Genomic DNA, 115343 nt, shown 5'->3' with positions numbered 1-115343 from the left:
GCTCCATGACACCGATTGCGATAGTGGGGTTGCTCTTGGAGGTGGGGTTGCTCTGGCTGTACTACCCCCAGGTGCGCTCGTTGAAACCCTTTGCAGAGGTGCCCTGGATACCGCTGCGGCTCTATCCGCCCCTGTTGCGCAAGAGTGTGGTGATTACGGGGGGGCTATTTGTAGCGTTTGTGGCCGGGATCCCGTTGGCGGAATCCGCCTTGGTGGCGGCGGCCCTGTTATTGATCACCCGCAGGTTGAAACCGGAACGATTCTTAGGGCAGGTGGACTGGAACCTATTGGTGATGTTTTCTGGGCTGTTTATCCTGACGCGGGCGACGCGGGAGCTGGTGGCAGCGAGCCCATGGGGGACAAGCCTATGGCCTTTGGCGGAGGGGCTAGTGGGATCCCCGGTGAGTTTGTTAGGGAGTGTGGCGGTGTTGTCGAACGTGATCTCCAATGTGCCGGCGGTATTGTTGTTGCAGTCTTTGATCCCACGACAGGATTCCACCGCATGGTTGCTTCTGGCTGCTGGATCCACTTTGGCGGGCAATCTCACCCTATTTGGGGCGGTGGCCAACTTGATCACGGTTGAAGCGGCAGCGAAAAAAGGCTACATCCTCACCTTTGGGGAGCATTTGCGCTTTGGCTTGCCCCTGACGGTGCTGACCTTGGGCTTCACCTGGCTGTGGTTGCGCTGAGTCAGCTCCATAAAAATCATCGGGAATGAACCCGGTTGGGAGCCCTAAGTGAGGGGGCGTGACCCAAGAAACTCCCTGATCCTGACCCTATCCTGACCATTTGTAAATGGGGGTGGGTGAGGTTCTGTCTCTGTGTTATGCTGTAGTTCGAGATTTCTGTCGGTTGCAGTGTTCGTTTCTTCTGGTCTTGACGGGTTTTCACGTTTCGTATTGGCAGACGGCTCTCCGAACATCTCAGTTGTTGTTACTCTCTCTCTTTCGGAGATCTGTTCATGTCGATTTATGTCGGTAACCTTTCCTTTAAGGTAACTGAAGCGGATTTGACCGCTGTTTTTGCTGAATATGGTTCTGTGAAGCGGGTGCAAATCCCTGCTGATCGTGAAACGGGCCGCATTCGCGGCTTTGGCTTTGTGGAAATGAGCTCGGACACTGAAGAAGAAGCTGCCATTGCTGCTCTGGATGGAGCAGAGTGGATGGGGCGTGATCTGAAGGTGAACAAGGCTCGTCCACGGGAGGAGCGTCCTGCCTTTGGTGGTGGTAGCGGTGGCGATCGTCGTCGCAATTTCCAAAGCCGCTATTGATTTTTGTTGATTCTGCTGGCTGCTGCTAGCTCAGTAGGTCACAGTCGCCCATAGTTCGCTGCCGGTAAAGGAGTTGATTCGGGGATCCCCATCAACTCCTTTATTGTCTTGATTTTTTATCGCAACTTCACGGAAGGGGTCGGCCAGGGATCCGTTAGATTGGCCGTCAGGGGATCCCATTCCCATCCCCAGTCTTGGGCAATAGCTTGAGTGAGGCCCAGTTGGCCGTTGCCGGGGTAGCGAGCCAAAGCTGCCAGCAAATCGATCAGTTGATCTCCTTCTGGGATGCGGCCCAAAATGTGTAACCCATCCCGAATCTGGGATTCTTTGAGCTCACATAGATAGCCATCCAACCGATTCAGATCCTCCTCCGTTTGCAGATTGAACAGCTCATTCAAATGTTCAGTTCGGGCTATTTCCTGAATTTGGGCACGAATCAAAGGACAACGTCCGGGATCCAACTGTTCTGCCGCTACATACTCATCCATGAGCCGCTCCAATTCTGCCAAAGGGCCATACAACTCGGCACGGGTCAGGGGTGGCGTGAGGTGGTCGATAATTACCGCTTGGGCACGGCGCTTCGCCTGGGATCCCTCCCCAGGATCATTGACGATAAATGGGTAAAAGTGAGGCATGGGCCCCAGGGCAATCTCTGGGTAACACTCGGCAGAAAGGGCCGATCCCTTGCCCGGCAGCCATTCTAGGTTGCCATGCTTGCCCACATGCACGATGGCCTGTGCTCCAAACACCTGTCGCAGCCACAGATAAAAAGCCAAATACTCATGGGGAGGCACTAAATCCGGAGCGTGGTAGTTCAAGGCCGGATCCCGGTCATACCCTCGTGGTGGTTGGATGCCAACAAACACCTGCCCCAACTGTAGACCCACAACCGGAATATCCCGAGGGGGCGGATCCCCCCATTGCTCGATGAGCTGGGTCTGGATCTCGTCCGGCAGTTGTCCGAACCACTCCCGATACACTTGTGCCGCAAGGGATTGCTGGACAGGACGCAGGGATCCCAGGGGGTCATAAGTGTAGCCGTGGGTTAGCCAGGTGATCAGTTCATCTCCGCTTTGGGGTAGCCAGGGGATCCTGTAGCCCGTTGCCTGGAGGGCCTGGAGAATCTGTCCACAACTGGCGGGGGTATCTAGCCCGACCCCATTGGCCAGCCGCCCGTCCCGGTTGGGGTAATTGGCCAGGATCAACGCCAGCCGCCGCTCTGAAATGGGGGTACGCCGCAACCTTACCCAGTTGGTCGCCAGATCCGCTACAAACTCCACCCGATCCAGTACGGCCTCATAAGCCATCACCTCCGTCTGCAATCGGGGATCCACTTGTCGTACTGCCTTGAAAGAAACCGCCCGACTGACAATTCGCCCATCCACCTCCGGCAAGGCCACATTCATGGCCAAATCCCGCGCCCCCAACCCCCGCCTGGAGGCTTGCCAACTGGGCTGGGATCCGCCACTTAAGATCACCTGCAATACCGGCACATCCAGGGCCTGCCAAAGGCTGACATCAGGCTGGTCACTGTCCAATCGCGCCAAAGAAAAACTGGTGGTGTTCAATAAAACTTCAATTTGGCCCCCAAAATGATCCCGTATTGCCTGGGGGAAGTTCGGTTCTTGCAGGCCGGAGGTGTAAAGGCAAATGGGCTGTAACCCTCGTCGGGCCAAGGCTGCGGTCAGTTGATCCACCGGCTCCGTATTGCCCGCTAGCACATGGGCGCGATACAACAAAATCCCCACAGCCGGATCCCCTCTCGGAGTCGTGGGAGGCGTGTACATCCCCAGCCTGGGCAGCACCTGGGGATCCCCTACCGGATACACACAACCCAAGACTTCTGTAGCCAAAAAAGAGAGACTGGCTGCCACATTCTCGGATCCCCCCTCCAGCCAGTACCGCCATACCCGATCCGCTACTGCCAAGCTGACGGTGGAATGGCTAACCAGATCCCAATCGGGACGATCATCCCCTGGCATGACAATCAGATGGGATCCTTCCTCAGCGACGACCTGTTTGGCCACTTCCAGCCCATAGCTCCAATAGGCCCGCCCCCCCAACAGCCGAATTAGGATGAGCCGTGCCTGCCGCAAAACCTTCTCCGCATAGTCATCAATGCTCAAGGGCTGTTGTAATTGCAACAAGTTGGCCGCCCGTACTGCCGGGAACCCCTGCGGCAGCAGCTGCATCGCCCCTGCCAGCGCACCCAGATCAGTATCCGCTGCGGTGAGCACCACCACAGGAGCCGGATCCTGTTCTAGAAAGATGACCCCAGATTGCGAGGGATCCCATCCCCCCGGTACCGCTGCAATTCGATGCACAGGACTGAGTTCCCCCGATCTGTTCGCTCCAGACGATACACCATACAGTCGCCCAATTGCCAAGGTTCTCCGGCTGGGATCCCAGGCATTCATCCCATGGTCGAAATCGGTCAAAAGGATCGGGTGCGAGTGTTGCTCCCCAGAGGATCCACCCGGATTGCGGCTTACTAGCCGCTGATCAACCCTTAAGCCACCTGGGGTGTTGGCCCAGTGTTGGACACCATGCCCGCCAAGCGCGGTGAAAACTGACGGGTTGCCCGGACAAACTCCTGAAAAAGACGAAAATGCTCAGCCTCTTCAAAAGTAAATTCTGGGTGCCACTGCACGGCAACTGCCCAAGGGTGCGTTTCGTGCTCGATCGCCTCAATCAGCTCATCCGTAGAGCAAGCGGACAAACGCCACCCCGCTGGTACATCACAAATGGCCTGATGATGCCAAGACACCACCGAGATTTCCTCGGCACCGATGATTTGTTGCAGTCGTGTCGAGCTGAGAATGCTGACTTTATGGTGAATGGGTTTACGATCTTCTGGGTTGAAATGATCCAGTTCATCGTACACATCCGGCACATGTGGGATCAGTTTGCCGCCACTGACCACATTCAACAACTGCATCCCCCGACAAATGCCCAACACGGGGATCCCTTGACTCATCACAGCTTCAGCTAGAGCCACCTCAAATCGATCCCGTTCTGAGTTGACATAGCGCACCTTGGGATGCTCGGGATCCTCACCATAGGTACTGGGGCAGAGATCGCCACCCCCCGTCAACACCAGTCCATCCACCAAAGACAGCAAAACCTGCGGTTCACTCTCGCCCGGAGGAAATAAGATGGGGATCCCTCCGGCAGCCCGAATGGCATCGATGTAACGGCCCGGCGCGATAAAGTTGCCCTCGTCGTTACGATTGCGAGTGGTAATGCCGATCAGCGGTCGATCCGAAAGAGGCGGTGTTCGTTTCATCCCCATACCATAACCCTATCGCGTTGGCGGTGCAGAGCAGCATTTTCCGATTTGTTAGGGGGCTTTTAGCGTGGTGTGCGTCCGGTCACAACCTATAGTCACAACTTATGGCTATTCCAGAGGGGTTGAAGGCCTATTTAAGAGCAAGAGATACCGTTGGAAACAGGACGAGATAAGGTCTTGCCAGGATTGAGCAACCCATAGGGATCCACCTGTTGGTTAAAAAGCACTTGTTTAGGATCCACGACTTTTTTGCCTGCTTCTTCCAACAGGTAGGTATGGGGGTTGGGAATGGTCACCCCATGTTGCTCATGAAAGGTCATGATCGCCTGCAAGCGTTCAGGAGTGGAATAACGCACCACCTGCCCACCGCCAGCGATAACTCGCCCACCCACCCGTTGAAATTCGATGTGCATCACTACTTCTTCCCCAAAATGATCGATCATCTGCTCGATCAGTCGCAAACTTTCGCTTGGATCAGCAGGAAAGCGACTTTGAATATAGGTCAGCCCTGGATCCGCTGCTCGAGCGTGCAAGGTGGTGTGGTTAAAGCAATAGTCGGTGAGGGTGGTGCCTCTGCCCGCATCTGCGGCAGCCTTCACCCAACAGAGGGTGCCCCCATGCTCTTGGGCCAGGGCTTGTAGAGCTTCGTACCCAGGCTCGATGAAAATAGCCAGCACACAATGGGATCCACTCGGAATGTGCTCTCGCAGCGCCGTGAAGTAGCTGGGGATCGGCCAAGCATGCTGGCTGACCAAGCGGGTGGGGATCCCGGGGGCATTGGCCAAATCAAACCCAAAGCGTACCGAATCCATCACGTTCGAGAAGGCAATGATGCACTCCGCCCAGGGCTGCGCCCGTGCCAAGGAAATTTCCAGCTCCGTAATGATGCCGCTGATGCCCCAAGAATGGGTGACTTGTCCCACCTCAGATCCCCGCAACTCCAGGATCCGAGGTTCCTCTTCTAGGGTGATCACCCGCACCGCGTACACATTGCCGGGCTCTTTCAAAATGCCGTAGTTCACGGAGCCAACACCGCCAAAGCCCCCTCCCAAAAAGCCACCGTAGGTGGAAGTTGCCGCCGTGGAAGGGAACATGCGCAGCTCCCAGTGCATTTTACGGGCTTCTTTATCCAGTGCTGTCAACCGGACTCCTGCTTCTACCCGGGCCAAACCCGGCTTCACCCAGACGATCCGCTGCATACGCGACAGATCCAACACCACACCACCGTACAAAGGGACAGCCTGCCCGTAGTTGCCGGTGCCACCGCCTCGCAGGGTGATCGGGATCCGCTTTTGGGCGCAGGTGCGGGCGATGCGAATCACTTGGGCCTCATCAACAGGGCGAGCGACGAAATGGGCCCGTTTATCTGCCAATTGCTCCCTGAGAATGGGGCTGAAATGGTGCCAGTCTTGGGAGAGTTTGCCCACTTGGGTACTGTCTGTGATCAGCTCGATCTCTTGCCATTCGGCCATACAGGCGGTCAGCCAGCCTGTAGAGGTGCTGGGCTTGAGAACGGCTGTCATGAGGCCAAAGATCCCAAAGAAGACTTGTAAAGACAAGGTGAGTTTAGGGGATCCCCAGGCTGTGGTTTGTGATCCCTGCAACAATGCTTACAGCCTTTTCCGACTTTACACAGGCCCTTGAGCTAGGCCAAAAACCTTATGGAGCAAGGGATTGATCTGAATCTGCTATATTAGGTAACGCTGGAAAAGGCTGCACTTTAGAGTGGGAAAAAGCCAAGACCGTTGTGAACCCTAGGTAGAATTCGCCGGGATCCCGGCAATCCATTATCCGCTGCATTCTCAGGGTTACCAACTTCTAAGAATGGGCGCTCCCAATTCACAGCTTCTCCCTCTAGCACTAACGTAGAAGAATTGCCTCCATCCAAATTCAAGGCATGCCGACAGCCCAACTGCAGCATCAACTGGGCCATCTCCAGCAGGGTGAGCCCTTGGTTTTCCTGGGCATTGCCTGCTGTAACCCACAACAAATGTCCGCTCTCCAACAGGCCAATGGCGCTACGAGCTGCTCGCTGAGTGCGAAAAGTCGGCTGAAACCGCTCCCGTTCGGCATCTAACACCACCTGCCCATCCAAAAGTAACAAAGGCCCGGCCCCCAGGAGGTGAGGATAGGCTTCCAGCTCTGGTGGATCCAAAGCCAAGTGAATGCTGAGACGATCTCCGACGACCAGTTTTTGGGCTTCCAGGGATCCCTCTAACTCCCGGGCCGCTAATACATAGCCCCCCCCTGGAATCGGCACACTGACACTGCCCGCCAAGCCCGCCGGAACAATGGCCTGTACCTGTCCCTCTTGCACCTGGAGAACGGTTTCATTGTCGGTTTGGGTGGTGTAGGTGGATCCCCAATCGGAAGTAAATTGCGAGATCCCGGCGACGATATAGCCTGTGTTGATGCCCATGAGCGGGATGCGATCCCCAATACCGTTGCGCAGCTCCGCGTGCATCTGCAGCCGCCCGAAGCGTACCGCTCCTTGATCCGACCAAGCCACGACTCCACGGCCCAAAATCGGGCTAGAAATCCAGCGGCCCTCCAAGCGAATGGCCCCCAGTGGCTGACGGGTGTTGCGGTTAAAAAAGCCTCCATTAATGGCGGCTAAGGCGCCTTGTTCGCCAGCAAAGGAGGACAGCTCCCGTAGGCCCACCAACCCCGTCGGTTCAGCCCAAATTGGGCGCAGGCGACCGGCCGATGGCGAAAGGGTCAAAATAGAAACCGGGATCCGATTCCCCCCGACCCAGGTTTCCTCTTGATATAACGGGATCCCTTGCACCAGGCGAGCAGGAACCATCTGGGCTTGCGCCGGAGCCGTGTGAACCAGTACCACAGCCATTGCCGCCAGCCAACCTTGAGCCTTTTTGAACATATCTTTGCCTCCCTGCCTAGACCCAGCTCTGGGGCGGATCCCTGGGCAAAAGCCTATCTTGTCTGGCCCATCAGTTCCTTTGGCCTGAGCATAAACCGTCTTGGCCAGATCCGAACCGTTCATCCCAGCCTTCCGCTCACTCCCAATTCGTTCAGCACCACTGGTTGGCCCGCAGGTTATCCTTGGCCAGACGAGCCGTTTCTTCGGTTCGTTTGGCACGGGTATCGGATCGTTTGGCATTGCTGATCCACTCTAGAATGCCCCGTTTGACCGAGCGGGGAAAGGATCATCCCCCTGCTGCAAAGGTCGCCATCAAAATCAGCGACAGCAGGATGCCGGGAAACAGCAACGTTACCAATGTCAGCAACTCGGAAGGGGTCATTGGGTAGTGCTCCCGCTCATGAAGGCTTGCAACAGCTTCTACGCTATCGAGCCCGATGGGGATCCGCGGCATCCTTTTGGGATCCCTTAACACTTCCAGGCCGACTGGGGAGTTCAACCCATCAACCTTGACAAGGGCATCCTCCAGTATTCTGGCAAAAGATGAGCTCAGAACAAGCAGCACGATGGGCGTACAGGGCACCCGCATTGCCGTAGAACCCACCGGGATCCGCCCCTGGATCCGAGAAGCCGTTTTGGCCGGTGGCGGGCAAATCGTCTCTGTGGCAGAAGCTGAGGCTTTGGTTTGGGCTGATGCTTTTGATGTGACGAACCTGAAGCGCTGTTTGGCGGAGGGCCCCGGGATCCGTTGGATTCAGTTGCCTTGGGCGGGGGTTGAGCCTTTTGCCAGAGCTGGGGTTTTGGATCCGGCCTATGTCTGGACCTGTGGCAAAGGGGTGTATGCCAAGCCGGTGGCCGAACATGCGCTGGCGTTACTGTTGGCGGGTTTGCGAGACTTCAAAATCCGGGCTTTGGCCCAGAGCTGGCAGCGGGGATCCGGAGTGAGCTTATTTGGGCGGCGAGTGGTGATCTGCGGTGCGGGGGGCATTACCGAAGTGCTAATCCAGTTGTTGCGACCGTTTCAGTGTGAAATCGATGTGGTGCGGCGCAGGGCTGATCCGGTGGTGGGTGCAACACGGGTGGTAACGCTGCCAGAACGCCAAAAGGTCTTGACCGGAGCAGATGGGGTGATCTTGGCCCTGGCCCTGACTCCAGAAACTCAGGGAATGATTGCCCAACCGGAATTGGATGTGATGGGCTCCCAGTGCTGGCTGGTAAATGTGGCGCGGGGCAGCCATATCGTGACTGCGGATCTGGTACAGGCGCTCCAGCAAGGAAAGATCCGGGGGGCTGGCTTGGATGTAACGGATCCCGAACCCCTACCGGATGGGCACCCGCTGTGGAGCTTGCCCAATTGCCTGATCACCCCCCATACCGCCAATACAGAAGCGATGGCCATCCCGATGCTTTCGGAGCGGGTTCAGGAAAATGTGCGTCGATTTGCCTTGGGGGAACCCTTGATTGGGCAAGTGGATCCCCTGTTGGGGTACTAGGTTAGCCGCCAATTTGAGACATAGTGCGCTGGTAGGATCCCTGACCACCTTTATCCCGTCCTTTGAAGTTGATTTCCGGCTTGAGCACCAGCAAATCTTGCACCTGCTGACGGAGCCTATCGGCAGGGATCCCGGCTCGCAGCGGATCCCTGAGGTTGATCTGGCCGGATTCATTCAGCAAACAAGGTCGTAACCAACCATCACTGGACAAGCGCATACGGTTGCAGCGATCACAAAAGCACTCAGACATCTGGCTGATAAACCCCAACGTGCCCTGTGCCCCCGGGATCCGAAACACATCCGCTGGTCCATTGCCCGCCACAAATCCAGCCTCTAGGCCGAAGCGGGCGCGAATCCGTTGCCGCAAAGTTTCTGAGTTCACCCAGCCGATGTGGTCGAAGAGGGGGCCGTTGCCGATAGGCATAAACTCGATGAAACGCACATGCCACCGCCGCTCTAGGGTGAGGGCGGCCAGATCCTCTACTTCCCCTTCGTTGACACCAGGAATCACCACCACATTCAATTTGAGGGGATCGAACCCCACTTGGTGAGCGGCTTGGATCCCGGCCCAAACCTGCCGCCAGCGATCCCGCCCCGTGATTTGCCTAAAGGTATCGGCATGGAGGGAATCCAGACTGATGTTGATACGGCGCAAACCAGCATCGTACAGGGGTTGGGCCTTTTGGGCCAGGTTAAAGCCGTTGGTGGTCAGGGCCACATCCTCGACTCCAGGCAAGTGGCACAGGGTATGGATCAAATCTTCTAAGCCCGGTCGCAACAGCGGCTCCCCGCCGGTGAGGCGAAAGCGATCGATGCCAAGGGGCAAAAAGACCTCTTGAATCAGGGTGAGAAGTTCCGCATCGGTGAGGCGCTCTGGGGTTTGCAGCCATGCCAACTCTTCTTCGCTGGGCATACAGTACTGGCAGCGGAAGTTGCAACGGTCGATCAAACTGATGCGCAGGTAGTTGACAACAGACATAGAAACGCTGGCCTAAAGAGAGGGATCCCCATGCAGAACCCCCGGTCGTCCAACACAGGCTCGGAGGAACACCTATTCACGCTCGGAATTAAAATCTCATTGTAGGTTCAACTTTTGGGGGCCTTGGGATGGAGCACGCCACCGCCAGCCTCTACTTGGTGGCCACCCCGATCGGCAACCGCGAAGACATCACCCTGCGGGCCCTACGCATCCTCAAAGAAGTGGATTGGGTAGCTGCAGAAGATACCCGTCATTCCGGGCAGCTACTGAAGCATTTTCAGATCTCCACCCGCCTGATTAGCTATCACGAGCACAATGTTGCCCAGCGGATCCCGGAATTCTTGGGATACCTGTCGGTGGGGCAGTCGGGGGCTTTGATCAGCGATGCCGGTACACCGGCCATTTCTGATCCGGGGGAAGAATTGGTGCGCGCTTGTATCCAGACAGGGATCCCGGTGGTGCCCATACCCGGCCCGGTGGCTGCCATGACGGCTTTGATCGCCTCCGGTCTCTCGACGCGGCGCTTTGTATTCGAAGGGTTTCTGCCCAGCAAACCCAGCCAGCGGCAAGCCCACCTCAGACAATTGGCCCAAGAGCCGCGCACCCTGATTTTCTACGAGGCCCCGCACCGTATCTGCCAAACCCTGCAAGACCTGATCGCCTGTTTTGGCTCTGATCGGCAGGTGGTACTGGCGCGCGAGCTGACCAAGCTCCACGAAGCGTTTTGGCGGGGATCCCTGGCCGCAGCTCTGGAGCATCTCAAAACTCAGCCTCCCCGCGGGGAGTTCACCCTCTTGATCGAGGGGTATGCCAACTCAGACAAGGGCCTCAGAAAACCACTCTCAGAAGCTGAAATTCGACAGGAACTGGCCCAGTTGCTGGCTAGAGGTTTATCTCGTTCGACCGCCAGCCGTCAGTTGGCCCAGAGTTTGCAGGGATCCCAAATTTGGACGCGGCGACGCCTGTACGATTTGTCTTTACAAATCAAGGCAACTGATGCAGAACACTCAGACCCTTTCCCTTCAGAAGGCGATGATGCGGATTTTACTGGTGGATGATGAGGTAGAGCTGGCGGATTCGTTGGCCCAGCAGTTAACCCGAGAGGGCTACAGGGTGGATGTGGCCTATGACGGTGGGCGGGCCTGGGCACTCCTCCAGACAACGGGATCCCTTGCGGACACCCAGACTTCCCCAGCGCCTCCCTACGATCTGCTGGTGTTGGATTGGATGTTGCCAGGGCTGTCAGGACTTTCTCTATGCCAGCGGGTACGGCAGGTGGATCGCGCCACACCGATTCTGTTTTTAACTGCCAAAGATACTCTGGATGACCGCGTCCAAGGGCTAGATGCAGGGGCGGATGATTATTTGGTGAAGCCGTTTGAGTTGCGGGAGCTGTTGGCACGGGTACGGGCTTTGTTGCGGCGGGCGGGATCCCCAGAAGGGATCCCACGGTTGCACCTGGGGGATTTGGAGTTGGATCGGGAAAACCAGTCCGCCTATCGCCAAGGGCGAATGATCAGCCTGTCGCAAAAAGAATTTCGCCTCCTGGAGTATTTCATGACTCATCCGGGACAGTTGCTCACCCATGACCAGATCTATAAGCAGGTGTGGGCGGGCGAGGAGCCACCCAGTAGCAATGTTTTGGCGGCCCAAGTGCGTTTGTTGCGTCGTCGCCTGCGCCTGCCCGGATCCCCAGAGTTGATTCATGCAGTATATGGCAAAGGGTATCGCTTTGGGCTCCTGGGGGAAGAGCTACAAAAGCCATAAAAAAGCCTCCTGTGAAAAGGTTTCTTCAGAGGATCTTCAGAGGATAGATCCCCCATTTTTGAAGGCTCTCGTTAAGGGTTTACAGAATCTTTGATCTTTGACAAGAATTACCATTGAATAATTTTTTTCTGGACGGCTGTCATACACATGGCAACACGGGCATTGATCTCATCCTCAGACTCAAAGATATCTAGCTTCTCTTTTAATCTTTGAATACAGTTTTGTACAGTCTTCTTACTGGTATGAATGCGGTCAGCAATCGCTTGATCGGTGAGGGCTTCTTTACAGAGTAAATTCAAGACTTCGATCTCCCGCTCTGTCAATTTGGTCAGACCACGCAATTCACGCGGCATCCGTAACTCCCCATTCAGGGCACTTTTGGCCCCCTCTAAAAACACGGTGCGCCGTTCCATCTTGTTAACAGCCGCAAATCCACCCTGGTGCTTGCTGATCAGGCCCACCAAGGGGGTCAGGAGCAACGGCTCACTGGAGTAGGCCATCACATTCAAGGTGGGATAGGTCTCGAAAATATGGCGCAAAAACTCTAGCCCCGGTTCGGCAGATTGTTCCCCGCTGGTTTGGCCATAGAGCAAGTCGGACACCACCAAATCCGGCTCCTCTCGCTGCAAGCGCAGGATCCCATCCATGGGGTTGGTTACCGTAATGCATTGGGCATCCGCTGCAATCCGTTGTAGCCACTCGCAATTGTTTTGGGCTACTTCTGGGTGATCTTCAACGATCAAAAATTTGAGCGGGGCAGTTGGGCTTTCAACCTCAGACATCAATCCATTCCTCGATTGGTTGTGCTGGCATGGCTAAGATTCCTTCACTGACAAGGGATCCAGACCAAAATCAGTGACCCGTTAGGCTATCCCAGTGTAACCCCTGACCGGGATCCTGAGTTGTGCAGGGCAAGACCAAAATGAACGGGTTAGGCTGGAGAGGATGTCAAGGGGATCCCATCCGTGGTACCACTGCAAGATCGCAACCCAACCACCCGCACAGCTTATGTCACCTATGCACTGTTGATCCTCAATATCTTGGTGTTTATCTATGAGTTAACCCTTTCACCACGGGAGTTGGCAGTTTTTTTCCGGGAGTGGGCGGTGGTACCAGCGGAGTTAACGGCCAGCTTCCAAGGGGAAGTCACCTCTTCGCTGCGTCCGGAATGGATAACCCTATTCACATCACAATTTTTGCATGGCGGCTTTTTACACATTGCCGGAAACATGCTCTTTTTGTGGGTTTTTGGCAACAATGTCGAAGATCGCTTGGGCCATGTGCGCTACCTGGTTTTTTATCTCACTTGTGGCGCCTTAGCAGCTTTAACCCAATGGTTTTTTGACATGGAATCCACCATCCCTTCGCTAGGGGCAAGTGGAGCAATCGCCGGGGTGTTGGGGGCATATATTTTGCGCTTTCCACAGGCCGAGGTGTTGACTCTGGTGCCTCTGGGTATTTTTATTACGACTATTTATGTTCCGGCCTGGGTATTTTTAGGTTTTTGGTTTGTGCAGCAGGCTTTTTATGGCATTGCCAGCTTGCAGATGACCACCAACATTGGCATGGAAGGGGGAGGAATTGCCTATTGGGCGCACGCGGGTGGCTTTGTGTTTGGGGCAATTTTGGGGCCGTTGATGGGGTTGTTTGCTGGCAAAAGCCCCTATGACCGTCAAGCTGCTTTGCGACAACAAGAGAAGGAAATACTTTGAGCCTTCCCGGATGAGGACACTTGCATTGGCCCATACACCTTAAATGAACATACACCCTAAATGAAATCTTGATGAGGAACAAGGGATGGTTGGCCTATCTGCCAAGTCCTTGATCCTAGTCCAACAAAAAGCAATCTCCTCGATCGATCTTCTGAGAGACAAACCGATAACTCTCCCCCAAAGCAGGATTCAGGCCCAACAGTTAAAGCAAAAGGGAAGGGAACGACTGAAACAGTTGATAACAAATAGAGTCTGTTCGCATCTGGATTCTTGACCTCTATGATGGGAGAACGCTTCGCCAATTGCTCATGCCGGATTCCACCTTCGTCATCACCACCCCGATCTACTACGTCAACGCTGCCCCCCATATTGGCAGCGCCTACACCACGATGATCGCGGATGCCATCGCCCGTTACCATCGCCTGCGAGGACAAGACGTACTCATGGTGACGGGTACTGACGAACATGGCCAGAAGATCCAACGCACCGCTGAAGAACGCGGGATCCCGCCGCAGCAGCACTGTGACGAACTCTCCGCCGAGTTTGTCAAGCTCTGGCAACTCTTGAATATCCGTCATGACCGCTTCATTCGCACCACGGATCCCCGTCATAAAGCCATCGTGCGGGACTTTTTTCAGCGGCTTTGGGATCAAGGAGACATCCTCACCGGGCGACAACAGGGCTGGTACTGTGTCTCCTGTGAAGAATTCAAAGACGAAGATGAACTGCTCGAGGGGGACTTCTGCCCGCTCCACCCCAACAAAAAAGTGGAATGGAAAGATGAAGAGAACTACTTCTTCCGCCTCTCCCGCTATCAAGAGAAACTGGAAACCCTCTACGCTGAGCACCCAGAATTTATTCAACCGGAAAGCCGCCGCAACGAGGTGCTCAGCTTTGTCAAGCAGGGCTTGCGCGACTTTTCCATCTCTCGGCCCAGCGTCTCCTGGGGGATCCCTTTCCCGACGGATCCCAGCCAGACCATCTATGTCTGGTTCGATGCCCTGATTAACTACCTCAGTGCCGCTCTGGATCCCGCTGACGAACCCATCCTAGACAACACCTTGCGCCGCTACTGGCCGGCAGATGTACATCTAGTGGGCAAAGATATTGTCCGTTTCCACGCCATTTATTGGCCGGCCATGCTCATGTCTGCCGGGTTGCCCTTGCCCAAACAGGTCTTCGGCCATGGTTTTCTCACCAAAGATGGCATGAAAATGGGCAAAAGCCTGGGCAACACGCTGGATCCCTTCGAGTTGACCGCCCAATATGGCCCCGATGCGGTGCGCTACTATTTTCTGACGCAAATTGAGCTGGGCAAAGATGGGGACTTCAGCGAAAGCCGCTTCATCGATGTGCTCAATGCCGATTTGGCTAACGATCTGGGCAACCTGCTCAACCGCACCCTAAACATGCTCAAGAAATACCGGGACTACCGCATCCCATCCGTCCGGATCCCGGACGATAACCCCCTCAAGGTTTTGGCCCAAACCCTCACCCCCCTCGTGGCCGAGGCTTACGAGCGGCTGGATCTCAGCTCCGCCGCCCAGAAAACCCTCAGTCTGGCCCAGGCCAGCAATAAATACCTGGATGAACAAGCCCCCTGGACGCTGCACAAACAAGGGAAAACCGAACAGGTGGCCGAGATCCTCTATGCCGTCCTAGAAAGTGTGCGCTGGGTAGCGGTACTGCTTTCCCCCTTGGTGCCGGATCTCAGCCTGAAAATCTTGCAGCAACTGGGGTTTACCTTGACCGATGCTACCCAGCTACGCTGGGATCCCGATGCTACCTGGGGGCAACTTCCCCCTGAGCAAGAACCCCAGCCCCCCACCCCCATCTTTCAGAGAATCCTCAAGTCAGAGCTTTCCTAATACAGCCTTTTCCGACTTTATAGACAACACAAAGCAAAGAAGAAATTTTTGTCGGACAAAGGGTTGATTTGCATCCGCTGTAGTATGTATCGCTGGAAAAGGCTGTAATCAATGAGTTGATCGGGGCGATGCGCGATCAGCCGGGAGCTGCGGCTAGAGAGCTGGCTTTACGCCACGTGGGGTTTGGGTTGCTCCAGGGATCCCTTCATCAAATGTTTGGATTTGTACTGAATTTATGTTAACTCTTCTTGCAAGAGTTATTCAGGAGACTTCCCATGCGCTATCACCCGCTCGGCCATAGCTCTTTGCAGGTTTCAGAGATTTGTCTGGGCACCATGACCTTTGGGCAGCAGAATACCCTAGCTGAGGCCCATGAACAGCTGGACTATGCTTTAGCACAAGGGATCAACTTCATCGATGCTGCCGAGATGTACCCTGTGCCCGCCCAAGCGGAAACTCAGGGAGCTACCGAACGCTACATCGGCGAGTGGCTGCACCATCAACAGCGGGATCAGCTGATTATTGCTACCAAAATTGCGGGCCCCGGTCGGCCCTGGCACTGGATTCGCAATGGATCCCTTTCCATCACCCGCGACAACATTAGACAAGCGGTGGCCGATAGTTTGCAACGCCTGAAAACCGACTACATCGACCTCTACCAAATCCATTGGCCAGATCGCTATGTACCCCAGTTTGGGGCAGTCTCTTACGATCCCAGCCGGGAGCGCCCTACGGTTCCCATTGCCGAGCAACTGGAAGCCCTGGCAGAACTGGTGCAGGCGGGGTTGATTCGCTACATCGGCCTGAGCAACGAAACCCCCTGGGGTGTGAGCGAGTTTTGCCACCTAGCCGAGCAGTTAGGTCTACCCAAGGTGGTCTCCATTCAAAATGCCTACAACCTCATTAACCGCATATTTGAGGTGGGGCTAGCGGAAGTGTGTCGTAGAGAACAAATAGGGCTATTGGCCTACAGTCCGCTTGGGTTTGGAGTGTTGACGGGGAAATACTTGGGGGGAGTAAAACCCCAGGGATCCCGTTTGGCTTTGTTCGAGAGCTTTGGTCAGCGCTATCTGAAACCCAATGTGGCGGAGGCGGTGGCGGGTTATGTGAACATTGCCCAAAAGTATGGCTTGACCCCAGCACAACTAGCTTTAGCCTTTGTGCGCAGCCGCTGGTTTGTGGCGAGCACGATCATTGGGGCGACTAGCTTGGCGCAGCTGAAAGAAAACCTCAGTTGCTTACAGGTGGAGCTATCCGCAGAGATGCTGGCGGAGATCGAAGCAGTACATCAGCGCTATCCCAATCCCGCTCCTTGATACAGGTTTTTCCCCGACTTCATGTAAGACATGAAGCTAAGCAGGTCGTTTCAGCGGTGCGGAGCACTGATCCTTGTCAGGCAGTAGATTCGCCTGCACTGGCTGAAAGGTATTACGGAAAAAACTACCCCAGTAGAGAACTTTTTCTGGGTTTTTCCGTCCGAAGGTAGTGTTTGTAGGAATGGATTCCGGATCCCTTCTGGTGGATAGTAGGGGTGAGGATCCGAAAGACAACCTTTGAGGTGTGAACGATGCGCGAGTTTTCCCTTTGGCACAGTTGGAAGACAGCGGCTCTGGTGGTGAGCTGTGGCAGCTTAGCTCTGGTGGGGGATCCCGTTTGGGGGCAACTGTCCGATATCAGCACCTACTGGGGTGCCCAGTACATCGCTGGCCTGAATGAGCGGCAGGTGATTGGCGGCTTTCCCGATGGCACCTTCCGTCCCAACGAATCGGTTACCCGTGCCCAATTTGCCGTTATCGTCACCAAAGCCTTTGGCCTAGATACCAACGTCCCTTCCCGCCAGTTTGCCGATCCGATCCCCAGTTGGGCAGCTCCCTCCATTGGCGCGGCAGCGGCGGCAGGGTTCGTGTCTGGTTTCCCCGACGGTACCTTCCGTCCCAACGATGTGTTGACCCGCGCCCAGGCAATCACCGTGCTCACCAAAGCGGCCACCAACGACAATTTCATTCAAGATGCCAACCAAGTTGAACAGATTCTGGCAGGGTTTGTGGATGCAGCGGCGGTTCCGAATTTCGCCCGTGCTCCGATTGCTACCGCAGCTCAAGAAAGTCTGTTGGTGCTCTATCCCAGTCCGGTACAACTGAATGCCCAAGCGGTAGCCACCCGCGGAGAAGTGGCCGCCTTGACTTACCAAGCCCTAGCCAAAGTGGGGCGGGTACCCAATCTCGATCCGCCGGTGGGCGCCGCCATCCCTGGCCCTGGCATCAGCACCGAGATCATCGCCGAAGTCACCCCTACCCCCGAGCCCTTGGTCACACCGGATATCCCGATTGAGCCTCTGGTGGAAACCCTGCCCACCGCACCAGAAGTGAACACCTTCTTCACCCGTGAACCCTTGGGATCCGTCAATCCGGGGGATACCTTTACGGTGTTTTTGTTGGGATCCCCGGGAGCGCAGGGGGTCTTCTCTATTCCCGGCATTGTCTACAACATTCCGCTGCAGGAAACCCTTCCGGGCCAATACGAGGGAACCTATACCTTCCGCAGCCAAGATCGAGCCTCAGAAGTACCTGTCTTCGCTCGTCTAGAACGGGGAGGATTGGTGACGCTGGTGCAACTGCCAGAAAAAACCATCTCGATTGGCCAAATCACCGATACCACCTTCCCTACCATCAGCGAGCTTACGCCTGCCAACGGGGCCACAGTAGAGAACCCCCGCCCAGTGATCTCGGCCCGTTTCCAGGATGCTCAAGGGATCGATCTCAATAGCTTTACGTTGCTGGTGAACAATGTGGATGTGACAGCCCAGGCCCAGCTCACCCAAACCACCTTTACCTATACCCCAGCCGAGCCTCTGCCCCTCAATCAGCCCACCCTGATCGCCGTCCAGATCTCTGACACCAGTGGCAACACCGCCATTCAGCAGTGGTCTTTCCGGGTGCAGGCAGCTACCGCCACCCCTACCCCTACTCCCACTCCCACTCCGACACCTACCCCTACTCCCACTCCCACTCCGACACCCACGCCAGAAGCAACACCGACACCTACCCCGGCAGCAACTGCCACCCCAACCGCAGAACCTGTGGTAGAGCCTTTGCCCTCTCCGGAAGGCCGTTCTCCTGCAGAGGCTGAGCAACCGGAGGCAGAAGCCGCAACAGAAGGGCCGGAAACAAGCCCGGAGATTGGGGATCCCTCTCCTGCACCCGAAACCCCAGCCCCTGAGGAAGCCTCTCCTGAGCCGGAGGAAACGAGCGAACCTTCTCCTTCCCCCAGTCCCTAGCGGGTCAAGTCTTAATAGTGTTTCAAGGTCTATTTTGATAAATTTATACCCCACATTTAGTGGTCAACGGAGAGGAGGGATGTTAAGCTACTGCCAGTCGTGACCTAGTGGGATCCATGAACCAAGCCAGCTGGATGCAGTCGCTGCAGACTGTGTTGCCTTGGCCCTCTTTGGTGCTGAGCGGGGTACTGTTGGTCGGTGCCATCGCGCCGGTTGCCGCCCAGGAGTTTGAGTTCACACCGCCAGGACAACCTGCCCAACCGGCAGTCCCCAGCGAGGGATCCGTTCCAACTTTGCCTTTGTTAACAGCCCCGCCTCCCGAAACTTCTGCTGCCCCACCCGCCCTGCCGGCTGTGCCACAGGTACCCCAACTGGGCTCGGATCCCGCCGCTCCGGTTTTGGATCCCAGTACGGCTCCGATTCCAGTGGTGCCTTTGCAGGCAGCTCCTGACCCCCAAGCCCCTCTAGGAGAAGCCTATTCCTATCAACGTCAGCCTGGCGTGAGCCCGGGTGGAGATCTCTCGGGGATGACTCGAGGTGAGTTGCCCTCCGGCACCACTATCCCCTTGACGGTTTACCGAGAAATCACCTTCCAGCCCTATCAAACAATCAACGGCAACCTGGAAGTATCCGATCCGGTGGTGGATCGATTTGGACAGGTGGTGATCCCAGCAGGTAGTGTAGTGTGGGGCACTTTTGAGCCGGTTTACCGCGAGATCGATCCCCTCAATCGGGTCGAAGAAAATGCCGATCCCCAAGAACGGATTGTCGGCAGCCGCTTTGTGGCCAACCGCATCACCATCGGCTCTTCCACCTACTTGCTCAGCGGTCGTTCTCCTCTGCTACGAGTTGGGTTGGATCGGAATGCTGATGTCGGTACAACGGTGGCCCGTGGGGCAGGATATGGCGCAGCTGGGGGATTGGCTTTGGGGGTGCTCACGGGTGGCATTGGCTTCCTGCCCATTCTGGCCGGTGGGGTAGCTGGAGCCGCTGCTGGCAGTACTAACATCGACCGAGTGGTGACATTGCAACCCAATACTTTGGTGGAGTTGGAATTGGCGGATAGCCTGATTATCCAATGACCCCTGAAGCGAGTTGAGGCTGGTCGGTAGAGTAGAAGAGAGCCCCCTCGGTTTTCCCTCATGGCCCTCTGGATCTACATTGTGCCCCCTCTGGCTGGGCTGGTGATTGGCTATTTCACCAATGACATTGCCATTAAAATGCTGTTTCGGCCCTACCGCCCTTATCGGGTTTTCGGTCGGCGCCTCCCATTCACCCCGGGTTTAATTCCACAGAATCAGCCCCGTCTGGCCAAGCAGATCGCCAACACAATCATGGGATCCCTGCTCACGCCGGAGGAACTGCACAACCTGGCCCGCAAACTGCTGCAAACCGAACGGATGCAGGCGGGGATCCGCTGGCTGCTGGGGGTGGCTCTGGATCGGCTGCAAAACCCGGAACAACAGCAGCAAACCGCTCAGGTCTTGGCCCGTATTTTGGCAGATCTGTTCAACGAGTCGTTACCGCGCTTGATCAAGGTGCTGGCTCGCCAGGAGGAATTTCTGGAGGGGCCGATCAACCAATTGTTCGACCAGGTGCTGCTGGATCTGCGCCTCAGCCGTGAGCAAGCCAAACAGCTCTCGGAGTGGATCTGGGAACAGGCGCTGCCCCCAAAAGTGTTGCGGCAAAACTTGGTGGACTTTCTTACCGACCGCAACATTGAGTCCCTAGATGAAGAGTTTCGAGAACGAGCGACGGGATCCTACTGGGTGGTGGCCAACTTGTTCGGCCTAAAAAATGCCCTGCTGCGATTGCGTACCTACTGTCTAGAAGATCCCGAGGGAGCCGAGGCCATTTTGGAGGGTCTACTGAAAGACATCAGCGCCAATCGCCGTCTGACGGAGATCTTGCAGAACCTCTCTTTACAAAATTTGCCAGTTTCCGCAGTGCGCCAGTTGCGCCGTACCCTACGGGACGGGATCCAAGATTACCTGCGGGCACAGGGGCCGGATTTGCTCCAGGGATTGGGCATGACGATCGACTGGGAAAAGGTAGCCAGTCTGGTGTTGGGGCGTCTACGTAACTCAAAGGTGCTGATCACCTCCATCGATCAGATCAGTGCTGACCTAGCTTTGGTGTTGGAACGCTACTTGGAACGGGATCTGGAATCGTTAATGACGCAGGTGATCCCAGTGTTGAATTTGGATCAAGTGATTACCGACAAGGTCAATGCCACCTCTCCCGCCGACTTGGAACAGGCCATTCAGCAGATCGTGCGTCAAGAGCTACAGACAATTGTCAACTTGGGAGGGATCCTCGGCTTGATCGTGGGCTGTGTACAGGTATTGTTTTTGCTCCTTTGATAGGGAGTGATAGGGGGGATCCCGGTCACTCGAACAGAGTTCTGTCGACCCAGTGGAACAGAGATCTATGGGTGGTTCTATGATGGTGGAATGAAATTAACGATTTTGCATACTTCTGACCTGCACGCTAATCTCCACCCCTGGAACTATTTCACTGGGGTACCTGCGGAGCATGGTCTGGCCAAGCTAGCCACCCTGATCAGGCGAGTGCGGGCTAAAACCCAGGATCCTGTCTTGTTGATCGACAGTGGCGACACCATTCAGGGATCCCCGCTAGCCACCTACTACGCCCAAGTGGAACGGGTCTCTCCCCATCCGATGGCCCAGGCCTTCAACGCCCTAGCCTACGATGCCTTCACCCCTGGCAACCACGATTTCAACTTTGGCCCACAGGTTCTACAGGACTTCGTCACTGATTTGAACTGCCCGGTGCTCTGTGCCAACATCCTCCGCCAAAACGGGGATCCTTTCTTTCAGCCCTACCTGATCCGAACTCTCCAGGGGATCCGTGTGGGACTCTTAGGTCTGACCACCCCCCGCATCGATACCTGGGAACGTCCCGATCACATCGTCGGCTTGCACTTTGCCCCGATTCTGGAAACGGCCCATCACTATCTGCCCCTGCTGCGGCCCCAAGTGGATGTATTGGTGGTGATCCTGCACAGCGGCCCCACCCATCTGCCCCCACAGCGCAGTCCCGAGCATTGGCGGACACCGGATCGCTCAGACTGGCGCAGCAACAAAAGCCTGACAGGAGAAAACGAGCTACTCAATCTCGCGCAATTAGAGGACATCAATGTCATCCTCTCCGGCCACACCCACCAAACCATTGCCGGACTGGAGCGGGCCAAACCCCTGGTGGTGCAACCCGGCTTTTGGGGTACCCATTTGTCGCTGGTCAGCCTGGAACTAGAACCCCAAGGGCAAGGTTGGCGAGTCCAGGGAGGACAAGTGGATATTCTTTCGGCAGCCGGGATCCCACCTGACCCAGAATTGTTGGCCCTCACGGCTCCCTATCATCAGACCACCTTGCGCTATGTCCATCAGCCGGTTGGATATGCCCGTGCGCCCTATCTTGGCGGGTTAGCTGCACGGCTGGGGGCCAATCCTCTGGCAGAACTGCTCCATCAAGCCCAGTTACAAGCAGTGCGGGAGGCTGGCTTTCCAGCGGAACTCTCCTTGGTCAACATTTGTAGCAGTACTAGCTTGGCAGCAGGCCCGATTCGCTTGCAGGATGCCTACAGTATCACGGTCTACGACAACACCCTCTGCGTTCTGGAAGTAACTGGCGATATTCTACGGCGGGCTCTAGAGCAAACGGCGGGCTATTTTCAGCAATTGGATCCCGACCATCTCCCGGCGGATCCTGCCGCTGTTGTTACCCCTGATGCCCGTGGCTATACCTTCGACCTCTACCACGGCATCGACTATCGCTTCGATCTCACTCGCCCGGTGGGGGAGCGTCTGGTTAACCTGCAGTTCCGCGGACGGCCTGTTGAACCGACCCAAACCTTCCGTCTGGCTATCAATCATTATCGAGCTGGCGGTGGCGGTGGCTACAGCATGTTCCAAGAGGCGGAAACCCTATGGATTTCAGCCGATAGCATCCGCGATTTTCTCGTCTACTACATCAACACCCACTCTCCCCTACAACCCCTCCACAGCCACAACTGGAGCTTGATTCCCGATTTGGCCGAGATCTATTTTCCCAATCGCTTCAGCCGGCCTCAGAAAAGTCTGCTGGTAGGCTAGAAAAGGGGCGACCCCGAAGGGATCCCCTATTCATCCCACTGGTTTCGAGGGAAGTCGGTAGAATACGATCAGCGCAGCGGCCCGGTTCGGCTCAGCTGACGTCTGATCTCGAAGTCTGCCCAACCAGGGATCCGCTGATATCACACCAATTGCTCACATTCTGCCTATTCAACCCATGACCTCTGAAGAAAAGCAACCGATGGCCCCAGAAGATGCCTATCCTGAACTACAGGAAGAGGAGATCGATGTGGAAGCGGAGCTGGAAAAGCTGATCCTAGAAGACAGTGAGGCAGAAACCGGTGCTACCCCAGGGGAAACCAGTGCCGAACCCACCCTCGCCCAGAGCGAAGCCCTGAAGCAGCTCCAGCACGAATTGGAAGTGATCCGGCAGCAAAGCAAGGAGAAAGAAGAATCCTATCTGCGCCTCTATGCCGACTTTGAAAACTACCGGCGCCGTACCCAACGGGAAAAGGAGGAATTTAGCCAAAAGGAACGGCAAAAGTTTGTGCTGGAGATCCTACCGGTTGTAGATAGCTTTGAGCGAGCCCAACAGCAGGTGAAGCTAGAAACCGACCGAGAGCGGGAGTTGCACAACAGTTATCAAAGTGTCTACCGTCTGCTGGTGGAGTCCCTGAAAAAGATGGGGGTATCCCGCATGAAGGCGGTGGGTCAACCTTTCGACCCCAATCTGCACGAGGCCATTGCCCGCCAACCCAGCAGTGAACACCCAGAGGACGTGGTGGTCACCGAGTATCAAGCAGGTTACAAGCTGGGAGATCTGGTCATTCGTCACGCCATGGTGGCGGTATCCGAAGGAAGCCCTGAGGCCGAAGCCACTGCCCATGAAGGGATCCCTGCCCAAGAGTCGTCTACCCCAGAGGCCTCACCCGAGCCAGAAACAAGTCTGCCCCCAGAAAATGAATGAATTGAACCTTGACAAGATAGGGTCTAAATGGTTTCAGAGGCGCTACAGTGGGGCTACATGAGGTGCAGGTATCCTCTGAAGGTTTTCAGAGGATTTTGGGCAGAATGCTTCTAACCCATGATCCGTGAAATCACGCTCTTGGGCTGAGACTTGACGCACTGAGACAGGGGACTATGGGCAAAGTCATCGGGATCGACCTGGGAACCACCAACAGTTGTGTGGCGGTTTTGGAAGGGGGCCAGCCTGTGGTCATCACCAATGCCGAAGGAGGTCGCACCACCCCCAGCATCGTCGGGTTTGCCAAGAATAACGCTCGCTTGGTGGGGCAACTGGCCAAGCGACAGGCAGTCACCAATGCCGAAAATACTGTATTCAGTGTCAAACGCTTCATCGGGCGCACCTTTGCTGAAACAGAGGCAGAGCGGATGCGGGTTCCCTATAAGGTGATCCCCGGCCGAGACAACATGGTGGAAGTGGCGATCCAGGATCGCGCCTATACTCCGCAGGAGATCTCCGCCATGATCCTGCAAAAGCTGAAGGCGGATGCCGAAGCGTACCTAGGAGAACCCGTCACCCAGGCGGTGATCACCGTTCCTGCCTACTTTACCGATGCTCAGCGACAGGCCACCAAAGATGCCGGCACCATTGCTGGCTTAGAGGTGCTACGCATCATCAATGAGCCGACGGCTGCCTCTCTGGCCTATGGGTTAGACAAGCAAGATCAAGATCTGCGCATTCTGGTTTTTGATTTAGGGGGGGGCACCTTCGATGTCTCCGTCTTGCAACTGGGCAGTGGAGTATTCGAGGTACGGGCGACTGCTGGCAACAACCACCTAGGGGGCGACGATTTCGACCAAAAAATTGTTGACTGGCTCACCCGCGAATTTATGGAAATGGAAGGGATCGACCTCTCCCAGGATCGCATGGCCCTGCAACGGATGCGGGAGGCTGCCGAGAAAGCCAAGATCGAGCTTTCCAGCACCCAAGCCACTTCAATCAACCTGCCTTTTATCACCGCCGACGACTCTGGCCCCAAGCACTTGGAAGTGGAATTGACCCGCGGAAAATTTGAGGAATTGGTGCGGGATCTGGTGGAAGCCACAGCCGAACCCACTGAGCAAGCCCTGAGAGATGCTGGGGTCTCTGCGGAAAGCATCGACAAAGTCTTGTTGGTGGGGGGATCCACCCGTATTCCCGCCATTCAAGACAAAATCAAACAAATCTTCAAAGGCAAAGCCCCGGATCGCTCGGTTAACCCTGACGAGGCAGTGGCCCTCGGAGCTGCGATCCAAGCGGGGGTGATGGGCGGAGAAGTGAAAGATCTGCTCTTGCTAGATGTGATCCCTCTCTCGATTGGTGTAGAAACCCTGGGGGGAGTATTCACCCGCATTATCGACCGCAACACCACCGTGCCCACCAGCAAAACCCAAATTTTCTCCACGGCTACGGATGCCCAAAGTGTGGTGGAGATCCACGTTTTGCAGGGGGAGCGAGCCATGGCCCGCGACAACAAAACCCTGGGTCGCTTTCAACTGACCGGGATCCCGCCTGCCCCTCGCGGTGTCCCTCAGATCGAGGTGTCTTTCGATATCGATGCCAACGGGATTTTGAAGGTCTCCGCCCGCGAAAGAGGAACCGGCATTGAGCAGAGTGTCAAGATCACCAACAACGGCGGCCTCAGCAGTACTGAGATCGAGCGGATGCGCCGGGAAGCTGACGCCTATGCCGAAGAAGATCAACGCCGACAGCAGGTGGTGGAAGCCCGCAACCAATCCGACGCCCTGCTCTACAATTACGACAAAACCCTTGAAGAACACGGCAACCGCCTCAGCGAAACCCGAATCGAACGGGGCGCCCAGATGGCGGGCGCATTGAGGGCATTGCTGGCAGATGATAACGTAGATTTAGCAACTTTACGGAATGCAATGGAAGATCTGCGGGTTGTCCTCCTGGAGATGGGTAGCGAGATCTATGGTGCTCGCTAAAGGTTATCCCCGAGAGAAGATGCACCCCTGTTCCATCGCTTGCGGGCTTGTTCCGGCAAGAGGGCTGTTGCGCTGCCTGCCAAGTTGTGTTGTTGAGTGTATTTGATCTTTATCCCTCTGAAGCGCTTCTATGGCTCGTGACTACTACGAAATCCTAGGGGTTGGCCGCGATAGCTCCAAAGAAGATATCAAGCGAGCCTACCGACGGTTGGCCCGTAAGTATCACCCAGATGTCAATAAAGAGCCCGGTGCTGAAGATCGCTTTAAGGAGATCAACCGCGCCTATGAAGTGCTCTCCGACAACGAGCTGAAAGCCCGTTACGACCGCTTCGGTGAGGCCGGCTTAGGGGGCGCTGCTGCCGGAGCGAGTGGTTTCCAAGATTTTGCCGGCATGGGTGGCTTTGCCGATATTTTCGAGAGCTTCTTCACCAACTTTTCGGGGGCAGGTACTGGTTATGCCCGCAGCCGCAATGGGCCGGTGCGTGGGGATGATCTGCGCTTTGACCTGAAATTGGAGTTTCTCGAGGCCATCTTCGGCGGAGAAAAGCAAATTCGCATCAGCCACCTGGAAACCTGTCCCGTCTGCGGGGGCAGTGGCGCTAAGCCCGGCACAGATGTGAAAACCTGTTCAACCTGTGGCGGCGGCGGCCAAGTGCGCCGGGCAACTCGTACCCCCTTCGGCAGCTTTACCCAAGTTTCGGTTTGCCCCACCTGTTCTGGTTCTGGCCAAGTCGTGGAAGAAGCCTGCTACAACTGCAATGGCGAAGGCTTGGCCCAAACCACCAAGAAACTGCGCATCAATATCCCTGCCGGGGTGGATAGCGGCACCCGCTTACGGGTTTCTGGAGAAGGTGACGCCGGTCGGCGGGGTGGCCCACCTGGGGATCTGTACGTTTACCTGTTTACGGAGGCAGATCCCGATTTCCAGCGGGATGGCCTGACCATTCTTTCGGAAGTGCGGGTGAGCTATTTGCAAGCCATTTTGGGGGCAAAGGTCTCAGTACCCACCGTAGACTCGAAAGCGGGCCTAGAGGAAGAAGTGGAGTTGACCATTCCAGCCGGCTCTCAACCGGGTACGGTACTCACGCTGGAGGGTAAGGGGGTACCTCGGATTGGCAACTCGGTGGCCCGTGGCGATCACCAGCTCACTCTGGTGGTGGAGATCCCAACCCGCATTAGCTCAGAAGAGCGAGATCTGCTGATGCGCTTGGCGGAGTTGCATGGAGAACGTATCAACAAGCGGGATGGCTTCTTAGGGGGCCTGCTGCGGGGGCTCGCCCAAATGCCCGGTAACCGGGAGCGTGAGGAGGAATGACTTCAGAGTGACTTCAGAGACTGGGTTTGAATCTTCTCCAGCGGTCAAGCTTGTCCTCGATCAACGAGGGATCCCTTGCCCATTGAATTATGTGCGGGCGAAGCTGCGGCTGGAACGGATGGCTGTGGGGGAGCTGCTAGAACTCTGGTTGGATGCCGGGGAACCCCTAGAGCAGGTGCCCAGTAGCTTGGCCATGGCTGGACATCAGATTGAGAAGCAACAGGCAGCCCCGGAAGGGCATCACATTCTCTGGGTACGTCGAGGCACCCCTGAGTCTGCATGAACTTTCCAACACCTGTTCACTCGGAGGGTGAGGTTTCCGCCGACAACACGTACATCGGTTGGGTACGAGCGGCGCAGGCCAATTTTTATCGAGTGTGGCTTGATCCAGCTCTGGCTGGGTTTTTCCCCGAGATCCAAGCCCATCTTCCAGCCCAAAAGCCCATCCCTGTGGAAATTCTCTGTACCCGTCGGGCCAAATTAAAAAAAACTGGGCAGCAGGTGATGGTGGGGGACTGGGTGGAGGTAAGCCTGCCCCCAAGTGCTTCGGATCTCTGGCCAGAACGAGGGGTGATCGAGTCGATCCTGCCGCGACGGACTCAGCTGCATCGACCGGCTATTGCTAACTTGACCCAAGCCTTGGTGGTGGTGGCTCTAGCGGAGCCTGATCCCGATCCCCACCTAATTAATCGTTTGCTGGTACAGGCGGAAGCTAGCCAGTTACGAGTGCAGGTGATTCTCAACAAAGCCGATGGTGTGGATCCCTCTGTGGCTGTGTTTTGGATAAATCGGTTGCAGAGTTGGGGATATGCTCCCTTGCTGGTCAGTGCCCGGACTCGACTAGGGATCCTGGCGCTGTTGGATAGGTGTCGGCAGCACATCTCGGTGGTGATGGGCCCTTCTGGGGTGGGTAAATCCAGTCTGCTGAATGAGGTGTTGCCGGATGCTCAGTTGGCAACTCAGGCTGTTTCTGGGCGGTTGCGTCAGGGTCGTCATACCACCCGTCATGTGGAGCTGTTTCCGCTGCCGGAGGGGGGCTGGATCGCCGATTCTCCAGGCTTTAATGCCCTAGAAGGGATCCCGCAGCGCAAGGGGGTGGAGTTAATTCAATGCTTCCCAGAGGTGAGAGAGCGAGTTGGTAACTGTCAGTTTCGAGATTGTTTGCACGATCAAGAGCCGGGCTGTAGGGTTCGGGATCCACAATGGGAACGGTATTCACTGTATCTACAACTTTTGCAAGAAGCTCAAGAATTCCAACATCGGGGATCAGGCTCCATACCAGGATCTGTACAAGGCCATCAGGAACCTGGATACGGTAGTGGCAGTGACAAAAAAATCCCTCCTCGGCATCGCCAGCTCTCTCGCCGCCAAATTCGCCAAACCTTCCATAGCCAAAAATTAGACTCTTTGGGGTCAGAAAGATGAGGACTCTGGTGAAAATTGTCAATGATCTTCATGCTTGTCCTGGAGCTCTAAGTTCATCGTATTCTGGAGGTGCGAATCGAATCATCAATTGTCTGGAGGAGTGCTTATGTCAACATCTAAGGTTTCTGGGGGTCAACAGGGATCCCTGACACAAAAGGGGCGGCAGTTCTTCTCTGGGCTTTTGGCTTCAACATTGGTTTTGGCTGGTTGTGGGGGAGGGGGAGGGGGTACAGTTCCGCCACCCTTAGTTAATGTTTGCCAGCAAGCCTTTAACCCACAGCTTTTCGCTTCTATTGGTCTGCAACGGCAGGGGGATAGCCGCAGTGGATCCCTGGGGCCAAACAGCCTGCTGGAGTTCTACTTTGATGGTGCTGGCAATCTTCAAAATGCGCGGACAAATCCTCCACCGGCGGGTACCTTCACCTTCTTTTCCGAGGGCTTCCTCTATTTCCCTTCCGCTGCCAATGTAACTGGAGTAACGATTCGCCTCACCAGCCCTGTCTTCGATCCGTTGTTGCAAATCGGCGGCTTCGACAGCAACCGCACCTTGGATCGGTCTCTCATTTTTGTCAATGATGATGCTGCCCCTGGCAACTTCACCACCTCTGAGCTGACCATTCCAGTCCGTCAAGATCGGTGCTATCTGCTTCAGGTGCAAAGCTACTGGGCCCAAAATGCTTCTCCGGCGGCTGGCCCTGGTAGCCCGGGTCGGGGTGCCTACACCCTTCAGGTTGTCAGTGAAACGTTTGCTGCTCCTCCTCCTCGTCCTCAACAGCAGCAGAAGCCCCCCAGTGAAGCGGGTGGGGGTGGTGATCGAGGGGGTGGCATCGGCATTTGAATCCACTCTGGATCCCTGGTTGCCTTTCAACAAATAGGGATCCTCACGAGAACCAGTAATCCAGAAAAGCCCGGGATCCCTACTCCTGGACTTTTTTATTGGAGCCTGTCGCCATCTGGTAAAAGCCCTGGGAGGCCAGGCGAATCAGCGACTAGCCATTTCCAAGCGTTAGGAGCTGAATGCCACGTGATGAATCTAGATGATCTAGATAAAGATAATTTAGCCCTGCCGGGTCAGAGTAATCGGGAAGCTTGCGCTACCACAGGAGGCTGTTCCTCGAATGGAGCGCCCATCTGCACTGACGGTACCACTCCAGGTAATGTTGGGTGTGCCAACGCCTCCTGCTCTGCCAGTTACCGAAAATTGGTTGTTACTGAACTGGCCGCTACGCTCTCGCAAGCTAGGGGAAGTAATGCTGATCTGGCCTCCATTGTGGCTGATAGATACCGTTTCTCGTACCCCACTTGTGGCATTGACTCGACAGGTGGATCCCTGCCAGGCAAAAGATCCTCCCTCATAGACCCATTGTCCACCCAGAGCTAGGTCTGGCACAGGGGTGGGAGTTGTTACAGGTGTGATAACAGGTGTGGGAGCGGGCGTTGGAGTCGAGGGAGGCGTGGGGGGAAGAAGAGGGGTAAATGTGGGAATAGGAGTGGGTGTTGGGGTCGGGGTGGGAGGAAGGGGAGTGGGCGGTACTGGAGTGGGTGGCACTGGTGTTGGGGTCGGGGTGGGAGGAGGGGGTGGAACGGGTGTGGGTGTTGCTACGACAGGCGTAGGAGTCGGAGTTTGAGGTAAAGGGGGCGGGGTCGGAGTACAACGGGGAACCAGTTGCTGGCGATACTCTTCCAGTCGAGCTTGCTGATCCGGGTAATCCTGTAAAATCCGCTGAATGAAATCCAGAGCAGGTTGACAATTACGGTTGGTCACCGCTTCGTTAGCCAACAGATCCAGGCGCTGATAATACTCTGCCAAGGGTGTTGGGGTGGGCGTTGGAGCTGGAGTCGGGGTCGGCGTAATTTCGGGAGTAGGTTCGGGTGTTGGAGTTGTCTCAGGTGGGGGGGTAGGTGTTGCGGTCGGAGTGGGTGTGAGAACAGGAGTTGGGGTGGGCTCAGGCTCAATCACCTCCGGACGGGGCCACAGGAAAAAGGCTGCCAACAGCGTCACGACGCCCAGGGATCCTCCTGCCATGACCCACTTCAGGCCGTTGCCCGAGGGTTGTAAAACCGTCTTGGTTGCGGGTTGAGGCAGTCGATGGGTGCGAGGGCTATCTGAGATGGGGGGAGGTTCAGATGGGGGAGGAGCAGGGGGCGGTGGTGGGGGAGATGGAATGCTGCTACCGGCTTGGACAACTGTGGATGGAGTTCTTTTGGTGTCAGGTGATGCGGAGGAGTCTTCTGTTACTGGCAAGGGCTGGGAAGGCGAAGCAGAGGGTAAGAGTTCCCGGTCGGTGATGTAGTAAGGGATCCCTGGCCCTGTAGGAGGAGAGAAGACGGGTTCGTCTTCAATGAGATCCAGATCCTCATCGCGGATATCTTCGAATCCCCCTGCAGTAGAGCCTGTGCTTCTACCTGTTCTTCCCAAGGTTCGGCGTGGCCATTCAGAACCACTAGAGGGAGAAGGCGTTGTGGTTGACCCAGTGGGAAGTATTTCTGTGCTGGCCTGACTTGGAGACACTTGGGTCACTACGGTTAAGTCATAGGCTTGCAACAATCGTTCTCCCAACTCCCGCATGGTTTGGGGCCGTTCATCCGGGTTTTTCTTGAGGCAATCCATCACCACTTCTGCTAAAGCAGGAGGAATTGCCTGGGAAGTAGTGTTTGGGTTGATTTCTATCGGAGTTTCGTAACAATGGGCATGGATCCAACTGTGCAGAGAGTCGGTTTCCAACTGAAAAGGCATGGATCCCGTCAGCATTTCATAAAGCACCACCCCAAAGGAGTAGATATCGGAGCGGGCATCCAAAGATTTACCCCGCATTTGCTCGGGAGAGGCATAGCGGGCAGTACCAATAAACCCCCCTCCTTTTTGGGTGCCAAGGCTGAGGGTTTGATCCGCCAAGGTTTTGGCTACCCCAAAGTCAAGGATTTTTAGTTGGGTGATGGGTTTGCCGTTTTGGAGAATTTGCTCAATAAACAGGTTGCTGGGTTTGATGTCGCGGTGAATCACCCCCCGAATTTCCCGGCCATCCAATTGGGTTTGAAAGGTATGGGCATAATACAGACCTTCACAAGCTTGCAGGGCCAGCCGAATCGCTTGTCGAACCGGTAAGGCCCCTTTGGATCGGATCCACTTAGCCAGATCCTGCCCTTTCAGGTACTCCATGACCAGATAGGCTTGCTCACCCTGCTGGCCATGATCCAAAACTTTGATGATGCGGGGGTGCTGTCCTAGTAAAGAGCTGACGCGGATCTCTTCGACAAAACGGCGGTTCAAGTCAGTTTGAGAATCCCCTCGGCCCACCATCATCGGAGCATACAAGACCTTTACAGCGACTTCTTGCCGGTTGTTTTGTAAGTCCAAGGCCCGAAAGACGGATCCCATGCCACCGCCACCAATCTCCTGTTGCAGTAGATAGCGATCGCCCAAAATGCAGTTGGTTAGCTCTGAGGTCATGGGTTTGGACGCTTTAGGAGGGGCGGTTTGGGTGAGGATGTCCATACAATAAACCGAATTACTGGAGCTGTCTTGCCCATTCGGGTGGCTGAACTCAGGGATCCTGGGTTGGCTCGTCTTTTGGGAGTTGCCGACATCTCAAGTCACATCTCAAGTTATAGAGAGATGCTGGGTTATCGGTGGTGACGGCGGATGGAGGGTTGCGGTGATCCTCCTCGCTGGCAAATGGATTGTTTTCTGGTTTTGTGTAGGGGATCCCTTTCGGTCTGGGCAATTGCCGGCTTGGGGATGGATGATTAGCAAAGTGCCCTTCGGGACACAGGGATCCCTGCAAGAGGTGAACAATGGATTTGGGCTTGGTGGTCATCGCCTACAAAGAGGGGGATCGGGAGAGCAAGGCCGCTTGTCAGGTGTGTGCCGAACAGCTGCGCCATCGTGGGGTGACGGTGTTGACGGCTCCAACAGGTTTGCATCACAATCCTTACCCAGTTTTTTTGGAAGCCACTTCTGATCCGATCGATCTGGCAGTGGTGCTGGGGGGAGATGGCTCCGTGTTGGCGGCAGCCCGCTACTTGGCACCCCATGGGATCCCGATTTTGCCGATTAAATCTGGGGGTAGGTTAGGGTTTCTGGCCCAGTCGGAACGGGTACTGCGGGAGGATCCCTGGGATCGCATCCAAGCTGGAGATTTTATTGTGCAGCCGCGCATGATGTTGCAAGCCCAAATTTTGGAACAACCGCAACTGGGACAAGGGGATCCGCTGGCCACCCGTGGCGAGGGAAAACAACAGGGGCGCCCCGTCAGCCAGGTGTATTATGCCCTGAATGAGATGTGCCTGAAGCCGATTAACCGGGAACGGCTGCCCGCCGCGATTATGGAAATTGAGGTGAATGGCGAGATTTTGGATCAGTACCATGGCGATGGGGTGTTGGTGGCAACGCCAACGGGATCCACATCCTATACCTTGGCTGCCAATGGCCCGATTATTGATCCCTCCCTGGAGGTCATCACCATTACCCCCATTTGTCCCCTCAGCTTGTCCAGTCGTCCGATTGTTATCGGCGGCTCAGCGAAAGTTGAAATTTGGCCCCTTTCGGATGCGGAAGGGTTGACCCGTCTTTGGACGGATGGAGTGTTGGCCCAATCGGTGAACCCAGGCCAATGGGTGGAGATCCAACAGGCTCCTAGCGTGGCTAAGCTGATGATCCTAGAAGAAAATCTCTCCTACTTTCGCACCCTACGAGAAAAATTGCAGTGGGCAGGCAGCCGCATTTACATTCCCACCACCAATCACCGTCCTGACTGGAGATAAGGAGAATTTAAGGTTCGGGGGTTATAGTAACGAAAATCAAAAATCAACTGGGATCCACAGCGGAGCATACTCATGAGCCTGAGACTCTATCTCCTCAGACACGGCGAAACCCCCTACAGCCGTTCGGGCGGATTTTGTGGTGCTTTGGATCCTGACCTGACTCCAGAAGGGGAACAGATGGCGGTAGCTTTTGCCACAGCCTATGCAGGGATCCCTTGGCAAGCTCTCTACGTGAGCCCCATGAAGCGTACCCTAGCCACCCTGAGACCCCTAGCAGAGAAGACGGGGCTAGAGATGCAAATGCGGGATGGACTACAGGAAATCCACTATGGCGAATGGGAAGGCAAAACCCACGCGGAGGTGCGAGACTCCTACACCGAAGACTACTTGCGTTGGATGACTGAACCCGCTTGGAACTCACCCACAGGTGGCGAAACGGCTGTACAAATTGCCAATCGGGCCATGCCGGTTATGGCGGAGATCGAGGAAAAATTTACAGATGGCAACGTGTTGATTGTCTCCCACAAAGCCACGATTCGGGTTATTCTATGCAGCCTACTGGGCATTGATCTGGGTCGCTATCGAGACCGCATTGAGGTTTTGGCTGCTTCCCTTAGCGTGATCAAGTTTGATCGGTACGGCCCACTTCTGGAAGTTTTGGGGGAACGCAACTATCTGCCGACGGAATTACGAGAGCGCTCAGGCACCTAACTAGAGATCTCAAAAACAAAGGTTTGGGTTTAGAGCTCGCTAACTGAAGCGACTAAAAAGAGATAAGAACTTATGGAAGAAAAACAGTTATCGGATTCCATCAATCTTGCGCGTCAATTATTTCTCGAAGGAAATTATGTAGAATCAAAGAGGTTATGTCTAGAAATTCTCACAAAAAGGCCAGAGGATTTGAACATTTTGTATTTATTAGGACAAATTTCCTGGGAACTGGGAAGCAAAGAGGAGGCTGTAAGTTATTTTATCAAATGCACCGAACTTAATTCCCATGCAGTAGGAGCCATTCGATACATAGGAATTTTCTTTTTCGAGAAAAAAGAGTACAAGCTTGCAATTCAAAGCTTTCTTAGCATCTTATCTCATAAGCCGGACATCATTTCCTATCAAATGCTATCAATAATTTACTTGCTATTAGGTCTTACAGATGAATCATTTACTTACGCTAGGAATGCCTGTTCTCTTGATCCGAAAAATAAGTTTCTTGTTCAGCAAATGTTAATAAATAGTCTTTTTTGTGACAAGCTAAACTGTAAAGATATATTTGATCTGCATCTTGAGTGGATGGATCGACAAGTTGAATCAGTCACTTTGTTTAGATCTCCGCAGTTAAGCTCTAGATATTTAGACAAAAAAATTAGAATTGGCTATCTTTGTCATGATACTTTTAAACAATCGGTAAGTTTTTTCTTTGAGCCAGTAATAAAGAATCATGATCGCCAGCGATTTGAGATTGTTATCTACGCTACTTACCCTGAAGAAGATACTTATGCCCAGCGACTTAAAACCTATGTTGATTTCTGGAGGAATGTTAGCTCTCTAGAGGAGAAAGAGATTGCGGAAATTGTTTATCAGGATAAGATCGATATTTTTGTTGATGTGACTGGTCATACTGCGCCTGGATCCAATAATAAACTATTAGCCTTTGCTTATAAGCCTGCGCCAATTCAAATGAGCTGGCTTGCCTATCCAGCAACGACAGGACTGAGAACGATTGATTATCGAATTACTGATGAATGGGCTGATCCGGTTGGAATGACAGAAGCTTATCACATAGAAAAATTGATTCGCATCCCGCAAGGATTTCTCTGTTACCAACCAGAGGAAGAGTCTCCTGAGATCGCAGGTGCTCCTTGCGAATCTAATTCTCATATCACATTTGGTTGTTTTACATTACAAGCGAAAATAACTCCTGAAGTTATTAGAGTATGGTCGTCAATATTACAGAGCATCGAAAACAGTGAGTTGCATCTAAAATATAAACACTTTCAAAATCCAGATGTTCGATCTGCTTTTTTAGAGCGCTTCACAGAAAATGGCATTGAAGAAAGTCGCATTCGGTTCCTTGATTTTCAACCCCTGTATCGCGACCATTTGGCCTGTTACCAACATTTAGATATCGTACTGGATCCCTTTCCATACAACGGAACCACTTCCACGCACGAAGCCTTGTGGATGGGTGTTCCTGTAATTACATTGACGGGCAATGACCATCGTTCTCGCGTTGGGGTTAGTATTCTAACTCGGCTTGGTCTTGCAGATTTGATTGCTGATTCGATAGAGGATTATATTCAAATTGCCGTAAGCTTATCGAAAGATAAGGAACGCATTCAGGAGCTGCGGAGAACCTTGAGACTAAAAATGCTCAATTCACCACTAACTCGAGCCAAAGAGTTTACAACTCAACTTGAAGCGGAATATAGTCGACTCTGGAAAGCCTTTCTCGAAACGGAAGCTTGAGGCATACTTACTATGAGCAAAAAAATTGGGTTGGCACTGGGCAGTGGCGGGGCTAGGGGATGGGCCCACATTGGGGTGATTCGGGCACTAGAACGTGCCGGAATCCCGATTGATTATATTGCCGGAGCCAGCATTGGTGCTTTTGTTGGGGCCATTTATGCGGCAGGGGAATTGGATGAGCTAGAAGAATTCGTGCGGGATCTGAATTGGAAGATGATCCTATCGCTATTTGATGTGGTGTTTCCCACCTGTGGCCTTTTGGATGGCAACAAGATTTATGACCTGCTCACAGAACATCTACAAGAGCTATGTATTGAAGAGGCTGGGATCCCTTTTTGTTGCGTGGCAACCGATTTGATCACGGGCAAGGAAGTGCTGTTGCGCTCAGGAAAAATGGCAGATGCGGTGCGGGCTAGCATTTCCATTCCTGGTATTTTTACTCCTTTTGCCCATGAAGGCTTGTACCTAGGAGATGGAGGTATTGTCAATCCGGTGCCGGTGCAGGTAGTACGAGATATGGGTGCCGATATTGTGATTGCTGTTAACCTCAACCATATGGATCCTGAAGCTGTAAAAGACCAACCAGAAGAAACTGAGATTGAAGAAGCCTTTCAAAGAAGACAACGACTTAATGCAGAAGGAGAATTGATTGAAGAAGAGACCAACTTGATCACCCGTATTCGCAAGCGCTATCAATCTCTACAAGAAGGGATCCAGCAAAAAATCAGCCAGTGGATCCCTGACGAACCCACTGGCCCCAACATTTTTGATGTGATCGGCACCACCCTGAATGTGATGGAGCAGAGCATTACCCGCAGTGTTTTGGCGCAACATCCGCCGGATTTACTTTTGCAGCCTAACCTCAGTCGATATGGTATTTTTGATTTTCACGAGGCGGATCCGATCATTCGGGCAGGCTACCGTCAGATGCGCAGAGCCATTCCAGAATTGCGCCAGAAATTGGAGGGCTAAGGAAGTACATTCTGTATAGATCTGCATGGATTTGTATCAAGTTTTCAGATATTTATACCAAGATCTTGAAGGGATCCACATAATGAATAATGAATAGTTCCAGATTTGCCTTGCAAGGAGCCCGGTAGCAATTTCAACATCATGGAGGCCTCTTCCGGCCCCTCATATTCACAGCGAATACCCAAGTATGCCGCAGACTTAAATCCAAAGCGGTGGTAAAAGTGAGGATGCTCTAACACCACAACCCCATCCCATCCCTGTTGCCGCCTCTGGGTCAATCCAGACTGAACCAACTCGGAGTTAATGCCTTTTGGTGGGTGGGTAGATACGTGGTAAGTGCTCAACACCTTACGGCAATCAGAGGAAAATCACAGTACCGTATTCTGCCTCTAATCGGGATCTATTCTCAAAATATTCGACAATTTTGTTGTGGATTTCTTCAATCGTATTTTCTGGTGAGAGAATCTCTATAGCGAGATCTGGGCATGATTTCATCTCCTATCTAAGGGATCCGGGCTTGGGCAAACACATCCTGAGGAATGATTGCTAATCCGGGCAGCAGATCATCTTCAAGGACTTGGGATCCCATGAATGTTCTGGGGGGTGCATCAGGATAATATACGGTGATACTTTTGGCGGCAGCATCCACGATCCAGACCCGAGGGATCCCGGCATCAAGATAGTCGGTGGCTTTTTGAGACATCGAGCCAAAGCTTTGGCTCGGAGAAATAATTTCGACTACTAATTCTGGTGGCACTGGACACAATCCATCTGTCGTCAGTTGTTCGGGCCAGCGTTCGAAAGAGATATAGGTGAGATCCGGAACTGGGAACCAGTCTTGCTGTTGATGATGTAAGCGAATGGCTAATTCGGTATACACATCTCCTTTGCCTTGGCACCAAGCATCAATGATCATCAGCAGCCGTTTCTGGAGCGAAGCATGAAATCGTTGGGGCGACATCGGTTTATCCTTGGGAACGGCTTTGCCATCTACCAATTCATACGTAATATCACCCTCAGGTAGGGCAAGAAATTCTGCCACCGTTAGTTTCTTCTCTGTTGTTAATGGATCGGTCGTTGTAACCATCAGAACCTCAAGGACAACATCAAGAAAATTGAATCTCAGTCCACGCTAACTCAGGGGGATCCGGATAATCGGGATCCCTAGGGGACAGGGAATACCGTTGCCAGCGGGTGCCACGGGATCCCACATGATCCACCCAGTAGGGTAATGTGAGCATTCCATCGTGATCGTGGATAAGCCATTGTCCAGAGGACTGATGATCTGTGATTCGGGTGACGGCATTGACCAAATCGCGGCTTTCCCCCAGACTCAACCCTCCGGTACGTTCGATCCTTTCAGGATGGTCAAAAGCCTGCTCTAGCTCTATATTCGTCAAAAGCTGCTGATAATCGGGACGGGCATTGGTGGGATCCCCGATTTCTTTGGACTTGAATCGCCGAAAGGTACGAATCACCGTCGAAAGATGAGGCTGATTGAGCAGGGCAATAGCTAGTTGTGTTCCACAGTAACGATAGAGATCCCATTCCCCGATCAGAGAAAGCAGCATTCTATAGACTGTGGCAGAAGGAGGTACAGTATAGGTCTCTGCATATTCCTGCGCCCGCGATTGGCGAAAGCCGGCGATGGGAACTTCAATGTGAAGCTGAATCATGCTGCGTTCTCCAGGGAAAGCCGCTCCTGAATCACGCTGATTAACTCGTTAACCGTTGATTTGATACCCGAATCCACATGAACACCCAACTGCTCTAATTTTTCCCCATCCTCCGTTTCAGCAGCGGCTCCGGCAATCCATAGCTCCTAGGGATCGAGATCTCCTACTTGGACTCGTCGCACTAAATCGGGCATAGTCAAATCTCCATTGGGATCCTCTTCAAAGCAATAAAGTAAACGCGGTGAAAAGTCGTGAGTCCAGCGTAGAACCAGGCTATCGGGAGAGAAGTCGTAGAGAAAACGTGCATGATTTCCGGTAACTTCACCCAAAGATGTCAGGCCTTTTAAAACCTCAATCACACGATCATCCCGATGCAGACGAGCCGGAGTCATGGCAAACCCGTATTGATAGCGAGTGGCATGAACTTCTGTGCCATATAGAGAGGTGGATCCCTTTTGACCACTTTTAGCATTGAAAGTGATATCCCCACTGTAGGGCCGAGTTGAAACCGCACGGGTTACTTCCAAAACTCCCCTTCGCGCTGTGGTCGTTCCTTTTGGTGCCTTTTGGTGTCTTTTCCCCATTCTTCTTGGCAGGCTTTTCCTCTGAGGCATCCATCTTAGCTCCTTCTGCCCGCATAAAGCCTAAAACATCATCATCAATGTAGAGTTCGGGATCAAACGCAGGTGTTTGCCAGTCGTTATCGTTGGTTTGATCATTCCAGCGACGATTCACCGAATTGTCATTCCCTGCTGTCTGCCAGTAGTAACGCAATGCCCATCGAATGGCTTCGGCAAAGACCGTGGTTTGGACTTCGTTCTTCCAGAGGATTTTTCGTAGGGTAGTGATATTTCCCTCATTTTTGCCGCGATTGTTGGCAGCAGTTTCATAGCAGTCAAAATGTTCCCAAACAAATGAAAAGTCATCGTGTACTCCTTATATATAATATATAAGTTGATAGATGAAGTGCTCAAGCACCTAATGGCGTTCTGAGGATAAGTTCAATAGTTTAATCGAATCCAGGCATGGCAATCAGATCCGGATCGTCATCTTTCGTTTCAGTGTTAGATCCAGTTTCTTTCTCCTTACCTTTGTAGCTAGCCAGTGACAGTAAAGCTAAGTCTCTCGCTTTCTTCCACTGTTTGGGATCCATAATCATATCCATCAAATCCTCCCAATGCTCCTGAAGGGCAGGCATTCGCCCAGACCATGCCCAAAAGTCAGTAGACCTCTTGCACGAATCAACCAGAGGTTAAGGGCGGCAAGGTTAGCTCGTAGTTGTGGATGCCAGCAATGACATTCAACCTCAGTTTCAATCCTTTCCCCGTGGACAATCCGACAGACTGTTGATTCATGCTGCATCTTGGGCAATGTGAAAGTAGGTGCGGTACTCTCGCCAATAACTCAGGCAAATCAGCAGCTGCTCAGCAACACTCAGCTTGTTTTGTCCCCCTCTGTGTCCTTGCCGCTGCAAGTGAGGGGTCAAGTAGGTAACCATGTGCTCAAACGTTTCTCGCCGCACGCCTGTTAGACGCTTGAACTCTGCTGGGGATAGTGATTGGACTTCCTCGTCGGTCATAGCCTTATCCGCTAGGTGACCTCTGGTATCTCTCTTCTCTCTCATTTGTGCAAGAGGTCTATTGTCCTCGTTGTGAATTGGAAGTGTGTCGGGATAAAAAGGTCGCACTGAACATTCTGAAGCGGGGGTTAGAATCCCCATGCCTTTAGGTCGGGGAGAACATCAATCAATCGGGATCAATTGCAACAGGGATCCCGCCGAAATGAGGTGAGCCGGAACAGCATCTACACCAGGGATCCGATGGGCCACCAGCACACAGCGATCCTGAGGGGTCAGCGGGAAAGAAACTGCTGGGGTGGGATCTTTGAGAAGGGGATCCCCGACAAAAGTAAGTTGGGCTAGAACAGCCAAAAGATGATCTTGGTGGGCCAAATCTACCCCAAAGCGAGTTCGCCCTTGCAAGGTTACTAATGCAACCGGGTGACCTTCTTGAATGAGATAGAAGAGGATCCCGGCACAGCGCTCCACCGCCCGTTCCAATTTGTCTCGATGCACTTCGGGGCTTTCTCCCTGAGGCTGCCAGCGATTTTCAAAACAAAGAGTGATCGCCTGGGAACGAGGGCGCTCCAATTCCCGCGTGATCAGTTGATCCCGTTTGGCAGAGATTTTCCAATGGATTGACCGCACATCATCTTGGGGGCGATACTGCCGCAAGCTGAGGTAGTCACCCTCTTGACCCGGTTGTGGGCGCAATTGGCTGCCCCCGCTAAGATAATCCAACACTATTAACCCTTGAACGGGTGCTGGCTGAGGAAACACAACCACCATTTGGGGATCCACAATTTCCACCCCCTTGCGGAATAGCTCAAACGGAAAGCTGCTGGCGATCTCAAAGCCCTGCAATTGCCATATCCCTCGCTTTGGAAAGGTATGTCGATAAAAACTATGCACACTGGAGCAGGCATCCACTCGCAAGATGTAGCTCGAAGGCCAGTCTTCTCGCTTGAGACCTTCAATTCGTTCGCTCACTTGCAAAGAAAAGCTGGGCAGGCGCCGTTTGCGATTGGTCAGGGTAAGGCCCACTAAGATGGGCTGACCGGCAAAAATGCGGCTGGGTAACTGCCGACTGACATCCAAATCTTTGAGGGTGGCATCGGAGAGCATCCCACTGATTAAGATCAAACTGAGCAGCATCCCCAGCAACAAATAAAGGGGATTATTACCCGTATTAAAGGCGGCGACACTGACCAAGAGAGTAATCACAACAAAACGCCGCCCGATGCGAGTAAAGCGGAAACGGCGTGGAAAACGAAACCTAGTCCCGGATCCCGACGAAGCCGAAAAAGATTTGAGGCTCAACCCCAATTTAGATACCTTAGACAGTAACTTAGATAGCACTGTGGCAGCTCAAGCATCACGTCTGTTCTACCAGGGATCTCCGCCCCAAGATAGGTTGGAAACCATAGAAAACGCACCCCTGAGCCAAGGTAACGGCTGTCATCTTTGTACATCCCGACACTATGCCTACGGGATAGAGCGCAGGGCTAGGAACAACCTCCGGTCTACCCGCTAGCTAAAGGGATCCCGTCGAAGGGGTGATCAGTACCGGGAACTCGGCGCGGGCGGAAGAATTATCGGGCAGGGGAGGAGTAGAGGTTGGATTGGGATAGGGGATCCGCTCATGGTTGGATTCCCGCCAAACCTCCACAAAAGCATCCGCCACCACCTCCAGATCTTCCAGGGTGAGTCCACTATCGGCGAGCTGACCATCTTGCCAACGGGCCTGGCCAATTTTTTGCACCGTCGCTTTTGCCCGCTCCATCACTTCAGGGCCAAACCCATCACTCAAGATCATGCTGCGCAGGGCGGCTTCACAGGCATCCGCCATCATCACCACCCCCGTCTCTTTGCTTTGGGGGATCGGGCCATCGTAGCGGAATGGCTCTTGTGGAACGGGTTGATCCCCGGCTTTCATCTGGGCTTGGTGATAAAAATAGGCGATCAAAATCGTCCCTTGGTGTTCGGGAATAAAGGCCCGGACGGCTGTGGGCAGGTTGTATTGCTTGGCGAGGCGCAACCCATCGCTGACGTGGGCCTTGATGATCTGGGCGCTGCGATAGGGATCGTCCAGTTGCGTGTGGGGGTTGAGACTACCCATCTGGTTCTCGATGAAGTAGCGGGCCTGCAACATTTTGCCGATGTCATGGTAGAGGGTGCCGGTACGCACCAACTCCACATTCAGGTTCAACTTCTGGGCAGCCCGTTCTGCCAAGGTGGCCACAAAAAGCGTGTGTTGAAACGTGCCCGGCGCTTCCGCCGCCAGTCGCCGCAACAGAGTGCGGTTGGGGTTACCCAATTCCAGCAGACGAATCGGCGTAACCAAGTCGAATAGGCGCTCCAGATAGGGGCTGGCTCCCAAGGCAACGATGCTCCACCCCAAGCTGGTGCCCCCTGCCAAAGCCATGGCCAGGAGATCAATACCGCCTGTGGTAGCCAAGCTGACCGCCCCATAAGCAAGCATTTGCACCAGCGCTGCCCCACCCCCCAAGAGGGCCAGCTCTTCTCGAGAGCGAGAACGCCCCGCCAAGGCACAGGCCACCACACTGCCGGAGAGCAAGGGGGCGAAGGCGAGGATACTAGCGGGTGCCACCAATGGCAACAACAACGCCTGCCCTACTACCACCATCAAGCCCAATCCCGCCCCATAGAAACTGCCCAGTAACAGCCCTACTGCGGGCAGAGAGCTGAATTGCAGCTTGAACAGGGCCGCCAAAAGTGGAGCTGTCAGGGAGAGCATCAGGATCAAGACCCGATCCCGTCGGCGCAGATCCGGCTTCAAGCGTTTTTGCAGGGTCACAAAAATGGCCAGGCTCATGCCCATCACCCCAGCCACCCCCACCAAGCCCCAGATATTTACTCCGCGCTGTGTAAGCCCGAAGTAATCCAGAACCAAGAAGATCTCGGGGGTAATAATCTGATCCGCCCGCACGATCACCTGGTTTTCAGTGACCGAGATCAAGACAGGTTCTACTTTTTCAATCTCGGCGCGAATGCGTTGATCCGTGCGTTGCGGATCCACCTCGACGTTGGGGATCAACACTTGGTGCAGCCATTGGTAGACCAGTGCTTGCAGTTCATGTCGTTGGGCGGCATGACCAGGAAAGGTGAGATCGTCCAGTTGGGCTTGGATCCCTTCGGCACGGACTTCACGGGGCAGGCCATCGACGATGCCAATTTTTTGGATGCGTTCCAAGGCACGGCGGCTCTGCTGTTGGAGTTGTTGCCAATCGGGATCCGCGAGGTTGAGGATCGTGGCCGGAACGGGGGGAGTCAGCTGTTCCAAGGCTGGCAAGGCCACTTGGTATTGCCGTTGGGCCGCTTCCACTTGGGTAACCAATTGGGTATAGGGATCCGCCGCCGGAGTCAAGGTAGCTGAACCATCCAACCAGGCCCGTTGCCAGACTTCCATCAACTCTTGCTTGGCCCGGTGCTCAGGGGGGAGTTGATCCGGACGCTCCGCTGGGTTGGAATCCTCTTGTAATCGCAGGGTGGAGGTACGAGTACGAATCGCCTCTTGTCGGGCCCGATCCTGAAGGGGTTGCCAGTCTTCTGGGGGGAGCTGCCGCAGATAGATTTGCGTCGGCAGAGACAGCAACTGGACAGAAACATAGGGCAGAGATCCCGCCTCCTGTCGAACCGCCTCTACCGCAGCTAGAACCGTTTCCAGATTTTGCCGCATGCTGTCGTTGGCGGTGCTGCTAATTTGAAGTGCCTGTACCACCCGTCGTCGGGCCTCAGCTTGCCGGGCCTGGGTTGCCTCTACATCTTCGATGTCTGCGGAAGCCGTGGCGAGAAACGTTTGCGGGGAACGGCTGCCGACCGTTAGTTGCGGCTCATTGTAGTAACGGATCCCGTGGACGGCGGTGAGCGAGAGAAGCGTCAAGGTATAACCTGCCAGCCGACCGGAGAGAGTCGGCTTTTTGCGGCGAAAGGCATCACTAGAGAGGGATCCCGTCTGCTGCCATTGCCACCAGGGGCGACTTGTTCCATGGGGCAAGCGTTCCACTACAGCTGTGAGTAGGTGTTTCATGGCGTTGTCCCAGGCTTAGTCTTTCTCTTTTCTATCCCCTTTTGGCAGGAACAACCCAAATCCCTTGGATTGACCAACCGAGAAGGAGCCTTGTGGGAACTGATTCAAGTTGTTGATTTAGGTGAGTAGAAATGCTCAATCGCTGATGGTGATCTGCCCCAACATGCCCGCTTCTGCATGTCCGGGGATGGTGCAAACCAGAGAATAGACCCCAGATTTGAGCGGAATAAATTGCCACTCTACCGATGCCCCCGGCTTCAGCTCAATTTCCCGAATTTGCCCTTTGATTTCTACGCCGGCCACTTCCAATTTGCGAGTCCAGATGGCATCGGCAAAGTCTTTGGCGGTGAAATAGTGCTTCAACTGGCTGGGGTTGCTCAGATGCAGACGGTACAGGGAGCCATTGCGAAAGGTGAGATCCTTGGGCACAAACATCAACTGGCTGTCGGCAGTACCCAGTTGAATAGATTGGTCTTGTGGGGTTTGTTTGGAAAGATCCCGAGCAGCGGCCATGTCCGGGATCCCCGCCCAAAGGGTTAGCAGACATAACCCCAGCAACAGGCAGCGATAAACCCAACTCAGCATGGCAATGCGGACAACGTGCAACACAGACAGATGAACAGACAGCATGTGGATCTTGTCCCCAGTTTACTGAGAAGGGATCCCCTTTCGGCCAGGTTTCGGCAGAGAGAGGCACGCTTCGCCACAGGCTAGGGGAGCTGCTGTCAGCGCCCCTCGTCCTGATGAAACAGCAGCACGGGTTGTTCAACCCCCACTGTTTCTACCGCAACAGCAGCGGCATAGCCGGCTCCGACAGCTAGGGGGAGGATGGCCCAAGTGTGCCTCTGGGTAGCAAAAACAGGATCCTGGCTCAGGGTTTTGTATCCTGCTAATCCGACTCCTGTGGCTTTCAGCAGGGCCTCTGTTCGCGTCCAGATTTGAAAAAATAGGCGATCCCGCTCGCCGTCTGGGCAGTGGGCCAAGTGAGCTTGTTCGGCAACCGAAAAGTAGCGTTGGGCAATCGCTTGCCAGCGGGGTACCGGCCGAATCCATTCCAAATCCACCCCGATCCGATGCCTGAGTACTAGGGCAACCAGAATCTGTTTGTGGGAATGGCTGAGGTTAAATTGAATGGGCTGAGGGGGATCCCTCCAGTAGGGTTTGCCTCTAGGGCTGTGCTCGATCCGAATCGATTCCGGCGGGAAGCCGCTGTACTGGCTGAGCAGCATTCTTAGGAACAAACGGCTGGCCAAAAACCGGTGGCGATCTGCTTCCAGTTGGAGGCGCTCTGCCCGGCTTTGTTCTTCTGGGGAGAGGATCCCAACTTGCGGCAGCAACTCCTCCAGAGGGGGAACCCCCCGCAACCACACCTGAGCCACCTGTTGCGATAGGGGTGGGGTGGGTTGCGCTCCCTTAACCCCGGATGCCGCTATCCAAGTCGGTGGGAATGACATAGCGCTGTAGAACCCAGAAAAGAACCAAAACCGGCACAACCGAGAGCAGGGATCCCGCCGCGATCAACCGCCAATCGGCAGAAAAGGCACTGGCCAAATTCGCCACCCCCAAGGGCAAGGTGTAGAGATTCGGGTCATCCAGCAGCAGCAACGGCCAAAGAAAATCCCCCCACATAGCGACGAAGGTAAAGACCGCCAAAGTGATCAAGGCAGGCCGTACCGCCGGGAGCATCACATGCCACCAGATCCCCCAGCTCGAGCAGCCGTCGATGCGAGCCGCATCTTCCAATTCCTGAGGCACCCCCAGGAAAGCCTGCCGCAGCAAAAAAATGCCGAAAGCAGAAGCTGCATAGGGCAGGATCAACCCCAGATAAGAATTGCGTAATCCCCACTGCACACTCAGCACGTAGAGGGGGATCATCGTGATCTGGAAGGGGATCATGCTGGTGCCGATCAACAGCCAAAACAGCAGACGCCGCCCGCGAAAAGTCATCCGTGCCAAAGGGTAGGCCGCCCAAGAACATACCCAGAGATTGGTGAAAACGGTTACCCCAGCCACCAGTAGGCTGTTGAAGGCGTAGCGCCAAAAAGGATTTTCTTGCCAAACCCGCTCAAAAGCTTGCAGAGTGGGTTGAGCCGGGATCCAACGGGGCGGATAGGCAAAAATGTTTTCCTGGGGCGACTTGAGAGCCGTGCTCAGCAACCAGAGCAAAGGAGCCAAGATGAGAAGAGCCAGGGATCCCAGTAGCCCATACAACAACCCATCCTTGACAACTCCCCGTGGCTGGAAGCCAGAGAATTCTTCCCTGTTACCCATGGTGCTCCGCACCTTGCATAGCAAGATAGTCAGCGGTCTAGAACCCAGAGGGAGGAGATGCCCCCTTTTCACCCATTGGTAGCTAAGATAACGGATCTCCGAGGCCACTTTGCGGGCAACCTAGTATCAAAGTATCTCCGAAGAAAAGGATGGGGTAATATGGCTTTGAATTAAGCTTGATGTAACTGACAGAACACACCTTACCTGAGACGTGCTCGCGAGGCCCGGTCTGACCTGATGTCCTCCTTCCAGTATCCTCCCCGTCCTGACCGCGTTAGCCCAGCTCGTCAACAGGCGATTCGCCAAGGGATCTTTTGGTTATTGCTTGGGCTTACAGCTGTGGTAGCTGGCTCTGCCGGTGCCCTCTTGGCGGTAATGTTGCCCCGTCCAGTGATCCCCACCACCCTAACTGCCGAACAGCAGGAGGCCTTCCGACCGGATGCGTTGCGGGCTGCCGCCCTGGATCGCTCGTTGCATATTCTCATCCTCGGCACCGACAATCCGGATCCCACCTTGCCCCCGCCTGCAGAACGGGATCGCTTCAATACCCGCACCGATACCATTCTCTTGGCCCGGTTTGATCCCCAGTCCCGCCGGGTCAGTGTCTTGTCGATCCCCCGCGATACCCGCGTGCGGTTACCCGGATTTGGCATCGGTAAGGCCAATGCAGCCAACTTTGCCGGCGGCCCAGCGCTGGCGGCCCAGGTGGTCAGCGACTTGATGGGCGGGATCCCAATCGACCGCTATGTTCGCCTCAATACCGATGCTCTCGAAGCTGTGATCGACGCAGTCGGTGGGGTAGAGGTGTACGTACCTGAGCCGATGCAATACGTGGATCAAACCCAAAAGTTGTTCATCAACCTAGAGCCAGGGCTACAACGCCTGAATGGAGAACAAGCCCATCACTTTGCCCGCTTCCGCCGTGATCATTTGGGGCTGGGAGATATTGGTCGGGTACAACGGCAACAGGAATTGCTGCGGGCCCTGAGCCGGGAACTGCTCTCCCCTGCGGTTTGGCCGCGAATCCCTAAGATTTTGCAAACCATCCGCGCCAACCTCGACACCAACCTCACCTGGGAAGAAGTCCTGAGCTTAGCCAAGTTCATTCTCACCTCAGGTAGGGATCGCATCGATCTGGTGCTGTTGCCGGGTCGGTTTAGTCAGCCGGGAGAATTTGCCACCAGCTACTGGCTGCCGGATGTGGCCGGGATCCAACGGGTGGCGGCGGCTCACTTTGGTCTGGAGACGGAGGTAGCCAGCATTCCTCCGCAACGGCTGCGCATTGCGGTTCAAAATGCCACAGGTGAACAGGGTATGGCGCGGCGCATGGTGCAGGAATTAACCAGACAGGGCTTTACCCAAGCCTTTGCTGTAGAAGATAGCACCCAGGTTCTGCAACAAACGGAGATTCTCGCCCAAAGTGGGGATCGGGATGGGGCCAAACAGATTCGAACTGCCATTGGCCTTGGAGAAACGCGGGTGGAGTCTACCGGCATCCTCAATTCTGACATTACCATTCGAGTTGGTCAGGATTGGGCACAACAGGATATTGACCAGGCGCAGGCGTTGCCTAGGGCCGCTCAACTCTAAAGGGGTAGGTAGTTCGGTTCTGAGTGCGGATTTCTGGAAAGAGGGCCGGCTTGTCGCGGGTTCTCCCGCTTCTGTAGATTGTCACTAAGCCCATCTGAGTGCTAAGCCCGCCTATGACCATGCTGGAGCAGGGATCCATCACGATCCACACTGAGAATATCTTCCCGATCATCAAGCAATCCCTCTATTCCGACCGGGAGATCTTCCTGCGGGAGCTGGTTTCCAATGCTGCCGATGCCATTGCCAAGCTGAAGATGGCCAGTTTTGCTGGGGAATTGGCAGATCCCCCCGAGCCCGAGATCCTCCTCACCCTCGACAAAGAGGCCAAAACCCTGTCGGTGACCGATAACGGCATCGGCATGACCGCCGAGGAAGTGAAGAAATACATCAACCAAGTAGCCTTCTCCAGCGCCGAGGAGTTCATCCACAAGTACAAAGGCAAAGAAGCGGAGCAGGCGATCATCGGGCATTTCGGTTTGGGCTTCTACTCCTCCTTCATGGTGTCGCGGCGGGTGGAGATCGATACCCTTTCCTACCAGCCGGGCAGCACCCCGGTGAATTGGGCCTGCGATGGCACGACCGCGTTTACCCTCTCGGATTCAGAACGGGTCAGCGTCGGCACCACCGTCACCCTGCACATCGCCCCGGATGATGAAGAGTATTTGGAACCTAGCCGAATTCGGGAGCTGATCCGCAAATATTGTGACTTCATCCCCGTCCCTATCAAGCTAAATGGGGAGGTTATCAACAAGCAAAAGCCCCTCTGGAAAACCTCACCTTCTGAACTCAAAGATGAAGACTATCTAGAGTTTTATCGCTATCTGTACCCCTTCCAGGAGGATCCCCATTTCTGGGTGCACATTAACACTGACTACCCCTTCATCGTGCAAGGGATCCTCTATTTCCCCAAGTTGCGCCCAGACATCGATCCTACCAAAGGGCAGGTGAAACTGTTCTGCAACCAGGTGTTTGTGCAAGATAACTGTGAGGAAGTGATCCCAAAATTCCTGCTGCCGTTGCGCGGCGCCATCGACAGCCCAGATATTCCCCTCAACGTTTCCCGCAGCTTTTTGCAAAATGATCGCACCGTGCGGCGTATTGGCGATCATGTGGCCAAAAAGGTGGCAGATCGCCTAAATGAGCTGTATAAAGAAAACCACGCAGAATACGTCAAGGTTTGGCCAGATATCAGCCTGTTTATGAAATTTGGGGCGATGAACAGTGACAAGTTTTTCGCCCAGATTAAAGATATTTTGATCTTCCGTTTGGCCGGATCTGCCCCTGATCAGCCGGAGTATCTCACCCTGAAAGGCTACCTAGAGCGCACCCAAGACAAGCAGAACAAGCGGGTTTACTACGCTACCGACGAGGCGGCCCAGAGTGCCTATATCGACCTACATCGCTCACAGGGGCTAGAGGTGTTGATGCTAGATAGCTGGATCGACAGCCATTTCAGCAGCTTCCTAGAGCGAGAATACAAAGAGCAAGGTATTCAATTCAAACGGGTGGATTCTGAGCTGGATGAAACCCTGCTGGACAAAGACAAAGCCGCCGAGATTGTCGATCCAGTTACGAACAAAACCCGAAGCGAAAAATTGGTGGATCTGTTCAAGCAAGCTCTGGGCAAGGACAAGCTACAGGTGAAAGCCGAGGCCCTGAAATCAGAATCGGTTCCGGCGATGATCCTGCTGCCGGAAGCCTTGCGGCGTCTACAGGAGTTGAATGCGGTGCTGCAACAAAAGCCGCTTGAGTTTTTGGAGGAGCACACCCTAATCATTAACACGGCCCATCCGCTGGTGCAAAACCTACAAACCCTCTCGGATGAAGGACGGGATCCCGATTTGATCGCCTTGATCTGCAATCAAATCTACGATCTGGCTCTGATCACCCAAAAGAGCTTCGATCCTGCTTCAGCTCGTGCGTTTGTGCAGCGTTCTAACGAGGTGTTAACTCGCCTGACCAGCCGTTAGTAAGCCGTGCTATCCAGGGTAACTCCCGGCCTCAAGGCCTCTGGGCCGGTGGGGAGGGGGGGACGGGATCCGTTGTTGCTATGGGTGAGGGGAGTAATTTGGCGCATTAGGGTGGCCATTTCCAAGGCGCTCATGGCATATTCCCAGCCCTTATTGCTTTTCACCCCGGCTCGCTCTAGGGCCTGCTGCATGGTATCGGCGGTGAGAATGCCGAAAATTACCGGCACCCCGGTGCGAAACCCAGCAGCAGCAATCCCCTTGGAAACTTCTGCCGACACATAGTCGAAGTGGGGAGTTTGTCCACGAATCACTGCCCCCAGACAAATGATCGCATCATAACGATGGGACTGAGCCAGTTGGTGAGCCACCAAGGGCACCTCAAAGCTACCGGGCACCCAGTAGTAGTCCACCTGCTCACTCTCAGGGCTCACATCCACACCATGTCGCTTCAGCCCGTCCTGACAGCCTTCCAACAATTTGCCGGTGATCAAGTCGTTAAAACGACCAATGACAATAGCCAGACGCAGATCGCCTGTCTGAACAAAATTGCCTTCGTAAACTGCCATTCCCCCCCCGCTCCGTTAAGACGGATTCCCTGAATGGGTTGTGTTCCACGGCAAAGCCGCGCTTAACCATCCTAATTCAGGCTTTGCTGGAGTCTTTGCCGGGATCCGTCCCAAATCACTTGAGGAAATTCAGCAGCCCTACCCCGATCACCATCAACACCCAAAGCAGGGATCCCACCAAAATCACATTCTTACCGCGGCTCCAGTCGCTAGAGGAGCTATACAGCACAGGCACCGCCACCACCAACAGCAAGCTGTAGAGCACCAGCACCAACAAAGCAATTTGGAAAATGAGCATCATCATCTGGATCCCCCTATGGCAATGTTCTGTCTTGGATAAAAACTTCTGGCAACCCCTAGGAATTCTTGCTTAGTCTGGCCAAGCTAAGTGGGCGCCAGCAGCAGGATGTGATAACGCTCTAGACTATACCAAAATCAGGATCCCTCGCTGAGATTCTATTTGGAAGCTGACTCCAGCCGAAAGGGATTAAAATCTGTTGCCTCATCAAAGTAATCGACATCTTCCTGCTGCTTCAGCCAGTCGGTTATGGCGTAGGTTAGGGGTGTACAAAGGGCCTCAACCCCACACTTGAATAGGTAGTTGGAGAGGATCAAGCTGCCCAGCCCAGGAAACACCCCCCAAAAAGCAATCGCCACAAACAATCCTGTATCTACTGCTTGCCCAACCAAGGTGGAGCCAATCGTGCGCGTCCACAGCCAGCGCCCCTGGGTCCACACCTTCATGCGGGCCAGCACATAAGCATTGGCAAAACTTCCCGCCCAATAGGCGATCAGGCTGGCCAGCACAATCCGTGGGGTAAGGCCCAAAATTTGGTCGTAGGCCGCTTGATGAGGCCAATCGGGGGCCGGAGGCAAAGCTCCGACGATCATAAACGTAACCGACATTAGAGCCGCCGCGATAAAGCCCAGCCAGATCACCCGCCGCGAGCGGGCATAGCCATACACTTCTGTAAGGATGTCACCAAAAATGTAGCTGAGGGGAAACAGAATGGTGCCCCCATCAAACGTGAATGGCCCCAAGATCAGGATTTTGCTCGAGGCCACATTGGAAATGAGCAACACTGCCACAAATAGCGCTGTTACTGCATCCAAATGACGATAAGCGCGTTCAGTCACTGGCAAAAATTATCCTAGTAGTTTCCGTATCTGTCGTAGCTCATTGACAATCAAAGCCAAACCGCGAGTATGTCGTTCCACTTCACTGGTAAGCTTGGCAAGCTGCGCCTCCAGGTTAGCACTGCAGACCTCCTGCCGGACTAAGCGCTGGTTAATATTAGAGAGCCGGCTAACCACCTCCCGTTGAATTAAGTTCTCAGTGCCCTGAATCAGTAGAGTTTCGATCGCCGTCAGCTTGTTCAAGACCAGTTGGGTGTTGCTTTCGGATCCCGGCTCTGGCACAACCCTCGGGGTGACCTGCAGAGCCTTACGAATTTGCGAGAGCAGGGCATCGGCCTCAAAAGGTTTTTCGATAAAATCAAAGCCGACAAAGGGCTCAGGAATGCGGGAGGTCACCTGTTCTTTCAGTCCCGACATCATGAGCACGGGAGTGTTTTTCAGGCTGTCTTCGCGCCGAATCGCTTGTAACGTATCATAGCCATCCATCTTCGGCATGACAAAATCCAGCAAGATCAGATCGGGATGATATTTCTTGGCCGTTTCTAAGCCAATCATGCCGTCTTTGGCCTCTAGCACCTCGAACTGATCGGCCAGAATGCTGGCCACCATTTTGCGGATCATGATGCTATCGTCGATTACCAACACCGTTTTGGTTGCCATACCAAAGGTACTCCATCCTCCCAATTTCTGAACCCGCTCAATCTGTTCGCCGGACTCAAAAAGCAAATCTAGGACGATCATGACGATCATTAGGGTACTCGGGCAGATGGGGTGTGGCCAGGGATCCAATCCCGCCAGATTCTCCTCAGACCCAATGGTTGCCAGTTTCCCGTTGCTCCCTCGCTATAATCGATGTAAACAAACGTTAAGTATTCGCACTTTGCAGGGTATGAGCATGCAACTGAGTCCCGAGCTGTCACTGCCAATCCCATCCCCCTTTGGGGAGGCCGCCTATCGCGCCTTTCAGTGGAGCAAAAACATCTTCGGCTTCGCCCACAAAGCCCTCTCCACCCAGGCTTCCGATTTAATGCTCTCCCTGCTCAGTGACCTGCAAACCCTCTCCTCGGGGAAAGCTATCCCCCCACGGGCGCGAGTTAGTGTTAGTGCTGCCACATTGCAGATTTTGCGAGCTCGGTACGAGCAACTTTTGCAGACCGATTGGCAAGACGCCGAAGCAGGGTACTACCCTCATGCTCTGTTGTTTGATAATCCCTGGATAGATTTTGCCCGCTACTACCCGCAAGTGTGGTTGGATTTGCCACAAATTGCCCAACGAGTCCATGGCAAGCGTTATCAAGAGTTTTCTCAAAATATCCCCACAGAAGGTTACCCGAAGTACTACCTGCAAAATTTCCACTACCAGACCAATGGCTACCTGAGCGATGACTCGGCTGAGCTGTACGACTTGCAAGTGGAATTGCTATTTGGGGGCACAGCGGATGCGATGCGTCGTCGGGTGATTCGATTGCTCAAAGATGCTCTGGATCCCGCTTTGGCCAGCCCTCATATCCTTGATGTGGCCTGTGGCACGGGGCGGACGCTGCGCATGGTACGGGGATCCCTGCCCAAAGCGGCTCTGTATGGGTTGGATCTCTCGCCCGCCTATCTGCGCAAAGCCAACCAACTGTTGCAGGAGCTGCCGGGGGAATTGCCCCAGTTGTTGCGGGCCAATGGGGAGTCGATGCCCTATGCCGATGCTACCTTTGATGCGGTCACCAGCGTCTTTCTTTTTCACGAATTGCCCGGCCTCGCCCGACAAAACGTCATTAACGAGATGAGTCGGGTGGTGAAACCGGGGGGTGTGGTGCTGATTTGCGATTCGGTGCAATTGCTGGACTCGCCAGAGCTGGAGGAGACGATGGAAGCCTTTATGCAGACCTTCCACGAACCCTACTACCGCGACTACATCCACGACGATTTGGGAGCGCGCCTACAACAGGCTGGCTGTGAGGTGTTGCGCCGAGAAACCCACTATGTCAGCAGCTATACCCTGGCCCGTAAAGGCTGAGAGTCTGCTTCAAAAAAGGGATCCGCGACTCCTTGTCCAGAGGATGTATAGTAGTGTTAGACACGAAACTTGGATACAAAGCCGGGTCATTCATTCCCTGATTGGATAACCCTCTGGTGCAAGGCCGTCAGAACCTTTTCTTGTGCTTAGGCTCATGTCCCATTCAACTGGATCCCTCCGTGCTGGTATCACTGCTCTGAAGCAGGAGCGCTACCTGGAGGCGATCAACCTTCTCGAATCTTTTTGTTACTGCTGTTCGATTCAAGAGAGCACACTTCGCCGCCCCAGCGAGCGCAACGGCTCTCGGATGGATCCCTCGGAATGTGTATTGGCCCAGGTTGCTCTGGTGATAGCCTACCAGCGCAGCGGGGATCTGGAGCGTTCTGCTGCTCTTTGCCAGGAGTTGCTGGAGCAGACAGGGATCCCTGAAACCTCACTTTGGGCTCAGGAATGGGCAGCACAGGCTCTACCTACCCTCAGACAAGCTTTGGAACACTACATGCCTGCAGAGGAGTTGATGACCCGGTTGCCTGTTCTGCAACAGCTGGAGGAGTGTCAAGCTTTCTGTAGTTCTCGGGATCCGGCCCTGCATTTGCTCAAATCTGCCAATTTCTGAGGGACAGAGCATTCGGGGTATGATGCGCCTTGGCCGTGAACGCCTGGCTATGCTCTTTACCGTTACAGGAAGTATGTCTGCTGCCGAACCTGTCACCTACCATTTTGTTGTTGCCAGCCTGTCTTTCTTGCGTTCTGAGCCCCTAGAGGAGGTGCTGGAGGAACGCCGTCGCTACTATGGGGAACACCAACGGCCTATTGATTTCTTTTGGGTGCCTGAGCCTGCCTTTATGGAAGCCGCTGATCTGAGGCCATTGCGAGACAAACTCAGCGGTGCTTTGGGGGCTGTGGTGTCGACCGATGCTGACTTCATTCGTTGGTTAAGCGTGCGCCTTACCTTTGTGGAAAAGGGCAGCTTCGTAGCTCCAAGCGAGTCGATTCCGGATCCCTTGCGCTCGCTCGCCTCAGCAGAATCTTGAACTCTCCGATTTCTATCCTTTGATTGCGAGACAGGCCGAGATAAGATCGGGGCACCTCATTTCCGGTTCGCCAGCGGTGATTGGTCTCCATTGCAAGGCTAAGGCTGGAGAAATGAGTATGTCGCGGTGGGAGCACTATGACCTTGGAGCAACGATGGGACTGGTTGGAAGGGGAGGAGGATTGCCACCACTTGCATCCCCATCCGCAGGATCTCGCCCACCCATCGACCCCAGATTGGTTTGCACGCTCAGAAGAAGATCCTTTGCCGGAGGCAAACTCCACCCCCCACTGGGTTGAATCGGGGTGCAGGGATCCCATGCTAGACCCGCCCCTCGAAGATCCCAAAACTGAAGCCCAAAAAGAAGAGGAAGGTTTGTCTAGGCCTGGCCTAGCCAATTTCGTGGCTGTGTTGCGCCGCCGTAACTTCCTGCTGCTGTGGATGGGGCAAGTGTGTTCGCAGTTGGCGGACAAGGTGTTGTTGGTGTTGCTGATTGGGTTGGTCTCCAGCCAGTTTCAGCCAGAAGGGGCCTCCATCAGCGGTTGGGTGTCGGCGATCATGTTGGCTTTTACGCTACCGGCGATGCTGTTTGGCGGTGTAGCGGGGGTGTTTGTCGATCGCTGGCTGAAAAAAGGCGTTTTGGTGGCCTCCAACTGGGTGCGGGGGGGCTTGGTGCTGTCGCTGCCGCCGATGCTCTGGTTCACCGCTCATCATGAGCTTTGGCCAGGGATGCCCTTGGGATTTGCAGGGCTGCTGCTGGTTAGCTTTGCCGTCTCTACCCTGACCCAGTTTTTTGCCCCTGCCGAACAGGCAACCTTGCCGCTGATCCTCCCCAAACGAGATCTGCTGGCGGCCAACTCCCTCTACACCACCACGATGATGGCTTCGGTGATCGTCGGGTTTGCGATCGGAGAACCCTTGCTAACCCTGACGGATCATTGGGTGCGCACCTGGCTGCCGAGCTTGGAGGTGGGGCCTGAATTGCTGGTGGGGGCAGCTTACCTCTTGGCGGGATCCCTGTTGGTGTTTCTACAGCCTCACGAGAAGTTAGAACCCCACAGTCAACAGGCTCCTCACGTTTGGGAAGACCTGAAACTGGGGCTTCAATACATTGGACAGATGCCAGCCATCAAAGCAGCTCTGGTACAGGTGGTGGTGCTTTACTCTCTGTTTGCGGCACTGGCGGTTTTGGCGGTGCGCATGGCGGAGGTGATGGTGGAGCTGGAGCCGGATCAGTTTGGGGTGTTGCTGGCTGCCGCCGGGTTGGGCATGGGGATCGGGGCCTTTTGGGTGGGGCATACGGGTCGACAGGTGAGCCGCCGAGCTTGGAGTGGTCTGGGCTCGGTGTTGCTCTGTGTGGCTCTGGGATCCCTGGCCTGGACAACCGATAGGTTGTTCCCCAGTTTGGGATTGATCGCCCTACTGGGCTGCGCCGGAGCGCTGGTGGCGGTACCGATGCAAACCTTGATCCAGGAAGAAACCCCCGAACAGCTGCGGGGTAAGGTTTTTGGATTGCAGAACAATGTGGCCAATATCGCCCTCAGCTTGCCGTTGGTATTGACGGGGGTAGCAGAGACCTACCTGGGTCTATCCTGGGTGTTTCTTGGGCTGGCGATTACGGCGGGGCTGTTTGGCCTCTACACCTGGGGCCTGTTGGGTCGGGATGAAAAAGGACACTTTCCCATCCCGTAAATCAAGCTTGATCACGCGCAAAACAAGTTGAGACCCAGGGATCCCTTTTCGAGGTTATTGTCTGGAGTGGGATCCGACTCTGCTAGCCTTAAGGGAGGCTCAATGCTGAAGCCTCCCCTTGCAGCTTCCCCTTTCTTAGCTCAATAGGGATCGACCCATGCACATCGCCTGGATAGGCAAGAAAACCCCCTTCTGTGGCAATGTCACCTATAGCCGCGAGGTGACCAACGGTCTCCTGGATCGGGGGCACCAAGTGAGCTTTTTTCACTTCACCCAGGAAGGTCAATCTTCCGAGCCCGACAAAGGGAAGGGATCCGGTGGGGATTGGCGGGCGGAATTGGATGGACGGGATGTTTCTTTGCCTTGCCTGTACAAATCCCAGATTTATACGATCCCAACCCCTAACGCCACCCGGGTGCTGACCCAAGCCCTGCGGGAGCTCAAGCCAGATCTGGTGCATGCCTCCTTGACGATTTCCCCAATTGATTTTGTGTTACCGGAGATCTGTGCCGAACTTCAGCAACCTCTGGTGGCGACCTTCCACCCCGCATTTGACCGACGGCGGCGTAACATTGCCTCCCGCACCCAACACTTGGCTTATCAGATCTATGCTCCCTCGCTCGCCAACTACGATCGCACCATTGTTTTCTCTGAAACCCAACGGGAGATTCTGATCAAGTTGGGGGTGAGGGGGGAACAGGTGGCGGTCATTCCCAATGGGGTCGATGTAGACAAATATGCTCCTGGCCCTTCCAGCTTGAAACAGCGGCTGGGGTTGCAGCGAGTTTTTGTCTATCAAGGGCGGGTTTCCCCGGAGAAAAATCTAGAGGCTCTGCTCAAAGCTTGGAAGCAATCGCAAATGGGGGAGAGCTGTGGTCTGTTGATTTTGGGGGATGGGCCGCTGGTCAACAGCCTCAAGCCCTTCTACAACGCTCAGCACGGGATCCACTGGCTGGGGTATGTAGCTGAGGATCAACAGCGTATCGAGATCTTGCGCGGGGCCGACGTATTTATTTTGCCCTCTTTAATCGAGGGCCTATCGCTCTCTCTTTTGGAGGCTATGGCCTGTGGACTAGCCCCTGTAGCCACCGACGTGGGGGCGGATGGTGAGGTTTTGGCGGGTGGGGCCGGGATCCTGCTTGATCCAACGCGGGTGACGGCTGAACTGCAAACTTTGCTGCCTTTGTTGCGGGATCAACGGGAATTTACGCAGCTCTTAGGCATGAAGGCTCGTCAACGGGTACTGGAGCGCTATACCCTCAGCCACAACATTAGTCAGGTGGAACAACTCTACCGGCAGCTTTGCCAGGGATCCCGGCAGCGACTTCAAGCGTAGTTGAGTTGAGCACAATGGCGACTGGCCGCTCCCCAGAATACTGGATAGGCTGGCGGAAATCTCGCGCTGGATGAACTTGTTATGAGCAGGCAAAAGCATCCGAAAAGGTGTAGTTTACCTGCATGAGCTGAACATCTGGAGCAAAGAGCTGCTAGCCAAGCGTTACAGGGGACGCGCCGCTGCATCTTTAGCTGAATCTCTATGAGTTCTGTGACAAAGCTTGTGGTATCTTTGCTAAGCTGTGTCGTTATATTTCCAAAGGGTCGCTCCTGGCTAGGTGGGATCCTAACTTCATGGATCTTCAGAGCTATTTTTTTCAACGCGGATCCTCAAATGGATGATCACAGCCCCAAACAGGCCACTTCCTCGCAACCCCAGGTTGGGCTGTCGGGCTCCCCGTGGTCGGAAAAGGTGTCCGCTCAGGTCTCTGATTCAGGCTTGTTTCCAGTCAACCCGATTTCGCAGCCCTTGCCATCCGAAGACGACCTAGGGGATTTACGTTCTGCTCAGGTTGGCCCGGAGGAGGAGCCCACCTGTCCACCGGGAATTTCTCCCGATGCCATTGAGCTGCCAGAGGTCAATCCAGCGATTGTACCCGTCCCTGCGATGCGGGATCCGTTGGCGGATTTGGGGCAAGAACAACGACGGGTGCAGGACTGGTTCGGAGCTTTGGCCTTTGCGCTGCGTTCCTTCAACAACCTGAACCAGATTCTGGAGCTGACTGCCTTTGTGGCCAGCCAACTCACCGACGCCGAGGGGGGGGCACTGGTTTTGTTCAATCCCAATGGCACCATTCAGCTGGAGCAACTGCACTGTTCTGATTTGAATCGCCGCGACCAAATCCGCGCCGAAATGGAGCGGATTACCCAAAATCTTTCCACCCAAGAACGCTCCACGCCAACAGCGGGATCCCTGTCAGTAGAAATTCCCGCCCTCGAACGCCTCTTGGATGAGCGGCTGCGTCAGAAGCTGGGGCCAGATGTACAGTTGTTCGGTACCCCTTTATTGATTCGCACCTCGGTGCGGGGGCGTTTGTACGTGTTTAGCCGCCAGCCGGATTATCGATGGGATGAGCGCCGTCAACAGATGCTGCGGGTGATCGCCGACCAAGCGGCAGTGGCGATTGAAAACGATGAGCTGACAGCAGCCCTGCGTCGCAGAGTGGCTCTAGAAAAAGAAATGGAGATCGGCTCCTACATCCAGACACAGCTATTACCCCGCGAGTACCCTCAGGTGCGGGGCCTGAAATTGGCAGCCCGTTGCCGCGTCGCCAGCAAGGTGGGAGGAGATTACTACGATTTCATAGTCATTCCCATGGAGGGATCCGCGACAGACCCTGAGGCTGGTGCTCAACCGGGATCCCGGTCTCCCGAAGAGATAGAAGATTTTCGCCTGGGCATTGTGATTGGGGATGTCATGGGCAAAGGCGTGCCGGCTGGCATGTTGATGAGCATGACCCGGGCCATGGTGCGGGCCGAAGCCCTGAACCGCCATTCGCCAGCGCGCGTTCTGCAACGCTTGAACCGGGCCATGTATAGCGATCTCGAGAACTCTAACCGCTTCATCAGCCTGTTTTATTCTGAGTACGATCCCCGCTCCCACCGCCTCTGCTACAGCAACGCCGCCCACAACCCCACCCTGTGGTGGCACGCCCGCACCCAAGAAATTCAGGCTCTGGATACAGATGGAGCCCTGATCGGTCTAGAAGGACACAGTCACTACTCGGAAAACTGCGTACAGCTGCAGCCGGGAGATGTGGTGGTGTACTACACCGATGGCTACACGGAGGCGGCCAATACCCATGGTGAGCGCCTAGAAACCGCCGGGCTGATGAAAGCGCTCCAGCAAGCGGCCCGCCGCTATGACTCCCCTCAAGACATCCTAGAAAGCCTATTTGAGCAGATGGATAGCTTCCGGGGACGCCAGGGATCCAGCCTTGCCCTAGTCCCTTCCTATGATCCGGAGCTGCTGTTGCAAGAGGACATCTATGTACGACCGGAATCTGTGGACGATACAACATTGGTGGTGTTGAAGTTGCTAGCGGATTCCGCCGAAAGTTAGCTACGAATTTCGAAACTGAGGGTACGCTCTAGCTAGTACAGCTGTCTAATGTATTCCGCGAGGCACAACGATGAATTCCTCCTCTGCTTTTTCTGAGACCCACTCTTCTTTTCTGCCTGCTCCTGCCACCCTACAAACGGAAATGGTTGTGGGTCAGGTATTCCGCCAAGATGTCCTAGGAGATATCAGTAAAGGCTGGAACCATTTTGTGGAGTCGGGTCAAATCTGGGCAGCCCTGATTGGAATTGTCGCGGGCTACATGCTCAAGGGCATTACCAGTTCCCACTGAGCCTGGCTCAAGAAAGCTGTTATCCACCGTTATCCAGTACTGGAGGGACACCGGGGTATGGTAGCATCATGCCCGGTTCGTGCTGTTTTGGGTTCGCTGAAATTCTCTTGAGATTATCTTAGAGTCCTGCCATAGAGTCTCTTGGCTCTTGTCTTTCATCTCAGTAGGTCTTTTGCCTGGTGACCGATATCTTGCCCAACGTGTCGATTCCCGATTCGACCCCCACTCCCACCCCTCGTCCCTGGAGCCAGCGCTTTGAGGGATCCCTGCACCCTGCCATTGCCCGCTTCAATGCCAGCATTGGTTTCGATATCCGCCTGCTTCCCTATGATTTGGCTGGATCCCTAGCCCATGTGCAGATGTTAGGGGCCTGTGGCATTTTGACCCTGTCGGAGGCTGAGCAAATTCGGCAGGGGTTGGAGCAGATCCGTCAGGAAGCCGAAGCCGGAACCTTTCAGCCGGATCCCGATGCGGAGGACGTACACTACGCCGTAGAGCATCGCCTCGTGGCCCTAGTCGGGGAAGTGGGAAAAAAGCTGCACACAGGACGATCGCGCAATGACCAAGTGGGCACGGATCTGCGCCTTTATCTGCGGGATCAGATCGATTGCATCCGCACATCCATCTGGCAACTGCGGGGTGTGCTGCTACACTTGGCCAGCCAACATATCGAAACGATCCTGCCGGGGTACACCCACCTACAACGGGCACAACCCGTCAGCTTGGCCCATCATCTCCTGGCTTACGAAGAAATGCTCTGGCGAGATTGGCAACGCCTAGGCCAGGTGCGAGAGCAGGTAAATGTTTGTCCCCTCGGATCCGGCGCTTTGGCGGGGACTCCTCTGCCCATCGATCGGCATCTGACGGCTCATCTGCTGGGATTTGAGCGAATTACCACCAACAGCTTGGATGCGGTCAGTGACCGGGACTATGTGGTGGAATTTCATGCGGCGGCCAGCTTGATTTTGGTGCACCTCAGTCGCCTCTCAGAGGAAATGGTGCTGTGGGCCTCACAAGAGTTTCGCTTCGTGACCCTCACGGATGCCTGTGCCACGGGATCCAGCCTCATGCCCCAAAAGAAAAACCCCGATGTGCCGGAATTGGTGCGGGGGAAGGCAGGGCGGGTGTTTGGCCATTTGCAGGCGTTGTTGGTCACCTTGAAAGGTCTGCCGCTGGCCTACAACAAAGACCTGCAAGAGGACAAAGAAGGGCTGTTTGATACGGTCGATACCCTCAGATCCTGCTTGGAGGCGATGACGATTCTGCTGCAAGAAGGGATCCAATTTCAGCCGCAACGGATGGCCGCTGCCGTTGGGGAAGATTTCTCCAATGCAACCGATGTGGCGGATTATTTGGTGCGCCAAGGGATCCCCTTTCGGACTGCCCATGATTTGGTTGGCCAGATTGTGCGCGTTTGTTTGGCGGAAGGGATTGTATTGCGGGACTTAAGCCTGGAGCGGTGGAAGCAGTTTCACCCGGCCTTTGAGGAGGATATTTTCGCGGCTATCGATCCTCAACAGGTGGTGGCGGCCCGTCTTAGTGCCGGAGGAACCGGATTTGCTGTTGTGCGCCAAGCTTTGCAGCAGGCCCAGGTTCGACACAGACCTCCAGAACAGTCTGGCGAGACGGGAGAAAGCTGAACAGCGAGGGGATCTCCTACACTTTTTCCGACGGCATGGAGAATCTGAAGTAGCCCAGAATCCTGCTCAGATCAGGAATTAGCCCATATGGACTGTAGTGGATCAAGGCCATCCTCCCGCTACGCGAGACGCTGGGAAAAGCTGTACTCTTTGGTTCTTCACGATAGAGTGTGCCATCCTGAGGGTCTGGGCTGATCCAACGCAACCCCCAACCTTCCATCGAGTTGGCCTCTTTTTTGAGTGCTCCTCCCATGTTGGACAACTTCACCGCCCATGTTCTGGAAAATGCTGCCAAGCGCCGGTGGCGGGAACGAGCTTACAGCCGTTTTTTACAAGACTGGCGACGTCAGGTGGTGTTGCTGCGCCGTCAACGGACTGGAGAATTTGGCCCGCCTTTGGGGGATCCCTCCTGTCAATTCAGTGCCCAATCAGTTTGGTTGCGCTGTGCCGTGAACCCCCAGGGGCCCTGTCAGGGCTGCATCCATTACCTCCCACGGGATCCGAAAGAACCCGATTAACCCCCTCAAGTTTAGAAAGAGCATGGAATAGGACATCCATCCGGGCTATGGGGAATAGCGGATCCCGGACAAATCTGTGTCAGAATGAAAGAACGGTAATTCCATCGGCAAAGGCGAGATTGATGGCCCTTCACCTCCTGGCAGAACACCTGCGCACCATTCGCCAGCACGGCGAGCAAGCCTTTCCCTACGAGGGCTGCGGGATTTTGATTGGCGAGATCAAAGCGGGCGACAAGCTCATTCATGAACTTTGGTCAGTGACCAACACCTGGGATCAGGCAGAAAATCCCCTGGCTGATGGGGAATCCAGCAACCGCCGTTTTTTGATCGATCCGGCGGATTTCAAGCGAGCCAACGACCATGCGGTGCGCAAAGGTCTGGGGATCCTAGGCACCTACCACTCCCACCCCAACCATCCAGCTATACCCTCCGAATTTGATCGGCAACATGCTTTTCCCTGGGGGTTTTCCTGTGTGATTGTTAGCGTACAGAATGGCAAGGCAGAAGAGGTGGTCAGTTGGATTCTGGATGAACAGGATCAACCGCAACGGGAGCCGATGCAAGTGTTAGAGCAATCCCAGCTCCCCTCGCTCCCGGCCTTGGCTGGGTAGATCCCCTTTTTTCTGATTCAGGTACTACAGACCTTTACGCCAAGGGCACGCTAGCGCGAACGTGAGTCACATTGCACAGGGTAGGTCGCTCTACTATCTTTTAAGGACACAAGTACTGCAGTAAGAAGCCCACGTAAGAGCTGTATTTTCTGAATCTTGGCCTCTGAGATGAGTTGAGATCCTTACCTACATACTTATGGCAACCAAAATTCTGATCCCTTCCCCCTTGCGGCCCTATACCGACAATCAGGAAGCCGTCGAGATCGATGGCAGCAGCGTTGGCGAAGTGATGGGCAATTTGATCGCCCGCTACTCTGACCTGAAACGCCACCTTTACACCGAAGATGGCAAGCTGCGCAATTTCGTCAATGTTTACTTGAATGACGAAGATGTGCGGGATTTGGCCCAAGGGGATAGTACTCCCGTCGGAGAAAAGGCCACCATCAGCATTGTTCCTGCTATCGCCGGAGGGTTTTGAAGATGTTGAACCTAGATACCAGCCAAGTCAGTCTCTCCCGCGATGAGATGGAGCGCTTCTCTCGGCATTTGATTTTGCCAGAGGTGGGTTTGGAAGGGCAGAAGAAGCTCAAGGCGGGCAAAGTTCTCTGCATCGGCACAGGGGGATTGGGATCCCCGTTGTTGCTCTACCTGGCGGCGGCTGGGGTCGGGCAGATTGGCCTAGTGGATTTTGATGTGGTGGATGTGTCCAACCTACAGCGGCAGGTGATCCACGGCACCTCCTGGGTGGGTAAGCCCAAGGTGGAATCTGCCAAGAACCGCATCCTGGAGATCAATCCCTACTGTCAAGTGGATGTACACGAAACCGCCCTCAAATCTCACAATGCCTTGGAGCTATTTGCTGGCTACGACGTGATCGTGGATGGTACCGATAACTTCCCCACCCGCTATTTGGTCAATGATGCCTGTGTGTTAACGGGTAAGCCGAATGTCTACGGCTCGATCTTCCGCTTTGAGGGACAGGCCACAGTCTTTAACTACGAAGATGGCCCCAATTACCGCGATCTCTACCCTGAGCCGCCCCCACCGGGGTTGGTGCCCTCCTGCGCTGAAGGGGGTGTCTTAGGGATCCTCCCCGGCATCATCGGGGTTATTCAGGCTACAGAAACGGTGAAGATCCTACTGGGCACCGGCAATACCTTGAGTGGGCGTTTGCTGCTCTACGATGCTCTAAAAATGAGCTTCCGGGAGCTGAAGTTGCGTAAAAATCCAGCCACTCCCCCGATCACGGAGCTGATCGATTACGAGCAGTTCTGCGGGATCCCGCAGGCCCAAGCGGAAGAGCAAGCTAGCCAATCCGAAATGGTTGAGATCACGGTTGCCGATCTGAAGGCCCGCATCGATGCCCAAAAGGATTTTGTATTGATCGATGTGCGCAACCCCAACGAATGGGAAATCGGTCGTATTCCAGGTGCCCAGTTGATCCCGTTGCCCCAAATTGAAAATGGCGATGGGATAGAACAAGTTCGGCAACTGGTGAATGGCTCGGAATTGATTGTCCACTGTAAAAGTGGGATGCGCTCCGCCAAAGCCTTGGGGATTTTGCAAGCTGCCGGGATCCAGGGAAAAAACCTCAAAGGAGGGATCCTCGCCTGGGCAGAGGCTTATGATCCTTCCATTCCGAAATATTAATGAAAAATTAATGAAAAACTAGATACTAGACTGAGTACCAGGCTCAGCTCCCCAAAATTGGATCCCTGATCGACCCTATTCGTGCTCTGGCCCTAATCCTCTCAACAAGGCTGTATGGCCGAGAGGCAAACTGATCATCGGCCCGTTGACAAGTTCAACTCAGCCTATACTGAGCGAGCAGGCAAATCATCCGGCACAGCCACAACTCGACGGGTGAACAGGGCTTCAATGAGACGATCTAGGGCCACCAAATCATCCGAATCAAAGTCCCTTGACTCCAAAAGCTGGTCTAGCCGCTGCTCCTGACGAGTAGTAAGCATCTCGGTCTGCAAAATTTCTTCAATCAGGGAATAAACACGCACGAAGACCCCCCACCCCAACATTTGGCCGGCCTGAAACCCAGTCCCAGAGACAAGATCCAAGCTTTGATGCCTATCTTTCAAAAGTACTGGAGTAAATGCCCCGATAACCACATAAAAAGTACAGAAAATAAGGCAAGCAAGTTTTTATTACTACAAGAATATCCTGGAGGGACGTGGTCTGCTCCGTTTGGAGGATGCGATTTTAAAATTTTTAATAGTTTTTTAATGATTGCCTTATAGTCTGGATCTCTTGATTCTGGGGTGATCCCCCGCAACCCTCTACCCTCCTTCCTTGGTCGGGATCCCTTGATGCACCTCAGGAGCAGAAGAGTCAGCCTCCGGCTGCCGCAACAGGAGGGCAATCCGGTCTAGCAGGGCGCCCAGCTTGTCTTCTTTGAGCAAACCACTGAGAAGTTCGAGACCACTACTGGAGAGCAGCAGCTTGTTAATTTCTGCCGCGGAGGAGCCATTACCCATGCCGCCACCAAAACTGTAGATGCGGGCATCCCCTAAGACTCCGGGTTTAGGGGCGAGCGCCTCCAGGGTTTGGGGCAATTGCTGGACGAGCTCCGGCCACAGTTCTTTGATCAACTCAGCGGTAAGGGTGGCGGTGCTGACGGTGTTTTGAGCGGCCAGTTTGGCGCGGATCCCTTCTGCTTCGGCCAAGGCCCGATCCCGTTCTGCGGCAGCCAAAGTGCGGATGGATTCTGCTTCAATTTGGGCGGCTTCTTGGGCGATCTGGGCCTGTCGTTTGCGCCGGAAGGCCTCGATTTCCACCACATTGCGCTCGCTGATGGTGCGTTGTTCGGCCTCTTCTTCGGCAGCGATAATGGCCAGCCGTTGACGGCGTTCCGCTTGTTCCAGCTCGCGGGCCGTTTGCACCCCACTTTCAGCTTTCACCCGTTCGGCTTCCGCCAAAAGACTCTCGCGGCGCTTGTTAGCAATGGCAATCTGCGCTTCTTCGCGGGCAATTTGGGCCAGCCGTTCCGACTCGGCAATTTGCACCTGGGATCCCAGTCGGGCGGATTCGATCGCCTGTTGTCGCTGAATCTCAGCAGTTTCTGATTCCTGTTGTTGTAGGATTTGCACAATTTTGAGCTGTTTGTTCCGTTCTTCTAGAGCAATATCGGCATTGATTTGGCTCTGCTGAATGGCCAACTTTTTGCGAATTTCCTCCTCTTCCACCGACTGCATTTGTAGGATTTTATTCCGCTCCACAGTAGCTGCTTCCCGCACCTGTGCTTCTTGGATTTCCCGTTCACGCTGGGCCTTTAGGGCTTCTAATTGTAGCTGCTGCTCCATACGAGCGCTCTCTTTTTCCTGCTGGATCAGGAGGGATTGCTTCTCGGCGTTCAGCTCCTTTTGTTCGATGGTGACCTGGGTGGAGAGTTCTACTTCCCGTTTTTGCTGAATGGATTTTTGAATAGTCTCGGTGCGCAGGCGTACTCCCTGGGCATCGAAGAAATTGTTGGTATCGTAGGTATCGCTTTCTTCTACTTCTGAGATGGCGATGTTGTTGAGGGTTAGCCCAACTTTTTTCAAGTCCGGCTCGATCAGGTTTAAGACCTCCTGCGCAAAGCCTAATTTATCGGAGTCGATCTCGGCTAGGTTTTTGGTTTTGGCAGCGGCTCGGATCGCGTCATCGGCTCGTTTTTCCAGAGCATTTTTGATGTCGTCGGGGGTAATCCGCCCCGCCTGAGACAGTCTGGCCGCTGCCGTCAGCACATCTTCTTCGGTGGCGTTGATGCAGACGAAAAAGGTGACCCGCATATCCGCCCGCAGGTAGTCTTGGGTGCGCACCGCCAGTTTCCCGGTACGTTCCACATCGATGGAAATCTCCCGCAAAGGAACCCGTGTCAGCTCATGAAACCCGGGTAAAACGATGCAGCCACCATTCAAAATCACAGTCTTTTTCTTGGCCACCACCCCGCCTGTGCGCACAAAGGCTTCGTTGTTGGGGGTGATCACGTAGACGCGGGTATAGGCCCAAATGGCCAGGAGCAACAGAAAGACAATCGCTCCAGCCACCCCGGCAAAAAAAGTGGGGCCACTCAGCAGTTGACCGCGGGCTGATAAAGGGATCCCGTTCGTCTGGGTTAAAGTGGTGGGTAGCGGAGGGCGTTGCGGGAGGAGGGTAACCTGTGCTTGCGGGAGATCCCTCTCGCTGGGGATCGGTAAAGATTGCAGCAACGCTAGCCAAAACAACATCAGGGATCCCTCTCTACTGCAGATAAGTCTGATGGGCAGGGGCACTGCAACGGGGCAATTCCATTCCCTCTGGTACGCCCTGAGCATACAACAAGACTTCTACGACTCAAATGAAATCTGGTACCAAGTCAAAACGGAGCCTATTCCGGCAAAGTAGGGGAAGACCCAGGCCGTAACCAGTGGGCCTCATCGGGGCTATCTTTCAAGATCACCACATATCCCTGGGATCCCCGCTCGATCAAGATCACCTCCTGGCCTCTTTTCGGTGCAGCGGTGGCCCATTCAGGCAGCCGAGCGCTGACGGTGACTCGATTGCGGTGGGTATCCAAGACATCCACCTGGCCAATTCGCCCTCCCAAGGGGATCTCCTGGGAGCTAACGGTGCCCACCCGCCCAATCAACCGTTCCTCGCTGGCATCCTCGCCAAACCCGGCGAATGCCAAACCAATCGGACGAGCAATCCAACGCCCCAAGCCGATGGCAACCACCAAGGATCCCATCAAAACCAAAAATTGCCCCCTATTGCCCAGGGATCCCAGCCAACCCAGCAACGTCACCTGAACCAGCCAGCCCAGCAGCCCCCAGAGGGAAAAATCCAGGGCCAACAACAAGATCAGCGGCGCCTCCCCCACCCCCAGCCAGCTCCACAGGGATCCCCCGTCAGCCTCTAGCTCTGAGTCCAATTCGGCCTCTACCTCCAGATCTTCATCTCCCCCACCCGCCAGGATTACCAGTAAAAACAGTCCGACCCCAACCCCCAACAGGATCCAATAGGGCAAGTTAAGCAGGCTAAAGAGCATAACCAGCCTCAAGTAAACTCTGCACAACGGGCGATTTTGACAGCACGCCGGATGCGGCTGCTCTTACCCTACCAGTCTTGGATTGAATCCAGGCCCCATTGAATGCCAATCCTTTCTGCGTTAACGCTACAGCCTTTTCCGACTTCACGCAGGCCCTTGAGCTAGGCAAAAAACCTTATGGAGCAAGGGATTGACCTGAATCTGCTGTATCAGATAACGCTGGAAAAGGCTGTATCTTGCTGGCAGGTGATTCCGTAGGGAGAACAACGGACCGATGATGCGCATTTCCATTCAACCGGAGAGTGGGATCCCTGGCTCTGTACAGTTGTTTAACCTACTTTGTTTTGCCATCGCCTGTGGGCAATTTCCCCCCGGTCGTCGCCTGCCTAGCACCCGCCAATTGGCCATGCAAACGGGCCTGCACCGCAACACCATCAACAAGGTCTATCACCAACTGGAAGAAATGGGCCTGGTGGAAACTCGGGCCGCTTCCGGGATCTATGTCAGTGGAGCAGCCAGTCAAGTAGCCAATACTTCTCAAGTCCTGAGTCAAAATCTGGACAAATCCAAACAAGCCTTGCATCAGGTGCGCCAGGGCATTGACCAACTCCAACAACAGGGGTTTTCTCTAGAACAGGTACGGGATCTGCTGCTGGCGGAGATTGATTGGCGCTTGCGCTGTAGCGCCCAGGTCTTGGTGTGTGTGCCGGGTCGAGATTTGGGCACAGGGGAACTGATGACTCAGCAAATCCAACAGGCCTTGGGCATCCGGGTACAGTTGGTGCCCTTGGAGGATCTGGCCACGGTTTTGGATCAGCTCCGTTCCGGCACCGTCGTGACGCTCCGTTATTTTCTGAGTGCCGTCGAAGCCATTGCCCAGCCCCGCGGCGCCCGTGTTTTGCCCATAGAGGTATCCGACTACGCCAAGGAAATTGATTTGGTTCGCCAACTGCCCCCCCATGCCTGCCTGGGGCTGGTCAGCATCAGCACCGCTCTGCTGGAGGTTGCGGAGGTGATCATCCACAGTTTGCGGGGAGAGGATCTGCTGGTGCTGACAGCAGTGATCTCTGATACAGAGCGGGTGAGCTCTATCATGCGCCGCGCCCATACCCTCATTTGCGACGAAGCCAGCTACCCTACCCTGCGCGCCTTATTGCGCCAAGCCCGAGCCGATCTGATCCGCATGCCCACCCTGGTCTGTGCCGCTCCTCACATTGGGGAAGCTGCCCTGGCAGAACTGCGGCGGGAATTGGGTGGGATCCCCGCCCAGGAAATGGAAGCTTGAGGGCAGAGGATAGAGTCAACGGAAGATTTCGTTAAACCTTGTTGCAGACAAGCCATTTCGCGGATGACCAGCTATGAGAAGTCATGCTTAAGTGTAATTACGGCAAAAGCCCATTCGTTTTGATTCACCCTCTCTCAGCCTCTCCACTTATGGTGATCCTCGACTACGCTTCCACCGACCATAACCATGTGGCAGTTACGACGGATGGTTTCTTGGAGTCCATTCGCTTTCAGAACCATTTTTACGCCTTTAACCGTAGCTTCCGTAAGCTGAAGGAAGCCGTCGACAGCTGCCGCCACGACATGGACTACGGATCCCTGGTCAGTATTGTGGTGGTGCATTCTGATCGCTGTGAGGTCTGGTCACGGGTGGGCTCCGAAATTCCCGTCATGCCGAAACAACTTTTGAACATGACCCTTTCTCAACCCGCCGCTCCGGTCAAACCCAAAGCGAAGAGTCCCTTCCGCAACTGGGGCCAGTCGATTCCTGCCGATGCCTATTTTGTGGATGCCGAACCTTCTCCACGTCGGCCTTTGTTCTACCGTGGCGCCAGACCCTGTAACGCTCTGCAAGCCTGAAGAGATTCAGTAGAGATTCAATCAACAAGGGGGGATTGAGCAAGAGGTTGCATCTGGCTCATCGCCTCCAGGTTTAGTACCTCCGCCACCTGTTCTGGAGTCATCAAATTGCGCTCTAGGACAATTGCCCGGATTGATCGCCCCGTTTCCAGAGAGGTTTTGGCCACCTCTGCAGCTTGCAAATAGCCGATGTAGGGGTTGAGGGCGGTTACCAGGGCGAGAGTCCCTTCCGCGTAGTGGCGACATCGTTCTGGCTGGGGTGTAATCCCTTGAATGCAGCGTTCCGTAAAGACCCGCAAGCTGTTATTCAAGATCCGCAGGCTGTGCAGCAGGTCATAGGCGATCAGAGGCATCATCACATTCAGCTCAAATTGTCCGGCTTGAGCACAAAGGGTGATCGCCCCATCCAACCCAATCACCTGAAAGCAGACCATGTTCAGCATTTCTGCCATCACCGGATTGTATTTGCCCGGCATGATCGAGGATCCTGGTTGCACCGGCGGCAGCTGGATCTCCTTGAGGCCAGTTTTGGGGCCAGAATCCATCAGGCGTAGGTCGTTGGCCAGCTTGATGCAGTCTTGAGCCAGGTTGCGTAGGGATCCCGACAGATGCACAAAGGGAGCCATACTCTGCATGGCCGCCATCAAATGGGGGGCTGGGGTCAGGGGCAGTTGGGTCAACTCCGCCAGCCGTTGCCCCACCTGTTGCCGATAGTGGGGGTGGGTATTGAGCCCAGTACCCGCAGCGCTTCCCCCCAATCCCAAGCTGTACAGGGCCTGACTGGCCTGGTCGATCCACTGGCGATGTTGGGCCAAGATCACCTGGTATGCACCAAAGCTATCTCCCAGCCGCACCGGGACAGCATCCTGCAGATGGGTACGCCCGGCCTTGAGGATTGACTGAAATTCGGTTGCTTTTTGTCCGAGTGCCGCCACCAAATGATCCAGGGTGGGTAACAAATTCTGCCGCACTCGCAACAGAGCCGCCAGCCGCATCGCAGTGGGGATGACATCGTTGGTGGATTGGCCGTAGTTGACGTGGTCGTTGGGGCTCACGCGGTCGTAGTGACCTTTGGGTTCTCCCAGGATCTCCAAGGCCCGGTTGGCCAGCACCTCGTTGACATTCATGTGGTGGGAGGTACCCGCTCCCGCCTGATAGACATCCACCACAAATTGATCCCGCAGGGATCCCTGTAAAATTTCATCTGCTGCTCGCACAATGGCCTCGGCCACATCCGCAGGAATGCACCCCAACTCCCCATTCACCTTGGCAGCTGCTTTTTTGATGAGCAGACAAGCATCCACATATTCAGGTAAGGGCTTGAGACCACTGATAGGGAAATTCTCCAGAGCACGGGCGGTTTGAATGCCGTAATAGACCGACTCCGGCAGTTGCCGCTCCCCCATCGAATCCCGTTCGCTGCGCACCTGAACCAAAGTTTCCTCCTCCGCTAGGCTAGTCGGGATCCCTTGGGATCCAAGTGATCTAATGTAATCTAAATCACTCAAAGGTGTCCCGATGCGATAAAAAAGCTACCAAGATGTCAACTTTTCCCTGATTTTTCCCCGGTTATCGTTCATCATCCATCCATGATCCTGCCATGAGTTGTTGGCTGGGATCCCTGTCCCCCAGACCTCGCGGAAGGATCGACCCTGTCACCGCCGATTCGGTTTTTCGAGGCAAGGGGATGACCCGTGTTGTTGTTCTCGCCATGAGCCCCAGTTTTCCAGATGTGCCTTACTCCCCGCCAGCAGCTCCGAGCTTAGAGGAGTGGCCCGATCCATCCGCCCACCTGTGCCGCAGTTCAAAAGGGATCCCTTCAGTCAAGCTCACCCCGCTGCAATGGAGTGTTTGGGAACAACTCTCTCCAGGCACAACGGTGCAGCAAATCAGCCTCGATCTAGAAGAAGACCTGTTCGCGGTTCGCCAAGCCTGTGCCCACTTGATCCGGTTGGGGTTAGCCTTTCCGGCAAAGGTTCAACCCCCGCAGGGATCGCAGGCAAAACTTGGGGCTGGAGGCCTAGCCCCCCTCAGCTGGTGCAGCTCCCTAGGGCAGGTATGGCATCAGGTTCGAACTCACCTCAGGATTCCTTCTGGAGGCTAGCCAACTGTTGGCTGATGCGCTCATTGTTTTCCGCTAAGACCAAGACCATCGCCGCACAAGCCAGTTGCACCCCAGCCCGGAATTGAGCAGAGGTTTTGTATTGGGTCAAGGCTTCGCTATCCCCCTCACGCCCACTCAGGATCAGTTGTACCGACTTTCGGGTCAATTCCGTCAGTTCCCGTTGAGTTAAACCTAACTGCACTGCTTTTGCCCTCCCTACGAACCACAGTAGAAAATAATGGCGGATCTGCTGAAGCCTGGGTTCTCTCAGCAGGATCGTTACCCTGGTCATCCTACCGTGGTTGATGCCTAAATCTGGCAGAATCCCTAAGTCAGCAGGCCTTAACAACCCCAGAACGAGACGGAAAATGCTAGCTAATATAGGTGGAGCATGCCTTGCCCTTTCGCTGGCACAACCCATCGGCTAGCATCGGCGAAACGAGGCTTGCTACCCCTTCGTTATCTCGTAGATATCTCATAGAGAGGAAAACTTGGCCTTAGAGCGTCCATTTGACCGCTTCCCCCGCAAGCAGCGTGCAGAGCTGCCGAACATTAACGAGCGCATCCGCTTCCCCAAAATCCGTCTCATCGATACCGACGGCGGACAACTGGGGATCATGAGCCCGCGCGAAGCCCTGCGATTGGCAGAAGAAAAAGACCTAGATTTGGTCTTGGTGAGCGACAAAGCCGATCCGCCCGTCTGCCGCATTATGGACTACGGCAAGTTCAAGTTTGAGAAAGAGAAAAAAGAGCGGGAAGCGCGCAAGAAACAACACACTGCCGAAGTAAAGGAAGTGAAGTTTCGTTACAACATTGGCGAGCATGACTACAATGTCCGTCTGCGCAGTGCCCAGCAATTTATGGCGGATGGTGACAAGGTGAAAGCGACCGTTATGTTCCGCGGTCGGGAGGCTCAGCACGCCGAGTTGGGAGAAGAATTGTTGCGCCGTCTGTTCAAAGACCTAGAAGAAGTAGCGGAAATGCAGCAAGCCCCCCGCAAAGAAGGGCGAAACATGATTATGATCCTCTCCCCCAAGAAATTAGCCTAAGGAGGGATCCCGTCTATGAGTCTTTCTGTCGGGGATCCCGCCCCTGACTTTACCTTGCCGGATGCAGAGGGCAACCTCATTTGCTTGAGCGATTTGCGGGGGCAGCGGGTGGTGCTTTACTTTTACCCCCGAGACAATACTCCCGGCTGCACCAAAGAAGCCTGTGGGTTTCGAGATGCTTACGCGGACTATCAGGCGCAGGGGATCCGCGTATTGGGGGTAAGCGCGGACAATGCCCGTTCCCATCAAAAGTTTGCCCAGAAGTTCCAGTTGCCCTTTCCGTTGTTGGTGGATGAGGGGGCACAGGTGGCCACAGCCTACGGGGTATTCGGCCCGAAGAAATTCATGGGCAAAGAGTACAACGGCATTCATCGCACCACGTTTATCATCGACCCGCAAGGCAAGATCGAAGCCATCGTCAGCAAGGTTAAAGTGGAAACCCATGCGGCGGATCTGCTCAAACAGGTGTCAACGGAGTCAACTGGGTAAATGCAGCAACGATTTGGCTCGGTTCACAAGTCCACATAGCCTATGTGATCCTCTACCTACAGAGTTTTCCTGGCCGTTGACGGTAGAGTAAATTTTGGCAGCAGACTTTTCCCCGCCTAAAGGATGGCTGATGTATGCTCGGGCTCCAGGTTCCTCGCCCCTGGCAACAAGAAACCCCGGTTACACCGGAAGCAATCTTTTTGGACCGGCGGCGATTTCTCACCCAACTGGGATCCGCCGGGGCAGGGGCCAGTTTCTCCATTTTTGGGTTTGGCAGCAGAGAAGCAGCTCCTTCTGTGGAACGGGACTTGAGTGGGATCCTTTTGAACCCCACTTTTTCAGATCCAGAGCGACCTCTCACCGAAGAGATTGTTGCAGCCCGCTATAATAACTTTTATGAATTTGGATCCGGCAAACGAATTTGGCGGGGGGCACAGGCTCTGCCGACAGATCCCTGGACGGTCGAAATCACAGGGCTGGTACGGCAACCGCAAAAGCTGGGCCTTGAAGATCTGTTTAGGTTCCCCTTAGAAGAACGCATTTATCGCTTCCGCTGTGTGGAAGCTTGGGCAATGGTAGTGCCCTGGTTGGGTTTTCCGATGCGGTTGTTGATCGAACGGGTGGATCCCTTGTCGGAGGCCAAATTTGTCCGCTTCACCTCCTTTTATGACCGTGACATCATGTATGGCCCCATTTGGCCCCCCAACTTGCCCTGGCCCTATACCGAGGGCTTGCGGATTGAAGAAATGGCGAATGAGTTGGCCTTTTTCGCCCTGGGGATTTATGGCAAACCGCTGCCCAAACAGCATGGGGCTCCGATTCGCATGGTGCTCCCATGGAAATATGGCTTTAAGGGGGGGAAATCCATCGTCAAAATTGAATTTCTAGCGGAGCAACCCCCCACCTTTTGGAACACCTTAGCCCCTGATGAATATGGATTTGAAGCCAACGTGGATCCGACGGTGCCTCATCCCCGTTGGTCACAAGCACAGGAAACCCTGATCGGATTTGGATCCCGCTCCCATTGGCAGACGGTGCCAACCTTGCCCTACAACGGCTATGGAGAGTATGTAGCGCATTTATATGGTTGATTGAGTCCGGGTCTCTATCTTGCTATTTTCGACATCTCATTCGACATCTCAAATTCCTCAGATGAGATCCAATCGCATCTCGCTAGAAGTTACAAACCCCAACTTCTCGTAAACAGGTCTTCCACTGGGAGAGGCGTGTAAAATTGCGCGGGTACAGCCGATAGAGTGTAGGTATTCCAGTACTAACTGGGTCAACTGCCGAGCAATCCCCCGACGGCGAAAGTCCGGCTCGACATAGACGCCCCAAATGTATCCGTACTTGCGACAGTCTTCTCTCAAAACCAGAGGGTATAAGCCTGTAAACAACTGGCAGCCAACGGAGCCCACCACTTGACCCTCTAGTTGGGCAACAAAGGCTTGAAACTGCAAGGTTTGCCGCGCTTGTTCAATAAATTGTTCAATAAAAGAGAGGATCCTTTCTAATCCATCTGCCCGAATTTGGTCTGGGCTGAAGCCGTTATCCCGCCACAACTGCAGAAAATGATTCCCCAAGAGCAAGTCCTCTTGTGGGGTGGCTTGACGGTAGAGCGGAGAGATAATCCGAGGAGAAGCGCCCACGAAAGGATTCGAACCTCCGACACCTGGGACCGGAACCCAGTGCTCTAGTCCACTGAGCTACGTGGGCAACGTAACTGCGGTTCGTATTCTATCAATTTGCCTTCAGCTCTGCCAAGTGGACAAAACTGCAGCGGTGCTGCGGAGTCAGTCCCAAGTCTTGCAGGGCCTGTCGATGCTGGCGGGTGCCATAGCCAACGTTGGTTCCCCAGCCATAGCCGGGGTACTGCCGATCCCAGTTCTGCATCAGGGTATCTCGCCAGACCTTGGCCACAATCGAAGCAGCAGCAATGGATAGGCTGATTTGATCCCCCTTCACCAGCGCCGTTTGCCAGGATCCCAGCTCGGCTAGGGGCAATCCATCCAGCAAAATGTGCTCAACCTGACCCAACTGAGCCAAAGCCCGTTGCATGGCCAGCACCGTTGCCTGCCGAATGTTGATCTGGTCAATCTCAGCTGCGGAGGCACTCCCGATCGCGACGGCTAGGGCTACCTGTCGAATCCGCTCCGCCAATCGAGTTCGTTGCTGTGGGCGCAGTTGTTTGGAATCCCTCACCCCTCCTAGTTCTGCGGGATCCATCCCCACTGGTAGAATCACCGCCGCTGCCACCACCGGCCCCGCCAGGGATCCCCGCCCCACTTCATCGACCCCCGCGACCCAGTGGATCCCTTGTTGCCAAAGGGATCCCTCCCAAACCAAACTGGGCTGCACCTGGTTTCCCATACTCCACAAGCCTGGCAATGAGCAATAGACTAAGTATTGCAAACCAAGTTCAAGTCGAGATTTTGGGGCGTGCAGAGATTAGATATAGATATCACGAAGGGAAAGGGCCTAGGGCTACTCAAAGGAAACGACTGTAGCCCGTTACCCAAGACTGTTAAGCAAACTCTTGTCACGCTAGGCGGCAAGGTTTTATTAAAATAAAAGAAAAATCAAGATTACAGCCTTTTCCAGCGATACAGACTACAGCCAATACAGGCCAACCCTTTGTCCGACAGGAATTTCTTCTTGACCTTGGTTTTTCATATTCCCACTCCCAATTCAAGTTGACAGATTCAAATTGACAGGGCCAACTTAATCAGGAGCCATCAGCAGAGCAAGCGCGCATCTACCCTACCGCGCATCTACTCTACAGGGATTCGGAGAGGAGAAACATACTATCGCCAACAGTTTTGCCTTCTGCCTAACTAACCTAAACCTAATCAACTCCATGTCGAACTTCTAACTGCTGCGGGAGCGCCGTCGTCTTGAAGCTGCTGGAGATTGCTTGGCTGGGTTCACCACCAGTTCTTTCAGCTCTGGGGCTGGTGCCTCAGCAACTGGCTCCGGCGGAATATCCTCTCCCTCAGCCAAGTCTGCCTGAAAAGAGCGGCTCGGATCCCGTGGTTCTGCTTCTGGTTCGATCCCAACACCCACTTCAGATTCCGGAGATTCCGGCGCATCCCCAAGCAAGGATTCACTGCCCTCTAGCTCCGTTGGCGTATCCACCGAGGCTGGAGTCATACCCGGCAGAGCCACCGTAACCACCGTATCTCGACCCAGAGGCGGCAGCGGCTCAAGGAGCAGCAGCGGTGACAAGCCCAATTCTGAGTACACTCGTTGTTGCAGTGGGGTCATCTCAACTGTGATGGTTTGCCGCGCCGGAGCAGGTCGACTTTCTTCCGCTCGGGTCAGCGAGATGTAGTCTTTACGGGGGCTGTAGCCTTCTCCCTCTTCTCCTCGTCCAGAACGACGGGAGTCTCTGCGTTTTTGGCCGACTCGTGAACCAGAGCTGGGTTCACCGATATTAGCCGTGTCTGGCAGGAAATCATCCCCGAAAGGTTCTGCAGCCGGGAGGGCATCTCCTTCTTCGCTATCTCCCCCCCGAGATCCACTGCGCTGCCGGGGATCCCCCCACTCTTGGCGCTTACGTCCCCCTTCTGAGCGAGCCTCGTCCTCCAACTCCGCCGGGCTACCAAAGGGAGAGAACGGATCCAGGCCACCCGTCGGGCCGTAGCGTCGTTGTCCTGGGCCAGAGCGAGATCGCCGTAGAGGGACACGACTCTCTGCGCGGGGCACCCCATCATTTCCCACCCGCAAACGCACCCGCTGGGAATCACCATCTCGCGGCACCAGAATGGCGGAGCTTTCTTCATCCTGCCCGGCACGTCGCGGAGCGTCAGCGCCTTCGTCGGGCAGTGTCACCATCAGGCCATTTTCTACCGTCAGTAGACGGCCTGGCTCAACCCCGGGCAATCGGGCCAGGATCCCCAGTCCCTCACAGGTGGGACAGGAGTGGCCGAAGATCTCGTATAGGCTTTGTCCCTGCCGTTTGCGGGTTAGCTCCACCAGCCCCAATTCCGACAGTTGTGCCACCTGCGGACGAGCCTTGTCGCTAGAAAGCGCTTTGTTGAAATGCTCCAACACCTGTAACTGGTCGCGGCGGGAATCCATATCGATGAAATCCACCACGATCACCCCGGCAATGTTGCGTAATTTCAGTTGGCGGGCAATTTCGGTGGCCGCTTCACAGTTGGTCCACAGCACTGTCTCACGGGAGGTAGCCGATTGGGTAAAGGAGCCGGAGTTGACATCGATCACCGTCAGGGCTTCTGTGGGCTCGATGATGATATAGCCACCCGAGGGCAAATCCACCCGTGGGCGCAAGGCTTGGCGAATGACAGCATTGACCCGGAAATATTCCAAGATATGGGTGGGCTCGCGGTGGGCATCCACAAAGATCCCGGCGGGCATTTGGCCTTTGTTCCAACTTTGCAGATAGCCGCGGACTCGCTTAGCTCCTGCGGGTGAATCGGTGACAATGCGGTTCACATCCTCGGAGTAAACATCCCGCAAAACCCGTTGAATAAAGTCGTCATCCCGGTTAAGTAGCCCCGGCCCACGCGCCGACTGGTACTGTTGCTGAATGTCTTCCCAGAGTCTTTTTAATTGCTCCAGGTCGTCGATCATCGCCTCTTCAGACACCCCTTCTGCCTCGGTGCGCACCAGTAGGCCCATTTGTGCTGGCTTGATCAGGATGGCCAGGGATTTCAGGCGGTTACGTTCTTCTCGATCCTCAATGCGGCGGGACAAATGAACGCCTTTGCCGTAGGGGCGCAACACCAAATACCGTCCTGGAAAGGCCAGATCTCCAGTAAGGCGTGGCCCTTTGTTGCCGGTGGGTTCCTTCATCACCTGAACCAATACTTTTTGCTGGGGCAACACCAGCTCAGTAATGGAAGCATGGCTCCGCTTGATGCGCAGCGGACCTAGGTCGGTGACATGGATAAAACCATTGCGCTCAGAAGGGCCTATGTTGACAAAGGCCGCGTCGATGCTAGGCAGGACGTTCTCGATCACCCCCAGATAAACGTCTCCCACCTGGTGAACACCACTGGCAACGATCAGCTCTTGAACTTGATCTTCGGCGAAGACGGCTGCAACTCGATGTTGCTCAGCAATGACGATCTGCCTAGGCATGAACATGCCTCACTGCGCCAGGAGCAGACAATGCCAGTGTATTGATACGGAAGGACACCAATAAATTCGCTACTGGGATCCACCGGGGATCCACTAACCAAAACCTACTGAACATGGGGTTATCCATTACTTGAACTGATGCCTAAACTAAGCTTTGTCGGGGGTGGCCCGTAAGCATTTTTTCGGTTCGGATGCATGGGTATCAACGGGGGTGGCCATGTACCAAGGACTGAAAATACCTCTAGCACCCTGGGAGGGGGAGAACGGCTGCTCACATTCCTGCTTGAACATGGCTCCGCTCTAGCCCAAACTTTGGCCAAGGCTCTATTGACCATCCCCAAATGCAACCTCAACAGGTCACATGAGAGGGAGCATACAACCGGGAAGAAGCACCCTTATGGAAAAAACCAGGGGTGAGTTGCCCCCTCCACTCATATCCACCACATCGCGCGTGTTCGCGTCTTCTGGGTATTGAGTTAAGACTGTTTCCATTTGGGGATCTGGCCCAACATCTGACCCGCTGCTCGCCCTGCCACCGGCGAGGTTGAAGCCTAGCGAGTTTTGCAGCAGCAAGAGCCAGCAATGGCAAGATTATAGCGCTTGTGGGATCCCTAAGCCCATAGCCCCATAGCGCAGGCCCGTTAGAAGGCGGCAGCAAGGGGGCCGGGATCCGGCCAATCCAACCCTACGCAATACTCAACTCATGCTCCTGGAGCAACAAGCGCAACCGTTCCACCACAACTAGCTCCCAGGTAGGTAACCCCAATTTTTGGGCCATTTGGGCCAGATAGGTGGGCCGTAAGTAGGCGCCATCATTGCGGCAACTGCCCCGATAGAAGAGGCGAGCGGATCCATCCGAGACTTGGCCTTGAAACTCCAGATGATAAAGCAAAGCACGGACATTGATCGGGTAGGGTTTGCCGGATTTGGAGAGTTTCTCGATCCAAATTTCTGGAGCATCCAGGATCTGATTCACCCAGGCTGACCACTTGGGATCCGCAGCCTCAGTCCTGACGGTGAGTTGATATTCCGCGGCATAGACCGCTTCGGTAGCCGAAGGATCCCGCCGGTCGATCTCCCGGATGGACTGGATGGGAATTTCAGCGGGCAGTTGTTCCAGCAGGCGAGTATGCAGTTCTTCTGGGGTGAAGGGCAGCCGTTCTCCAAAGAGGTAGCGGGGCAGTAGTTCCAGATCCAAAATTTCGCCGGATCCCACCTGGCCGATGGGCAGAGCATTGGCATTGGACAGGCGCGGCATAGGGTGATACCCTCCGCTAAAGGCTAAAGGCAAGCCGGCTCGCCGACAGGCCCGTTCCCAAAGGCGCATCAAGTCTAGGTGGCCCAGCCAGCGCAGATCCCCAGTTTTGCCGTAGGTGATGCGAAAGCGTTGGGCTGCCTGTTCAGGTTCGAGCGGATCGTTGGTGGGTTGCGGTTGGCTTTGGATGGGGGGAATAGGGGCAGGGGGAATGACGATGTTGTGTCCAAACCCAGGGCCACAGATGCCACAGGCGGAACAGCCCTCGAAGGAGCAGTCTTCGACGGTCATGGCTTCTAAGGCACGATGGTAGTCTTTCTGCAGCCATTTTTTCTCAATGCCGGTATCCACATGATCCCAAGGGAGGGAATCCTCCAGGTCAAACTCATGAATGGGCAGATGGGCATTGGGCAGGGCTGGGTCTACCGTGGGATCCGTTTCTTCCCCTCGATAGGCACTCACCCAGGCAGTGTAGGCCGCGTCAATGTTTTCCCACCAGGCATCCATACCGGCCCCGGCCCGCCAAGCTCGCTCGATCATCTGCCCCAGAGAGCGATCCCCTTTACCGATGAGATCCTCCAAGATGCTGAAGCGAATATCCGTAAAGTGGGCTTTCACCCCCCGCAACGGGCGCAGCTCTTTCTTAAGCAGGGCCTGTTTACGCTGGATATCGACATAGTCAACCCGATGCCACTGGAAGGGGGTGTGGGGTTTGGGGGTGAAGTTGGAAATTGTCAGGGTCAATTGCACCCTTGCCCGCCCAACAGCAGCACATTCCCGTTGCAGCATCTGTACCGTACGGGCAATACCGATGACATCGGCATCGGTTTCCCCCGGCAGCCCGATCATAAAATAGAGCTTAATTTTGTCCCAGCCCTCTTGAGCAGCGGTGCGAATACCTCGAACCAGATCTGCATCTGTGAGTCCCTTGTTGATGATGTCCCGCAGGCGCTGGGTACCGGCTTCTGGGGCAAAGGTGAGGCCGGAACGCCGGGATCCCTTCATAATGGCGGCAATTTGCTCATCGAAGCGATCTACCCGCTGGCTGGGTAGGGAAAGGGCGATATGTTCCTTGAGGAGGCGATTGTGCAGCTCGGCCCCTACCGCCGGCAGAGAAAGGTAATCGGAGCAACTGAGGGAAGACAGAGCAAACTCGTTGTAGCCGGTTTTTTGTAAGCCCTGCACCACCGCTTCCACCAGTTGTTCGGGTTCCACATCCCGGGCTGGACGAGTCAGCATCCCCGGTTGGCAAAAGCGACAGCCACGAGTACAGCCCCGCCGTACCTCCATCACCAGTCGGTCATGCACGGTTTCCACAAAGGGCACCAATCCAACGGAATACTGGGGTTGCGGAACTGCTACCCGCCGCCGGATCCGGGTTGGCACCCCTGCGACAACAGGCTTGGGCGGGATCCCTTCGTAAAATTGCGGTACATACACCCCCGGCACCTGGGCCAGATCCAACAACACCTCCTGGCGGGACTTGGGTAGAGATTGCGCCAGCACCGCGCCGATCTCCGGCAACACTTCTTCGCCATCCCCAAAGACGAAGAAATCAAAAAAGTCTGCAAAGGGTTCTGGGTTGGAGGTCGCTGTCGGCCCACCGGCAAAAATCAACGGGCAGGCTTGCACCGATAGGGACTGGCGTTCCGACCATTTGAGGGGGATCCCGGCCAGATCCAGCATCTCCAGAATGTTGGTGCCCCCCAGCTCGTAGGCAAGGCTGAAGCCGATGAGGTGAAACTCCCGCAAGGGGCGGCGGGATTCCACGGCAAACAATGGGATCTCCAACTGCCGCATGCGGGCGATCAGATCTGGCCCCGGCAGGTAAGTCCGGTCACACAGTTGGTTCGATTGGGCATTGAGGATGTTGTAGAGAATGATGTGGCCAAGATTGGAGGATCCCACCTCGTACAGTTCCGGGTAGCTCAGAACCCAACGCACCTGTGCCGAATCCCAAGCCCGATGAGCGGCACCAAATTCTTTGCCCAAGTAGCGGGCCGGCCGCTGAATGTCGGGGGTGAGCAGGTGGTCAAGATCGATGGGATTGAGGCGGGTGGAGGCAAGAGAGGGCATTCGGGATCCCAGGAAAAATCAAAACAGATCTTGCTCCGACTCTAACCTCTTCGACTGCAGAAGTTAAGTTGCATTTGGGCGGATCCCTTCCAAGGTAATAATCTCCTGAATAATAGAGCGGACGATCGGGGCAGCAGTGGTAGACCCAAAGGCATCTTCCCCACGAGGCTCGTCGAGCACCGCCAAAATCACATAGTCGGGGCGAATGGCCGGGAAATATCCCACAAAGCTGGTGATGCGTTTGCCTGGCAAATACCCTCCCCGCACCCCGGCTTTTTGGGCAGTACCAGTTTTGCCACCAATTTCATAGCCTTCGATCTTGGCGGATTGCCCGGTGCCAAAATCCACCACATCCCGCATCTGGGTGCGCACACTCAAGGTGGCCTGTTCCGAGAGAACCCGCACCGGTTGCGGTTGGGCGGATCCCCACACCAGCGTATCGGTATCTTTCTCCACCAACCCACGAACCACATGCGGCTGCACCTTCCACCCGCCATTGGCAATGATGCAATGCAAGCTGGCCAATTGCAGAGGCGTAAGGGCAAAGCCTTGGCCGAAAGCCGTAGTCGCTCGTTCCACCGGCACCGTGACAAATTGCCGCAGCGGTTTTAACCGGCTGGCGGGCTCAAAGGGCAGATCCACCCCACTGCGCTCATTGAGCCCCAACCTGACCAAGGCATTGTAGTACTGGCGGGGATCCAGCCTGCGCATCAAATGCACCATACCGACATTGCTGGATTGTCTGAGAATATCGGTAACGCTCATCCAGCCATGAGCCCCCCGCTGGTGGTAGTCGTAGTTTTGGATCGGCCATTGACCGATCAGGATCCGGCCCTCGTCGTACACCCGTTCATCCGCGGAGAAAGCCCCGGCATCCAGTCCGATGGCGATGTTGATTGGTTTGAAGGTGGATCCCGGCTCGTACAGATCCGTCACCGCCCAGTTGCGAAACAGGCCCGGATCGAACTCAAAATAGCGGTTGGGGTCGTAGGTGGGTTCGCTCACCAAAGCCAAAATTTCCCCCGTTCGCGGCTGCAGGATGATCACCGTACCCCGCAGCGCTTGAAATCGTTGCAATTGAGTTTTCAGGGCAGCGCGGGCGGCCCGTTGTAGGCGCATATCCAGGGTCAGTTGCAGCACCGTCTCCCGGGATTGCAGCAAGCCCTCCGGCACTTCCGCCGCCAACAGTTGCCCATAGCCATCGCGGGGAATGGTGACCGGCTGTACAGTGCGCTCCATCAACCCCTGTTGGGCATATTCCAATCCGGCTTGACCTTGATGATCCAGATCTACATAGCCCACCACCTCGGCAGCCATTTCTTTTTGTGGGTAAATGCGTTGCCGCTCGCTCACCAACTCCAGCCCATCCAGGTACAAAGCCTGGATTTGATCCGCCACCTCCTGCGATACCCAGCGCTCCACCCGCACAGCACGATTGGTGCTCGATAGCTGTTCTGTCAGTTGCTCCACCGGACGACGCAACACGGGAGCGAGAGCAGCAGCAATATCCTGTGGGGTGCGTCTGCCAAACAGACGAGGATGGGCCCAAAGAGTATAGACTGGGCGATCAACCGCCAACAGTTCCGCCTGCTGCTTGGCAATGGAGTGGCGATCCAGAATGGAGCGACGGGGAATGAAGGGTCGCAGTTGGGCCCGTTGTTGAGCCTGGGCCCGCTCTTGCAACATCGGTGCCTGCTGGTGTTGCAGGTAGATCAAGCGTGCCCCCGTCAGAAACAGGGCGATCACCAACACCAGGCCGATCGTCCAGGTACGGAAGTTCAGTTGTTGAGCCGTCGGGATCCGATTGCCTAGGATCCACCCTAGCCATAGCCCCAGTTGCTCCAGAAGGTGCTGCCCATCTTCGGTGCGGCGGCGGCGGGGGATCCTGGCCGGCCCCGCCTTCCCGGATAAAGACCGCTGGCCAGAACTCAGGGCAGGCTGACGCGAACGCGAAGCGCGTTTCAAGGCCACCCGAGATAACTCACCCCTAGACCTGCCCTCGAGCATGATTTCCCCACCAGCACCCACCGCTAGTGTAGGCTGGAACTCCTGTGGCAGGGATCCCGATCTGTTCTAGATCGAGAACAGTCGGTGTTTGGGCCATTGAATGAAAAGGGGCTATGTCCATCTGATAAAGCCCACAGCTAGCGCAAGAAGCTGGTCACCAACCACATCACCCCAAAGGTGATCCCCACCAACAGTGCTCCGGGAGCATCTCCGCCCGTGAGGGGGATGGCAATGCCATAGGCCAGCAACAACCCCAAACTCAAGCCCGCCAAGGCCAAGAGAAAGGAGCGAATAAAGCGCCGCTCTTTGCGGTAGAGAAGATAAATGCAGGCCATCAACCCCAGGGCCAACTGCAGAGAGGGATACTCATCAGGGGCCAAGACCACCCAACCGACCAATCCCCCCAAAATGGCAGCAGGCAGGAGGGCATCGGTGGTAGAAGGTGTATCCAACCAGCGGCTGACCCAGCGCGGAGTTTTGCTAGCGGGTGGGGGCACACTCAGCTCCGGCTCAGGAGTAGCAGCCCGTTGTTCGGCATAGCGAATCCGATCGGGAACGGCAATTTTCCCCTCTTTGCGCAGGCGCAGCCGCTGCATCAGGATAGCATCGTAGGCTTGTTCCACCCGCTCCTGTTGTTGTTCATCCGCACTCAAGTTGGCCAGCAATTGCTCCCGCGCCGACTGAATCTCCTCGAAGGAGGCTTCTTCGCTGATTCCCAACACTTGATACGGACTCATCTCAGCCATGACGACCAGCCCTGTAACTCTCCAATACCTTAACCAAACCCAGCCCACAAGGCACTAGGCCTCCGGCCCGCTGGCGCGAAAGGAACCGACCAACACTGGCTGAGTTCTCAACTCCCCAAGGGATCCGGATCCCGACCCAGAAAGGAGTAGCCCCCGCAAACAACGGGCCACATACTCCACGGCAGCCGCAGTGGTGGCCTTGCCAAGACTCAGGCGAATGGCTCCCAGGGCCTCTGCTTCCGAGTAGCCCATCGCTAGAAGAATGCGGCTGGGGATCAACTGCCCACTGCTACAGGCGGATCCAGCACTGATGCCGATGCCTTGGCGACTCATGGCTGTAACCAACACATTGCCCGGGATCCGGTCGATACAGTAGCTGAGGTGATGGGGCAGGCGTTGCTGCTGATCCTGCGGCCCCGTCGGGATTAATCCGGGCACTCCCTGCAATGCCTGACCCAATTGACGTTGCAAACTGCGCAACCGTTCTGTCTCGGCCGCCAACTCTTCAGCCGCCAACGCTGCCGCCACCCCCAAGCCGACAATCCCTGGGATCCCTTGGGTGCCGGAACGCAGCCGCCGTTCTTGCCCTCCCCCCCGTAGCAAAGGCCGTAATTCCACCCCCGGTCGCAGGTACAGGGCCCCGACTCCCTGTGGCCCGTAGAGCTTATGGCCAGACAGGGAGAGCATATCTATAGGCAGTTCCGAAAGATCCAACGGGATCCGCCCCACCGTCTGCACGCAGTCGCTGTGAAAGAGCACGCCTGCCTCCCGGCAAAGGCGACCCAGCTCAGCAATCGGTTGTAGGGATCCCACCTCGTTTTGCCCGTGCAGGATCGAGACCAAAACAGTATTGGACTGCAAGGCACTTTTTAACTGCTCGGGATCTACCACTCCAAAGTGGTTCACGGGCAATCGGGTTACCTGCCACCCTTGAGCCTGCAACTGACGGGCGGCATTTTCCACCGAGGAATGTTCAATACTGGAAACAATCAGGTGTTGGGGTGTCCTGTGGCCCTGGGCTACCCCAAATAGGGCGAGATTATTCGACTCAGTGCCCCCAGAGGTGAACAACAACGACTCCGGCTCACAATTGAGCAGATCCGCCACCTGTTGTCGTGCTCGTTCCATGGCCATCGTCGCCCGCTCTCCCCAGCCGTGCAAACTGGAGGGATTGCCCCAACTCTCCCGCATAGCCACCTGCATGGCCTCGATCACTTCGGGCCGGGGCGGGGTGGTAGCGCTGTGGTCAAAATAAAGGGCGGGATCCAGATGCAACATGAACACTACAGAGGGTAGAAGACTAGACCCCCTCATCTTAGTGCGCCCCTTTGCTGGTTAAAGGAAGGGTTCGCCGCCCTGCCCAGTGTTTTTAGCAAATCGCATCAGGAGACATGACCCCTTCAGTGCCTCCAGACATGACGAAGGCAACTTGCTTGCTACAGCTTTTTCCGCCTTTACGCAGATCCTTGAGTTAGACAAAAAACCCTATGGGGCAAGGGAGTGATCTGAATCTGCCCTGTCAGATAACGCTGGAAAAGGCTGTAAGTTCGCTGTGAGTTTTACACTCCTTGCCGCAACCGTTCCAGCACCCCCCGATCCTCTAGGGTGGAGGTATCGCCACTAATGCCGGATCCCGAGGCCAAATCCCGCAACAGACGCCGCATGATCTTGCCAGAACGGGTCTTGGGCAAAGCCTCGGTGAAGCAAATTTCACTGGGTCTGGCAATCGCCCCAATTTCCGTGACGACGTGTTGCATCAGCTCCTGGCGCAGGGGCTCGCTGCCCTCTTGGCCCTCCGATAAAATCACAAAGGCCACAATCGCTTCGCCCTTGATCTCATCCGGGCGACCGACCACAGCCGCCTCCGCTACGGCAGGATGAGACACCAAAGCCGATTCCAGTTCCATTGTCCCGAGGCGGTGGCCCGCCACACTGATCACATCGTCCACCCGGCCCATTACCCAGAAGTAACCCTCTTCATCCCGGTGGGCTCCATCCCCGGCAAAGTAAAGGTATTGCCCATCTTTGGGGGGAATCTTCTCCCAGTAGCTGGCTCGAAACCGCTGGGGATCTTTGTAGACGGTGCGCATCATCCCTGGCCAGGGTTGGCGAATCACCAGATAACCCCCTTCTGGGGCCGGATCCCCCTCCAAATCCACTACATCCGCTTGAATGCCCGGAAAAGGACGGGTAGCGGATCCCGGTTTGGTAGCAGTGACCCCCGGCAAAGGGGAAATCATAATGCCGCCGGTTTCGGTTTGCCACCAGGTATCCACAATCGGGCAGCGTTCATGGCCAATGACGCGGTGGTACCACATCCAGGCTTCTGGGTTGATCGGCTCGCCGACGGTGCCCAGCAGACGTAAAGAGGAGAGATCATGCTGGCGGGGCAGGGCCTCCCCACTTTTCATGAAGGCCCGAATCGCTGTGGGAGCGGTGTAGAAAATGGAAATTCCGTGCCGGGCGATCAGATCCCAAAAACAATCGGGTTTACTAGGGCGGGGGGCCCCTTCATACATAAACACCGTTGCCCCGTTGGAAAGAGGGCCATAGACAATGTAGCTGTGCCCTGTAATCCAACCGACATCGGCGGTACACCAGTAAATGTCTTCCTCCCGCAAATCGAAGATCCACTGGCAGGTGAGGTGGGTGTAGAGGTTGTAGCCGCCGGTGGTATGGACAACACCTTTGGGCTTGCCCGTGGTGCCGGAGGTGTAGAGGATAAACAGCATCGCCTCTGCATCCATCGGTTGGGCAGGACATTCCTCGCTGACAGTGGGGGCCAGTTCATGCCACCAAACATCTCGGCCTGGGGTCATCTCCACCGCTTGCCCGGTGCGCTGCACCACCAGGACTTTTTCGACGCTGGGCACCCCTTCGGCTAGGGCCAGATCCACCTGCGGTTTGAGGGGAACGATGGCATCCTTGCGCCAGCCTCCATCGGCAGTAATCACGGCTTTGGCCTCTGCATCCCGCAGCCGTTCCTTGAGGGCCTCGGCACTAAAGCCCCCAAACACCACCGTATGGGCCGCCCCAACCCGGGCACAGGCCAGCATGGCCATCAGGGCTTCCGGGATCATCGGCATGTAAATCCCCACCCGATCCCCCATTTGAATGCCCAGGGCTTTGAGGCCATTGGCTAAGCGACAGACCTCTCGGTGTAGTTGCTCATAGGTGAAGGTGCGAATCTCCCCCGGCTCCCCCTCCCAAATCAGGGCTGTTTTGTGGCGGCGGCCATTTTCCAGATGGCGATCCAGGCAGTTATAGCTGAGGTTGAGTTGCCCGCCCACAAACCACTGGGCTTGCGGCGGATCCCACTGCAAGACCTGCTGCCAGGGTTGGAACCAGTGCAGTTCTTCACGCGCCAACCGTTCCCAAAACCCCAAGGGATCCCGTTCGGCCTCTTGGCAAAGCTGTTGGTAGCGTTCGGGGGGAATGCGGGCCTGCTGAGCAAAGGCAGGAGGGGGCGGGAAAAGGCGTTTCTCCTGCAGGATTGATTCGAGCGTGGGTTGAGACATAGCTACGGGTGAGGAGGGATCCGAATACAGACCCAAGCAAGGGGTAGTGTAAGGGATCCTGTAGGCGGGCTCAATGGGCTGTCAATGGACTGCAAGGATTCTTCGGATGTTGGAAGGGGTGCTCAGGAGGGGAGTGTCAGACCCTGGAATGGTCTCAGGGCAAGCCGGGCAGACGGGCAGCAGCCTGAGCAGTGCTAGAATAGAGTGCCGTTGCCGGAAATGATTGTGCTGGTCGTCATCGACAATTACGACAGCTTCACCTACAACCTGGTGCAGTATCTGGGGGAGTTGGGAGCCGATTTACAGGTTTTTCGCAATGATCAGCTCTCGGTGGCCGATTTGCGACAGCTACAGCCAGAGGCCGTGGTCATTTCCCCCGGGCCAGGACGACCGGAAGAGGCGGGGATTTCTTTGGATTTGATCCGAGAGTTAGGGCCAGTCCTACCCATTTTGGGAGTTTGTCTGGGGCACCAGTGTATTGGGCAGGTTTACGGAGGCCGGATTGTGCGTGCGCCCGAATTGATGCACGGCAAAACCTCGCAGATTTACCATCAAGGGGTCGGGGTGTTTGAAGGGTTGAGTCAACCTTTTACGGCCACCCGCTACCACAGTCTTGTGATCGAGCCTTCCACTTGCCCTGCCGAGCTGGAAGTAACCGCCCAAACCGGCGAAGGGATGATCATGGGGGTGCGCCATCGCCGTTATCTCCACATCCAGGGCGTGCAGTTCCACCCCGAAAGCATTTTGACAGGGGAAGGCAAACGATTGTTGAGCAATTTCCTACAGGAGGCCCAAGTCTTCACTGCTCGATCGTCTAAGTCATCCACCCCGTTGCGGGAAACCATTGCTGTTGTTCCGTCAGGGATCCCTTGCCCATGAATCGTCGTCAATTACTGCAAGCCAGTGCGGGACTACTGGGATCGATGGCGGTGGGATTGAAAGTAGGTGCTCAAACCACTCCTGAAGGGGGGGCAACAACACCTGTAGCCATAGAATTCACCTCTGGCCCCAGCTTAGAGGGGCTGCAGCTGACCTGGCTCCACCACAGTTGTGTTCTGTTCGAGGCGGGCGGCACTCGCTTTTTGGTCAATCCCTTTCGCCCGGCTGGCTGTACGGCTGGCTACCCTGCCCCACGAGTCCCTGCGGATCTGGTGTTGCTCAGTAGTCGGCTGTTCGATGAGGGGGCTTTGGATGTGGTGCCCGGCAACCCACGGGTGCTCTTTCAGCCAGGCGACTATCAAGTAGACGGGATCCGGGTCCAGGGGGTGCGTATGCCCCGCGGCCCTCGCTTCGGGGTGAATGTCGGCTGGCGCTGGAGCATGGCCGGGATCGACATCGTCCATTTGGGCGGTGCATCAGCCCCGATCACGCGGGAGCAATCTATTTTGTTGTCTCGGCCCGATCTGTTGTTGGTGCCAGTGGGCGGTGGCCCGAAAAACTACGATCCTGCTGGGGCCAAAGCCGCCATCGAAGCCCTACAACCGAAGTTGGTGATCCCGACGATGTATCGCACTGCAGCTGCCGAGGGGGCGCAGTGTGAGCTGGTGCCTCTAGAGGCATTTTTGGGCTTGTTTCCCGCTGGGGCGGTTCAGCCTGCCGCCAGCAATCCCCTTATCCTGTCCGCCCAGGCTTTGCCTCCCCAGGGAACGGTGATTCTCTCGTTTGGGGAGTAGCAGCCATGCGGCGTAGGTTCTTGGGAATTGGTATCGGCCTGGGATCCCTGCTGGTGGCAGGCTTATTCTACTATGGCCACACCTTATCAGAAGATCCCGAAGCCTTTGCCAAGACGAACCCGCTGCGACTGCAACTGGCCCTTTGGCTGGGCAAGGATGCCCATGTTGTGGATGTGCGGGGCAAAACCGCTCTGTTTTTTGTGGACAGTGGCCTCAACACCCGCCTTTTGCTCAGGCATGGGGTCGACCCCAATCAACTGGACTATGGAGGGGCCAGCCCTTTGCACCAAGCGGCCCGTATGGGCAACTCTGAGGTGACGAAAGTTTTGCTACAGGGGGGAGCAGAGGTGAATGTCCACTTTGGGGGTGGCGGGATCCCGCTACATTTTGCCGCTTGGTCGGGCAATCCAGAGGTGGTGCAGCTGTTGCTGGAGCATGGCTCTGAGATTGATGAGCGAGATGGCTACGGCCTCACCCCCCTGAACATTGCTCAGGATCTCCGCCGTTGGGAAGCCGCGATCCTTCTTTCTCGGTGGCCCCGCTCAGCCTTAACGGAGTGAGGGGATCCCCCCTGCCCATGTCAGAATGGTGGCGACATCATTCTCCATGTTTGTTTACCTCAGGTTCATGCCTTCTGTCAGCACTGCCAAGCCGACTGCCGAAACCGTTGAGCCAGCTTCTTCTTCTCGCTCAGAACTGTTGTCTTGCGCCGTTGACACGCCAGAGCGAACGAAACAGGGGATCCCGACTCCAGAGGGCATGGTGAAGCACTGGTGGGCGCAATGGAAACAAAAGCTGCGACTGGAAACCCAGTTGCTGTTTGTGGCGACACTGGTGGTGTCGCTGGTGGTGAGCAGTTTCACCTTTTGGGCCGTCAGCAATGTACAGCAGGATGCCCAGTTTAACGAAGCGCGTTTTGGTCGAGATCTGGGCTTGCTGCTCGCGGCCAATGTCGCCCCCTTAGTAGCGGAGGATCGCATTGGCGAGGTGGCACAACTTTCCCGGCAGTACTTTGAGAGCACCAGCAGCATCCGCTATCTGCTCTACGCCGACCCGAACGGAGATATTTATTACGGGATCCCGTTTTCCAACCAAGAGGTGAAAACTTCCCTCAGCCTCACCCGTCGCATTCAACTACCGGACAATCGCCCGCCTGCCGAAGGCCAACCGCTGGTGCGCACCCACCTCACCCCTGCCGGGCGGGTCACGGATATTTTTGTCGGCATCTATCAACAGGGACAGTTTTTGGGCACTCTCGGCCTGGGGATTAACCCCAATCCCACCCTGATGCGCTCGACGCAACTGGCCCGAGAGGTCTCTATCGGGGTATTTTTGGCGGTGTGGGTCTTGGCTATTCTCGGCTCTGTGGTCAACGCCCTCACCATCACGCAGCCGATCAAAGAGCTGGTCAAGGGCGTTCAGGAGATCACCAAGGGCAACTTCAAACAGCGCATCGATCTGCCCTTCGGGGGCGAACTGGCCCAGCTGATCGATAGTTTCAATGAAATGGCAGAACGGTTGCAAAGCTACGAAGAACAAAACATCGAAGAGCTGACGGCGGCCAAAGCCAAGCTGGAAACCCTGGTCTCCTCAATTATCGATGCCGCTATTCTTCTCGATGCTGAATTTCGGGTGCTCTTGCTCAACCCGGCGGCCTCACAAATGTTTGGCTGGGAAGGGGATCCCGTTTTGGGGAAAAATCTGTTGGAGCTGTTGCCGGAAGATCTACGGGTACAACTGGCGCGCCCACTGCTGCAAATTGCCCGCGGCGATCAAGAGGCGGAAGAAATTCGCGTTAACCTAGCTGGCCCTACCGCCCGCATTATCCGCGTCATGCTCTCGCCAGTGTCGGATCCCCGGCGGCAGAATCTGAAGGGGATCGTGGTGACGGTGCAAGACATCACCCGCGAGGTAGAGCTGAATGAGGCCAAAGCTCAATTCATCAGTAACATCAGCCACGAGCTGCGCACCCCCCTCTTCAGCATCAAGTCTTTCATCGAGACCCTCTACGAGTACGGTGAGCAGATGGCCCCGGCTGAGCGGCAAGATTATCTGGAAATTGCCAACCGCGAGACGGATCGCCTCACCCGTTTGGTCAACGATGTTCTGGATCTATCCCGCTTGGAATCGGGCAAGCAGTATCGTTTCGAGGGCATCGATATCTCGGCGGTAATCGAGCAAACCCTGCGCACCCATCACCTACAAGCCCGGGACAAAGGGATCCACCTGCGCAAATTTGTGGATCCGGATCTACCGCTGGTGTGGGGCAACTATGACCTGCTTTTGCAAGTGCTGACCAATTTGTTGGGCAATGCCCTCAAGTTCACCCCGCCCGGTGGGCTTGTGAGTTTGCACGCCCATGTGGTCACCCAACCGGATGGATCCCTGCAAGCGGTGCGGGTGGCAGTGGCCGATACTGGCATCGGCATTGCCCCAGAGGATCAAGAGCGCATTTTTGATCGCTTTTTCCGGGTTGAGAATCGCGTGCATACCCTGGAGGGCACCGGCTTGGGGCTGGCCATCGTGCGTAACATTCTCGAAAAGCACCACAGCCGTATTCATCTGGAAAGCAAGCTGGAAGAGGGATCCACCTTCTGGTTCGATCTACATTTGTACGGCTTGGCAGATGGCTTGCCGATGGAGTTCGCTGCCCCTCAGAACGAGACGGATCCCCCCAGTTGCGATTGGCGCGATGTCCCAGAATTAGAGGAACCAACCCAGAGATAAGCCAGCCCTTCCAACTGTTCTCCCGACTAAAATATGGGATAGGGGAAAAGTAGGGGTCTGCTTCCGTCATAACGGATCTACAGCCATCAACTTCTCAGTAGCGGGGGAGATCTGAACCCAGCAAGCTCTCTAGGAGGACAGTCCTTTGGAACCTTTGCTAGCTATTGCCCTTGGTTTGGGCCTAAGTGCCGCCTGCGGTTTTCGCATTTTTGTGCCGCTTTTGGTGATGAGCATGGCCGCCCAGTCTGGGCACCTCACCCTGGCTCCCAATTTGCAGTGGATTGGCTCAGAAGTGGCACTGATGGTTTTTGCCGTGGCTACCTTTTTTGAGGTGTCGGCCTACTATGTACCCTGGGTGGATAATCTACTGGATGTGATGGCCACGCCCGTAGCAGTGATAGCCGGGATCCTGGTGATGTCGGCGGCGCTCGGAGACATTGGCGAAGTGAGCCCGGCGCTGCGCTGGACTTTGGCTGCGATCCTAGGGGGTGGGGCTGCTGGGATCACCCAAGGGACAACTGATGTGCTGCGTTTGGTTTCCACCACAACCACCGGAGGTTTGGGCAATCCGTTGCTGGCAACCACCGAAAATGTCACTTCTCTGGTGCTGGCGGCGGTGGCAGTGCTGGCTCCTTGGCTGGCGGTGTTGTTGATGGGCTTGGTGGTGTACTGGCTGGGTAAACGGGCGGTAAAGCTGTTTTTCGTCAAAAAATCCCGAGATCCCGTGCAACCAGCTCCTCTCCTACCCCGATCTGAGTGGGGATCCCTGTGACCGCTGTTCTAGACTTAAGAAAGTTTGAGTTTCGGATGGTTGCATTCATGCCTCCTCGCTGGCCCCGTAAACCCTCCCGCCAAGACCCCGAGTTTCGCAAGTTGGACGACCGCTACACCTATGCCGCCCATATCGCGGTATTTCTCTGCGTCGGCTCTGGGTTGGTGTTTTTTCAGCAGCTTTACCGGGCGGACTGGCAGTGGTTGGTGCCGATCTTGGGCTGGTGGGCTTTGGGCCTTGGGATCCACAGCCTCTGGATCTTTTTTGTGGCCCGTTACCCAGTCCATCCCGGCTACGTAGAGTTGGCCCCGATAGAGTCTTCAGAAGCCCCGGAAGCGGATCCCTTGGAAGTCGGCTAACCCCCTTTTCTTTTTAGGAGGAAGCACTTTGTCGCCGTTGTCGCTGCAGCAGCAGTGGCGAAAGATCGCTCTCATCGTAGATATCCCCCACCAATTCCTCCAAGACATCCTCCAGCGTAATCAGGCCGGTGGTACCGCCGAATTCATCCACCACAATCCCCAAGTGTTGGCGGGAGCGCAGCATTTCCTTAAGCAACAGGCTAATGCGCTTGGTATCCGGCACAAAAAAGGGCGGTGTCATGGCTTTGGTCACCTCGCTATTGCCTTTTTGATCGAGGTGGCGTAGAGCCTGCTTCAGATGAATGATACCGACGATTTCATCCTTAGACTCTCCCTGCACCGGGATGCGGGAATAGCCCGTCTCTAGGCATAGCTTCACCACATCCTGCAGCGTCTTATCGTGGGAGATTGTCTCCATTTTTACCCTTGGTTTGGCCACATCCCGCGCCTGGATCAAATCCAGAGCCAGGGCCCCCCGAAACAAGCGCCGCTTTTGCCAATCCAGCAGCCCCCGTTGCCCCAACACATCGATCAGAAGCTCCAGATCCTTGAGAGAAGCCGTTGCTGTGAGCGGGGAGAGTTCCAACAGGTTAAAGAGCTTGCTGACAATCCACTCAAAGGCTTGGACAAAGGGGCGCAGCAGCACCGATAGGGTATGCACAGGCCGCACCACCCACCGGAACACCGCCAGCGGATGGCTCACCGCCAAAGATTTGGGTGCCACTTCCCCAAATAGGAGCACCCCAATCGTCGTCGGAACCGTTGCTGCCAAAGCCCCAAACTGGGATCCCAGCAGTTGAATAGAAATCGTCGTGGCCAAGGCGGCAATACCGATATTGACGAAGTTATTCAGCAGCAACAGGGTGGTGATCAGCCGCGAGCGCTGCTGCTGGGCCAAGCGATACAAACCTTGAGGATCCCCTTGTTCCTCGATCAGGGATTCCAGGCGCAGGTTATCCATGGCTGTGATGGCGGTTTCTGCCCCAGAACAGGCCCCGGAGAGGATCAGCAAAAAGGCCAAGAGAAAAGCGTTAACCATACCCCTCCCGGTCGTGCAAAACACAAGGGAGACAGCTTCGGCACGTCCAGAGAAAAGCAGGTCGGCACATCTTCGTCAACGGGATCCCAGCCAGCATTTCAACACCTTAGCGGTTTTGCCCAAGCTCAGCACCATCAATACCCAGACCCCCCATTGGAGCGGGATCCCTGGAGCGCCCAACTTAACTAGCCCCTGGAAAAGCTCACTGGTCAAAACGTGGTGTGCTAGAGCGGGCCAAAAGCTGCTGATAGAGCATGACGATCTTGTCTTGAACCTCCGACTGGCTTAGGTGATCCGTATCGATCAAAATGGCGTCCGGGGCAGGCCTTAGGGGAGAGATCGGCCGTTCACTATCACGGCGATCCCGTTGCTGGATTTGCGCTTCCAAATCCTCCAAAGCCACCTGTTGCCCCTGGGCTCGTAGCTGATGTTGTCGCCGTTGCGCCCGTTCTTCCACCGAGGCGGTCAGGAACACCTTTAATTCCGCATCTGGAAAGACATGGGTGCCAATATCCCGCCCTTCCAAGACAGCACCTCCATCCCGGCCAATGCTGCGTTGTCGCTTCACCAATTCCTGCCGTACTCCCGGCACTGCGGAAACCTGCGACACCCAGCGGGTCACTTCCGGCGAGCGGATGGCTTGCGTAATTTCTTCGCCATCGGCCCAGATACGGGTGGGTTCTACCGAGGAGTTGCCACTTTTGAGGGAAAGCTGGGTTTGGGCAGCCAGTTGGGTCAGTTGTTCGGCGTCATCCAGCCGGATCCCTCGTTGTAGCGCCAGCCAAGTGATGGCCCGATACATCGCTCCTGTATCCAGATACAACAGGTGTAATTGGGCCGCCACGGCACGGGCCACTGTCGATTTTCCTGCCCCAGCCGGGCCATCGATGGCGATCAAGGGGCGTCGTGGGGCGGCAGAAGCACCGAATGGGAACGACAGCCCTTCTGGGCAAATTTCTGCGGTAGGCTGTACCTCCTCTCCCTGAGCCACGGCCAGCAATAGATTGTCGATCAGGCGCGTTTGGCCCACATAAGCAGCAACAGCCAACAACCCCTGGGGATCCACCTGTTGCAAAGGCTGAAGGGTTTGTGGATGCACCAACTCCAAATATTGGATTTGCAACTGCGGATAGCGGCTCAGTTCGGCTTGGGCTGCAGCCAGGATCCCTTCTGCGGAAGGATCTCCAGCCCGCCAGTGGTCATATCCCCGACGCAAAGCTCGGTAAAGCCCCAAGGCCACCTGCCGCTCAGAAGCAGAGAGATACTGATTGCGGGAGCTGAGAGCCAAACCATCCGGTTCTCGCACAATCGGGCAGGCCAGGATGGTGGTGGGCACCTGCAGATCCTGTACCATGCGCTGCAGAATAACCAGTTGTTGGGCATCTTTCTGGCCAAAGTAGGCCCGTTGGGGTTGAACCAAGTTCAACAGTTGCAAGACAATCGTTGCCACACCGCGAAAATGGCCAGGGCGATGGGGAGCACAGAGGGTTTGCAACAGGGAGTCTGGCGGCATCACCCAGGTGCGATCGGCTCCGCTGCCCTGATCGGCCCACATTTCCTCAGGGGTTGGGGCAAATACAGCATCGACCCCTGCTGCTTCACACAACGCCCGATCCCTTTCTAGGTTGCGGGGATAGCGTTCTAAGTCCTCGGCTGGGCCAAATTGCAGCGGATTGACAAAAAGGCTGACGACTGTAATGTCACACTCTTGGCGGCAACGGCGGATCAGGCTGAGATGGCCCTCGTGCAGGGATCCCATGGTGGGCACCAACCCAACTGTGGATCCCCGCCAGGCAGCCACATGCTCCCGCAAAGCAGCAACAGTGCGCAGCCAGTGCATTGCCATGCCACCTCACTCAATCTCCCGATCCAGACTTAAACTCTCTCAGTGGGCAAAGTCAGTCTCTACAAACCAAGCTTATTGCCGCGCTGGTACTGCATATAGGCAGCCACAAACAGCCCGGCCAAGGTGACTACCACCATTCCCAGAACGATCCCCAACAAAATCGGCTCGATCATGACACAGACCTCCCAATTTGAACCTAGATCATCATAAGCCAAGCCCAAACTTATCCTCACCGTTCCAGTCGGGATCCTTATCTAAGTGCTTCGCAGCACCGACACGACCAGCTACAGTTAAGAAGCAAACCTTCTTCCCAGCCCTGGTATTGGCGTTTCCTGCTGCATGGTGACCCTGAACCCCACCCATTCCCCTCGCATTGGTGGGCCACAGTCTCAAGTCCGACTTTGGCCTGGCCTGATCCAGCACTATCGGGAATGGCTCCCTGTCAGCGCCGCCACCCCCATCGTCACCCTACATGAGGGCAATACCCCTCTGATCTCTTCTCCGGCCTTAAGTCAGTGCCTCGGACGAGACTGTCAGGTGTATCTAAAGTTGGATGGCCTCAATCCCACCGGCAGTTTCAAGGATCGGGGCATGACCATGGCCGTCTCCAAGGCCAAAGAGGCAGGGGCAGAAGCCGTGATCTGTGCCAGCACTGGCAATACCTCAGCAGCAGCAGCAGCTTTTGCCGCCAAAGGAGGGATGCGCGCTTATGTATTGATCCCAGATGGGTATGTGGCCAAAGGCAAGCTGGCCCAAACCTTGATGTACGGAGCGGAGATCATCGCCATCAAGGGCAACTTCGACCGGGCCCTGGAAATGGTACGTCAGATCTCCGAACACTACCCGATTGCCTTGGTGAATTCCGTCAACCGTTTCCGTTTAGAAGGACAAAAAACGGCTGCTTTTGAAGTGGTGGATGCCCTTGGAGATGCCCCCGATTGGCTCTGTATTCCGGTCGGAAATGCCGGCAACATCACCGCCTACTGGATGGGGTTTAGCCAGTATTTTCAGCAGGGTAAGGCCACCCGTCGCCCCCGTTTACATGGCTTTGAGGCAGCAGGTGCGGCTCCCATCGTTTTGGATCGGGTGGTGGAACATCCAGAAACAGTGGCCACCGCCATTCGCATCGGCAACCCCGCCAGTTGGGTGAAAGCAAAAGCCTCGGTACAGGTGAGTGGTGGCCAGGTGGACAGTGTCACCGATGCAGAGATTCTGGCCGCCTATCGGCTGTTGGCTTCGGAAGAAGGGGTCTTTTGTGAGCCCGCCAGTGCCGCTTCGGTGGCGGGATTGCTGAAATGGCGGGAGCAGGTGCCTAGTGGGGCACGGGTGGTGTGTGTGCTGACGGGCAACGGCCTCAAGGATCCCGATACGGCCACTCAGCAGGGCCAAACCCAAATCCACACGGGAGTTGAGGCCGATCCTACCGTAGTCGCTCGTCTGATGGGCTTCTAGGCTTTTATTGGGCAGCAGGGATCCCTCACTGGGTCGTTATTAGGATCAGGTTCTCCACAAAGCAAAGGAGCAACAGGGATGCAACCGGTTGATCTAACCACCCTGCGTGCTGTGCTCGCGGATCTGACTCGGTTTGAGGCGGGTCGGGATCCCCTATTGCCCGCTCGCTTGGAATGGATTCACCAGACGAATCTGTGGACGATCCTCCTAGGATTGCGTACCCTGAAGGCCCGTTTGTGTCTACTGTTGTGTTGGCATCCCCAGGCAGCGCGGATTCATCTCTGTCAACCTCCTGCCAAGGAGCCAGATGGGTTTCAATTCAGCCAACCGCTACAACGGCAACTGAAGGGCCTGGCCCTGACGGAGCTAGCTCTGCTGGATGAGTGGGAACGGGTCATCGATTGCCGCTTTGCCCCTCGACCTGGGGATCCGCCGCGACGCCACCTTTACCTAGAGGTGATGGGGAAATACAGCAATGCCGTGTTGGTGGATGAAGTTGGCAGGATTTTGGCCAGCGGCCACGGAGTGAGCGAGCGCCAGTCACGGGTACGTCCGGTGCAGCCGGGCTTGCCCTACGAGGCTCCTCCTGCCCTCACAGATCCCATCCCAACACGCTCAGAACCCTTGTTCCAATGGCAAGAACGGGTAGCCCTGATCCCTGGCCCGATCAGCCAAAGATTATTCCGCTGTTATCGCGGCCTCAGTCGGCATTTGGCAGAAGCAATGTGTTGGCAAGCCGGGATCCCGCCGCAAACCCCCAGCAATCAACTGTCTGCTCAAGATTGGCAAGCCTTGTTCCTGATCTGGCAAGACTGGTTAACCCGCTTGGAAAAGGGGCAATTTGATCCGGCTCCAACTCCCAATGGCTATACTGTCCTCGGCTGGGTGGGCCCAAGCTCGGCAACTCGGGATCCCTTATCTTCTCCACCTCAACCTGGTCTGCACCAGCTCCTCGAAGACTACTACCAAGCCCATCTCAACCGGGAGCAGTTCGGGCGCGAGCGCCACCGTCTACTGCAAAAACTCTCCAACCTGCTCAAAAAGCTCTACCAACGGCGACAGCAATTCGAAACCATGCTGGCTGGATCTGCCCAGGCCGAACACTCCAAGCAAGCAGCCGATCTACTCATGGCGCACCTGCACCTTTGGCAGCCGGGGATGCACCACATTGAATTGCCAGACTTTGAAACGGGTCATGCCATCGGGATCCCTCTCGACCCCGAGAAAAATGCCATCCTCAACGCCCAAGCCTACTACCGCAAGCACCGCAAGCAAAAACGCGCCCAAGAAGCGGTCTGGCCTCTGCTAGAAACGGTCAATCAAGAAATTCTCTACCTGGAACAAGTGGAGTCTGCTCTGCTGCACCTGGAAACCTACCGAGATCCGCAAGATCTTTCTACCCTCAAGGAAATTGAAGAGGAATTGATCCAACAGCACTACTTGGAAAGCCCGGAGCGCATATCCCCAAAGCGGACTCCATCAGAACCCTTTAACCCACACCGTTTCACCAGTCCCAGTGGTTTCACGATCTGGGTAGGGCGCAACAACCTGCAAAATGATCAGCTCACCTTCCGCCTAGCCCAAGAGCAGGATTGGTGGTTTCATGCCCAAGAGATCCCAGGTAGCCATGTGTTATTGCGTTTACCCCCCGGTGCTGTGGCCGAACAAGCCGATCTCCAGGCGGCTGCCGATTTGGCCGCTCACTTTAGTCGCGGTCGCCTCAGCGATCAGGTGCCGGTGGTTTATACCCGCCCCAAACAGGTTTTCAAACCGAAGGGATCCCCACCCGGCATCGTCATTTATCGACAGGAACAGGTGCTTTGGGGCCAGCCGAGTCGCGCCGCCACCGCCTCACCAGGTCTTGACCTCCCCCTGAGCCACCTACAGTAACCTACCCACCCGAACACTAGAATAGGTACACCGCAATCTTTTAGTGCCCATGACTGCTGCTGCCCCCGCCAAAGTGCAATACGAAGCCGTGATTGGGTTGGAAGTTCACTGCCAGCTCAGCACCCAAACCAAAATCTTCTCCAGCAGTGCGACAGAATTTGGTGCCCCCCCCAATACTCATATCGACCCGATTTGTATGGGCTTGCCTGGAACTTTGCCAGTATTGAATGAGAAAGTGCTGGAATACGCCGTCAAGGCGGGTTTAGCCCTAAATTGCACCATTGCCCCCTACAGCAAGTTCGACCGCAAACAGTACTTCTACCCCGACTTGCCCAAAAACTACCAGATCTCCCAGTACGATCTGCCAATTGCCACTCACGGCTGGATCGAGATCCAACTCAGCAATGGTCGCACCAAACGCATCGGCATCACCCGTCTGCACATGGAAGAAGATGCGGGCAAACTGGTTCATGCCGGTAGCGACCGACTTTCTGGCTCCAGCTATTCCTTGGTGGACTTCAACCGGGCTGGGGTACCCCTAGCTGAAATTGTCAGCGAGCCGGATATCCGCACCGGGGAAGAAGCAGCAGAATATGTGCAAGAGCTGCGCCGCATTATGCGTTATGCCGGCCTCTGCGATGGCAACCTGCAAGAGGGATCCATGCGCTGCGACGTGAATATCTCCGTGCGCCCGGTGGGCTCTGAAACTTTTGGCACGAAGGTGGAAATCAAAAACATGAACTCCTTCAACGCCATCCAACGGGCCATTGAATACGAATTCAACCGTCAAGTAAAAGCCATCGAAGCGGGCGAACCGATCGTGCAAGAAACCCGCCTCTGGGAAGAGAACAGCCAGCGCACCATCAGCATGCGCAAAAAAGAGGGATCCAGCGACTATCGCTATTTCCCTGAGCCGGATCTGCTGCCGATTCGTGTTACAGAAGCTCAAAAAGCCCGTTGGAAAGCCGAACTGCCAGAGCTGCCCGCCATCAAGCGGCAACGCTACCAAAGTGAATATGCCCTCTCAGTGTACGATGCCCGCTACCTGAGCGATGAACGCAATACGGCTGAGTATTTTGAAGCGGTGATCGCCGCCGGGGCCGACCCGAAAGCTGCCGCCAACTGGATGATGAGCGACATCGCCAGTTACCTAAACACCCACAAGTTGGACTACCCCGATATCGCCCTCAAGCCGGAAACTCTAGCCGAGCTGATCGGCTTGATCGACAAGGGCACCATTTCCAGCAAAATTGCCAAGGAAATCCTGCCGGAACTCCTGGAAAAAGGCGGCTCGGCACAAGCCCTGGTGGCAGCCAAGGGCATGACGCAAATCTCCGATAGCGGTGCCCTCGAAACGATGATCGCCGAGGTCATCGCCGAGAACCCCGACCAACTGGAGCAGTACCGCAGCGGCAAAACCAAGCTATTCGGCTACTTCGTCGGGCAACTGATGAAGAAAACCCAAGGTCGGGCGGATCCCAAACTGGCCAATGACCTGCTCAAGCAACAGCTTGATGCCTGATGCACATCAGGGATCCCAGGCTTCCGTGAGAGAATAACCCAACTCCTGAACCATACGCCGCAGCAGGGGCAAACTCAGCCCGATCACATTGCCGTGACAGCCCTCGATCCGCTCCACAAACAGGCTCCCACGACCATCGATGGCAAAACACCCGGCACAGACCAGAGGCTCCCCGGTAGCCACATAAGCGCGGATCTCCTCATCGCTGGGCTTGGCAAAAAACACCCGCGTCAGACCGTAATGGGTGAGACGGCGACCTTGGATGGTATCCACCAGGGCATGTCCAGTAAAAAGTTCTCCCACCTGACCGCGCATTTGTCGCCAGCGGCGTTCTGCTTCAGCTGCATCGGCAGGCTTGCCCAAGATCTCTCCCTGCAAATAGAGCACCGAGTCAGCTCCCAACACCAAAGCGGGATCCCGTTGCTGAGCCGCCACCACTTCTGCTTTGGCTAAGGCCAGTTTTTGCACCAGTTGCGCCGGATCCGACAGTTGAATTTGGTCTTCGTCAAAGTAGCTGGGTTGAACCCGGTAGGGGATCCCGGCGGCCTCTAACAGTTGGCGGCGGGCGGTTGATTGCGAAGCCAGTACGATAGGAGGCAACATCGGTTCAGCACCAAGCACCTAGAGGTTTCCCTTCCAGTGTGCGCCAAAAGTTCAGTCCTCTCGATACCCCTCCTAGACGGATCCCGCTCGTGACCACCCTACACTCCCAGGCTCCCGCCCAAACTGAGCTTGCTCATTCTGGGATCCTCCAACGCTACTGGGGAGATCAAGACACCCCCGAAAGCCGCTGGGTGAATTTGCTGGTCACCGTGCTGGCCTTCTGTTCGGTCACCTTTTTTGTAATAGAAACCTATCCGATTCCACTTGCGGTGCGCCTGGGGTTGGAACGGGTGGATCGGGTTATTCTCGGCCTATTTGTGGTGGAGTATCTACTGCGTTTTGCTGCTGCCCCTCAAAAAATTCGCTATCTGATCAGCCTATATTCAATTATTGATTTGCTGGCGATCCTACCCTTTTTTGCCGGCATTACCGATATTCGCTTTATTCGCATTTTTCGTTGGTTCCGTATTCTACGGCTGTTGCGCCTGGTGGAGGGCAAAACCCTCTTTGGGCAAGTCATCTCCTCCGACAGCCGCATTTTGCTGCGTATTTTCTTCACCCTGTTTGCCATTCTCTTTGTCTACTCAGGGTTGATTTACCAGGTGGAGCATCCGGTCAACCCCAGCACCTTTGCCACCTTTCTGGATGCGTTCTACTTTTCCGTCGTCACCATGACCACGGTGGGATTTGGGGATCTCACCCCCAGTTCTGAGTTGGGCCGCTTGTTGACGGTATTGATGATCCTGACGGGCATTGCTCTGATCCCCTGGCAGGTAGGGGATTTGATCAAACAACTGGTGAAAAGCGGCAGCTCGGTGCAACGGGACTGCCCAGGCTGTGGATGGCCCCAACACGATGTGGATGCCCAATTCTGTAAACGCTGTGGCACCCCCCTCCACCTAGCAGGTTGAGCCTGTTCACCTCAGCGGGTCGTCGGTAAAAGATTTTCGGGACAGCCCCCTAGCGATTTTGCAACAGCCTGAGCAGCTAAACTCAAGCTGTTGCATTGCAAGGGATCCGATGACTACCGCACCCACTGGCCCAGAAGGGGTTTGGATCCTTGGAGATCAACTGCACCCCCAACAGGCGGCCCTGGCCTCTTTAGCGGCTTTAGTACCGGAGCGGATCCCGGTGATCTTGATCGAGTCCTCAACTTGGGCCGACCGCCGCAACTATCATCAGCAAAAGTTGGTGCTGGTGTGGTCGGCCATGCGCCACTTTGCCCAAGAGTTACGAGTTCGGGGCTACCCCGTTACCTATGTGGAGTCGGACGGCTTTGCCGAACCTCTGCAAGCCTGGGCCAAGCAAGAGCAGCTAAGCCAAATTCGCCTCATGCAGCCCGCCGATATTCCCTTCCGCGCCGAGGTAGAAAAACTGGGATCCACCCTGCCCTGCCCAATTGTGCTGCTAGAAAACAACCACTTTTTCTGGACAAGCCGCTCATTTATCGACTGGGCCACGGGGCGCAAACGGCTGCTCATGGAGGATTTTTACCGAGAAGGGCGCAAACGCTTTCGGATCCTCATGGACGGCAACAAACCCCTGGGCGGACGCTGGAACTACGACCGCGAAAACCGCAAACCCCCCAAAGCCGGGATCCGCTACCCAACGCCTCTGTACTTCCCCCCCGATGCCCTTACCCAAGCAGTGATCCAGAAGGTCAAGCAATGCCACGGGCAGCATTTCGGATCCCTGACCAGGTTCGACTGGGCGGTGACTCGCTCCCAAGCCCTGCAAGTCCTGGAGCATTTTATCCAGGCAAAACTGCCCCACTTCGGCCCCTGGCAAGATGCCATGCAAACCGGCGAAGACTTTCTCTACCACGCCCTGCTCTCCCCCTACCTGAACTTGGGTTTGCTCACCCCCCAAGAAGTCGTCGCTGCCGCCGAAGCCGCCTATACCCAGGGCGGGATCCCGATCACCTCGGCCGAAGGCTTCATCCGGCAAATCCTAGGCTGGCGAGAGTACATGCGCGGCCTCTATGAATACCAAATGCCCAAGGGTTATAACCAAAACAACTTTTTCGACCACACCCGACCTTTGCCCAACTTCTTCTGGACTACCGACACCGACATGGCCTGTTTGCAGCAAACCCTGAAGCAAATTCATCGCCACGGCTACGCTCACCACATCCAACGGCTGATGCTCCTCAGTAATTTTGCCCTTATTAGTGGTATCCAACCTCAAGCGGTAGAGGCGTGGTTTCACGATGTTTTTATCGACAGCTACGACTGGGTGATGCAGACGAATGTGCTGGGCATGGGTCTGTTTGCCGATGGCGGCTTGCTAGCCAGCAAACCCTACGCAGCTTCCGCTCAGTACATCCACAAGATGAGCGACTATTGCCGCAATTGCCGCTACAATCACAGCGAAAAGGTAGGGGAACACGCTTGTCCCTTTAATATTTTTTATTGGGACTTTCTGTTGCGTCACCGCTCCCTCCTGGCGTCCTTAGGCAGGATGCGACTGGTACTGGTTCATCTGGATCGGATGGAATCGGAACTCATAGCTCAAATCCAGGCTCAAGCTGCTGCTTGGTGGGAGCGCCTGCAACCAACACCCAGCGAACGGAGTCCTTCCCCTGCACAATTCGTCCGATAAGATCGGAGCACCTTCCCTCTTGACCTGTCAGTTTGTTAAGGATCGCCAGCCATGAAATGTCCCCGCTGTAGCAAACAAGAGATCCGCGTTTTGGAATCTCGTTCGGCAGAAGCTGGCCAAAGTGTGCGGCGGCGGCGAGAATGCATGGCCTGTGGCTACCGCTTCACCACCTACGAGCGCATCGAATTTGTGCCGATCATGGTAATCAAACGGGATGGATCCCGCGAAAGCTTTAATCGCAGCAAAATTTTGCAGGGGGTGATGCGGGCTTGTCAGAAAACCCAGGTCAGCGTCAAGCAGATGGAAGAGCTGGTCAACGAGATTGAAGAAAAGCTGCAACTGGAGGATGTCCAGGAAGTCACCACCCTGCGCATCGGCGAAATGGTTCTAGATCGGCTGCAGAATTTGAGCGAAGTGGCCTATGTGCGCTTTGCTTCTGTCTACCGTCAGTTCCAAGGGGTGAGAGACTTTGTCAACGAGCTGGAGCAGTTGGAGCCACCGCTGCGGGACGATCTGGAGCGTCTGTTGCGGGAGTCCCCGGGTTCTGAAGGATCCCCTGATTGGGTGGGCGGGTACTCTTAGGCCATCACCTATAAGCCCTTCAGCCTCTGCCAAGGGCTCCTAACTTCAGACCGTTGCGGGACTGGCGCTTGTGGGTGGAAAAAATTGCTGCAAGATGCCACCCATCCGAAGGGCTTGGCGGTATGCTTGGGGTAGCAATCGCTGCTTACACTAATGCTAGTGTTGGATATGATGGTCTAGCCGTATTCAGCACTATATCTTGGGGAACCTTTGCAGTTTCATCTGTCGGGGATCCCTGTGACAACCTCCCCAGGTTCCTAATCTATCGGAGTCGATATTCCACTTATGCAGTACGATTTTCGGGGATCCAACCCCTCTGGAGTGCGCAACGGCAATGGCAACCTTAGTGGTTTGTCCCGCAATGGTTATCCCTCCCCTTCTGCGATGGAAACCGGGCCGGGGGTGGTGCCGATTCAGGTGTATCAACAGGTGGCGGAAGAACTGGAGTCTGCCCGCCAGCAAGTGAGCCAGCTCTCTGCAGAAAACCAGCGCCTGCGGTCTTTGCATCAACAACTGTCGGGAGAAATTGCCGGCATCAGCCAGGAATTTCAAGGTCAGTTGGGTCACACCCTGAAACGTCTACAGCAAATTGGGCAGGCTGCCCAAGCTGCCGCTGCTTCTGAAGGGGGATCCCAACCTTTTCAACCAACCCGCACTCCAGATCCCAGCCCCCCAGAAGCTCCTCCTACCTATGACTTTTTGAATCGTCTCAAGCGCCGACAAACCGGCAACGGAACCTCGTCCTTCCCATCGAACAGTTATCCGGAAACCTACACCCCCGGCTTTTCTGCCCCCTTTGAGACTCCCCCCAGACCAGCCCCCTCCCGACCAGAAGCCACTGTGCCAGGGTTTGCCCGTCCCCGCCACGACACTCCTGCCGAGTCTTACCCCCGCGCTGGCTATCAGGTGCCTTCCCTGGATGAATTAATGCAGGATATGGGCGGTTCGGATCCCTATGCCGAGGCTTATCCCACAGGTGTTTACCAGCGGGTACGGGATCAACACCACGGATCCCAGGGATCCACCGTTCTTTGGATGGCTGCCGCGGTCATTTTGGTGATCGGCTCTTTCGGGCTGGGGTTCGTGGCGGTGCAGCCCTTCCTACGCAACGATCCGCCCCCACCACCTGTGCAAGCACCCTAGTCGCCAGCTATAGCACGGGATCCGCAATCCCACTAAGAAGCCCGTTCGCCCAGAACCATTCTTGAGTTCCCCTTGTTCATCCAAGCCCAGCGCGCCGACAGAGATCCGCCGCTTGAGATCCCACCTGCTGTCGCAGTTCCTCCTGGGGTAGGGTGAGCACCTGTCGATTGTGCATGAGGATCTGCCCATCGCAGATCGTGGTGGCGACATCACTGCCCTGGGCAGAATACACCACCTGGGCGATCAGGTTATTCAGGGATCCCTGGAGGCGGGGCCAGAGATGCGGAGCCCGCCAACCCAACAGGATCACATCGGCTTTTTTGCCCTCTTCTAAGCTGCCAATCTCCTGCTCCAGACCCAAACAAGCCGCGCTGCCGCGGGTGGCCATCCACAAAGCCTGCTGTGCCGGGAGAGCGGCCCCATCCCCCGACCCGAGCCGTTGCAGAAACACCGCCAACCGCATTTCTTCGAACAAGTCGAGGTTGTTGTTGCTCAAAATTGAGTCAGTACCCAACCCCACTGGGATCCCACGCCATAGCCACTGCAAAACCGGCGGTATGCCGGAGGCCAATTTCATGTTGGAGCTGGGATTATGGGCGATGCGCACTCCCTTGGCCTTGAGGAGATCGATCTCTTCGGGTTGCAGATGCACACAGTGGGCGGCCAACGTCCTGGAAGTCAGGCATCCCCACCGTTCCAAACACTGCACCGGAGTCAGTCCATAGCGAGCCTGGAGGGTTTCCACCTCCCAACGGGTTTCGGCCAGGTGGGTATGCAGCCCCACCCCGTACTTTTGGGCTAGCTCGGATCCCTGGGTGAAACTCCGGGGATGACAGGAATAGGGGGCATGTAACCCCACCCAAATGTGAACCCGACCCGACCCTCGCCCATGCCAGGCTTGGATCAACGCTTCCGTATCCGCCAGCGATTCCCCCACCCCCGCCGGTTCGTCGATCACCTGCGGGCTGAAGATCCCCCGCAACCCAGATTGCACCGTGATGGCCGCTGCCGCTGCAGGGTGCCGGTAGATGTCGATGAAGGTGGTGGTGCCGGAGCGGATCATCTCCAGTTGGTTCATGGCCGCCGCCAGCCGCATATCCTCAGGAGTATAGGCGGCATCCAGAGGAAAACAAATCTCCGCCAGCCAACGGGAAAGCTCTCGATCCTCACACAGCCCCCGCGTCAGGCACTCGTGCATATGAGCATTCACCAAGCCCGGCAAAGCCACATGATCCCTTCCGTCCAGGGTCTGTCGGCCCACGCAGGGGAGATCCTGCCCCAACGCCACGATCCGATCCCCATTAATGGCAATATCCACCCGCTCCAAAACCCGCCCCAACTCATCCATCGGGATCGCAGCACAGTCCCGAATCAGCAGATCAACGATTTCCCTTTCCATCACCTTAGGATGCGGATCCAGCAGATCCATCAGATCCATACAATTCCGGGCGCAGAAACTGGATATACCGCTGCAGGTAGCTCTCCGGCAGGATCCCTGCCCGGGCTAGAGTCGCTTCCGCCTCCGCCAGGGATCCGGTTTCTCCCACTTGGGCCGCGATCCGGTTCACCGCTGCCACCAAAATCTTCGGGTCAAAAAACAGGATCATCGCCTGTAACGGGGTAATGCGCAGCAGGGATCCCCAGGGCTCGCTCAGTCGCATCCGATGCAACCCCAAATGGCCCTTCGCCGCTTCCATGGGCCACTTTTCCACCGGATCCGGCATGGCATGACAGGCGCGTTCCATATCTGCCACATCCTCTTGGGTTAGTCCATAAGCTCCGAGGAAGCCCCCCGCCCGCATCGCCCGACCCACATTACGCTCCAAATCCTCAAGAGCTAATTCCTCATCGCAGCCATAGCCCGACAGCCCATAGATCGACGGCACCGAACAGCGGTAAAGCCCAGACAAACTGATGAAATCCGCAAGGGGAGTGCGCGGCTGCCGTACCTCGTCCGTATGGCTGTAAATGCTGTCGGAGCCGATATCCACCCCCACCACCAAATCCACCGCAAACTCCTGGATCACCGCTTCCAATCCTGCCAAAAACCCCTGGCCACCCCCCCGCAAGCTGAGCAACACTGCTTCTACCCCAAACAGCTCCGCCATTTGCGCTTCCGCCGGGATCCGCTTCCCTACCCGGGCCAACCCATCCACCTGCAACGCCTGGGATCCCATCCAGCGCCCGTTTTCAACTTCCTCTAGGGCATAGTAACAGGGGCCCCAAACCGAAGCCGACAGGGGAAACGGAGCCTGGGGTTCCGGGTCAAATTCGGGCGGCGGCCACCACTGGCAGGTCACTCCCCCAATGATCACCCGCTCCACCCCCAAGTGTTGCAAGTAGTTGCGGATCGGGATCGTCTGAATGACATCTCCTCCCCCGCCCATGCCGTACACAAAGACGGTCTTGGCAGCGCGAGCCAGTTGGTGCAAAGCGGGCAGCATAGTCAACCATCGAGAGAGCAGTCAGGTAGCATACCATGCAAGCAAATCCGGAAAGGTTCTTGGATAGCGGCAGGATCAAGTCTTTGGGTCGCTCCCATTCGCCCCAAGAGTGAAGAAGAAGATCGCCCCTGCCCCAAAGAGGCTTCTGCCCCAATGTGACCCCCGTGCCGAGGATAATCCGCTGCACCGTCGCCAAGCCGATACCAGTACCGGCATAATCCTCGGAAAGATGCAACCACTGAAAGGGGCCGAACAGTTTATCGGCATAGTGCATATCAAAGCCTGCCCCCTTGTCTCGCACGAAATAAATGCGTCCATTGTCTTCCCTACGGGATCCCCCCTCAATGTGGGTTCGTTCCTGTTTGGCAGTAAACTTCCAGGCATTATCCAGTCAGTTTTCCAACACCACCCGCAGCAGGCGCGGATCCCCGTAGGCCCTCAGATCCGGCTCCATGCTCCACAACACCGAGCGCTGCGGGTTGGATTGTTCCAGATCCCAAGCGATCAAATGGGCCAACTGGCTCAGATCCACCCAATCCTGTCTCAACTCCCTGCGGGTGACCCGCGATAACATCAGCAAATCGTCAATCAGGTGGCCCATCCAGTTGGTCGTTGTCATCCTCCAAAAGCACCTGCCCAAAACCGTCGATGCTGCGCAACGGAGACCGCAAATACAGATCTCGCCTTTCCAAATTTGCCCCCGTGAGATAGTTGACCACATCTGGCGAAAAAAGGCTTTGTCATGATGGCCAGAATTGATCAAACGGTGATTCTGCCCAATCAACTCGGCCCGACTGTACTGAGCGATCTGGCAAAAGCAATCACTGCACTGGAGGAATGGCCATGTGGCCCCAGAATGCCCCAGACTTGTCACCCAATAGCAGGCGTAACCCTCTAAGAAGCCTAAACAGACTGTAAAGGTCTCTCAGAGCAAAAACTTGAAAAACTTGATTGACTGGCGAAAGCTATCTGTGATTATTGTATCCAAAGATACATTATGCTTTTAAAAGCGATTGAGGTTTTGGTCAAATCGATACAACTTCAACTCAAAAACTTAAGCTACACTGCCCTCATTCTCCAGGCAACTCCGCCGAAAAGTCGTCAAGGAAATTGAAGCATGGGTTACTCTCGTCGTCCGTCGTCAGGAGCTGGAGCAGGATTGGTTCGCCGTCGCGACTTCCTCAAACGCAGCCTTTTGATGGGGGCAGCGGCTTCGAGTTCTGGAGCATTGCTGTCCCTTTCGGCGTCTCACGAGGCCGCTCAAGGCCAATCTGATACGCCAGTTCGGGGAGGAACCTTTGTTGCGGTTGGGCACCAAGAAGTGCCGACCCTCAGCCCTGGCAAAGCGGTGGGGAATGTTCCTCTATTTGTTATCTACCAGCTCTATGACGCTCTAATAGAGGTGGACGAGAATTTTGAGGTGCAGCCCGCCCTGGCAGAATCCTGGGAGATCAGCGACGATGGCCTCACATATACCTTTAAGCTGCGGGAAGGGGTGCTGTTTCACGACGGCGAAGAGCTGACCTCTGAGGATGTCAAGTACACCTATGAGTTCTATGGGGATCCCGAAAGTGGCTCCACCATCTCAGGACAAGCTGCTGACATCGAGAGCATCGACACGCCGGATCCGTACACGGTAGTCTTCACCCTCAGCCAGCCCAACGCCACCTTTCTGCGCCTTACTGCCAATAATTACTACATCGTGCCCAAGCATTATCACGAAGAGGTGGGCGAGGAAGTCTTTGAAACGCAGCCCATCGGTACAGGGGCTTTTAAGCTCAAAGAGTGGCGCGCAGCAGAGTTCACCGAATTGGAAGCCTTTGATGACTACTTTCGAGGCCGTCCCAATATCAACATTTTGCGCCAGGATATCGTGCCAGAGGCCTCAGTTCGAGCCATCGCCATGGAAACAGGCCAAGCCGATACAATGACTTGGCCGCCGCTTATCGAAGATAACCTGCGCTTTGCGTCCGACACCGAAAACTTCACCACTTTCGTCAGCGCTAGCCTCAGCGTCAATCACTTTCCGCTGAACAACAATCATCCCATCCTCTCTGACAAGCGGGTGAGACAGGCCATGATGTATGCCTTCGACCGTCCTCGACAAATTGAAGATGTGCAGCAAGGTGCCGCTACCCTAGCCACCTCCAACTTATCCCCATCCTTGATGCAGTGGTTTGAGCCCCTGGTCACCACCTATGAGTATGATCCGGCCAAAGCAAGGGAATTGCTAGAAGAAGCAGGTTGGACAATAGGATCCGACGGCATCCGCGAAAAAGATGGCCAAAAGCTGACCTTCACCTGCACCACCATCACTGGGGACCAGGCCCGCCGCCCTCAGGCAGAGATCCTACAGCAACAGCTGCTGGAGGTTGGAATCGATATGCAGCTCTCAGAGGCGCCCATCACCGCCATCCAGACGGGTTTGCGTAACAACACCATCGATGCCTCCCTCTACAACTGGAACTACGGAGGCACCAATGGGGATCCCGATGCCCCTACCACGCTGTCATCAGATGGGCGATCCAATTGATCCAATTTTGCCAATGCCCGTGTCGACGAGCTACTTGAACTGGGCCGCTTGGAAGTCAATCCCGAACGTCGGGCCGAATACTACCGCGAGATTCAGCAGATTGTGGCGGAGGAGGTGCCCTTCCTCTTCGTCATGTATTGGGATTGGTTCAATATCTTCAGCAGCCGCATCAAAGGGTTGCCAGAGGCTGCCTTAGCCGGGGACTTTATCTACAAAAAGCTGCACGAGATCTGGATTGAAGCCTAAGGGATCCCTAGGATCCTCTGCCCTCAGTTGGGATCCTTGTTCCGACAGAATAGTCAACCAGATAGCCAATCACCATCAACTCAATGGCTAGGCTGAGCCAATTATGAGGTAACCCCATGGGCCGATACCTGATAGCTCGACTTTTTCAGGGGACGTTGGTGATTTTTCTCATCAGCATCATTACCTTTATCATCGTGCGTCTCATCCCTGGGGATCCGGTCGATTTGCTGCTGGGAGAAGGGCAAGTGCCCATCACCGACGCTCAGGTGGAGGCAATCCGACGACAATGGGGCTTAGACCGTCCCCTGTGGGAGCAGTATCTCACCTGGATGGGCAAGATACTCACCGGCAATTTCGGCACCTCCATCATCCGCACTGGCGTGCCGGTCAACCGGATGATCTGGGAAGCTGTGCCGGTGACTGCGCTACTCAACTTGCTGGCGTTGGGCATTGCCATTGCTGTCGCCATTCCGGCGGGCATCATCGCAGGGGCCCGGCGCAACTCCTGGTTCGACTACCTCCTGACCGGGGGATCTACGTTGGGGATCGCTTTGCCCAACTTTTGGCTAGGGCTAATGCTGATTGTGGTGTTTGGGGTGATGCTGCGTTGGTTGCCTCCCTTTGGTTTGCGCTCTTGGCAGGGTTACATCTTGCCGGTGGTGGTGCTGGCCACCGAGCAGATGGCGGTGCTGGCCCGGGTGATGCGGGGAGCCATGATCGAAATTCTCAAACAGGACTACATCAAAACCGCCCACAGCAAGGGGTTTTCCTACCAGGCGGTCTTATTGGGCCATGGGGTGCCCAATGCTCTGCTGCCGGTGGTGACAGTGATTGGGTTTCGCATCGCCTTTTTGCTCAGCGGCACCATCATCATCGAATCGGTCTTTGCCTTGCCTGGGATTGGGCGACTGCTCTATGACTCCGTCTTTCGGCTGGATTACCAGGTGGCCCAAGCCATCGTCATGGTGTTGTCCATCTTAGTCGTCGTGGTTAACCTGCTCACCGATCTCACCTACGCTGCCATCGATCCACGCCTGCGGCTGTTAGCCCGATCCCGATAGGTTTTCTGCTTTTTTGTCTATTCGGCCTAGTTCAGGAAGTTCATGTCGACTTAGCCTATGCCCATGCCCACCCCCACCAGCCCCGTCATTTTAGCGACATCATCCCCAACAGCCACCCGCCCGGAGTCTCATCGGACGATCTCCCCTTGGGTGCGCGCCTGGCGTCGCTATCGAGCCAATCACTTGGCCTTGGTAGGGCTTGCCTTCGTGGTGATCTTGATTCTGGTGGCAATGTTTGCGGATGCACTGGCCCCCTACTCTCCCGTCCAGACTTTTGCCGGCATGCGTGGCCGGCCCCCGTCTTCTGAACATTGGCTCGGGTTTGACCATGTGGGCCGAGATCTGCTTAGCCGCATCATTTTTGGCACCCGTGCTGCCCTGATCGTGGGCCTAGGGAGTACTAGTCTAGCGGTGACCATCGGGATCCTGGTGGGGGGCCTGTCAGGTTACTTTGGGGGCTGGGCCGATTTAGTGCTCTCCAGGCTACTGGATAGCTTCATGGCCTTTCCAACACTGGCATTGTTGTTAATGCTGGCGGCTGTGCTTGGCCCTAGCTTGACCACGACCGTGACGGTGATTGGGCTGACCTCGTGGGCAGCCTATGCTCGGGTGGTACGCGCCGATGTCATGAGCCTGAGAGAGCAAGATTTCATCATGGCAGCCCGTGCAGGAGGGGCTACTTCGAGGCGAATTTTACTTCACCATATTCTCCCTAACGTCATGGGGCCTGTAATCGTATTAGGCAGCCTTGGGGTGGGCAGCACCATCATTCTGGAATCAGCTCTATCGTTTCTGGGGTTAGGGATCCGGCCCCCAGCCCCGTCTTGGGGGGCATTCTCTCAGATGGCCGGGCCTACATTCTTACGTACCCCCACATCGCTATTGCCCCAGGCGTCATGATCGTGCTGACAGTGCTGGCGTTTAACTTCATTGGAGATGGATTACGGGATGCGCTAGATCCCCGCCAGCGCAGCTAATCCTGAAAAAAAGTTTCTCCATAGCATCAACCAAAACTAGCCAATCGAGTTGTTCCCCACCCAGACTTTAAAACCATGCGTATCGCAATTGGTGGCATCGCCCACGAAACCAATACCTTTTCCATCGTTCCCACCACGCTGGAGGATTTTCAGCAAGGCCACTATGCCGTGGATGAGAGCCTTTTGACCAAGTACACCGGCACCAAAACCGGCCTTGGTGGTTTCATTGATGCCGCTCGCGATCTCAACTACCAGGTCATCCCGACCCTGATGGCCTCTGCCACCCCAGGTGGGATCGTCACGGCAGCAGCCCTCGCTACACTTGTGGAGGGATTGACCACCCGTCTGGACACCATCCACACCAAGACCCCTGTGGATGGTGTCCTGTTGTCCCTGCATGGGGCCATGGTCTCGGAGTTGGATGATGACGGAGAAGGCTATATTCTCCGGGCCGTTCGGCAGGTGGTGGGGCCTGAGATGCCGGTGATTGTGGAGCTCGATCTCCACGGCAACATTACTCCTGAGATGGTGAGTCTGGCCAGCATATGCGTGGCCTACGATGAATATCCCCACACGGATCCCTACGAGCGCGGCTACGAAGCTGGATTATTGATGGCCAAAATGGTTCGGGAAGGCATTCAACCTACCCCTCACATCATCAACATCCCCCTCCTCTCGGGAATGCAGCGACAATACACCCACGCTGAGCCCATGTTGGGGCTGAAGCGACTGGCCCACGATATTGAAACCGAGCGAGGCATTCTCAAGGTCAGCTATCTGCCTGGGTTTCCCTATGCCGATATTCCTCACACCAGCTTCACAATCATCGTCACCAGCAACGGGGAGCCCCAGCTTGCCAAAGCCAAAGCCCAGGAACTAGCAGCCTATGTCTGGGATTGGCGAGATGACTTTGTCGCTCAACCGGTTTTCATCGACGAGGCGGTCATAAAAGCCATGCAAGCTCCGGCAGGGCCCATCGTCATAGCAGACAGTGGCGATAATCCCGGAGCAGGCACCCCCTGTGATGGCACGGTGTTGCTGGAGGCGCTTTTACGATTGGGAGCTCAAAAAGCAACTGTAGGAGTTATCGCCGACCCCGAAGTCGTCAAGGCTGCAACCCAGGCTGGAATTGGGGCGACGTTATCGGTCACGTTGGGTGGCAAGGTGGATCAATTACATGGGGATCCCCTGCCGGTGACCGCTACAGTTAAGAGCTTGAGTGACGGAAGATTTACCCACACAGGATCCATGCTGACGGGCATCGAAATCAATATGGGGCCAACAGCCGTCTTGGAGATAGCAGGCGCGCAGGGGGGATCCGTACGGGTCATCGTCACCACCCATCGCTATCAACCCACAGATCTGGAGGTTTTTCGCAGCCAAGGCATTGAGCCCACCGAACAAAAGATTCTGGCAGTGAAATCATTGGTTCATTTTCGGGCAGCCTTCACCCCCATTGCCAAACAGATTATTGAAGCCGACACCCCTGGCTTGTCCAGCCCTCATTTGGGTCGACTCACCTTCTGTCACCTCAAGCGCCCCATTTATCCCTTTGATCCAGAGCTAAAGTGGAAGCCTTCTTAGAAGCCTTCTTAATAGACAGACTATCGATGCACGGGCAAAAACAAACCAAACAAAAAAAGGATCCCGACACACTGGGATCCTTTTTCGAGTATCAACCTGGCACCGAGCTAGATTACCGGAGGGCCACCCCTCAAGTAGGATTGCCGCTGCAGCGTTTCACAACCGAGTTCGGGATGGGTCGGCGTGGGGCCACTGCGCCATAGGCACCAGGAAAGTGCACAGGCACGAGCGGATTGAGGCGGGATAGATTACTTTGAAAGCTGCATAGCCAGAGCGGAGTAGAACCCCATCGGGTCAAGTGGACGGTCAATTAGGACTCCTCGGCTGCATACATTGCTGCACTTCCACCTAGAGCCTATTACCGGGTGTTCTTCCCGTGACCTTAACAGAGGACTCATCTTGAGGTGGGCTTCCCACTTAGATGCTTTCAGCGGTTATCCGCTCCGCACATGGCTACCCAGCGTTTACCGTTGGCACGATAACTGGTACACCAGCGGTGCGTCCCTCCCGGTCCTCTCGTACTAGGGAGAGCTCCTCTCAATCCTC

Annotated in this window: 103 protein-coding genes, 1 tRNA gene, 2 rRNA genes and 3 pseudogenes (2 of these 109 cut by a window edge); 60 read left to right on the top strand and 49 right to left on the bottom strand. The window is 55.4% G+C overall.

Features of this window, described 5'->3' with window-relative positions:
* Together L1047_RS00555 and L1047_RS00550 are read left to right on the top strand one after the other, a co-directional pair.
* On the top strand, positions 1-689 hold the 3' portion of the coding sequence (locus L1047_RS00555; protein WP_235276638.1) for an anion transporter. It extends 523 nt beyond the left edge of the window; 689 of the gene's 1212 nt are visible here — the last part of the coding sequence; its start codon lies beyond the left edge, outside the window; the stop codon is at positions 687-689.
* Positions 690-961: 272 nt separating this feature from the next.
* Positions 962-1270 (top strand): RNA recognition motif domain-containing protein, encoded by a 309-nt coding sequence (locus tag L1047_RS00550; RefSeq protein ID WP_235276637.1) that lies wholly within the window; start codon positions 962-964, stop codon positions 1268-1270.
* A 116-nt stretch (positions 1271-1386) separates the two neighbouring features.
* Here the strand turns inward: L1047_RS00550 and cobN are convergent, their stop codons facing one another.
* From cobN to L1047_RS00525, 6 genes and pseudogenes are all read right to left on the bottom strand, one after another.
* Complete coding sequence (cobN, locus tag L1047_RS00545; RefSeq protein ID WP_235276635.1) at positions 1387-3594, bottom strand: cobaltochelatase subunit CobN; 2208 nt, start codon at positions 3592-3594, stop codon at positions 1387-1389.
* 185 nt (positions 3595-3779) lie between these two features.
* Entirely contained in the window at positions 3780-4562 is a 783-nt protein-coding gene (locus tag L1047_RS00540) for a gamma-glutamyl-gamma-aminobutyrate hydrolase family protein (RefSeq protein WP_235276633.1), read from the bottom strand.
* Positions 4563-4693: 131 nt separating this feature from the next.
* A complete protein-coding gene (locus L1047_RS00535; protein WP_235276631.1) occupies positions 4694-6082 on the bottom strand; it encodes an FAD-binding oxidoreductase in 1389 nt (462 codons plus the stop codon).
* 197 nt (positions 6083-6279) lie between these two features.
* Complete coding sequence (locus L1047_RS00530; RefSeq protein ID WP_235276629.1) at positions 6280-7563, bottom strand: phosphodiester glycosidase family protein; 1284 nt, start codon at positions 7561-7563, stop codon at positions 6280-6282.
* Between the two features lie 28 nt (positions 7564-7591).
* Positions 7592-7714 (bottom strand): annotated as a pseudogene (locus tag L1047_RS16705) (YdeI/OmpD-associated family protein); the annotation flags it as partial.
* A 12-nt stretch (positions 7715-7726) separates the two neighbouring features.
* Complete coding sequence (locus tag L1047_RS00525) at positions 7727-7894, bottom strand: hypothetical protein (RefSeq protein WP_235278946.1); 168 nt, start codon at positions 7892-7894, stop codon at positions 7727-7729.
* A gap of 112 nt (positions 7895-8006) precedes the next feature.
* Here L1047_RS00525 and L1047_RS00520 point away from each other — a divergent pair, with 112 nt between their 5' ends.
* Positions 8007-8933 (top strand): D-isomer specific 2-hydroxyacid dehydrogenase family protein, encoded by a 927-nt coding sequence (locus L1047_RS00520; RefSeq protein WP_235276627.1) that lies wholly within the window; start codon positions 8007-8009, stop codon positions 8931-8933.
* Between the two features lies 1 nt (position 8934).
* On the opposite strand, the gene moaA is transcribed toward L1047_RS00520, so the two are convergent.
* A complete protein-coding gene (gene moaA, locus L1047_RS00515) occupies positions 8935-9912 on the bottom strand; it encodes a GTP 3',8-cyclase MoaA (RefSeq protein WP_235276626.1) in 978 nt (325 codons plus the stop codon).
* Positions 9913-10040: 128 nt separating this feature from the next.
* Between moaA and rsmI the strand changes: the two genes are divergently transcribed.
* Positions 10041-10970 carry a 16S rRNA (cytidine(1402)-2'-O)-methyltransferase gene (gene rsmI, locus L1047_RS00510; protein WP_235276625.1) on the top strand — a complete coding sequence of 310 codons (930 nt, stop codon included), beginning with the start codon at positions 10041-10043 and terminating at the stop codon, positions 10968-10970.
* On the top strand, positions 10945-11679 hold the full coding sequence (gene rppA / locus L1047_RS00505) for a two-component system response regulator RppA (protein WP_328286012.1): 735 nt from the start codon (positions 10945-10947) through the stop codon (positions 11677-11679). Before rsmI ends, rppA begins: the two co-directional genes overlap by 26 nt.
* A 107-nt stretch (positions 11680-11786) precedes the next feature.
* Here the strand turns inward: rppA and L1047_RS00500 are convergent, their stop codons facing one another.
* Positions 11787-12461 (bottom strand): LuxR C-terminal-related transcriptional regulator, encoded by a 675-nt coding sequence (locus L1047_RS00500; protein WP_235276624.1) that lies wholly within the window; start codon positions 12459-12461, stop codon positions 11787-11789.
* Between the two features lie 183 nt (positions 12462-12644).
* Here L1047_RS00500 and L1047_RS00495 point away from each other — a divergent pair, with 183 nt between their 5' ends.
* From L1047_RS00495 to L1047_RS00435, 13 genes are all read left to right on the top strand, one after another.
* Positions 12645-13391 (top strand): rhomboid family intramembrane serine protease, encoded by a 747-nt coding sequence (locus L1047_RS00495; protein ID WP_235276623.1) that lies wholly within the window; start codon positions 12645-12647, stop codon positions 13389-13391.
* 308 nt (positions 13392-13699) lie between these two features.
* The gene (gene metG / locus L1047_RS00490) at positions 13700-15259 is read left to right on the top strand and encodes a methionine--tRNA ligase (protein WP_235276622.1); all 1560 of its coding nucleotides are present in this window, start codon (positions 13700-13702) and stop codon (positions 15257-15259) included.
* A 275-nt stretch (positions 15260-15534) separates the two neighbouring features.
* The gene (locus L1047_RS00485) at positions 15535-16575 is read left to right on the top strand and encodes an NADP(H)-dependent aldo-keto reductase (protein ID WP_235276620.1); all 1041 of its coding nucleotides are present in this window, start codon (positions 15535-15537) and stop codon (positions 16573-16575) included.
* 251 nt (positions 16576-16826) lie between these two features.
* Positions 16827-18536, top strand: coding sequence for an S-layer homology domain-containing protein (locus tag L1047_RS00480; protein ID WP_235276618.1), 1710 nt, complete (start codon positions 16827-16829; stop codon positions 18534-18536).
* A 116-nt stretch (positions 18537-18652) separates the two neighbouring features.
* Positions 18653-19618 carry a hypothetical protein gene (locus tag L1047_RS00475; protein ID WP_235276616.1) on the top strand — a complete coding sequence of 322 codons (966 nt, stop codon included), beginning with the start codon at positions 18653-18655 and terminating at the stop codon, positions 19616-19618.
* A 60-nt stretch (positions 19619-19678) separates the two neighbouring features.
* The gene (locus L1047_RS00470; RefSeq protein WP_235276614.1) at positions 19679-20899 is read left to right on the top strand and encodes a DUF445 domain-containing protein; all 1221 of its coding nucleotides are present in this window, start codon (positions 19679-19681) and stop codon (positions 20897-20899) included.
* Between the two features lie 90 nt (positions 20900-20989).
* Complete coding sequence (locus tag L1047_RS00465; protein WP_235276613.1) at positions 20990-22651, top strand: bifunctional metallophosphatase/5'-nucleotidase; 1662 nt, start codon at positions 20990-20992, stop codon at positions 22649-22651.
* Positions 22652-22826: 175 nt separating this feature from the next.
* A complete protein-coding gene (grpE, locus tag L1047_RS00460; RefSeq protein WP_235276612.1) occupies positions 22827-23576 on the top strand; it encodes a nucleotide exchange factor GrpE in 750 nt (249 codons plus the stop codon).
* A 173-nt stretch (positions 23577-23749) separates the two neighbouring features.
* Positions 23750-25561, top strand: coding sequence for a molecular chaperone DnaK (dnaK, locus tag L1047_RS00455; protein WP_235276611.1), 1812 nt, complete (start codon positions 23750-23752; stop codon positions 25559-25561).
* A gap of 130 nt (positions 25562-25691) precedes the next feature.
* Positions 25692-26876 (top strand): molecular chaperone DnaJ, encoded by a 1185-nt coding sequence (gene dnaJ / locus L1047_RS00450; protein WP_235276610.1) that lies wholly within the window; start codon positions 25692-25694, stop codon positions 26874-26876.
* Positions 26877-26883: 7 nt separating this feature from the next.
* Entirely contained in the window at positions 26884-27159 is a 276-nt protein-coding gene (locus L1047_RS00445; protein WP_235276609.1) for a sulfurtransferase TusA family protein, read from the top strand.
* The gene (gene rsgA / locus L1047_RS00440; RefSeq protein ID WP_235276607.1) at positions 27156-28301 is read left to right on the top strand and encodes a ribosome small subunit-dependent GTPase A; all 1146 of its coding nucleotides are present in this window, start codon (positions 27156-27158) and stop codon (positions 28299-28301) included. The genes L1047_RS00445 and rsgA overlap by 4 nt, the downstream gene beginning before the upstream one ends.
* 106 nt (positions 28302-28407) lie before the next feature.
* The gene (locus L1047_RS00435; RefSeq protein ID WP_235276605.1) at positions 28408-29139 is read left to right on the top strand and encodes a hypothetical protein; all 732 of its coding nucleotides are present in this window, start codon (positions 28408-28410) and stop codon (positions 29137-29139) included.
* A gap of 219 nt (positions 29140-29358) precedes the next feature.
* Here L1047_RS00435 and L1047_RS00430 read toward each other — a convergent pair whose 3' ends face one another.
* Positions 29359-31752, bottom strand: a complete 2394-nt coding sequence (locus L1047_RS00430) for a serine/threonine protein kinase (RefSeq protein WP_235276603.1) — start codon at positions 31750-31752, stop codon at positions 29359-29361.
* A 344-nt stretch (positions 31753-32096) separates the two neighbouring features.
* Here L1047_RS00430 and L1047_RS00425 point away from each other — a divergent pair, with 344 nt between their 5' ends.
* From L1047_RS00425 to L1047_RS00410, 4 genes are all read left to right on the top strand, one after another.
* Complete coding sequence (locus L1047_RS00425) at positions 32097-33065, top strand: NAD(+) kinase (RefSeq protein ID WP_235276601.1); 969 nt, start codon at positions 32097-32099, stop codon at positions 33063-33065.
* Between the two features lie 72 nt (positions 33066-33137).
* Complete coding sequence (locus tag L1047_RS00420) at positions 33138-33776, top strand: histidine phosphatase family protein (protein ID WP_235276599.1); 639 nt, start codon at positions 33138-33140, stop codon at positions 33774-33776.
* A gap of 72 nt (positions 33777-33848) precedes the next feature.
* On the top strand, positions 33849-35531 hold the full coding sequence (locus tag L1047_RS00415) for an O-linked N-acetylglucosamine transferase, SPINDLY family protein (RefSeq protein WP_235276598.1): 1683 nt from the start codon (positions 33849-33851) through the stop codon (positions 35529-35531).
* Positions 35532-35543: 12 nt separating this feature from the next.
* Complete coding sequence (locus tag L1047_RS00410; RefSeq protein WP_235276597.1) at positions 35544-36503, top strand: patatin family protein; 960 nt, start codon at positions 35544-35546, stop codon at positions 36501-36503.
* A 502-nt stretch (positions 36504-37005) separates the two neighbouring features.
* Here the strand turns inward: L1047_RS00410 and L1047_RS00400 are convergent.
* From L1047_RS00400 to L1047_RS00350, 11 genes and pseudogenes are all read right to left on the bottom strand, one after another.
* Entirely contained in the window at positions 37006-37590 is a 585-nt protein-coding gene (locus L1047_RS00400; RefSeq protein WP_235276596.1) for a Uma2 family endonuclease, read from the bottom strand.
* Between the two features lie 19 nt (positions 37591-37609).
* Entirely contained in the window at positions 37610-38179 is a 570-nt protein-coding gene (locus L1047_RS00395; protein ID WP_235276595.1) for a type I-MYXAN CRISPR-associated protein Cas5/Cmx5/DevS, read from the bottom strand.
* A gap of 146 nt (positions 38180-38325) precedes the next feature.
* Positions 38326-38706, bottom strand: coding sequence for a hypothetical protein (locus L1047_RS00390; RefSeq protein WP_235276594.1), 381 nt, complete (start codon positions 38704-38706; stop codon positions 38326-38328).
* Positions 38645-38914: a hypothetical protein gene (locus L1047_RS00385; protein WP_235276593.1), complete on the bottom strand. Its 270-nt coding sequence runs from the start codon at positions 38912-38914 to the stop codon at positions 38645-38647. The genes L1047_RS00390 and L1047_RS00385 overlap by 62 nt, the downstream gene beginning before the upstream one ends.
* A gap of 274 nt (positions 38915-39188) precedes the next feature.
* Positions 39189-39428: a CRISPR-associated protein Cas8a1/Csx13 gene (gene cas8a1, locus L1047_RS00380; protein ID WP_268836366.1), complete on the bottom strand. Its 240-nt coding sequence runs from the start codon at positions 39426-39428 to the stop codon at positions 39189-39191.
* Positions 39429-39481: 53 nt separating this feature from the next.
* Positions 39482-39596 (bottom strand): annotated as a pseudogene (locus L1047_RS16700) (IS5/IS1182 family transposase); the annotation flags it as partial.
* Positions 39597-39920: 324 nt separating this feature from the next.
* Positions 39921-40961: a DUF58 domain-containing protein gene (locus L1047_RS16615; protein WP_235276589.1), complete on the bottom strand. Its 1041-nt coding sequence runs from the start codon at positions 40959-40961 to the stop codon at positions 39921-39923.
* A gap of 310 nt (positions 40962-41271) precedes the next feature.
* Positions 41272-43788 carry an HD family phosphohydrolase gene (locus tag L1047_RS00365; RefSeq protein WP_235276588.1) on the bottom strand — a complete coding sequence of 839 codons (2517 nt, stop codon included), beginning with the start codon at positions 43786-43788 and terminating at the stop codon, positions 41272-41274.
* 135 nt (positions 43789-43923) lie between these two features.
* On the bottom strand, positions 43924-44418 hold the full coding sequence (locus L1047_RS00360) for a sulfocyanin-like copper-binding protein (RefSeq protein WP_235276587.1): 495 nt from the start codon (positions 44416-44418) through the stop codon (positions 43924-43926).
* Between the two features lie 95 nt (positions 44419-44513).
* On the bottom strand, positions 44514-45242 hold the full coding sequence (locus L1047_RS00355) for a 4'-phosphopantetheinyl transferase family protein (protein WP_235276585.1): 729 nt from the start codon (positions 45240-45242) through the stop codon (positions 44514-44516).
* Positions 45202-46059 (bottom strand): carbohydrate ABC transporter permease, encoded by an 858-nt coding sequence (locus L1047_RS00350; RefSeq protein ID WP_235276584.1) that lies wholly within the window; start codon positions 46057-46059, stop codon positions 45202-45204. Before L1047_RS00350 ends, L1047_RS00355 begins: the two co-directional genes overlap by 41 nt.
* Before the next feature lie 237 nt (positions 46060-46296).
* Between L1047_RS00350 and L1047_RS00345 the strand changes: the two genes are divergently transcribed.
* On the top strand, positions 46297-47649 hold the full coding sequence (locus tag L1047_RS00345; protein WP_235276582.1) for an LCP family protein: 1353 nt from the start codon (positions 46297-46299) through the stop codon (positions 47647-47649).
* A gap of 113 nt (positions 47650-47762) precedes the next feature.
* Positions 47763-49619 (top strand): molecular chaperone HtpG, encoded by a 1857-nt coding sequence (gene htpG / locus L1047_RS00340; RefSeq protein WP_235276580.1) that lies wholly within the window; start codon positions 47763-47765, stop codon positions 49617-49619.
* On the opposite strand, the gene ribH is transcribed toward htpG, so the two are convergent.
* From ribH to L1047_RS00320, 4 genes are all read right to left on the bottom strand, one after another.
* Entirely contained in the window at positions 49616-50185 is a 570-nt protein-coding gene (gene ribH, locus L1047_RS00335; RefSeq protein ID WP_235276578.1) for a 6,7-dimethyl-8-ribityllumazine synthase, read from the bottom strand. The genes htpG and ribH overlap by 4 nt on opposite strands.
* Before the next feature lie 115 nt (positions 50186-50300).
* Positions 50301-50486 (bottom strand): photosystem II reaction center protein PsbZ, encoded by a 186-nt coding sequence (gene psbZ, locus L1047_RS00330; protein WP_235278818.1) that lies wholly within the window; start codon positions 50484-50486, stop codon positions 50301-50303.
* A 155-nt stretch (positions 50487-50641) separates the two neighbouring features.
* Positions 50642-51322: a queuosine precursor transporter gene (locus L1047_RS00325; RefSeq protein WP_235278817.1), complete on the bottom strand. Its 681-nt coding sequence runs from the start codon at positions 51320-51322 to the stop codon at positions 50642-50644.
* 9 nt (positions 51323-51331) lie between these two features.
* The gene (locus L1047_RS00320; protein ID WP_235276576.1) at positions 51332-52063 is read right to left on the bottom strand and encodes a response regulator; all 732 of its coding nucleotides are present in this window, start codon (positions 52061-52063) and stop codon (positions 51332-51334) included.
* A gap of 148 nt (positions 52064-52211) precedes the next feature.
* Here L1047_RS00320 and L1047_RS00315 point away from each other — a divergent pair, with 148 nt between their 5' ends.
* From L1047_RS00315 to moeB, 12 genes are all read left to right on the top strand, one after another.
* Positions 52212-53330 carry a class I SAM-dependent methyltransferase gene (locus L1047_RS00315; RefSeq protein ID WP_235276574.1) on the top strand — a complete coding sequence of 373 codons (1119 nt, stop codon included), beginning with the start codon at positions 52212-52214 and terminating at the stop codon, positions 53328-53330.
* 154 nt (positions 53331-53484) lie between these two features.
* The gene (locus L1047_RS00310; RefSeq protein ID WP_235276572.1) at positions 53485-53946 is read left to right on the top strand and encodes a hypothetical protein; all 462 of its coding nucleotides are present in this window, start codon (positions 53485-53487) and stop codon (positions 53944-53946) included.
* Between the two features lie 19 nt (positions 53947-53965).
* The gene (locus L1047_RS00305; protein WP_443081669.1) at positions 53966-54364 is read left to right on the top strand and encodes an MgPME-cyclase complex family protein; all 399 of its coding nucleotides are present in this window, start codon (positions 53966-53968) and stop codon (positions 54362-54364) included.
* Between the two features lie 317 nt (positions 54365-54681).
* Entirely contained in the window at positions 54682-56055 is a 1374-nt protein-coding gene (locus tag L1047_RS00300) for an MFS transporter (RefSeq protein ID WP_235276571.1), read from the top strand.
* 157 nt (positions 56056-56212) lie between these two features.
* The gene (locus L1047_RS00295) at positions 56213-57391 is read left to right on the top strand and encodes a glycosyltransferase family 4 protein (protein WP_235276570.1); all 1179 of its coding nucleotides are present in this window, start codon (positions 56213-56215) and stop codon (positions 57389-57391) included.
* Positions 57392-57724: 333 nt separating this feature from the next.
* Positions 57725-59452 (top strand): PP2C family protein-serine/threonine phosphatase, encoded by a 1728-nt coding sequence (locus tag L1047_RS00290; protein ID WP_235276569.1) that lies wholly within the window; start codon positions 57725-57727, stop codon positions 59450-59452.
* A gap of 70 nt (positions 59453-59522) precedes the next feature.
* The gene (locus L1047_RS00285) at positions 59523-59741 is read left to right on the top strand and encodes a hypothetical protein (protein WP_235276568.1); all 219 of its coding nucleotides are present in this window, start codon (positions 59523-59525) and stop codon (positions 59739-59741) included.
* 188 nt (positions 59742-59929) lie between these two features.
* A complete protein-coding gene (gene argH, locus L1047_RS00280) occupies positions 59930-61381 on the top strand; it encodes an argininosuccinate lyase (protein WP_443081696.1) in 1452 nt (483 codons plus the stop codon).
* A 251-nt stretch (positions 61382-61632) separates the two neighbouring features.
* The gene (locus L1047_RS00275) at positions 61633-61899 is read left to right on the top strand and encodes a DUF6464 family protein (RefSeq protein ID WP_235276567.1); all 267 of its coding nucleotides are present in this window, start codon (positions 61633-61635) and stop codon (positions 61897-61899) included.
* Between the two features lie 122 nt (positions 61900-62021).
* A complete protein-coding gene (locus L1047_RS00270; protein ID WP_235276566.1) occupies positions 62022-62510 on the top strand; it encodes a M67 family metallopeptidase in 489 nt (162 codons plus the stop codon).
* Between the two features lie 196 nt (positions 62511-62706).
* Positions 62707-62988 carry a MoaD/ThiS family protein gene (locus tag L1047_RS00265; protein WP_235276565.1) on the top strand — a complete coding sequence of 94 codons (282 nt, stop codon included), beginning with the start codon at positions 62707-62709 and terminating at the stop codon, positions 62986-62988.
* 2 nt (positions 62989-62990) lie between these two features.
* Positions 62991-64160 (top strand): molybdopterin-synthase adenylyltransferase MoeB, encoded by a 1170-nt coding sequence (gene moeB, locus L1047_RS00260; RefSeq protein WP_235276564.1) that lies wholly within the window; start codon positions 62991-62993, stop codon positions 64158-64160.
* A 164-nt stretch (positions 64161-64324) separates the two neighbouring features.
* On the opposite strand, the gene L1047_RS00255 is transcribed toward moeB, so the two are convergent.
* The 3 genes from L1047_RS00255 to L1047_RS00245 form a co-directional block, all read right to left on the bottom strand.
* Positions 64325-64582, bottom strand: coding sequence for a hypothetical protein (locus tag L1047_RS00255; protein ID WP_235276563.1), 258 nt, complete (start codon positions 64580-64582; stop codon positions 64325-64327).
* Between the two features lie 219 nt (positions 64583-64801).
* The gene (locus L1047_RS00250) at positions 64802-66730 is read right to left on the bottom strand and encodes a flotillin family protein (RefSeq protein WP_328286011.1); all 1929 of its coding nucleotides are present in this window, start codon (positions 66728-66730) and stop codon (positions 64802-64804) included.
* 140 nt (positions 66731-66870) lie between these two features.
* Positions 66871-67530, bottom strand: a complete 660-nt coding sequence (locus tag L1047_RS00245) for an OB-fold-containig protein (protein ID WP_235276562.1) — start codon at positions 67528-67530, stop codon at positions 66871-66873.
* A 274-nt stretch (positions 67531-67804) separates the two neighbouring features.
* Between L1047_RS00245 and L1047_RS00240 the strand changes: the two genes are divergently transcribed.
* Positions 67805-68815 (top strand): GntR family transcriptional regulator, encoded by a 1011-nt coding sequence (locus L1047_RS00240; RefSeq protein WP_235276561.1) that lies wholly within the window; start codon positions 67805-67807, stop codon positions 68813-68815.
* A gap of 83 nt (positions 68816-68898) precedes the next feature.
* Positions 68899-69393 (top strand): hypothetical protein, encoded by a 495-nt coding sequence (locus L1047_RS00235; RefSeq protein WP_235276560.1) that lies wholly within the window; start codon positions 68899-68901, stop codon positions 69391-69393.
* 17 nt (positions 69394-69410) lie between these two features.
* Here the strand turns inward: L1047_RS00235 and L1047_RS00230 are convergent, their stop codons facing one another.
* The gene (locus L1047_RS00230) at positions 69411-70820 is read right to left on the bottom strand and encodes an aspartate ammonia-lyase (RefSeq protein ID WP_328286051.1); all 1410 of its coding nucleotides are present in this window, start codon (positions 70818-70820) and stop codon (positions 69411-69413) included.
* A gap of 260 nt (positions 70821-71080) precedes the next feature.
* On the opposite strand from L1047_RS00230, the gene L1047_RS00225 reads away from it, so the two are divergent.
* A complete protein-coding gene (locus L1047_RS00225) occupies positions 71081-71497 on the top strand; it encodes a hypothetical protein (RefSeq protein ID WP_235276559.1) in 417 nt (138 codons plus the stop codon).
* Here L1047_RS00225 and L1047_RS00220 read toward each other — a convergent pair.
* A complete protein-coding gene (locus L1047_RS00220) occupies positions 71475-71699 on the bottom strand; it encodes a hypothetical protein (protein WP_235276558.1) in 225 nt (74 codons plus the stop codon). The two genes, L1047_RS00225 and L1047_RS00220, sit on opposite strands and share 23 nt — an antisense overlap.
* Positions 71700-71988: 289 nt before the next feature.
* On the opposite strand from L1047_RS00220, the gene infC reads away from it, so the two are divergent.
* The 3 genes from infC (at position 71989) to msrP (ending at position 74126) form a co-directional block, all read left to right on the top strand.
* Complete coding sequence (gene infC, locus L1047_RS00215) at positions 71989-72546, top strand: translation initiation factor IF-3 (RefSeq protein ID WP_235276557.1); 558 nt, start codon at positions 71989-71991, stop codon at positions 72544-72546.
* A 15-nt stretch (positions 72547-72561) separates the two neighbouring features.
* Positions 72562-73035: a thioredoxin-dependent thiol peroxidase gene (gene bcp / locus L1047_RS00210; RefSeq protein WP_235276556.1), complete on the top strand. Its 474-nt coding sequence runs from the start codon at positions 72562-72564 to the stop codon at positions 73033-73035.
* Between the two features lie 134 nt (positions 73036-73169).
* Positions 73170-74126 carry a protein-methionine-sulfoxide reductase catalytic subunit MsrP gene (gene msrP, locus L1047_RS00205; protein ID WP_235276555.1) on the top strand — a complete coding sequence of 319 codons (957 nt, stop codon included), beginning with the start codon at positions 73170-73172 and terminating at the stop codon, positions 74124-74126.
* A gap of 57 nt (positions 74127-74183) precedes the next feature.
* Here the strand turns inward: msrP and L1047_RS00200 are convergent, their stop codons facing one another.
* From L1047_RS00200 to acs, 9 genes are all read right to left on the bottom strand, one after another.
* Positions 74184-74684: a GNAT family N-acetyltransferase gene (locus L1047_RS00200; RefSeq protein ID WP_235276554.1), complete on the bottom strand. Its 501-nt coding sequence runs from the start codon at positions 74682-74684 to the stop codon at positions 74184-74186.
* Positions 74678-74751: transfer RNA gene (locus L1047_RS00195), tRNA-Arg, on the bottom strand. The genes L1047_RS00200 and L1047_RS00195 overlap by 7 nt, the downstream gene beginning before the upstream one ends.
* A 24-nt stretch (positions 74752-74775) precedes the next feature.
* Positions 74776-75393 carry a ribonuclease HII gene (locus L1047_RS00190; RefSeq protein ID WP_443081695.1) on the bottom strand — a complete coding sequence of 206 codons (618 nt, stop codon included), beginning with the start codon at positions 75391-75393 and terminating at the stop codon, positions 74776-74778.
* Positions 75394-75903: 510 nt separating this feature from the next.
* On the bottom strand, positions 75904-78141 hold the full coding sequence (locus L1047_RS00185) for an Rne/Rng family ribonuclease (RefSeq protein ID WP_235276552.1): 2238 nt from the start codon (positions 78139-78141) through the stop codon (positions 75904-75906).
* A gap of 685 nt (positions 78142-78826) precedes the next feature.
* A complete protein-coding gene (locus L1047_RS00180) occupies positions 78827-81472 on the bottom strand; it encodes a TIGR03960 family B12-binding radical SAM protein (protein WP_235276551.1) in 2646 nt (881 codons plus the stop codon).
* Positions 81473-81535: 63 nt separating this feature from the next.
* Entirely contained in the window at positions 81536-83479 is a 1944-nt protein-coding gene (locus tag L1047_RS00175) for a peptidoglycan D,D-transpeptidase FtsI family protein (protein ID WP_235276550.1), read from the bottom strand.
* A 137-nt stretch (positions 83480-83616) separates the two neighbouring features.
* Positions 83617-84225, bottom strand: coding sequence for a CPP1-like family protein (locus L1047_RS00170; protein ID WP_235276549.1), 609 nt, complete (start codon positions 84223-84225; stop codon positions 83617-83619).
* Positions 84226-84279: 54 nt separating this feature from the next.
* Entirely contained in the window at positions 84280-85539 is a 1260-nt protein-coding gene (locus L1047_RS00165) for a cysteine desulfurase family protein (protein WP_235276548.1), read from the bottom strand.
* 245 nt (positions 85540-85784) lie between these two features.
* Positions 85785-87743, bottom strand: a complete 1959-nt coding sequence (gene acs / locus L1047_RS00160) for an acetate--CoA ligase (protein WP_235276547.1) — start codon at positions 87741-87743, stop codon at positions 85785-85787.
* Positions 87744-87968: 225 nt separating this feature from the next.
* Between acs and L1047_RS00155 the strand changes: the two genes are divergently transcribed.
* From L1047_RS00155 to L1047_RS00130, 6 genes are all read left to right on the top strand, one after another.
* Positions 87969-88622, top strand: a complete 654-nt coding sequence (locus L1047_RS00155; RefSeq protein ID WP_328286050.1) for an anthranilate synthase component II — start codon at positions 87969-87971, stop codon at positions 88620-88622.
* Positions 88619-89416, top strand: a complete 798-nt coding sequence (locus L1047_RS00150; protein ID WP_235276546.1) for an MBL fold metallo-hydrolase — start codon at positions 88619-88621, stop codon at positions 89414-89416. Before L1047_RS00155 ends, L1047_RS00150 begins: the two co-directional genes overlap by 4 nt.
* A 5-nt stretch (positions 89417-89421) precedes the next feature.
* A complete protein-coding gene (locus L1047_RS00145) occupies positions 89422-89976 on the top strand; it encodes an ankyrin repeat domain-containing protein (protein WP_235276545.1) in 555 nt (184 codons plus the stop codon).
* A 199-nt stretch (positions 89977-90175) separates the two neighbouring features.
* A complete protein-coding gene (locus L1047_RS00140; protein WP_235278812.1) occupies positions 90176-92143 on the top strand; it encodes an ATP-binding protein in 1968 nt (655 codons plus the stop codon).
* 145 nt (positions 92144-92288) lie between these two features.
* Entirely contained in the window at positions 92289-92915 is a 627-nt protein-coding gene (locus L1047_RS00135) for a DUF4126 domain-containing protein (RefSeq protein ID WP_235276544.1), read from the top strand.
* Positions 92916-92962: 47 nt separating this feature from the next.
* Positions 92963-93274 carry a hypothetical protein gene (locus L1047_RS00130; protein WP_235276543.1) on the top strand — a complete coding sequence of 104 codons (312 nt, stop codon included), beginning with the start codon at positions 92963-92965 and terminating at the stop codon, positions 93272-93274.
* Positions 93275-93287: 13 nt separating this feature from the next.
* On the opposite strand, the gene L1047_RS00125 is transcribed toward L1047_RS00130, so the two are convergent.
* From L1047_RS00125 to petG, 4 genes are all read right to left on the bottom strand, one after another.
* Entirely contained in the window at positions 93288-94313 is a 1026-nt protein-coding gene (locus tag L1047_RS00125) for a hemolysin family protein (protein WP_235276542.1), read from the bottom strand.
* Between the two features lie 75 nt (positions 94314-94388).
* Entirely contained in the window at positions 94389-94526 is a 138-nt protein-coding gene (locus tag L1047_RS00120) for a hypothetical protein (protein ID WP_235276541.1), read from the bottom strand.
* On the bottom strand, positions 94516-96153 hold the full coding sequence (locus L1047_RS00115) for a bifunctional pantoate--beta-alanine ligase/(d)CMP kinase (RefSeq protein WP_235278811.1): 1638 nt from the start codon (positions 96151-96153) through the stop codon (positions 94516-94518). Before L1047_RS00115 ends, L1047_RS00120 begins: the two co-directional genes overlap by 11 nt.
* Positions 96154-96218: 65 nt before the next feature.
* Positions 96219-96332, bottom strand: coding sequence for a cytochrome b6-f complex subunit V (gene petG / locus L1047_RS00110; RefSeq protein ID WP_235276540.1), 114 nt, complete (start codon positions 96330-96332; stop codon positions 96219-96221).
* Positions 96333-96498: 166 nt separating this feature from the next.
* Here petG and thrC point away from each other — a divergent pair, with 166 nt between their 5' ends.
* From thrC to gatB, 3 genes are all read left to right on the top strand, one after another.
* On the top strand, positions 96499-97611 hold the full coding sequence (thrC, locus tag L1047_RS00105) for a threonine synthase (protein ID WP_235276539.1): 1113 nt from the start codon (positions 96499-96501) through the stop codon (positions 97609-97611).
* Positions 97612-97689: 78 nt separating this feature from the next.
* On the top strand, positions 97690-99501 hold the full coding sequence (locus L1047_RS00100) for an Rqc2 family fibronectin-binding protein (RefSeq protein WP_235276538.1): 1812 nt from the start codon (positions 97690-97692) through the stop codon (positions 99499-99501).
* A 49-nt stretch (positions 99502-99550) separates the two neighbouring features.
* Entirely contained in the window at positions 99551-101023 is a 1473-nt protein-coding gene (gatB, locus tag L1047_RS00095) for an Asp-tRNA(Asn)/Glu-tRNA(Gln) amidotransferase subunit GatB (protein ID WP_235276537.1), read from the top strand.
* A gap of 6 nt (positions 101024-101029) precedes the next feature.
* Here the strand turns inward: gatB and L1047_RS00090 are convergent, their stop codons facing one another.
* Positions 101030-101626, bottom strand: a complete 597-nt coding sequence (locus L1047_RS00090; RefSeq protein ID WP_235276536.1) for a Maf family protein — start codon at positions 101624-101626, stop codon at positions 101030-101032.
* A gap of 89 nt (positions 101627-101715) precedes the next feature.
* On the opposite strand from L1047_RS00090, the gene L1047_RS00085 reads away from it, so the two are divergent.
* The 4 genes from L1047_RS00085 to L1047_RS00070 all read left to right on the top strand — a co-directional run bounded on the left by L1047_RS00085 (position 101716) and on the right by L1047_RS00070 (position 105952).
* Positions 101716-102537 carry an ion transporter gene (locus L1047_RS00085; protein WP_235276535.1) on the top strand — a complete coding sequence of 274 codons (822 nt, stop codon included), beginning with the start codon at positions 101716-101718 and terminating at the stop codon, positions 102535-102537.
* Positions 102538-102646: 109 nt separating this feature from the next.
* Positions 102647-104227: a cryptochrome/photolyase family protein gene (locus L1047_RS00080; RefSeq protein WP_235276534.1), complete on the top strand. Its 1581-nt coding sequence runs from the start codon at positions 102647-102649 to the stop codon at positions 104225-104227.
* A gap of 51 nt (positions 104228-104278) precedes the next feature.
* Positions 104279-104809 (top strand): transcriptional regulator NrdR, encoded by a 531-nt coding sequence (nrdR, locus tag L1047_RS00075; RefSeq protein WP_235276533.1) that lies wholly within the window; start codon positions 104279-104281, stop codon positions 104807-104809.
* Positions 104810-105094: 285 nt separating this feature from the next.
* Positions 105095-105952, top strand: a complete 858-nt coding sequence (locus tag L1047_RS00070) for a hypothetical protein (RefSeq protein WP_235276532.1) — start codon at positions 105095-105097, stop codon at positions 105950-105952.
* A gap of 76 nt (positions 105953-106028) precedes the next feature.
* Here L1047_RS00070 and L1047_RS00065 read toward each other — a convergent pair whose 3' ends face one another.
* The 4 genes and pseudogenes from L1047_RS00065 to L1047_RS00055 form a co-directional block, all read right to left on the bottom strand.
* Positions 106029-107390: an amidohydrolase family protein gene (locus L1047_RS00065; RefSeq protein ID WP_235276531.1), complete on the bottom strand. Its 1362-nt coding sequence runs from the start codon at positions 107388-107390 to the stop codon at positions 106029-106031.
* Positions 107356-108396 carry a DUF1152 domain-containing protein gene (locus L1047_RS00060; protein WP_235276530.1) on the bottom strand — a complete coding sequence of 347 codons (1041 nt, stop codon included), beginning with the start codon at positions 108394-108396 and terminating at the stop codon, positions 107356-107358. Before L1047_RS00060 ends, L1047_RS00065 begins: the two co-directional genes overlap by 35 nt.
* Before the next feature lie 181 nt (positions 108397-108577).
* Positions 108578-108787 (bottom strand): annotated as a pseudogene (locus tag L1047_RS16695) (ATP-binding protein); the annotation flags it as partial.
* Positions 108788-109015: a hypothetical protein gene (locus tag L1047_RS00055; protein WP_235276529.1), complete on the bottom strand. Its 228-nt coding sequence runs from the start codon at positions 109013-109015 to the stop codon at positions 108788-108790. It lies immediately after the preceding pseudogene.
* A 498-nt stretch (positions 109016-109513) separates the two neighbouring features.
* On the opposite strand from L1047_RS00055, the gene L1047_RS00050 reads away from it, so the two are divergent.
* The 5 genes from L1047_RS00050 to L1047_RS00030 all read left to right on the top strand — a co-directional run bounded on the left by L1047_RS00050 (position 109514) and on the right by L1047_RS00030 (position 114797).
* Positions 109514-110929, top strand: a complete 1416-nt coding sequence (locus tag L1047_RS00050; RefSeq protein ID WP_235276528.1) for an ABC transporter substrate-binding protein — start codon at positions 109514-109516, stop codon at positions 110927-110929.
* Positions 110930-110977: 48 nt separating this feature from the next.
* Positions 110978-111175, top strand: a complete 198-nt coding sequence (locus L1047_RS00045; RefSeq protein WP_235276527.1) for a hypothetical protein — start codon at positions 110978-110980, stop codon at positions 111173-111175.
* Between the two features lie 116 nt (positions 111176-111291).
* Positions 111292-112236 carry an ABC transporter permease gene (locus L1047_RS00040; RefSeq protein ID WP_235276526.1) on the top strand — a complete coding sequence of 315 codons (945 nt, stop codon included), beginning with the start codon at positions 111292-111294 and terminating at the stop codon, positions 112234-112236.
* A 63-nt stretch (positions 112237-112299) separates the two neighbouring features.
* Positions 112300-113136 (top strand): ABC transporter permease, encoded by an 837-nt coding sequence (locus L1047_RS00035; RefSeq protein WP_235276525.1) that lies wholly within the window; start codon positions 112300-112302, stop codon positions 113134-113136.
* 152 nt (positions 113137-113288) lie between these two features.
* Positions 113289-114797, top strand: a complete 1509-nt coding sequence (locus L1047_RS00030) for a M81 family metallopeptidase (RefSeq protein WP_235276524.1) — start codon at positions 113289-113291, stop codon at positions 114795-114797.
* Positions 114798-114891: 94 nt separating this feature from the next.
* On the opposite strand, the gene rrf is transcribed toward L1047_RS00030, so the two are convergent.
* A 5S ribosomal RNA gene (rrf, locus tag L1047_RS00025) occupies positions 114892-115008 on the bottom strand.
* A gap of 79 nt (positions 115009-115087) precedes the next feature.
* Positions 115088-115343, bottom strand: a 23S ribosomal RNA gene (locus L1047_RS00020) (it continues 2545 nt past the right edge of the window).

This window comes from Synechococcus sp. Nb3U1, from assembly GCF_021533835.1.
Taxonomy (GTDB): Bacteria; Cyanobacteriota; Cyanobacteriia; order Thermostichales; family Thermostichaceae; genus Thermostichus.
Note: the sequence above shows the minus strand (reverse complement) of the source record. Positions and strands in the feature narration are given on the sequence as shown.

Coding starts and splice junctions, on each gene's coding strand:
- htpG (WP_235276580.1), top strand. CDS start 47,763: ATGACCATGCTGGAGCAGGGATCCATCACGATCCACACTGAGAATATC.
- L1047_RS00170 (WP_235276549.1), bottom strand. CDS start 84,225: ATGGCTGAGATGAGTCCGTATCAAGTGTTGGGAATCAGCGAAGAAGCC.
- moeB (WP_235276564.1), top strand. CDS start 62,991: ATGTTGAACCTAGATACCAGCCAAGTCAGTCTCTCCCGCGATGAGATG.
- L1047_RS00310 (WP_235276572.1), top strand. CDS start 53,485: ATGTCCCATTCAACTGGATCCCTCCGTGCTGGTATCACTGCTCTGAAG.
- ribH (WP_235276578.1), bottom strand. CDS start 50,185: ATGGCAGTTTACGAAGGCAATTTTGTTCAGACAGGCGATCTGCGTCTG.
- thrC (WP_235276539.1), top strand. CDS start 96,499: ATGGTGACCCTGAACCCCACCCATTCCCCTCGCATTGGTGGGCCACAG.
- rsmI (WP_235276625.1), top strand. CDS start 10,041: ATGGAGCACGCCACCGCCAGCCTCTACTTGGTGGCCACCCCGATCGGC.
- L1047_RS00420 (WP_235276599.1), top strand. CDS start 33,138: ATGAGCCTGAGACTCTATCTCCTCAGACACGGCGAAACCCCCTACAGC.
- L1047_RS00315 (WP_235276574.1), top strand. CDS start 52,212: ATGAGCATGCAACTGAGTCCCGAGCTGTCACTGCCAATCCCATCCCCC.
- L1047_RS00430 (WP_235276603.1), bottom strand. CDS start 31,752: ATGACCTCAGAGCTAACCAACTGCATTTTGGGCGATCGCTATCTACTG.
- L1047_RS00350 (WP_235276584.1), bottom strand. CDS start 46,059: ATGGGTAACAGGGAAGAATTCTCTGGCTTCCAGCCACGGGGAGTTGTC.
- L1047_RS00130 (WP_235276543.1), top strand. CDS start 92,963: ATGCCTCCTCGCTGGCCCCGTAAACCCTCCCGCCAAGACCCCGAGTTT.
- L1047_RS00470 (WP_235276614.1), top strand. CDS start 19,679: ATGGCCCTCTGGATCTACATTGTGCCCCCTCTGGCTGGGCTGGTGATT.
- L1047_RS00270 (WP_235276566.1), top strand. CDS start 62,022: ATGGCCCTTCACCTCCTGGCAGAACACCTGCGCACCATTCGCCAGCAC.
- L1047_RS00400 (WP_235276596.1), bottom strand. CDS start 37,590: ATGGTTACAACGACCGATCCATTAACAACAGAGAAGAAACTAACGGTG.
- L1047_RS00295 (WP_235276570.1), top strand. CDS start 56,213: ATGCACATCGCCTGGATAGGCAAGAAAACCCCCTTCTGTGGCAATGTC.
- L1047_RS00090 (WP_235276536.1), bottom strand. CDS start 101,626: ATGTTGCCTCCTATCGTACTGGCTTCGCAATCAACCGCCCGCCGCCAA.
- L1047_RS00250 (WP_328286011.1), bottom strand. CDS start 66,730: ATGTTGTTTTGGCTAGCGTTGCTGCAATCTTTACCGATCCCCAGCGAG.
- L1047_RS00480 (WP_235276618.1), top strand. CDS start 16,827: ATGCGCGAGTTTTCCCTTTGGCACAGTTGGAAGACAGCGGCTCTGGTG.
- L1047_RS00410 (WP_235276597.1), top strand. CDS start 35,544: ATGAGCAAAAAAATTGGGTTGGCACTGGGCAGTGGCGGGGCTAGGGGA.
- L1047_RS00435 (WP_235276605.1), top strand. CDS start 28,408: ATGTCAACATCTAAGGTTTCTGGGGGTCAACAGGGATCCCTGACACAA.
- L1047_RS00530 (WP_235276629.1), bottom strand. CDS start 7,563: ATGAACGGTTCGGATCTGGCCAAGACGGTTTATGCTCAGGCCAAAGGA.
- acs (WP_235276547.1), bottom strand. CDS start 87,743: ATGTCTCAACCCACGCTCGAATCAATCCTGCAGGAGAAACGCCTTTTC.
- L1047_RS00125 (WP_235276542.1), bottom strand. CDS start 94,313: ATGGTTAACGCTTTTCTCTTGGCCTTTTTGCTGATCCTCTCCGGGGCC.
- dnaJ (WP_235276610.1), top strand. CDS start 25,692: ATGGCTCGTGACTACTACGAAATCCTAGGGGTTGGCCGCGATAGCTCC.
- L1047_RS00475 (WP_235276616.1), top strand. CDS start 18,653: ATGAACCAAGCCAGCTGGATGCAGTCGCTGCAGACTGTGTTGCCTTGG.
- bcp (WP_235276556.1), top strand. CDS start 72,562: ATGAGTCTTTCTGTCGGGGATCCCGCCCCTGACTTTACCTTGCCGGAT.
- dnaK (WP_235276611.1), top strand. CDS start 23,750: ATGGGCAAAGTCATCGGGATCGACCTGGGAACCACCAACAGTTGTGTG.
- L1047_RS00415 (WP_235276598.1), top strand. CDS start 33,849: ATGGAAGAAAAACAGTTATCGGATTCCATCAATCTTGCGCGTCAATTA.
- rsgA (WP_235276607.1), top strand. CDS start 27,156: ATGAACTTTCCAACACCTGTTCACTCGGAGGGTGAGGTTTCCGCCGAC.
- petG (WP_235276540.1), bottom strand. CDS start 96,332: ATGATCGAGCCGATTTTGTTGGGGATCGTTCTGGGAATGGTGGTAGTC.
- L1047_RS00245 (WP_235276562.1), bottom strand. CDS start 67,530: ATGCTCTTTAGCCTGCTTAACTTGCCCTATTGGATCCTGTTGGGGGTT.
- L1047_RS00395 (WP_235276595.1), bottom strand. CDS start 38,179: ATGATTCAGCTTCACATTGAAGTTCCCATCGCCGGCTTTCGCCAATCG.
- L1047_RS00145 (WP_235276545.1), top strand. CDS start 89,422: ATGCGGCGTAGGTTCTTGGGAATTGGTATCGGCCTGGGATCCCTGCTG.
- L1047_RS00140 (WP_235278812.1), top strand. CDS start 90,176: ATGGTGAAGCACTGGTGGGCGCAATGGAAACAAAAGCTGCGACTGGAA.
- L1047_RS00055 (WP_235276529.1), bottom strand. CDS start 109,015: ATGACAACGACCAACTGGATGGGCCACCTGATTGACGATTTGCTGATG.
- L1047_RS00275 (WP_235276567.1), top strand. CDS start 61,633: ATGTTGGACAACTTCACCGCCCATGTTCTGGAAAATGCTGCCAAGCGC.
- L1047_RS00065 (WP_235276531.1), bottom strand. CDS start 107,390: ATGGATCTGATGGATCTGCTGGATCCGCATCCTAAGGTGATGGAAAGG.
- L1047_RS00320 (WP_235276576.1), bottom strand. CDS start 52,063: ATGATCGTCCTAGATTTGCTTTTTGAGTCCGGCGAACAGATTGAGCGG.
- L1047_RS00485 (WP_235276620.1), top strand. CDS start 15,535: ATGCGCTATCACCCGCTCGGCCATAGCTCTTTGCAGGTTTCAGAGATT.
- L1047_RS00305 (WP_443081669.1), top strand. CDS start 53,966: ATGATGCGCCTTGGCCGTGAACGCCTGGCTATGCTCTTTACCGTTACA.
- L1047_RS00050 (WP_235276528.1), top strand. CDS start 109,514: ATGGGTTACTCTCGTCGTCCGTCGTCAGGAGCTGGAGCAGGATTGGTT.
- L1047_RS00525 (WP_235278946.1), bottom strand. CDS start 7,894: ATGCCGCGGATCCCCATCGGGCTCGATAGCGTAGAAGCTGTTGCAAGC.
- L1047_RS00465 (WP_235276613.1), top strand. CDS start 20,990: ATGAAATTAACGATTTTGCATACTTCTGACCTGCACGCTAATCTCCAC.
- L1047_RS00500 (WP_235276624.1), bottom strand. CDS start 12,461: ATGTCTGAGGTTGAAAGCCCAACTGCCCCGCTCAAATTTTTGATCGTT.
- L1047_RS00300 (WP_235276571.1), top strand. CDS start 54,682: ATGCTAGACCCGCCCCTCGAAGATCCCAAAACTGAAGCCCAAAAAGAA.
- nrdR (WP_235276533.1), top strand. CDS start 104,279: ATGAAATGTCCCCGCTGTAGCAAACAAGAGATCCGCGTTTTGGAATCT.
- L1047_RS00040 (WP_235276526.1), top strand. CDS start 111,292: ATGGGCCGATACCTGATAGCTCGACTTTTTCAGGGGACGTTGGTGATT.
- L1047_RS00115 (WP_235278811.1), bottom strand. CDS start 96,153: ATGCACTGGCTGCGCACTGTTGCTGCTTTGCGGGAGCATGTGGCTGCC.
- L1047_RS00240 (WP_235276561.1), top strand. CDS start 67,805: ATGATGCGCATTTCCATTCAACCGGAGAGTGGGATCCCTGGCTCTGTA.
- L1047_RS00060 (WP_235276530.1), bottom strand. CDS start 108,396: ATGCTGCCCGCTTTGCACCAACTGGCTCGCGCTGCCAAGACCGTCTTT.
- L1047_RS00290 (WP_235276569.1), top strand. CDS start 57,725: ATGGATGATCACAGCCCCAAACAGGCCACTTCCTCGCAACCCCAGGTT.
- L1047_RS00355 (WP_235276585.1), bottom strand. CDS start 45,242: ATGTCATTCCCACCGACTTGGATAGCGGCATCCGGGGTTAAGGGAGCG.
- L1047_RS00360 (WP_235276587.1), bottom strand. CDS start 44,418: ATGCTGTCTGTTCATCTGTCTGTGTTGCACGTTGTCCGCATTGCCATG.
- L1047_RS00150 (WP_235276546.1), top strand. CDS start 88,619: ATGAATCGTCGTCAATTACTGCAAGCCAGTGCGGGACTACTGGGATCG.
- L1047_RS00035 (WP_235276525.1), top strand. CDS start 112,300: ATGCCCACCCCCACCAGCCCCGTCATTTTAGCGACATCATCCCCAACA.
- msrP (WP_235276555.1), top strand. CDS start 73,170: ATGCTCGGGCTCCAGGTTCCTCGCCCCTGGCAACAAGAAACCCCGGTT.
- L1047_RS00100 (WP_235276538.1), top strand. CDS start 97,690: ATGCAACCGGTTGATCTAACCACCCTGCGTGCTGTGCTCGCGGATCTG.
- metG (WP_235276622.1), top strand. CDS start 13,700: ATGCCGGATTCCACCTTCGTCATCACCACCCCGATCTACTACGTCAAC.
- L1047_RS00365 (WP_235276588.1), bottom strand. CDS start 43,788: ATGAAACACCTACTCACAGCTGTAGTGGAACGCTTGCCCCATGGAACA.
- L1047_RS00185 (WP_235276552.1), bottom strand. CDS start 78,141: ATGCCTAGGCAGATCGTCATTGCTGAGCAACATCGAGTTGCAGCCGTC.
- L1047_RS00520 (WP_235276627.1), top strand. CDS start 8,007: ATGGGCGTACAGGGCACCCGCATTGCCGTAGAACCCACCGGGATCCGC.
- L1047_RS00080 (WP_235276534.1), top strand. CDS start 102,647: ATGACTACCGCACCCACTGGCCCAGAAGGGGTTTGGATCCTTGGAGAT.
- L1047_RS00285 (WP_235276568.1), top strand. CDS start 59,523: ATGAATTCCTCCTCTGCTTTTTCTGAGACCCACTCTTCTTTTCTGCCT.
- L1047_RS00535 (WP_235276631.1), bottom strand. CDS start 6,082: ATGACAGCCGTTCTCAAGCCCAGCACCTCTACAGGCTGGCTGACCGCC.
- L1047_RS00070 (WP_235276532.1), top strand. CDS start 105,095: ATGCAGTACGATTTTCGGGGATCCAACCCCTCTGGAGTGCGCAACGGC.
- psbZ (WP_235278818.1), bottom strand. CDS start 50,486: ATGATGCTCATTTTCCAAATTGCTTTGTTGGTGCTGGTGCTCTACAGC.
- L1047_RS00550 (WP_235276637.1), top strand. CDS start 962: ATGTCGATTTATGTCGGTAACCTTTCCTTTAAGGTAACTGAAGCGGAT.
- L1047_RS00265 (WP_235276565.1), top strand. CDS start 62,707: ATGGCAACCAAAATTCTGATCCCTTCCCCCTTGCGGCCCTATACCGAC.
- L1047_RS00235 (WP_235276560.1), top strand. CDS start 68,899: ATGCTTAAGTGTAATTACGGCAAAAGCCCATTCGTTTTGATTCACCCT.
- L1047_RS00540 (WP_235276633.1), bottom strand. CDS start 4,562: ATGGGGATGAAACGAACACCGCCTCTTTCGGATCGACCGCTGATCGGC.
- grpE (WP_235276612.1), top strand. CDS start 22,827: ATGACCTCTGAAGAAAAGCAACCGATGGCCCCAGAAGATGCCTATCCT.
- L1047_RS00345 (WP_235276582.1), top strand. CDS start 46,297: ATGTCCTCCTTCCAGTATCCTCCCCGTCCTGACCGCGTTAGCCCAGCT.
- L1047_RS00175 (WP_235276550.1), bottom strand. CDS start 83,479: ATGCTCGAGGGCAGGTCTAGGGGTGAGTTATCTCGGGTGGCCTTGAAA.
- L1047_RS00180 (WP_235276551.1), bottom strand. CDS start 81,472: ATGCCCTCTCTTGCCTCCACCCGCCTCAATCCCATCGATCTTGACCAC.
- L1047_RS00030 (WP_235276524.1), top strand. CDS start 113,289: ATGCGTATCGCAATTGGTGGCATCGCCCACGAAACCAATACCTTTTCC.
- L1047_RS00225 (WP_235276559.1), top strand. CDS start 71,081: ATGACCCGTGTTGTTGTTCTCGCCATGAGCCCCAGTTTTCCAGATGTG.
- moaA (WP_235276626.1), bottom strand. CDS start 9,912: ATGTCTGTTGTCAACTACCTGCGCATCAGTTTGATCGACCGTTGCAAC.
- rppA (WP_328286012.1), top strand. CDS start 10,945: ATGATGCGGATTTTACTGGTGGATGATGAGGTAGAGCTGGCGGATTCG.
- L1047_RS00165 (WP_235276548.1), bottom strand. CDS start 85,539: ATGAGGGGGTCTAGTCTTCTACCCTCTGTAGTGTTCATGTTGCATCTG.
- gatB (WP_235276537.1), top strand. CDS start 99,551: ATGACTGCTGCTGCCCCCGCCAAAGTGCAATACGAAGCCGTGATTGGG.
- L1047_RS00425 (WP_235276601.1), top strand. CDS start 32,097: ATGGATTTGGGCTTGGTGGTCATCGCCTACAAAGAGGGGGATCGGGAG.